The organism is Cupriavidus sp., assembly GCF_057315035.1.
In genome coordinates, this window is record NZ_DBHKYV010000006.1 from 74,759 (window position 1) to 188,241 (window position 113,483).

A 113,483-nucleotide genomic window follows, 5' to 3' on the forward strand; every position below is an offset into this window, starting at 1 on the left:
CGTCAGCCGTGTGCCGGCCGGGAACGTGGCGGCCACCCTCTGCGCCATCCATTCGCGCTGGACCCGTAACTGCGTGCGCAGGCGGCGCAGGTGGCGGTCGAAGGCGCCCGTGCCCATATACTCGGCCACGGTGATCTGCGTGAGCATCTCGTTGGGACGCGACAGTCCGAACTTGAGCATTTCCACGCGGGCCTGCCATTTACCCGCCGTGATCCAGCCCAGCCGCATGCCCGGTGCCAGTATCTTGTGCAGGGAGGCGCAGTGAATCACGGTACCGGTCGTGTCCCACGACTTGGCGGCCGAGAGCGGTACTTCGTCATCGACGGTGGCCGAGCAGCTGTCGTCCTCGATCATCGCCATGCCACGCGCGGCGCACCACGTCACCAGTCGTTGCTTGTGCGCGTCGGGCATGATGCAGCCGAGCGGATTCTGCAGATTGGGCACCACGCAGACGGCCTTGATGTTGTCGTAGCTCTGCGCGGCCAGTTCCAGTGCCTCGAGCGAAATGCCGGTCTGCGGGCTGCAGGGAATCTCGAGCGCACGCATGCCAAGGCTTTCCAGGATCTGCAGCAGGCCATAGTAGGTGGGCGATTCCACCGCGATCACGTCGCCGGGACCCGCTACCGCGCGCAAGGCGAGCGTCAGTGCCTCGGTGGCGCCGTGTGTGACCACGATGTCTTCCGGCGCGACATGGATACGCGAGCGCAGCGCATGCCGGGCCAGCGCGGAACGAAACGCCGGATGCCCGTCCGAATCGACGGAACTGCCAAACAGGTCGGGCTGCTTGCGCAACGCGCGCATCGCGGCATTGCGCAACGCCGCGGTCGGATACAGTTCGGGCGCGCCACACGCGCCACCAAGGTTGACCTGATGGTGCTTGCTGCGCGCCAGGATGGCGGAGATGCGCTGGTGAATGCCCACATACTGGGCCGGGTCGGGCAGCCCGGGCACTGGCTCCTCGATCGGGGCCAGTGCCGGCCTTGACGGCGCACAGACGAAGTAGCCGGAACGCGGCCGCGCCTCGAGCAGGCCCGCCGCTTCGAGCTCGCGGCATGCCTGCAGCGCCGTGGACAGGCTGACATCGTGCAGGCCCATCAGTGCGCGTACCGAGGGCATGCGGTCGCCGGGCACCAGTGTGCCCAGCGAGATCGCCTGGCGATAGTGCCCCGCCAGCTGCTGGTAAAGCGGGCCGGACGAGGCGATGGAAGCGGACGAGGCGCGCTTGGCGATGGGCATGACAGCGGACATGGAGCGATCATCGCGCGGCGGCGATGATAAAAACAGATACAGATGCGGCGTCGCTGTATCGTAACAGGCCGGGAATTTCGTATCTGTTCCGGTGCCGGCTGCAAGGCCTTGTGCCTGTTTGCAGGACCGCCCGCCCGATACGCTGACAGCACGATTGTTGGTGTTTCAGGAGCGCCGCCATGCCATTGCCCGAACTTCTTTCCCGAGCCTTTTCCCGGGGAATTGCCCCAGACCTTGCCGCGGAATTTCCCCCAGTTACCGCTGCCACCCGGCAGCTTCGCCTGGCGGCTGGCCAGTGCTTCAACGTCCACCTGCCGAGCGGTGCCGTGGTGCATGTCGAAGGGGGACACATCGTGTTTGCCGGAGCGCCGCGCTGGCTGGCCGGGCAGGTTTGCCAGCTGTCACACGACCTCCGCGGCGGCAGCGTGTGCGTGATCGACGCAGCGGGTTGGCATCAGTTGGTGGCGCAGTCGAACACGCAGTTGCGCATAGTGGAGCCGACGCCGCGCCCGAGTCTGTGGCGGCTGATAAAATCGCGCTTCGGCCGTTCTGGCTTCCTGCTGGGTAACGCCCGGCCACCAGACACCAAGGCCGCAGAACCATCGGTCCCCCATGTTACGTCTCAGTGAAGTCAAACTCCCGCTCGACCATGCCGAGAGCGACCTCGAGGCTGCCGTGCGCAGCCATCTCGCACAAATCGGTGTCAAGGGCGACGACCTCGTCGGTTTCAAGGTGTTCCGTCGCGCGCACGATGCCCGCAAGCGCGACGACATCAAGCTGACCTACATCATCGATATCGAGGTCAGGGACGAGGCGGCGGCGCTCAAGCGCACGGCGCGCAAGCCGAACTGGAGCGTGACGCCAGACATGACGTACCACTTCGTGGCCAAGGCGCCCACAGGCGGCCCGAAGACGCGTCCGGTGGTAATCGGCCTCGGGCCATGCGGCCTGCTTGCCGGCCTGATCCTGGCGCAAATGGGCTTCCGCCCGATCATCCTGGAGCGTGGCAAGGAAGTGCGTGAGCGCACCAAGGACACCTTCGGCCTGTGGCGCAAGAGCGTGCTCAACCCCGAATCGAACGTGCAGTTTGGCGAAGGTGGCGCGGGCACGTTCTCGGATGGCAAGCTGTACAGCCAGATCAAGGACCCGAAGCACTACGGCCGCAAGGTGCTCGACGAGTTCGTGCGCGCTGGCGCGCCCGAGGACATCCTGTTCAAGGCGCGCCCGCATATCGGAACGTTCCGGCTGGTCAGCATGGTCGAGAAGATGCGCGCCGAAATGCTTGAGCTTGGCGCGGAAATCCGCTTCGAGACGCGCGTCGACGATATCGATATCGACAACGGCCAGGTGCGCGGCCTGAAGCTTTCGAATGGCGACTACCTGGCCTGTGATCACGTGATCCTGGCCGTGGGACACAGCGCACGCGATACCTTCCACATGCTGCATGACCGTGGCGTGTTCATGGAAGCCAAGCCGTTCTCGCTGGGCTTCCGTATCGAGCATCCGCAGGGCCTGATCAACCGCAGCCGCTTTGGCAAGTTTGCCGGCAACAAGCTGCTGGGTGCCGCCGACTACAAGGTCGTGCACCACGCCAGCAACGGCCGTGCCGTGTACAGCTTCTGCATGTGCCCGGGCGGTACCGTGGTGGCGGCGGCATCGGAGCCGGGTCGCCTGGTGACCAATGGCATGAGCCAGTACTATCGCGCCGAGCGCAATGCCAACGCGGGCATCGTGGTCGGCATTACGCCGGACCAGGATTTCCCGGGTGGGCCGCTGGCGGGCATTGCGTTGCAGCGCAAGTGGGAAGAGCGCGCATTCGAACTCGGTGGCAGTGACTACCGTGCGCCAGGGCAACTGGTGGGTGACTTCATCGCGGGCCGGCCCTCGACGTCGCTGGGTTCGGTCGAGCCGTCGTACAAGCCGGGCGTGACACCGACGGACCTGAGCACCGCGTTGCCCGACTATGTCATCGATGCGATTCGCGAGGCATTGCCGGAGCTCGACAAGAAGATTGCCGGGTTTGCCATGCATGACGCGGTCCTGACCGGAGTGGAAACGCGTACCTCGTCGCCACTGCGGATTCGCCGCAATAACGACGACTGCCAGAGCATCAATGTGCGCGGCCTGTATCCGGCCGGCGAGGGTGCGGGCTATGCGGGCGGCATCTATTCGGCGGCGATCGATGGCATCGAGGTGGCAGAGGCCGTGGCGCTGCACATCGTGAACGGACAGTGAACGCCGGTATGACTGACCAGACCGAGTCCGATCGCATCGTTGGCGAGGTGCGCCATTGGCTCACGCGTGCCGTGATCGGCCTGAACCTGTGCCCGTTCGCCAAGAGCGTGCACGTGAAGGATCAGGTCCGCTACGTGGTCAGTCATGCCACGCGCGACGAGGACGTGCTCGACGACCTCGAACGCGAGTTGCGCATGCTGGCCGATGCGGACCCGGCCTGCATCGACACCACCTTGCTGATCGTGCCGCATGCGCTGGCCGATTTCCTCGCGTACAACGACTTCCTGTATTTCGCCGAACGCCTGTTGGGCAGCCTGCGGCTAGAGGGCACGCTGCAGATCGCAAGCTTTCATCCGCAGTATCAGTTCGAGGGCACCGGACCCGACGATATCGAGAACTACACGAATCGGGCGCCGTATCCGATCCTGCATCTGCTCCGCGAGGACAGTATCGCACGTGCCGCCGAGGCCTTTCCCGAGGCGGAAGACATCTACGAGCGCAACATGGAAACCCTGCGTCAGCTTGGCCACGCAGGGTGGCTCAGGTGGATGGCCGGTAAGAGCGATCTTTGAGGCGATCTTTGCAGCGATCGTTGATCGGCATGCGCGTGGTCAGGCGGGCGTAAAGAACCGCTCGCGCAGTTCCTCGAGTCCCACCGACTCCAGCACCTGCTGCAGCCGCTCGGCCGGCCGGCGGCGCGGCAGGTCCTTGTACTGCGCAATGATCAGCTCGTTCTTCATCGAGTGTTCCCAGCCCACCAGTTCCGTCACGCTGACCTGATAGCCGTGCGCCTCGAGTTGCAGGCAGCGCAGCACATTGGTCAGCTGGCTGCCGAACTCGCGCGTATGCAGCGGGTGGCGCCAGATTTCCGTCAGCGGATTGCCGGCCAGCAGCTTGCCCTTGTGCTTGCGCAGCACGGTGGCCACCTCGGCCTGGCAGCACGGCACCAGCACGATGTGCTGCGCGCGTTTGGCCAGCGCGAAATGGATGGCATCATCGGTCGCCGTGTTGCATGCATGCAGGGCGGTGACCACATCGACAGTGGCTGGCAGTGCCGGCGACGAGATCGAATCCGCCACCGACAGGTTCAGGAACGACATCCCCGGAAAGCCCAGCCGTTTGGCCAGCGCCTGCGAGCTGGTGACCAGCTCTTCGCGCGTCTCGATGCCGAAGATATGTGACTCGTCCTTCAGGTCCTTGAAGAACAGGTCATAGAGGATGAACCCGAGATAGGACTTTCCGGCGCCATGGTCGACCAGCGAGACCGCACCCCTGGCTTCCTTGACCTCGCGCAGCAGCGGTTCGATGAACTGGAACAGGTGATACACCTGCTTGAGCTTGCGGCGGCTGTCCTGGTTCATCTTGCCGTCGCGCGTCAGGATGTGGAGCTCCTTGAGTAGCTCGATGGACTGGCCGGGGCGGACTTCGTGGTTGCTGGACATCTGGGGATCTGGATCTTGCTGCGAACTTCGGGAAAGGTCGACAGTTTACCGAAAACCCGCGCTCCCTACTTTTGTGGGCTCAAGTTCACCCGCGCCGCTGCCGTTGATCCAGGGATCACGACAAGCAGAGTTGGCGCGGATAAGGCGGGTCTTTGCGGAAAGACCCCGGGGCTGCGGGCCCAGGCCGTTCGACGCCACGATAATCAGAAAGTGGGGAGCCATGACAGCGGACGTGGGATTACGCCTGGAACTCAGCCAACCCGGTGACCAGGTAAGGGCGTGCTTCGCGCCGGAAACGGGACGCATGCCCCCCGACAGGGCCTCACTGGAATGCTTGCTCGAGGCCCATGGCTGGCAAGGGGCACGCCTCGACCAGGCCGCGGTGACCGGGTTCCTGACCCAATGCCAGCTGACCGACCGCGAGATCGATGCGGTGATTGGCGTGGTGCTCGACGGCGCCTTCGAACTTGAAATCACCGGCGACAAGCTGCGCTTGCTGATGACGCTGATGCCGCCCGAAGGGGGGCGTCCGATTGCGCCGGAAGATGTCGCGGCGGCGGCCGCTTCGATGGGCGTCGTGGCATTGCTCGATGCTGCCGCGATTGGCGTGGCGCTAGAAGCGGGGAGTTGCGAAAGCCGCGAAATTGCGCGCGGTGTGGCGCCTGTGCAAGGCGAACCGGCGCATTTCGAGAGCCTGGTGCGCAAGCCGCGGCCCGTGCAGGTGGAAAGCGAGGACGAGCGTGTGGACCTGCGGGACCTCGGCAGCCTGTTGCTGGTGAACCCCGGTACGGCGCTGATGCGGCGTACGCCCGCCAGGCCCGGCAAGGATGGCATGGACGTCCTTGGCAAGCCGATTGCCGCTGAGGTCGTTGTCGATGCGCCCTTCGCGGCGGACCTGACCGGCGTTGCCGGGGACCCCAACGATCCGAATCTGCTGCTTGCCGTGATCGCGGGCTCGCCGCGGGTGCTGCCCAGTGGCGTGATCGTCAGTCCCGTGGTCGACGTGGAGGCCGTGGACCTGCACTCGGGCAATGTCAATTTCGACGGTTCGCTACGGGTTTCGGGCGATATCCGGACTGGCATGTCGGTACGCGTGACCGGTGACGTGGTGGTCGAGGGCACCATTGAAGCGGCCCATGTCGAGGCGGGCGGCGATGTCATCGTCAAGGGCGGCATCATCGGCAAGGCGGAGACCGCGCATGGCGGCGCGCCGAACGAGATCGCCAGCGTGCGCAGCAAGGGATCGGTGCACGCGCGCTATATCCAGAATGCGATCGTCGAGGCCGCTACCGAGGTCATCGTCGAGAGCGGTATCCGGCAAAGCGATGTGTCGGCGGGCGAGCGCGTGGTGGTCGGGACCCCTACCGGTCAGGGCAGCATCAGTGGTGGGCGCACGCGCGCGCTACAGGCCGTCAATACCGCGATTCTGGGCGCGCCTGCCGGCAGTGCGACGACGGTGCAGGTGGGTTTGAACCCGTTCGCCGACGAGCAGAAGGCTGAATTGGAGGCGCGCCGGCGCAAGGTGCTCGACGACCAGGCCAAGCTGCAGCAACTGGTGGCATTCTTTGCCAAGCATCCCGAGCGCGCGCAAGGCGATGTCCGCGAAAAGGCGCGCGCGACGATGTACAAGATCAATCGCGACCTGTTCGAACTCGACGCCGAGATTGGGAAGCTGGACGAGCAGATCAAACCGTCGGACAACGCCGTGATCGGGGTCAGCCGCCGGATTCACGGCGGCGTGACACTGCAGGTCGGGCACAAGGTGCTCAAGGTCATGGAAGACAAGACCGGCGGCCAGGTGCGCGTGGTCGAGGATCGCATTTCGGTGACGTAACCGGGTGGCCGAGCAGGTGCGACCGGGACCGTGACGCGCATCGAAGCGCATCACGGCACAGCGAAACGTTACGGCCCCGGGGGTGACACGTTACGTCACGCGTAACACGGCGCCAGCAAGCGGTAACTGCGCTACGCCCCGCACGGCCCGGCATGGTCGCCGCGATGCCATGCTCCTTTCCTTATCCCGCAAGGCTTTGCGGGTTGTCCGGTAGTGCACGCAGTCGGTGTGACGTGACGCAAACTGGCAGGCACGGGGTTTGCGAAGCTTCTCGTAGTTCAACGAAACATACGGGGAGACCGACCATGACCGCACTCGTGATCGACAGCCAGCCGCTGGCCCGCCTGGGGATGCAACGAATGCTCGAACGCATGCCGGGTATTGGCGCGGTGCGCGCCATCGATCCCGCGGCAATCGTCGCGCTCGAAGCCAGCGCGGAGTTCGCGCTGGTGGTCTATGGGCTGTCGGAGGACGCCACGGACAACTGGTACCTGCTGCGCCGTCTGCACGAGGCATTGCCCAACGCGCGCATCCTGCTGCTGTCCGGCAATATCTGGCTGCGTGTGCCGGCCTCGCTGGCATCGTGCGGAGTGGCCGCGCACCTGCCGAAGTCTGCGTCGATCGAGCGCATGGAGGCCGCCCTCTTGCAGATGCTGGGCTGCGAAGAGTTCATGCCCTTGCCGGGCAGCGCCAATGATGGCTGGCGACCCGCTCACTACCCTCGCAACATCGTGTTGTAGCAGCTGTGCGCTGGCCCGTTGCCAGCACACATTGCTTCAGATGAGACAAATCAGATTTCGCGAGTGACGCGGTTTTTCCCCGCCTTTCGCATCTAGACTCCCCGTCATCCGTTGTGGATATCCGATGAAAGGAGGGAGTGACCATGGTGGCGATGACGATGACGAAGGCAAACGCAACGACTGCTGACGCAACGACGGCGAAGGCGGCGGCGAAGGTGGCGACGATGCTGGACCTGGAAACCAAAGCCGATCTTGCCGCGGTTTCGCGTGCGGCTTCTGATCCGCGGGACCGGGCGCGGCGTAGTGCCGCGGACCTGGAGGAGGCGCATCTCGATGCGGCCGCGGAACTGTTGCGGCGGCATGGACTGTCGTTGGCCGACTGCCGTGTTTCGCGCGAATGCGCAGGACTCGATGCGGTCGATGACGCTGTCCTGTATGTCGTGCAGGTGGGCGAGGGTGTCGATGTCTTCGCGCTGAACGAAGCACTGACGGCGTTGCAGTATGCGCGCGGCCTGTCGCCATCGGCACAACTCGACGTCGTGTTCGCATCATGAGTGTCGGTGCGGGTGAGATCCTTCAGTGCGCTGCTGTCATTGCGCAAGCGGCGGATGGCGAAGCCAGTTTCCGCTCCGCGATCAGTCGATGCTACTACGCGGCCTATCATGCGGCCCGCGTCTGGCATCTGGCACTGCCCATACCGGGCAGTGCCGGATATCGCAAGACCGGCAGGCACGAGACGCTGGTGACCCAGCTCTATCAGCCGGGACTCAGGCGCGAGCGTCCCGAGTACTGGCAATCGATTGCGCTGGCCCGCATGCTCAATCGTGGCAGGCTGCTGCGCCAGCAGGCGGACTATCGCACCGAGATGGATGTGGATCGCGACCAGATGCTGGGGGCGCTGGCGAATAGCGCGGCGATCGTGAGGCAGTGCGGTGCGTGATTGCGACCAAAGCAACCAGAGAAACCAAAGTACCAAAGTACCAAAGCAAAAAGGGCAACCCGGATGGGTTGCCCTTTCTACTTCAAGTGGTGCCGGAGATAGGAGTCGAACCTACGACCTTCGCATTACGAATGCGCTGCTCTACCAACTGAGCTACACCGGCGAAATCTTCACTTGCTACTTAACCTGCTACAACAAAACCTGTCCTACCCTGAGCTTGTAAGCCTGTTTCGCGGCGTTTGCTGCGAATCGGATAGAGCCCGCAATACTAGCAGCGAGTTCCGGGTTTGTGAAGCCCTTCATGCAGGTTTTTGTGAAATCCCGCCGAGGCTAACCGTCGGACATCGCTGCGGCAGCCAGGGCAGCGCTGCAACAACAGGCGTAAGGATCGCACGAGTCGTGCAAATGGGATCAAGCAAAAAGGGGGCGACTTCGCCCCCTTTTCAGTATTGACCGCCCGCGGGTCAGAACTTGTGGCGCAGGCCTGCCATCACACCGACGCGGCTGCCGTGGCCATAGAACGGGGTCTGGAACGTCGATTGGGCTCCCAGCGTGCGCCATGCATCGGTCAGCGTCGTGTAGTCGGCTTCCAGGTAGACGTCGGTGCGCTTGCTGAATGCATAGTCGAGCATCAGGGCGCCGGTGAAGCGGTTGCCGGAATCATTGCCATGCTTGAGGTGGTCATAGGTGCCGATCGCGATCATCGACCATGCCTGATTGAACGCATACTTTGCGCCGAGGTAGCCGGCCTGGTTCTTGTAGCCTGCGTTGTCGACGTTGCTGTTCGTGTAGCCAAGGTAGATCGTTGCGGGACCCGCCGTATACGTGCCGCCGAGTGTCCAGACCTTCTGGTCGCTGACCGGCACCGTAGTGCCGTAGTAGGTCGTGGTGTCCTTCATGATCTGATAGCCGCCGGCGAACATGAACGGTCCGTTGGCATAGGTCAGGCTCCCGCCGGTCGACGACGACGCGGCGACGCTGCCCGGCTGCTCGCCGAATGCATGCTGTGCGGCAACGGTGAAGCCGCCGAACTTGCCGACGTACTTGATCATATTGTCCTGACGGACGCCGCCTGTGTAGTTGCCGCCCTGGAAGCCGACGATGGCCAGGTTGGCCAGCGCCATCGCGTCGTAGCTGGCGATGACTTCGTGAATGACCGTGAACTGCCGCCCCAGCGTGACCGTGCCGAAGTCGCCTTGCAGCCCGACATACGCCTTGCGTCCGAACAGGCGGTTGCCTTGCAGGCTCTGTCCGGCATCAGGCGAGAAGCCCGATTCGAGTACGAACAACGCCTGGTAGCCGCGGCCCAAGTCCTCTACGCCATACATGCCCCAACGGCTGCCGGTCAGCACGCCGTCAGTCATCTGCAACTTGCCGTTGCCGGCTGCGCTTTCATTGGTGGTGTAGCGGATCGTGGTGTCGACAATGCCGTAGAGCGTGACATTGGACTGGGCCTGAGCCGATGCCGGGGCACCAATGGCGGTCAGGGCTGCTGCGGCGACGACGGGCGCTAGGGCTCGTTTCATGGTTTGGGTCTCCATCCTGGCTTCGTTATTACGTTATGGGTATGGCTGCGGAATGGCCGGTGCCGAATGCTCTTTGACTTCTGCTGCGTCTGGCTCGGGCATTACCTTCACCGGCGTGCATGAGTGGCGCGAGGCATGACGTGCCGCGCGCCGGGACGGTCAGTTCAAATCGATTGGGAAAGGCAATCAAAATGGCCAAATGTCCTATGACATCGTACCTTACAGAAAAATAACAAGGCAAGACATACGATGAGACATTGCATTGGGAACAACACTAGAGGGTGCCGTCGAATGTGTTGATGGATTCACTCCGGCGTTATATTTATGGCTTTCCAACGAATACTCACGCATCGCAGCATTTCGTGGGCAAGCTGATTCCTTTAATCGGCCCAGCTGCCTTGGTCGCCTTGAATACCATGCTGGATAAGGCTGTGTGGGTGTGTAGCGAGCCTGTAATGCAGCATTGATATGCTGGTTATCTAACCCAAATGAGTAAATAAGCTGCGGCGCAGCAATTAACGTCTACTTGTCTGCAACTTAAAACTTCTAGGGAATTCACCGAGACGAGTGGACCTTGACCGAAGCCGGGTGCGCGATTAGATTCCAGTTGCGTTGTATGACGACGGATCAATAGACCGATCAATAACACCTAATCCAGTCACTTGTGCGCGTGGCATCGATCGCGCGCGTCTATGCAGCCGACATATGTCCCAGAACTTCCAGGACCCGCTTGACGGCGTCCAGACCCGTTGCCATCGCATTCTGCTGACCGGCGCCGCCGGCAATCTCGGCAAGGTGCTGCGTGATCGGCTGAAGCGGTATGCCGATGTGGTGCGCATCTCCGATATTGCCAACCTTGGCGAGGTGCGAGACCAGGAAGAGGCGGTCACCTGCGACCTGTCCGATCCAGCGGCAGTACACGCGCTGGTGGAGGGCGTCGATGCGATCGTGCATCTCGGGGGCGTTTCCGTGGAGCGTCCGTTCGAGGAGATCCTGCCGGCCAATATCCAGGGCACCTACAACCTGTATGAAGCGGCGCGCCGCCATGGCGTTCGCCGCATCGTGTTTGCCAGTTCGAATCATGTCATCGGCTACTACAGGCAGGGCGAGGTGCTCGATGCCGATACGCCGGCAAAGCCCGACGGCTACTACGGATTGAGCAAGGCGTTTGGCGAGCAACTGGCCAGCTTCTATAGCGACCGTCATGGCATCGACACCGTGGCGCTGCGCATCGGCTCATCGTTCCCGGAAGCCAAGGACCGCCGCATGCTCGTGACGTGGCTCGGCTACGACGACCTTGAGCAGTTGATCAAGCGCGCGCTCTTCGTGCCCAAGGTGGGCTTCCTGATCGTCTACGGTGCCTCGGCGAACCGGGATAGTTGGTGGGATAACAGCAAGGCGGCTCGCCTTGGCTTTGCGCCGGTGGAGTCTTCTGAACAGTTCCGCGCGAAGGTGGAATCGGTACCGCCGCTGCCGGCGGACGATCCCGCCGGCTGGTACCAGGGCGGGGCCTTCGTCAAGGCTGGCCCGTTTGGCGATGAGCGCGGCTGAGCAGGGATCAGGCACGATGAGCGATACCATTGAACGCATCGGCAACATGCGCTGCGGCGTCGGCGAGAGCCCGGTGTGGCATGCCGGCGAAGCCAGCCTTTACTGGACCGATATCCCGCAGCGCACGCTGTGGCGTTTCGATCCGTCCACCGGAAATACCGATCATTGGGCCATTCCCGAAATGGCCGGCTGCATGGCGATGACCGCCGATGGCGGTTGGCTGCTGGCGATGGAAAGCGGTCTGTTCCGCATCGGCCGGCTGGTGCCTGGGCAGGCCGCGCCGGCACCGCAACGGGTGGCAACAGTGCGTCACAGCCACGACGGCATGCGATTCAACGACGGCCGCTGCGATCGGCAAGGGCGCTTCTGGGCCGGGACCATGGTGATGGACATGTCGCTGGCCGCCACCGACGGCAAGCTCTACCGCTATGACGCGCGCAGCGGTGCGCTGGACATGATCCGCGACGAGATGATCACGCCGAACGGGCTGGCCTTCAGTCCCGATGGACGCACGATGTATGTATCGGACTCGCACCCGGCACGGCAGGCGGTGTGGGCCTACAACTATGACGTCGACAGCGGCACGCCGTCCAATGGCCGGCTGTTTATCGACATGAATCTTTATCCGGGCCGACCCGATGGCGCGGCGATGGACGAGGATGGCTGCTACTGGATCTGCGGCAACGACGCCGGCCAGGTGCATCGCTTCACGCCAGACGGCCGGCTCGATCGCAGCATGGCCGTACCGTTCGCCAAGCCGGCCATGTGCGCGTTTGGCGGCCGCGCGCTGGATACCCTCTATGTCACGTCGATTCGCACCGACGATGCCGATCCGCTGTCGGGCGCCGTGGTGGCATTGCGCCCCGGTGTGCGCGGCGTGCAGGAGCCTGTGCTGCGCGAATGAAGCTGTTTCGAATCATGGTCCGCCGAGCCAGGCGGACCAGAGCATTGTGTTGACTGAAAACGAAAAAACCTGGAGGCAAGACACATGTTTCAACATCGTTTCGCGCGTACCCGCCTGGGTACCCTGATGGCCGCACTTGCTACGGCCGTGGCGTTGCCGGTCGGCGTGCACGCCGCGGAATTCCGGTCCGCCGACATCCACCCCGATGACTATCCGACCGTGCAGGCCGTGCGCTACATGGGCGATCTGCTCAAGCAGCGCTCGAACGGCAAGATGTCGGTCAAGGTATTTGCGCAAGGTTCGCTTGGCAGCGAGAAGGATGCCATCGAACAGACCAAGATCGGTGCACTGTCGATGGTGCGCGTGAACTCGGCCGCGATGAACAATATCTGCGAAGCGACCATCGTGCCGACCATGCCGTTCCTGTTCCGCTCCACCGAACACATGCGTCATGTGCTGGACGGCCCGATCGGTGAGGACATCCTGAAGTCGTGCGAGAAGAACGGCTTTATCGGGCTGGCCTGGTATGACAGCGGCTCGCGCTCGATGTACACCACCAAGCGTCCGATCCGCTCGCTGGCCGATGCGAAGGGCATGAAGATCCGTGTTCAGCAATCCGATCTCTGGGTGTCGCTGCTCGAAGCCATGCATGCCAATGCCACGCCGATGCCGTGGGGCGAGGTCTACACCGCGCTGAAGACCGGGCTGGTCGATGGCGCCGAGAACAACTGGCCCAGCTACGAGAGCTCGCGCCAGTTCGAAGTGGCCAAGTACTACTCGCTGACCGAGCATTCGATGGCGCCCGAGATGCTGATGTTCTCGAAGGTGGCATGGGATCGCCTGTCGAAGGAAGACCAGGCCATGGTGCGCCAGGCAGCCAAGGATTCGGTGCCGTACATGCGCAAGCTGTGGGACGAGCGCGAACAGAAGTCGCGCAAGCTGGTGGAGGCTGCGGGCGTACAGATCATCCCGGTGGACAAGAGCTCGTTCCAGGCCGCGATGAAACCCGTCTACGACCGCTTCATCACCAGCGCGCAGATGAAGGACCTGGTGCGCCGCACGCAGGAAACGAAGTAACGCCGCCTGGAATCCATCATGCTTTCGCCATCCCCTACGCCGGCCGCGCCGGCGGATGGCGCGCACGGTCCCGCCGCCGACGCGGCGACCGTGCGCGCCAGTTTCTACACGCGCTTCTGCGCGGCGCTGGCCCGTGGTTGTCTCGGGCTTGGCATCTTCGGTCTCGTGCTGCTCGTTATCGCGGTGCTCTACCAGGTTTTTGGCCGCTATGTGCTCAATGACACGCCGACCTGGGCGGAATCCGCGGCCATGCTGCTGGTCTTGTACGTGACCATGTTCGGCACCGCCGTAGGCGTGCGCGATGCCGGTCATATTGGCCTGGAGTCGTTGCTGATCCTGCTGCCAGAGCGGCTGCGCACCAAGCTCGAAATCCTGATTCATGCACTGGTGGGCGCGTTCGGCGCGGTGATGGCCTACAACTGCGCATTCCTGGCGCTGTCCGTCGCTGACTACAAGCTGCCCACGCTCGGTATCTCGGAAGGCTGGCGCTATGTGCCGCCGGTTATCGCCGGGGTGCTGATCGTGCTGTTTTCGATCGAACATATCATTGCGGTGCTGAAAGGCACGGAAGTGGAGCCGGCATGGCACTGATCATTCTCACCGTCTGCTTCTTCGGCTTCCTGATCCTCGGGGTACCCGTTGCGTTTGCCATTGGCCTGTCGGCAGTGGCTACCATCCTCTACGAAGGCCTGCCGCTGGCGGTGGTGTTCCAGCAGATGACCTCCGGCATGAACGCGTTCTCGTTCCTGGCCATTCCGTTCTTCATCTTCGCGGGCGAACTGATGCTGTATGGCGGCATTGCCGACCGTATCGTCAACTTCGCCAAGTCGATGGCCGGCCATGTGCGCGGCGGCCTGGGCATGTCGAACGTGGTGGCGTGTACGCTGTTCGGTGGCGTGTCGGGCTCGCCGGTGGCGGACGTATCGGCGATGGGCGCGGTGATGATCCCGATGATGAAGCGCGAGGGTTATCACGCGGACTACGCGGTCAACGTGACCACGCATGCGGCACTGGTGGGCGCGCTGATGCCGACCAGCCACAACATGATCATCTACACGCTGGCCGCGGGCGGCAAGGTATCGATTGCCGCGCTGATCCTGGCCGGTGTGCTGCCGGCGCTGATCCTGACCATCTGCAACCTGGCTGCCGCGTACTTCGTGGCACGCAGCCGTGGGTATCCGGCTGGCAAATTCCCCGGTTGGGAAATCGTTGGGCATTCGCTGGCTGCGGCACTGCCGGGTCTGTTCGTGGTGGTATTGATCCTCGCTGGCATCCTGTCGGGCGTATTCACGGCCACCGAATCGGCCGCCGTGGCGGTGCTGTATGCGCTGACACTGACGGTGTTCCTGTACCGGTCGCTGACGCGGCAACAGTTCATCAAGGCCGCGGCCAAGGCGGTGAAGACCACTGGCGTGGTGCTGCTGCTGATCGGCATCTCGGCCACTTTCGGCTACATGATCAGCCTCTATGGCGTGGCCGAACTTACGGGGCAGTTCCTGAGTTCGGTGTCGACCAGTCCGTGGATGATCTTCCTGATGGTGAACGTGATGCTGTTCATCCTGGGCACGTTCCTGGACATGGCCGCGACCATCCTGATCTGCACGCCGATCTTCCTGCCCATCTGCATGCACTACGGTATGAGCCCGGTGCAGTTCGGCATGCTGATGCTGATCAACTGCGCGCTGGGTTTGAACACACCACCCGTAGGTACCACGCAGTTCGTTGGCTGCGCCATCGGCGGCGTGTCGGTGGGGCAGGTCATGAAGACCATCTGGCCGTTCTATGGCGCATTGCTGGCAGCGCTGCTGCTGGTCACGTATGTGCCGGCATTCTCGCTGTGGCTGCCCGAAACGCTGTTGAAGTGATGTACCTTGTTTGATCCGCTGGCCCTCACCCCGCTATTGGTTTTCTCCCCTCTCCCGCATGCGGGAGAGGGGCGGGGGAGAGGGCCAGCCGTCGATGAATGACCACGCATGTCCTGGCTCCAGACTACCCCCTCCCACACGCTCCGCGCCGGCCCCCACACCCTGACCGTGGTACCCACCGCAGGCGGCCGCATGGCCTCGCTGCGCACCACGCGTGCCGATGGCAATCCAGTGGAATGGTTGGCGCCGTTACCGTTGGAGCAAGGCTTCGATGCGTTCCAGTGGCCCAAGGCCGGCAGCTATCCGCTACTGCCTTTCTCGAACCGCATCCGCGAAGGCCGTTTCAACTGGCATGGCCAGCAGGTCGAGTTGCCCGCGCATCCGGGGCAGGCCCATGCCATGCACGGGTTTGGCCATGTGCGCGCATGGACCGTAGCGGAGCAGGGCGATGATCGGATCCTGATGACGCTGCGGCATGAGCCGTCGGGTAGTGACTGGCCGTGGCCAGTCTTCGCCGAGCAGTCCCTCAGGCTGACGGACGAAGGCCTCGATGCAGTCATGACGATCCGCAACGGCGGTGATACGACAATGCCCGTCGGCGGTGGCTTTCATCCTTTCTTTGCTCGCGTGCCCGGATTGCGCATTCAGTTCGATGCCGCCCATATATGGCCCGCCGATGCAGGTGGCGTGGCCACCGGGCGCAGCGCAGTGGGTGCGCGCGAGAGCTTCCTGCGTGAACGCAACCTGCCGGAGTCGGACTTCAGCATTTACTACGGTGGCTGGAAGCGCTTCGCTACGCTCAAGCGCCCCGATGGCGCCATGCTGACGATCCGCGCGGGAGAAGGGCTTGACCACCTTGTGCTGCACGCACCGGGTGGCTGCGATTTCGTTTGCCTGGAGCCGGTCTCGCATGTGGCCGATGCGGTCAACCTGGCTGCGCGCGGCTGGGAGGGCACCGGTTTGCGAGTGCTGGAGCCGGCTGCATCGGTGACATGGCGCATGCAGTGGCACCTTGCCGCATGAGTGCCGCGTGAATGCAAACAGGGCGCCGCAGCGCCCTGTTTGCATCGAGATCCCGATCGTGATCAGGACTTCGCGGCTTCTTCCTGGTGGTAGCGCGTGGCGCGATCCACTTCGTTCTTCGAGCCCAGGATCACCGACACACGCTGGTGCAGCTTGGTCGGTTGCACGTCCAGGATGCGCTCGTGGCCATTGGTGGCCGCGCCGCCGGCCTGCTCGACCAGGAATGCCATCGGGTTGGCTTCATACATCAGGCGCAGCTTGCCTGGTTTCTCCGGCTCGCGCTTGTCCCACGGATACATGAAGATGCCGCCGCGCGTCAGGATACGGTGCACGTCGGCCACCATCGACGCAATCCAGCGCATATTGAAGTTCTTGCCGCGCGGGCCTTCGTCACCGGCCAGGCATTCGTCGATGTACTTGCGCACCGGCGGGGCCCAGTGGCGCATATTGGACATGTTGATCGCGAATTCCTTGGTGTCTTCCGGGATCTTCACATCCGACTGCGTCAGCACGAAGCTGCCTGCCTCGCGGTCCAGCGTGAACATGTGCACGCCATTGCCAACGGTCAGCACCAGCGTGGTTTGCGGGCCATACACCGCGTAACCGGCAGCTACCTGATGCGTGCCCGGCTGCATGAAGTCGCTTTCGGTCACGGTCTGGCCCGGCTTGGGCATGTGCAGCACCGAGAAGATCGTGCCGATGGACACGTTCACATCGATGTTCGACGAACCATCGAGCGGATCGAACAGCAGCAGGTATTCGCCCTTCGGATAGCGGTTCGGGATCTCGTAGAACGAGTCCATTTCCTCGGAAGCCATGGCCGCCAGGTGACCGCCCCATTCGTTGGCGTCGAGCAGCACTTCGTTGGCGATCACGTCGAGCTTCTGCTGCGTTTCGCCCTGGACGTTGCCAGTGCCGGCCGAGCCCAGCACGCCCGCGAGGGCGCCCTTGCTGACGGCGTTGGAAATGGCCTTGCAGGCACGCGCAACCACCTCGATCAGCAACCGGAGCTCCGGCTGGATCGTATTGTGCTTGCGCTGCTCCTCGACCAGATAACGGGTGAGGCTGATGCGTGTCATGGTGGGGTTCTCCTTGGATGGCCGCCATTCTACAGGTCCGGCGCTACGGACAGGCCGTTTCGGCGCTGTCCGTGGGCGGTATGCGGTCAGCTGGCCAGTGCCTTGCTGACGATCTCGCGTACGTCGCGCGACAGCGTAGAACTGGCTGCCACCTGTTCCAGCGCGGCGCGCATGCGGTCGCGCAGCGGGATTTCATACTTCTGCCAGCGATCCATCACTCGCGCCAGACGCGCCGCCACCTGTGGATTGATGGCGTCCAGCGCCAGGACCTGTTCGGCCCAGAACTGGTAACCGGAGCCATCCTCGGCATGGAACTGGGCCGGGTTGCCCGAGCAGAAGCTGAAGATCAGCGAACGCGCCCGGTTCGGGTTGCGCAGGTTGAACGCCGGGTGCTCCATCAGCGCGCGCACGGTCCCGATCGTGCGCTTGCCCGCGTGCGGGCCCACCTCGCCGCGCTGCATGCCCTGCAGAGAGAACCACTTGTCGATGACCAGCGCGTCGGTCTCGAAGCGCTCGTAGAAATCGGCCAGGGCGTGCTCGCGGCCCGGCGCGAAGCTGTTGACCAGTGCCGACAGCGCCGCGAAACGGTCGGTCATGTTGTCGCTCTGCTGGTAATGACGGTCGGCCAGCGCCTGCATGTCGGCGTCGCCACTGTCTGCCAGGTAGCCCAGCGCCAGGTTGCGCAGTGCGCGTTTGGCCATCGAGTCGGCATCGGGGCTATAGGCGCCCGGCGTTTCATTGGCCTGGTAGGCGGCCAGCCATTCGGCCCGGAGCGCGCGGGCCAGGCCCTCGCGCAGGAACAGGCGCGCGCGATGGATTGCCGCCGGATCGGCCACGCCCATGCGTTCGGCCAGGTACGCTTCCGCGGGCAGCATCAGCGCCTGTTCGCGGAACGCCGGGTTCAGCGTGCCATCGGTCAGTACCGTACGGAATGCCGTAACCAGCGCGGGGTCGAGCTTCAGCTCACGGTTGGCCTGTACGTCGCCAACCAGTTGCAGCAGCGCGCGGGTGGCCAGGCGCTGGCCCGCTTCCCAACGGTTGAATGCATCGCTGTCGTGCGCGAGCAGGAATGTCAGCTCGGCATCGCTGTACTCATGGTCGACGATCACCGGCGCGGAAAAATTCCGCAGCAGCGATGGCAACGGCGCCTTGTCGCCACGCGGCAGGTTCACGAAGCGGAACGTCTGCTCCGCCTGCGTGAAATCGAGCACGCGCGTGGTGCCATCGGCCTGGGCTTCACTGTCCAGTTGCAACGGCAGGTCGTTGCCTTCGGCATCGATCAGGCCCAGCGCGAACGGAATGTGGAAGGGTTGCTTGTCCGGCGCACCGGCGCGCGTCTCGATGCCGACCTTGGGGCAGCGCTGCGCCAGCGTCAGCGTGAGCACGCCGGCGGCGCCATCCCATTGGGTCTTGGCGGAGACCACGGGCGTGCCGGCCTGGCTGTACCAGAGACCGAACTGCGTCAGGTCGCGGCCGTTGGCATCGGCCATCGCGGCGCGGAAATCGTCGCAGGTCACGGCCTGGCCATCATGGCGCCTGAAGTACAGGTCCATGCCCTTGCGGAAGCCGTCGCGACCCAGCAGCGTCTGGTACATGCGTACCACTTCGGCGCCTTTCTCGTAGACCGTGACGGTGTAGAAATTGTTGATTTCCTCGTAGCTGTCGGGCCGTACCGGGTGGGCCATCGGGCCGGCATCCTCGGGGAACTGCACCTGGCGCAGTACGCGTACGTCCTCGATGCGCTTGACCGCGCGGCCCGATTCCGAGCCCATCATGTCGGCCGAGAATTCCTGGTCGCGGAAAACGGTCAGGCCTTCCTTGAGCGACAACTGGAACCAGTCGCGGCAGGTCACGCGGTTGCCGGTCCAGTTGTGGAAGTACTCGTGTGCCACCACCGATTCGATATTGGCAAAGTCGACGTCGGTCGCGGTCTGCGCATTGGCCAGCACATACTTCGTATTGAAGATGTTGAGGCCCTTGTTCTCCATCGCGCCCATGTTGAAGTCGCCCACGGCGACGATCATGAAGCGGTCCAGATCGAGCTCCAGCCCGAAGCGCCGTTCGTCCCAGCGGATCGAGTGGATCAGTGAGTCCATCGCATGGCGCGTCTTGTCGAGATCCTGCGGCTCCACCCACACCTGCAGCAGCTTTTCCTTGCCGGATGCCGCCACGATCTTTTCCTCGATCCGTTCAAGCTTGCCGGCCACCAGTGCGAACAGGTAAGACGGCTTGCGGAACGGGTCTTCCCAGACGGCTTCGTGGCGGCCATCGGGCAGGTCGCGCTCCGACAGCAGGTTGCCGTTGGACAGCAATACCGGGCAGGCCGCGCGGTCGGCACGCAGCGTCACGCGGTAGGTGGTCATCACGTCGGGCCGGTCCAGGAAGTACGTGATGCGGCGAAAGCCCTCGGCCTCGCACTGCGTGAAGAAATTGCCATTCGACACATACAGGCCGGACAGCGTGGTATTGGCAGCGGGGTTGCAGGCAACGGTGATTTCCAGGGTGCCCTGGGCCGGCAGGCCGGTCAGCGCCAGCGTGTCGTCTGCCTGGGAAAATCCGCTGAATGGCTGGCCGTCCAGCTTGATCCCGACCAGTTCGAGTGCTTCGCCGCTCAGTACCAGCGGGGCATCGGCCGCACCGGTACGCTGGAGCTTAAGCGTACTGGTGACGATGGTGCGCTGCGGATCGAGGTCGAGCACGAGGTCGACATGGTCGATGGCAAAAGCGGGCGGAGTATAGTCCTTGCGATAGACGGTAACGGGCGTGTCGGTGCGCAGCATGGAGGAATCCTGTCTTCGGGTGACCGGGGGCGGCGGGCCATGCGGGAGACGGCCCTGAAGCCCCCATTGTAGCCAAGGGGGTGGCGGCATGCGCCGCGTCAATCTTCATGCGGGAATTCGAGCGCGCCGTTCCTGTCTGAGGAAACGTGAGCAAACCAAGAATAACGAGGTATCGCGATGTGGCAAGCTGTGCGGATGTGGGGAAGAAAAGGTGGGAGATGGGCGCTGGTCGCGCTCGGTGCGCTGTGGCTGGCCGGTTGCGCCAGTACGGTTACCACCGAGGTGACATCGTTCCGTGAGGCCAACTGGTCCGACAATGCGCCGCGCACCTATGCGTTCGAGCACACGCCGCAACAGGAAGCCCAGCTCGATCGCCAGACCTACGAGGCGTGGCTGGCCCAGGTGCTGTCCGGTGTGGGATTCGAGCAGGTGCCGCCGAAACAGGCCCGCTACCTGGTGACGATGGACTACGACGCGGCCCCGGGCTTCGTGCGCGTGGCGGAGACCGTCTATCCGGATCCGTGGTACGGCCCCTGGGGGCCGTACTATGGTCCCTATGGCTGGTACCGGCCTTGGGGGCCATATGGCTGGGGGCCGGGCTACTGGCCGCCCCAGACCGTGGTGCGGGATGTGCCGGTCACGTTCTCGAGCCTGCGCGTCTTTTTCAAGGACGCGGCCAGCGGCAGGCGGGTCTACCAGGTGACCGCGCAGAACACGACCGAAGGCGGCAGCCTGACGGCCGTGATGCCTTACATGATCCGCAGTGCATTCACGGGTTTTCCCGGTGAGAGCGGCCGGCCGCGGCGGGTGACGCTCGAAGTGGAGAAGGACAGGAAGCCCTAGAAGGCCCTGGCAAACCACCAGCCGGTTTCCGCATGCAATCGTCGACATTCGTCGACGATTTTGCTTTGCCAATGAGACGAAATTAGTTTTCACTATAAAGGCCCGCCGCAGCAGGATGCCTGGGCTAGAATGGCTCCTCGATTTTTTTCGCGTTCTCTTTCCGGACAAGCAGAATGAGCAGCAAGACCAGCGGTGATGCACCGCAACATGCCCCCAACAGCCCCGAAGAACAACTGCGTCTGGCCGCGCTGGAATACCACCGCAGCCCGACCAAGGGGAAGATCCAGGTAACGGCCACCAAGGCGCTGTCGAACCAGCGTGACCTGTCGCTGGCGTACTCGCCGGGCGTGGCATACGCCTGCGAGGAAATCCACAAGGATCCGGCGATGGCCGCCGAGTACACCTCGCGTGGCAACCTCGTGGCGGTGATTACCAACGGCACCGCGGTGCTGGGTCTGGGCGACATCGGCCCGCTGGCCGGCAAGCCGGTGATGGAAGGCAAGGGTTGCCTGTTCAAGAAATTTGCCGGCATCGACGTGTTCGACATCGAACTCGACGCGCGTGATCCGGACAAGATCGTTGAGATCGTGGCCGCGCTGGAGCCGACGCTCGGCGGCGTGAACCTCGAGGACATCAAGGCGCCCGAGTGCTTCTACATCGAGAAGAAGCTGCGCGAGCGCATGAACATTCCGGTCTTCCACGACGACCAGCACGGCACGGCCATTATCTCGGCCGCGGCGCTGCTGAATGGCCTGAAGGTCGTGGGCAAGGAAATCGGCAAGGTCAAGCTGGCGGTCTCGGGTGCCGGTGCCGCGGCGATTGCCTGCCTGGACACGATGGTGAGCCTGGGCGTGAAGCGCGAGAACGTCTTCGTGGTCGACTCGAAGGGCGTGATCTTCCAGGGCCGCGATGCGAACATGGAGGCCAACAAGGCCCGCTATGCGCAGGACACCTCGGCCCGTACGCTGGCCGATATCGTCAAGGACGCCGACGTCTTCCTGGGTTGCTCCACGGCGGGCGTGCTGACTGGCGACATGGTCAAGACCATGGCCGACAAGCCAATCATCCTGGCGCTGGCCAACCCGGAACCGGAAATCCGTCCCGAAGTGGCCAAGGCCGCGCGTCCGGACTGCATTATCGCCACGGGCCGTTCGGATTATCCGAACCAGGTGAACAACGTGCTGTGCTTCCCGTACATCTTCCGCGGCGCGCTCGATTGCGGTGCCACGAAGATCACGGAAGAGATGAAGCTGGCCTGCGTGAAGGCGATTGCCGAACTGGCCGAAGCCGAACTGAACGACGCAGTCGCGGCAGCCTACGGTGGCCGCGAACTGAAGTTCGGCCCCGACTACATCATCCCGACGCCGTTCGACCAGCGCCTGATCGAGAAGATCGCGCCGGCGGTGGCCAAGGCCGCGGAAGAGTCCGGTGTGGCCACGCGCCCGATCAAGGACCTGGAAGCGTATCGCCAGCAACTGACGAGCTACGTCTACCACACCGGCCTGATCATGAAGCCGGTGTTCTCGGCCGCCAAGGCCAACCCGAAGCGTGTTGCCTACGCCGAGGGCGAGGAAGAGCGCGTGCTGCGCGCGGTGCAGGGCGTGGTGGACGAAGGCCTGGCCAAGCCGATCCTTATCGGTCGTCCGCACGTGATCCAGATGCGCATCGAGAAGGCCGGCTTGCGCCTGCGTCCCGGTGTCGACTTCGAGCTGATCAATCCGGAAGACGATCCGCGCTATCGCGCCTATCACGAGGAATACCATGCGCTGCGTGGCCGTGACGGCGTGACGCCGGACATGGCCAAGGTGGCGCTGCGCCGTTCGAACACGCTGATCGGCACGATGCTGATGCACATGGGCGATGCCGATGCACTGCTGTGCGGCACCGTGGGCCGCTTCGAGGCGCATCTCGAGCATGTACGCGACGTGATCGGCCTGGCCCCGGATGCCAAGGTGTTCGCGGCCATGAATGCGCTGATGCTCGAAAAGCATACGCTGTTCATTACCGATACGTTCGTCAACGACGAGCCGAGCGCCGAGGAACTGGCCGCTATCACGCAGCAGGCGGCAAAGGAAATCGCGCGCTTCGGCCTGCATCCGAAGGTCGCGATGATGTCGCACTCGATGTTCGGTTCCTCGAACCGTCCGTCGGCACGCAAGATGCGCGAAGCGGCAGCGATCCTGGCCCGCGTGGCGCCTGAACTGGAAGTGGAAGGCGAAATGCAGGGCGATGCGGCGCTGGACGAAGACGTGCGCCGTCACTTCCTGCCGAACACGAAGCTGGCCGGCAGCGCCAACCTGCTGGTGATGCCGACGCTGGACGCCGCCAACATCGCGTTCAACCTGCTCAAGATGACGGGCGGGCAGGGCGTGACGGTGGGCCCGATCCTGCTGGGCGCGGCCAAGCCGGTGCATATCCTGAACCCGCAAGCCACTACCCGCCGTATCGTCAACATGACGGCCGTGGCCGTGGCGGAGTCGAGCGCGATCCGCTAAGCGCGATTGCGGCATCAGATCTGCAGACGCTGCAGATCTGATGGTCAAAAAAAGAATCGGGCCGCGTCTGCGGCCCGATTCTTTTGTCGGTGCGCTGGCACGTCTGCCGGGGTGTCAGCGCGTCGGCGGGTCAGTACGCACGGTCGTGCGCATCGCCTTTCGCCATTACAGCAGCTATTGCAGCACGTTGTACTGCTCCCGCATTACCACGATGATCGAACGGGCCGCGGCCATCTGCAATGCCAGATCGTTGAAGGTTTCCTCGCGAAAATCGACCTCAGCGCTCCAGTTGCAACCCGTATGGTCTGGCTGGTGCACACGCATCGCGTGCAATTCCGCCTCGCCACATTCCGGATTGTTATCCAGGCACTGGCTCAGGATAGCCATCAGTTCCGATCGGGATTTCACATAGCGCCGCATGCGTCACCTCACTCGTCCTGTTTTACGTGGTCCGGCACACAGTCCGGAAAACCAATCTAGGTATAAGCGGGGGCAGTCGCCAATTGAATCCGTCTATGGAGCAAAGGCTTCCCATCTTGCTGCAGGTGCGCAATTTCACGTTGCGGCGCAGCATTGTGGCGCATGCGGAGCGTTGCGCGCATAAAAAAAGCCTGCCGCGAAGGCAGGCTTTCAGGGGCGCTGTAACGCGATCAGAACTTGTGGCGGACGCCGACGCCGAAGCTGTCGCCGTGCTCAAGACCCGTGATCTTGTCGTAGTAGTAGGCCGCGTACACGTCGGTACGCTTCGACAGGTTGTAGTCGTAGGCCAGCGCGAACGTGTTGCGCTTGAAGCTGGCCACGTCGTTCAGCGTCTTGTCGTAGGCGTACGAAGCCAGCACGTTGCCGGCGCCGACCGGCACCGACGCGCCGACCTGGCCGTTCATGTGCTTGATGTCGCCGTTGGCGTTGGCGTTGACATTGGTCTTGATGTACTGGCCTTGCAGGAATACCTTCACGACCTTGAAGTCGTACGAGGCGCCGGCCTGCACCGCGGTCTGCTTGTCGAAACCGGTCAGGAACGCATTGGTGGTCTGGTTGGTCAGGTCGAACGGCGTGTTGTCGAACTTGACCTGCTGGACCGCGGCCGTGGCAGCGAAGTTGCCAGAGAAGTAGGTCACATTGCCGCCCCACTTGTTCTTGCTGTTGTTGCCGGCCGATTCACCGAAGCTGTAGATGAAGTTGGCGGTCAGGCCGCCGAAGTTCGGCGTCGAGTACACCAGCGAGTTGTTCCAGCCCGAATCGCCGATGATGCCCGGATCGAACACACGGCCGTTGTTGGCGGTGAAGTACGTGTGGAAGATCATCGGGCTGAATACGTACGAGTCAACCAGCGGGTTGAACAGGATCGTCGACACGAAGTACGGCGTCGTGTTGCGACCCAGCTTCAGCGCACCATAACGCTCGTTCTGCAGGCCGACGTAGGCGTTGCGGCTGAACATCGAGTCGCCATTGAAACGGCCCATGCTGCCGCTGTCGGTGCGGAAGAAGCCGTTCAGGTCGAAGATGGCCTTGGTGCCCATGCCCAGGTCCTCGGCACCCTTGATGCCCCAGTACGAAGTTTGCATGCCACCCGAGTTCGCCACGAAAGCGCGATCTGCGCTGCCCGGGCTCTTGATGCCACCGACGAACATATCAGCCTGGCCGTACAGCGTGACGCTGGACTGGGCCATGGCTGCGCCGGAAAAAAGGGTGGCCGCGATTGCCGCCAGCTTGAGAGCCGGCTTGTACTGCTTCTTCATTTGTAAGACCTCCGTGGTTGTGATGCTGCTCAGAACGTTTTCTTGTGTGCCGGAACCCTGCTGGGTCTTCTTCTGGTTCGTCCCTCGGCCGCGCACGGAAGTCTGTCAGTGCAGTGGGGACCGGCGCGGCCGGGGTACGAATTTGACAGCGATGTTTCTTCGCCTAACGTTGCTGAATTTCTCTCTCTCTCTTTACCGCTGTAGATTTTTTCAGGCGGATACTAAGTCGTTCAGGCGGAACTGCGCAATGCGATGAATCTGGTTGATGCAAGTTTGCAACTCGACAGCTGGCTCGTTGTCGAGACGACTTGCAAAAGCGTCGATGATGCCGTGACGGTCATAGCCACGCACGGCCAGGATGAACGGGAAGCCGAACTTCTGGTTGTACGCGGCATTCAGTGCCTGCAGGCGCTGGAATTCCTCGGGCGTGCATTGGTCGAGTCCCGCGCCGGCCTGCTCGCGCGTGGATTCCGCGGTCAGCTCGCCGCGTACCGCGGCCTTGCCGGCGAGCTCCGGGTGAGCGCGCACGAGTTTCAACTGCGCTTCCTGCCCCGCTGCATCGACCACGCCGCGCAGGGTGGCCGCGAGTTCGGCGGCATTGGCGAACGGGCGCTGGCGCGCGGCCGCTTCGGCAAACCACGGCGAGTGTTCATAGATGCCACCGAGTACTTCGACGAACTCGGCTTCGGGCATCGCATTCAGTTGCGTGATGGTGTAGTTGTGCTGGCTCATGCGTGGCTCCGGTGCGGGTGGGTCTCGATCCAGTGACGGGCGATATCGACGCGCCGGCAGATCCATACCTTGTCGTGCGACTGCACGTAGTCCAGGAAGCGTTGCAGTGCCCGGAAACGACCCGGGCGGCCCAGCAGCCGGCAGTGCATGCCCACCGACAGCATCTTCGGTTGATCGAGTCCGCGCGGATCGCCTTCGGCATAGAGCACGTCGAACGCATCCTTCAGGTACTGGAAGAACTGCTCGCCCGTATTGAAGCCCTGCGGCGTGGCAAAGCGCATGTCGTTCGAGTCCAGCGTGTAGGGCACCACCAGGTGCGGCTTCTTCGCGCCGCCCGTGACTTCCACCTCGGTCCAGAAGGGCAGGTCGTCGCCGTAGTAGTCGGCGTCGTACAGCAGTCCGCCGTGTTCCACCACGAGCTTGCGCGTATTGGGGCTGTCGCGGCCGGTGTACCAGCCGAGTGGCATCTCGCCGGTCAGTTCCTTGATGATCTGCATGCCGATGCGCATGTGCTCGCGCTCGGTGGCTTCGTCGAGGTTCTGGTAATGGATCCAGCGCCAGCCGTGGCACGCAATCTCGTGGCCGAGTTCAACGAACGCGCGCGTCAGTTCCGGATGGCGCTGCAGCGCCATCGACACGCCAAACACCGTCAGCGGCAGCTTGCGTTGTTCGAACTCGCGCAGGATGCGCCAGACGCCGGCACGCGAACCATATTCGTAGATGCCCTCCATGCTCATGTGCCGGGCGGGATAGGCCGCGGCACCAACGATCTCGGACAGGAACTGCTCGGATGCGGCGTCGCCGTGCAGCACGCAGTTCTCGCCGCCTTCCTCGTAATTGAGCACGAACTGCAGCGCGATGCGTGCACCGCCGGGCCAGCGTGCGTGCGGTGGCTGCGCACCGTAGCCAATGAGATCGCGTGGATAGTTATCGTGTGTCATCTCGTTATGTTTGCTTCAGGAGAAAACCAAAACTGCTTGCTCGCGAGAGCGGGTCCTGACAGCGCTTGCATCACCTACGCAAAGCGCGTGCCAGAATCGCTCACGGGGGCTTGACATCCTTGCGGCAGTGTTGTTGATTGTTGCCGCCGGATTGTCGTTATCGATTGTTGGAGGTCAATTGTTGGTCGGGTTACTCCGTGCCATGGGAGTTGGCGGCGGCATTGCGCATGGCCTCTTCGGCCGACTGGATGCCGTTGAAGAACAGGTTCAACGCCACGGCGACGATGGTGCCGAGCACGATGCCGCTGTGCGTGAACGGATCGGTCCACTTCGGCAGGTACTGGAACAGCGTCGGTGACAGCGTGGGGATCATGCCGAAGCCGATCGAGATCGCCACGATGAACAGGTTGTGGCGGTTACGGTTGAAATCGCACGAACCGAGAATGCGGATGCCGGTGGCGGCCACCATGCCGAACATCACGATGCCGGCGCCGCCCAGCACGAACTGCGGCACCGATGCCACCACGTGGGCCATCTTCGGGAACAGGCCGAACGCGATCAGGATCAGGCCGCCGGCGGCCGCCACATAGCGCGAGCGCACACCGGTCACCGTCACCAGGCCAACATTCTGCGAGAACGACGTGTACGGGAACGTGTTGAAGATGCCGCCGATCACCGTGCCCAGGCCGTCGGCGCGCAGGCCGGCGGTCAGGTCGGCGCGGCTCAGCTTGCGGCCGGTGATATCGGACAGCGCGAGGAACATGCCGGTGGATTCGACCAGCGTGATCAGCATCACGATGCACATCGACAGGATGGCGGTGATTTCGAACGTGGGCATGCCGAAATGCAGCGGCGTGATGACGGCCACGAAGCTTGCGTCATGAAGCCCTTCGAACGACACCTTGCCCATCGCCATGGCTACCAGCGTGCCGATGATGATGCCGAGCAGTACCGCGCAGTTGGCCACGAGGCCACGGCCAAACCGCGTCAACAGCAGGATGACCACCAGCACCAGTCCGGCAATGGCCAGGTTGCCCAGGTCGCCATAGGCCAGGTTCGGTACCTCCTTGACCACGCCGTCGATCACGGCGCGCGTGGTGGGTTGCCCGCCGCCGGCCCAGTTGATGCCAACCCGCATCAACGAGACGCCGATCAGCGTGATCACGGTACCGGTTACCACGGGAGGAAACAGTCCGAGCATGCGGCCCATCATCGGCGCGATCAGGATGCCGAACAGCCCGGACGCGATGACCGCGCCATAGATGCCCAGCAGGCCGACATTGGGATCGTTGCCGATCGCGATCATCGGTGCCACCGACGCGAACGTGACGCCCATCATCACCGGCATGCGGATACCGAATTTCCAGAAGCCAAAGGCCTGGATCAGCGTGGCCAGGCCCGCCGCGAACAGGTCGGCATTGATCAGGAAAGCGAGCTGGTCCTTGGGGAGCTTGAGCGCGCCGCCAACGATCAGCGGCACGGCAACCGTGCCGGCATACATCACCAGCACGTGTTGCAGGCCCAGCGCCAGCAACCGCCCGGAGGGCAGCCGCTCGTTTGTCAGGTCCGTGGGGACCGTGGTGCTTGCGGAATTCATGGGTGTGTCTCCTCTCCTTTGGTTTTGATGGGAACGCACGCCGGCGTCATGCCCTTGACCGTTTTGTCGATGCCTCTTGTGACGGGCTTTTGTTGACGGTTCTTGTCCGGTTTTTCGCTGCGCCTCTGGCGGGCGATGTGGGTAGCGAAAACCGGTGGGCCAGCATCGGCAACAGCGGGTGTTGCGCGTCCGGCGGCGGGAACATTGCGCTAGGTGGAGCGGCCCAGCACACTGCGAAGATCGAAATTGCCGGGTTCGTCCGGTTGTACGCGGTCGGCACAGGCGCCAAGGTGGTGCGCCATGCGCGACTTGGCCAGGGCGGCATCGCCCTGTTCCAGTGCATCGAGAATCTCATCGTGTTCGTCGAACGAACATGCGTTATGGCCGGGCGCCTCCACGCTGGCAATCATCAGCGTGGTGCGCGATACCAGGCGGCGCATCATCGTCACCAGCAACTGATTGCCGGAAAGCTCGGCCAGCGCGGTGTGGAATTCGGCCGACAGGCGGATCCAGCGGGGGCGCTCATGGGTCAGGAACGCCTGGCGCTCGTCGTTGACCATCTTGCGCAGCGGCGCGATCACGGTGCGTACGTTCGGCAGCGAGGCCAGCTTTTCCAGCACCGCGCGCTCGAGCATCTGGCGCAGTTCGAACATGTCATGCGCTTCGTCGGTGGACGGGCTGGCAATGAACGCGCCCCGGTTCGGTTCCAGGTCGACCATGCCGTCGGCGGCCAGGCGGGACAGCACCTTGCGCACCGTGTGACGCGCGGTGGCATAGATCTCGCAAAGCGAATGCTCGGTCAGCTTCGTGCGCGGCGGCAGGCGATGTTCCATGATCGCGTCATAGATCTCGTGATACATGCGCTCCTCGACCGAACCCTTGCGGGCGGGCTTGTTGTCGGTGGACGCGGCGAGGACGTCGGCGGGGGCGGCAATCAGTTTGAGATTCTTGGACATGCTGGGCGCTCGCTAAAGCAGGAGAGGCAATGGTCAGCGATCGTAGCGAGCCGTTTTCGTCGCGACATCAAGCGTCTTGATGTCGAACATTTGGCTGCGCCGATCTAAAAATTGTTGACAATTATTTGGATATGCAAGCACCATTGTCAACAAAACCGAGTCAGGTTTTCGACAACTACGGGTATCTACCGAGTTGTCAACCGGATGGGGCAGGCGCATTGTCGCCTCGCATCAATCCAGCGCCGGGATGCGTTGAAACACGTACCGAGCGGGCATCATTTCCCACAAATGGTGCTAGTGAAGGCAGCGGCGCCCCTCACAACCCACATTCCAAAGGAAGAACAGGATGGGACGCTTGACCACTCACGTTCTCGACACTGCCGCAGGTACCCCCGGTGCCGGCATGTCGGTTACCCTTCATAAAATTGTCGACAATCGTCGCGAGACCCTGAAGTCCATCAAGACCAACCATGACGGACGTGCCGACCAGCCGCTGCTGGAAGGTGCGGACCTGCAGCCTGGTGTCTATGAACTCGACTTCGGTGCAGGCGATTACTTCCGTGCCCAGGGTGTCAAACTGCCCGAACCGGCATTCCTGGACGTGGTGACGCTGCGCTTCGGCATTGCCGATACCAGCGGGCACTACCACGTGCCGCTGCTGGTGTCGCCGTGGTCGTACTCGACCTACCGCGGCAGCTGATCAAGGCGGACGGGAACAAGGAGACAAGTCATGGAAGGCTATATTCTCGACTGGGCCAATCTGCTGTTGCGCTGGCTGCATGTCATCACGGCGATCGCATGGATCGGCTCGTCGTTCTATTTCGTCTGGCTCGACAACAGCCTGACGCGCCCCGAAGCCGACGACCTCAAGGAGAAGGGTGTCGGTGGCGAACTGTGGGCCGTGCACGGTGGCGGCTTCTACAACCCGCAGAAGTACCTGACCGCGCCGAAGTCGCTGCCCGAGAACCTGCACTGGTTCTACTGGGAGTCTTACTCGACGTGGATGAGCGGCTTTGCGCTGCTGGTGGTGCTGTACCTGTTCAATGCCAGCACGTTCCTGATCGACAAGAACGTGTACGACATGTCGCCGGGTGCGGCCGTGGGCTTCGCGGTGTCGTACCTGATCGTGGGCTGGGTCGTGTATGACGCGATCTGCCGCATCTTCGGCAAGAGCGACAAGACCGTCGGCATCCTGGTTGCGATCTATGTGGCGGTTGCCGCGTATGTGGCCTGCCATATCTTCTCGGGCCGCGCGGCGTTCCTGCTGACCGGCGCGATGATCGCGACGATCATGAGCGCCAACGTGCTGTTCTGGATCATCCCGGGCCAGCGCAAGGTGGTGGCTGCGCTGAGGGCTGGTGAGCCGGTGAATCCGATTCATGGCAAGCACGCCAAGCAACGCAGTGTGCATAACACCTACTTCACGCTGCCGGTGCTGTTCGCGATGCTGTCCAACCACTACAGCATGACGTATGCGGCCAAGAACAACTGGGCCGTGCTGATCGCGGTCATGCTTGCTGGTGTGTTCATTCGCCAGTTCTTCATCCTGAAGCACAAGGGCAAGATCAACATCGCATGGCCGGCCGCCGGTGTGGCATGCCTCGGTGCGGTGGCCTTCATGATTGCACCGCAACCGCGTCAGCAAGTCGCCGGCAATGCCGGTGGCGATGCAGCCGCCAATGCGGTGAGCTTCGTGAAGGTGCAGGAGATCATGAATACGCGTTGCGTGCAGTGCCACGCCGAGCAGCCGAAGATGATGCCGACGGCCGCCAAGGGTATCAAGCTCGATAGCGTGGACGGCATCAAGTCGCACGCACAACTGATCTATCAACAGGCCGTGCAGCAGAAGGCGATGCCACTGGGCAACGTCACGCAGATCACGGACGACGAACGCGCGTTGCTGGGCCAGTGGTTCGAGGGCGGCGCAAAAACCACCAACTGAATTTGACCGGGCATCGGTGATCGACGGTCCGGCGGCTGAGTAGTCGGCAGCCGGCAGTACCGGACCGGCGAGGGTTTGAACGGGGCTTCGTGCCCCGTTTTTTTTGTTTTCAGGTCTTCAACCGCCCACGTTGAACAACGCCAGCAGGCCCAGCACCAGGAAGATCGCTGCTGCAATCTTGTGAACCAGTGCGATCGGCATCTTGTTGGCGAAACGGTCGCCGAGCAGCACCGCTGGTGCATTGGCCAGCATCATGCCGAACGTGGTGCCAGCCACCACGGCAATCACTTCGCCATGGAAGCGTGCGGCCAGGGCCACGGTGGCGATCTGGGTCTTGTCACCCATCTCGGCGAAGAAGAACGCGACGATCGTGGTGCCGAGGATGCCGAGCGCACCCTTGACCGGCTTGGCTTCCTCGGCGTCGTCGAGTTTGTCCGGAATCAGCATCCAGCCAGCCATGGCGATAAAGCCAAGGCCCAGGATCCAGCGCAGCAGGTTGGCGCCAAGCACGCCGGTGATCCAGCCGCCAAGCGCGCCGGCAAAGCCATGGTTCACCAGGGTGGCAATCAGGATGCCGAGAATGATGGGAATGGGTCTGCGGTAACGTGCGGCCAGCACGAGCGACAGCAACTGCGTCTTGTCGCCCATTTCGGCGAGCGCGACGATACCTGTGGAGACGAGGAACGATTGCATTGTTATAGGTCGAATAACCGGGCCGCATACGCATCTTGCGAGATGCCAATGACGCACACCTTTCCCGGCCCGGCCAGAAAGGTATGGTCATCGGTCTCGCCAGGCGCTGGACGCAAGGTCCAAAGCTGCGTACGCCATAACCGCTTGCCGTGATGGCATTAGGTCAAGTCTGTTGACGTACGCCCCTGTCTGCCGGAAGCCGCATTGCGCGGCGCGGTGAGATCAGGGCGGCTACTCCCCAATGGAAGCCCGCATTGTAGCCAGACCGGTAGGGAATGTCCACCAATCTGGCCGTATTGCCATGGTTTCGAGAATGATTCTCAGGCTGGGACCGGCGAATTCTCGCTGGTCTGGCGGCCCCGGAAATCGGTCCAGCACAGGGCCTTGAAGTCGTAGAGCTTGCAGTGGCGCGCGGTGCGGAAATACCAGCGCCACGAGAAGTTCTCGATGATGATGCGGCCCGGCAGCGCATGTTCGAGCAGGGCCTGCGCGCGCTTGAGCCGGTACAGCGGCACGCTCATGTCAACGTGGTGCGCGGTGTGTTCCATGATGTGGTGCAGCGCGGCGCCGATGCCCATGCCGAAGCGCAGGTGCACGGTAGTCGAGACGAACGGCTGGGCCTTGGCCCACATTGCCTTGGTGTCATACCAGGCCACGCTCGTATGGGTGTGGTGCACGTAGAGTACGAAACCCACCGTGGTATTCCAGACCAGGAACGGCAGCACGAAGCCGGTGCCGACCATCAGCAGTACGGACTGGCCCGTTGCAATGGCCAGCCATGCCAGTGCGCCGATCCACAATGCGCCAAATGCCGCGACCAGTGCGCAGTCCCACATGAAGATCGCGCGGCGCGTGGCCATTTGCCGCTTGCTCGGGAAGAACAGCTTGAACCACCAGATTTCGATCAGGTAGTACAGGCCGGCACCGAAACCGTTGCGGTAGATGCGCTCCATGATGCGGCGGCGGCGCGGCAGCGCACGGAATTCGTCGTGGGAGTAGGGCGCCCAGACAAAGTCGAAACCCTTGAGGTTGGTGTAGCCGTGGTGCACCACGTTGTGGCCGACTTCCCAGAGGCTGTAGGGCGTCAGCGAGGGCAGGAAGGTCAGCCGGCCGAGCCATTTGTTCAGTCCGCGATGATCGGTCAGGCTCTGGTGGCACGCATCGTGGCCGATGATGAACAGGCGTGCGATCACGAGTCCGGCAAGGATGCCCAGGCCGGTCTTGGCCCACCACGCAGAGGCCAGCACCACGCCGGCGAGCAGTGCCGCGAACAGTGCATAGTCGAACGCGAACAGCATCAATGCGCGCGGCGTGCTGCGGTTGCCGAGCGGAATCAGCCAGCTGCGGATGGTCTTGCGATTGGGGTAGGGCGCGTCGAAGGCGATCGGCTCGGGCAGCGGTACGTTGCCTGAGGTCGAGGTACGGTCCGACGCCGCGGCAATGGCCTCGGCGTCGGTCGGCGATAGGGTGTCGGAGCGGGCAGTCATCAATGGGTCCAGCGAGTCGTCATACTGTCGCGCCCATTATCCGAGGGCGCACGAATACGACAGGCTAGAAGGGTTTGATGACGGCTGTGTTGATGGCGGTCAAGACGAGGCTTCAAAAAGGGACTTTTTCTACGCATGCGTCGGAAAAGTCCCTTTCCGGGGGCTCAGGCAGTCACGGTGCGCGTGGCTTCGCCCATGATGTAGACATTGTCGATCACGCGGTCGTCGCCCAGCATGGCGAACGCGAACAGTTGCTCTTCCAGCGTTTCCGAGCGGCTGCTGCGGCGCGCGATCAGCGGCGTGGCCTCCGGATCGAGCACCACGAAGTCGGCCTCGCAGCCGATCTCGAAGCTGCCGATACGGTCCTGCCAACCCAGTGCCTCGGCGGCCGCGCGCGTGGCCAGGTAGAACATGCGCATTGCGGTCAGGTGATAGCCGCCCATGCGCGCCACCTTGTGTGCCGCGTTCATGGTGCGGAACATCGAGAACGATGTGCCGCCGCCTACGTCGGTCGCCAGTGTCACGTTCAGGCGATTGGCGTCGGACTGGTGGAAGTCGTAGAAGCCGCTGCCGAGGAACAGGTTCGACGTCGGGCAGTGCGCCACCGCGGCACCGCTGTCGGCCAGGCGCCGGCGATCCTGCGGGTCGAGGTAGATGGCGTGGCCGTAGAACGCGCCCGGGCGCAGCAGGCCGTAACGGTCGTACACGTCGAGGTAGCTGCGCGCATCGGGGAACAGCTCCGCTACCCATTTCACCTCGTCGCGGTTTTCGGCAACGTGGGTCTGGATAAAGACGTCCTGGTGGGCGCGCGCCAGTTCTCCGCACGCTGCCAGTTGCGCCTCGGTCGAGGTGGGCGCAAAGCGCGGCGTGATCGCGTAGGCCAGGCGGTCGCGGCCATGCCACTTCGAGATCAGGTCGGCGGATTCGCGCGCGCCGGTCTCGGCGGTGTCACGCAGGAACTCGGGGCAGTTGCGGTCCATCAGCACCTTGCCCGTGATCATGCGCATGTTGCGGGCCTGGCTGGCCGCGAACAGTGCATCGGCCGAAGCCGCGTGCACGGTGCTCCAGACCATGGCCGTGGTGGTGCCGTTGCGCAGCAGCTCGTCGGTAAAAAAGTCGGCCACGCCGCGCGCATAGTCGGCATTGCTGAAGCGGCGTTCTTCCGGGAATGTGTACGTATCGAGCCAGTGCAGCAGGCCCGGCGACGGCGACGCAATGATGTCGGTCTGCGGGTAGTGGACGTGCGTGTCGATAAAGCCCGGCACGATCAGCTTGCCGCGATGGTCGATGATTTCGGCGCCGGCCGGGATCTCGCGCGACAGGTCTTCATACAGGCCGACCGCGGCAATGCGGCCGGCGGTCACGATCATCAGGCCGTCTTCCCAATACTGCCAGGCATCCTCATGGAACTGCGGGTCGCGCAGGAAATGCAGGATGCGGCCGCGGATCGCGCGGGTGACGGCACCGCTGGTACCGTGGTTGCCGAAAGCGGCGGGGGAAGTCGTCGTCATCATCATGTCTCGGGGCGGCCGGTACCCGCCCGTTGCGAGCGGCAAGCTTGCAACGGGCGCGGCATCCGGCCTTCTTGGTATGCGCCCGGTCAGGTCGTGGAAGTCACGTTGGCCGTCGCGGGCGGGGACGTGGGCGTGGCCGACCAGAAATGGTCGACCTCGGCCAGGAATTCGGCCTTCTGCACCGGGGGCAGGAAGGCCGCTTCAAAACTGTTGCGGGCCAGCTTGTAGGCATCGGCCGCATCGAGCGGCAGCGCTTCGAACGAGGCTTCCCAGTTGGCGTTCATGTAGCCGCCGAAGTAGGCCGGGTCATCCGAGTGCAGCGTCACGGCCACGCCGGCGTCGAGCAGGCGCTTCATCGGGTGGTCGCGCAGGTCCGGATGCACCATCAGCTTCTGGTTCGACAGCGGGCACACGGTCAGAGCGATACGGTCGCGCGCCAGGCGCTGCACGAGCGCTTCGTCCTCGATCGCGCGCACGCCATGGTCGATGCGCTCAACCTGCAGGATGTCCAGCGCATCGGTCACATATTGCGGCGGACCTTCCTCTCCGGCATGGGCAACCAGATGCAGGCCCAGTTCCTTCGCCCGGGCAAACACACGCGCGAACTTCTCGGGCGGGTTGCCACGTTCGGACGAATCGAGTCCCACGCCCACGAAGCGGTCGCGATACGGCAGCGCGGCTTCCAGCGTGGCGAACGCGTCTTCCTCGGACAGGTGGCGCAGGAAGCAGAGGATCAGGCTGCTCGAAAAATCGTACTCGGTGCGGGCCTGGGCCAGCGCATCGGCAATGCCATCGATCACGGTGCCAATCGGCACGCCGCGCTCGGTATGGGTTTGCGGATCGAAGAAAATCTCGGCGTGGCGGACATTGTCGGCGGCGGCACGCTTGACGTAGTCCATCGTCATGTCGAAGAAATCTTCTTCGGTCAGCAAGACGCTGGCGCCAGCGTAGTAGATGTCCAGGAACGATTGCAGGTCGGTGAAGGCGTACGCGGCGCGCAGCGCCTCCACGTCGGGGTAGGCCAGCGTGACGTGGTTGCGCTGGGCCAGCCGGAAGATGCGCTCGGGTTCGAGCGAGCCTTCGATATGCACGTGCAGTTCGGCCTTGGGGGTACGGCGGATCTTGTCCGCCAGCGCGGCATCGATGGTCATGGGGCCTCTTTTCTATGACGACAGCCGGATCACGGCTGTTCTGTTACGGATGCACCGCCTCCAGCCGGCTCGCGGTCAGCGCGGCAATGCGCTGGTCGCGAACCTGAAGCAGCTGGGCGACGATGGCTACCGCAATCATAGCCGGAGCCTTGTCCGTAATGCCGGCGACCCCCATCGGACAGGTCATTTCCGGCAACCGCGCCGGATCGATGCCATGCTCCACCATGCGGTGTTCGAACTTGGCGCGCTTGGTTTTCGAGCCGATCAGGCCGAAGTAGGCAAAATCCGTGCGCCGGAAGATCCGCTCGCACAGTTGCTGGTCCAGCGCATGGCTGTGCGTCATGACGATGAAGTACGAACCGGGCGGCGCCTGGTCGACCACGGCCTCGGGCGTGTCGGTGGCTTCGGCTTCCACGTTGTCGGGCAGGCCGCCCGGAAACAGCGTGTCGCGCTCGTCCACCCAGTGCACGCGGCAAGGCAGCGTCGCCAGCACCTTGACCAGCGCATGGCCGACATGCCCGGCGCCAAACAACACCACATGCATCTCGTCGGGCACCAGCGTGTCATGCCACGTGTCGTCGGCATGCAGCGTCACCGACGGCAGCAGCGCGCGGCTGGCCGTGGTCGAGATGCGGCCTGCCAACGGTACCGTGCGTTCCAGCGAACGGCCTGCCGCGAAGGCGCCGTGCACCGCATCGAGCCATGCCAGGTCGTCAGCGCCCAGCACCTCGAATGCCAGCTTGACCACGCCGCCGCAGCACTGGCCAAGCGTTGGGCCAAGCGCAATACGTTCGATGCGGCGATGAGGATTGCCCTTGACGTGCCGGTTGGCCAGCATCGCCCGTGCAATGTCCATGCCGCGCCATTCCAGATGGCCGCCGCCGATCGTGCCGACCAGGTCGTCGGCGGTGACCAGCATGCGGATGCCGGGCTCACGCGGCGCGGAGCCCTTGACCTCGACGATGGTGACCATTGCCACGGGCACGCCGGCACGCACCCAGCGGGTGGCATCGGCGAAGCGGAACGGTTTGAGCGGGGCGTCCTGCATGATGGTTCTCGCTGGCGTCAAACGGTTGCGGGCTGGGCGGCCTGTGTGGCTCGTTCGGCCTGCGCGGCCTGCACGGCTTCCACGGCGTCGAGGATGGCTTCGCTGGTGGCCGGTGCGCGCAGCGGCGGGTTGACCTGGTAGTCTCCCACGGCGGCAATCGCATCGCGGATGGCGAAGAACACCGAGAACGGCAGCAGCAGCGGCGGTTCGCCGACGGCCTTCGAGCGATGAATGCTGTCCTCGACGTTGCTGTTCTGGAACAGCCGCACGTGGAACGCTTCGGGGCAGTCGTTGATGGTCGGAATCTTGTAGGTCGACGGGGCGTGCGTCATCAGCTTGCCGTTCTGGTTCCACCACAATTCCTCGGTGGTGAGCCAGCCCATGCCCTGGATGAACGCGCCTTCCACCTGGCCGATGTCGATGGCCGGATTCAGCGACTGGCCCGCGTCGTGCAACGCGTCGGCGCGCAGCAGCTTCCATTCGCCGGTCAACGTGTCGACGATGACCTCCGAGCATGCGGCGCCATACGCGAAGTAGTAGAACGGACGGCCGTGCAGCGCCTTCTGGTCCCAGTAGAGCTTGGGCGTGGTGTAGAACCCGTCGGACCACAGTTGCACGCGGGCCACATAGGCTTCGCGGGCCAGGTCGCCGAACGACAGGCGCAGTTCTCCCGCCACCACGAGGTCGTCGCCAAAACGCACCGCGTCAGGTTCCACGCCGGCCTTGCGCGCGGCAAACGCGGCCAGCCGTTCGCGGATCTGGCGCGCGGCGTCCTGCGCGGCCTTGCCGTTGAGGTCGGCACCGGTCGAAGCAGCCGTGGCCGAGGTATTGGCCACCTTGCTGGTATCGGTAGCCGTCACCCGTACGCGCTCCATGCGGATGCCGAGTTCGTGCGCCACCACCATGGCCACCTTGGTATTCAGGCCCTGGCCCATCTCGGTGCCACCGTGGTTGACCAGCACCGAACCGTCGTTATAGACGTGCACCAGCGCGCCGGCCTGGTTGTAGTGCGCCACATTGAACGAGATGCCGAACTTGACCGGCGTGATCGCGATGCCTTTCTTCAGCACCGGGCTCTGCGCATTGAATTCGCGCGTGGCCGCACGGCGCGCCTGGTATTCGGCCGAGGCCACCAGTTCGTCGATCAGTTCGTGGATGACGTTGTCTTCCACGGTCTGGCCATACGGCGTGACATTGCGCTCGCCCTTGCCATAGAAGTTGGCGCGGCGCACTTCCAGCGAATCCTTGCCGACGTTGCGCGCCACGTTGTCGAGGATGTACTCGATCGCAAACGCGCCCTGCGGGCCGCCAAAGCCACGGAACGCGGTATTGCTCTGCGTATTGGTCTTGCCGCAGTAGCCGTCGATCTGCACATTGGGCAGCCAGTAGGCATTGTCGAAATGGCAGATCGCGCGTGTCATCACCGGGCCGGAGAGGTCGGCGGAGAAACCGGCGCGCGAGACCATCTCCACGCGCACGCCCTCGATGCGGCCGTCGTCGTCATGGCCCACGTCGAAGTCGAACGTGAAGTCGTGGCGCTTGCCCGTGATCATCATGTCGTCGTCGCGGTCCGGACGCAGCTTGACCGGGCACAGCAGCTTCCACGCGGCCAGCGATGCGCAGCATGCGAACATCGCCGACTGCGATTCCTTGCCGCCGAAACCGCCGCCCATGCGCCGGCATTCCACCAGCACCTGGTGCACTTGCCAGCCCAGCATATGGGCCACCGCATGCTGCATTTCGGTCGGGTGTTGGGTCGAGCACCATACGTGCATGCCGTCGTTTTCACGCGGCGCGGCGTAGGCGATCTGGCCTTCAAGATAGAACTGCTCCTGGCCACCGAGCTGGATCTTCGCGTGATCGCGATGCTTCGCCGTTTCAAGGTGGCGCACCGGCTCACCGCGCGTCAGGTGCATCGGCGGCAGCACGTAGCTGCCGGCCGCATGCGCGGCTTCCGGGGTCAGCACCGGCGGCAGGTCTTCGTATTCAATATCGGCCAGGCGCGCGGCGCGGCGCGCGGCATCATGCGACGATGCCACCACGATAAAGATCGGCTGTCCGATGAACTGGACCGTGTCCTTCACCAGGATCGGATCGTCATGGATGATCGGGCCGCAGTCGTTGACGCCGGGAATGTCGTCGACCGTGAGTACGGATACCACGCCGGGCGCCTTGCGCACGCGCTCGAGGTTGACCGTCTTCAGCCGGGCATGTGCCTTCGTGCTCATGCCCAGCGCGGCGTGCAGCGTGCCGGCCAGTTCGGGGATGTCGTCGGTATAGGTGGCGGTGCCGGCCACGTGCAGGTGGGCCGATTCATGCGGGCGCGAGATGCCCACTTGCGGGGCGGATTCCGCGGCCACGCTGGCGTCGAGCAAGAAGGGTTCGGTTTGCTTGTTCATGCGTGCTCTCCTCAGGCGCTCACGGTTTCACCGGCGCCGATGGCGCGGACATTGACCATGGCGGCTGGCAGCGCGCCATCGCGCGTTTCCAGCCAGAAGCGATAGAGCAGGTTGGCGGCGCCGCGTGAGCGATACGCCGCGGTTGCGCGCATATCGGTCAGCGGGGTGTAGTCCTGGCCCAGCGCGGCCATGCCGGCGCGTGCGGTGGCTTCGTTCCACGGTTGTCCGGTCAGTGCGGCCTCGGCCAGCGCGGCACGCTTGGGCGTGGCCGCCATGCCGCCAAACGCGATATTGGCCGAGGTAACGATGCCTTGCTCGACCGTGATGCCGAACGCGGCGCATACCGCGGAAATGTCCTCGTCGAAACGCTTCGAGAGCTTGTAGGTGCGGAAGTGCTGCGGGCCGCTGACGGGCACGCGCAGCGCGGCCACAAACTCGCCTTCGACCATGGCGGTCTTCTGGTAGGCCAGGTAGAGGTCTTCGAGCGGCAGCGTACGGCGTACCTCGCCATGCTGCAGCACCACTTCGGTGCCCAGTGCGATCAGCGCGGGCATCGAATCACCAATCGGCGAGCCATTGGCGACGTTGCCACCGAGCGTGCCGGCGTTGCGGATCGGCAGCGAGGCAAAGCGCTTCCACAATTCCTCAAGTTCGGGGTGGGCGACGTTCAGCGCGGCGTAGGCCTTTTCCAGCGTCACGGCAGCGCCGATCTCGATGAAGCCATCACGCTCGGCAATCGTGTTCAGGTCTTCCACCTGGCCCACGTAGAGCAGGTTGCCAAGTTCGCGGAACTGCTTCGTGACCCACAGGCCAACGTCGGTGCTGCCGGCCAGGATCCGGATGCCCGGCTCGGCGGCCTTGATGGCGCCGAATTCCGCGGCAGTCCGCGGTGCATAGAAATGCTGGCCACGCACGTTGTAGTGGAAGGTCTCGCCACGCTTGAGGTTACGCAGCGTGTCGGCGATCTGCTTCGGGTTCAGGCGGCTGGCGGTCGGCGCCGGCAAGGCCATCATGCGCTGGCCGGCGTCTACGATCGGACGATAGCCGGTGCAGCGGCACAGGTTGCCGGTCAGCGCATCGCAAATTTCCTCGCGGGCCGGGGGTTCACCGCCCGGGGTGTGCTGCTGGTACAGCGCCCACAGCGACATCACGAAGCCGGGGGTGCAGAAGCCGCATTGCGAGCCATGGCACTCGACCATCGCTTCCTGCACCGGGTGCAGCGCGCCGTCGGCCTGGCGCAGGTCCTCGACCGTGATCAGTGCCTTGCCATCGAGCGTGGGCAGGAACTGGATGCAGGCGTTGACAGCCTTGAACTCGACGTTGCCGTCGGCCTGGAGGTCGCCGATCACGACGGTGCAGGCACCGCAGTCGCCTTCGGCGCAGCCTTCCTTGGTGCCGGTGCAGCGCACGTCCTCGCGCAGGTACTGCAACACGGTCCGGGTTACGGGGGCGTCGGATACTTCCTGGACCTGGCCGCGGTGGAAAAAGCGGATGGTTTGCGTCTCCATGGTCTTCTCTCTTTCGGGGATGGCGGAAACATAGCACCGGGCCATTTCATGCAATATTCAGCCCATGTGATATGCCCCATCAAGGCGCGCACCGATCCATGCGGGAACGGCGCGGCGCCAGCCCCCGTGCGGCCTGGCGGCGATCTACGGGTCTTCCCGTAGTCCGTGCGGGGGAGGCGCCGAATTTGACCGTATCAGGGGTCCCTGTCATACACTATGCGCCGTTCCCTTCCCCCACGCCACCCACGCCGCACAGACCGGGCGGGGCGGTATCTGCCATGCACGGACGCGACCATCTCGATACTTATTTGCTGCGGGTACTCCACACCCTGCTGACCGAGCAGAGCGTGACCCGCACCGCTGTCCGCCTCGGGCAGTCGCAGCCGGCCATCAGCAACACGCTGAAGCGGCTGCGCGAAATCACCGGCGACGCCATCCTGGTGCGCGGCAAGAGCGGCATGGTGCCAACCGAGCGCGGCCGCGAACTGCTGTTGCTGGCCGAGCAGAGCCTGGCGGCGATGGACCGCATCGCTCGGCCGCCGCAGCAGTTCGACCCGGTAACCACCACGCGCACGTTCCATCTCGGGGCGCCGGACTACCTGGATGCGTTCTTCCTGCCCAATATCGTCGAGCGCGTGCGCCGGCTGGCGCCAGGCGCCAAGCTGTTCGTGCATCCGATGACGCAGTCCACCGACTTCCTCGATGCGCTGGAGCAGGGTCATCTCGACATCGTGGTCGGCAACTGGCTGTCGCCGCCCGAGCACCTGCATATCTCGCCGCTGTTCGACGACGAAGTGGTCTGCATGCTGGGCGCCCAGCATCCGCTGGCGCGCAACGGCCTGACCTTGCGCCACTACCTGGAGATGCCGCACCTGGCGCCGGCACCGTATGCGTCGATGCAGCGCAGCATGATCGACCAGGCGCTGGCCGAGCAGGGCTACAAGCGCAATATCCAGGTCACGCTACCGTACTTCGGGCTCGTGCCGTACGTCTTGATGAAGACCGATATGGTGTTCACCACGGGGCGGCAGTTCGCGGCCCACTATGCGCAGTACCTGCCGATCCGCATGGTGCCGTCGCCGGTGCAGTTCCCGCGCATGCGCTTCTACCAGCTCTGGCATGAGCGCTGCCATGCCGCGCCCGATGTCATGTGGCTGCGTCGCATGATTGCCGAGGTTGCCTCGGATCTTCCGCAATTGCCGCGTCTCGAAGCCGCACCTGCCAGCTAGTCGTTGTCGACCCTTGGGGCTGTGCTTCCCGGGGCGCTCCACGGCTGTACTTATGCTGATAAATTCATAATTGCCACATCGACGATTGATGTAGAGAATGCTGATATCGTCGTGGAAACCGAGACAAACGTTTGTCATCGAGCCACATTGTCGAATAGATATGCAAGGCTGAACATATGACATTCCGTTTTGACCTGTTTCCGGTCATTGGTGCGGACGACAATCCGCGCGCCAATGGCAAGGTGTTCCAGCTGCTCAAGGCGGTGCGCGAAACTGGCTCGCTGCATCGCGCGGCCCAGGAAATCGGCTTGTCCTACCGGCACGCCTGGGGCGTGATGCGCACCTGGGAAGACATGCTGGGCCGCTCGATGCTGGACATGGAGCGGGGCCGTGGCGCGTCGTTGACGCGTTTCGGCGAGCGCCTGTTGCGGGCTGAACTACGCCTGCGCGAAACCATCGACCCGGCCATGCAGCGTGCGATGGCTGATTTCCTGAGTGAGCTCGACGATGCCGCGGCGCCGCAGACCGTGCTGCATTTCTCGGGCAGCCACGACCCAGCCGTCGAAACGCTGGCCGCCGCGCTGCGTGGCACGGCAATGCCGCTGCAACTGGATACGGTGTTCTGTGGCAGCGTCGAGGCGCTGGTCTGCCTGCAGGAACGCCAGTCCGAGCTGGCTGGCTTCTACGTGTCGCCGATCCAGACCGCCGGCTCGGTGGCGCACGTGACGCTGCGCAAGTGGCTGCGGCCGGCCGCGGTACGGCTGGTACGGCTGGCGTGGCGCGAACAGGGCCTGATCGTGGCGCCCGACATGGCGCGCGAAATCCGTGAGCTGCGCGACCTGGCCCGCACCGGCGCCCGCTTCGTGAACCGCCAGCGCAGCTCGGGCACGCGCATGCTGTTCGACCAGTTGCTGGCCTCGCACGGCCTGTACCCCGACCAGATCACCGGCTACGACGAAACGGAGTTCAGCAACGAAAAGGTGGCCGACGCGGTGCATGCCGGGCGCGCCCAGGTGGGTTTCGGCCTGCGCATGAATGCCGAGGCGCATGGCCTGACGTTCGTGCCGCTGACGCACGAGGCCTACTACCTGGCGATCCGGAAGAACGACCAGGCCGCGCCATGGATGAACGCGCTGCTGTCACTGCTGGCCGATCCGGCGTTTGCGCGCCGGCTCGAACAGTTGCCCGGCTACCGCTCGGCCGACCCGGTGGGCATCCTGACGCCGCAGGAGGCGTTGCCCTGGTATGGCGCCGATGGCAAGGAAGGTCCGTAACCGTCGGGCTGGCGTTACACTCCCCTGAAGTCCGATGCGATAACCGCGAGGGGAGCCATGCTCGAAACCGCCGCGCTTGCTGCAGGCATGTCCTGGGCCAGCGGCTTGCGTCTATACCTGGCCGTGCTGACGGCGGGCGTGCTGGCCCGCCTGGGCTGGCTCGACCTGCCATCGGGCCTGCACGTGCTGTCGTCGTGGTGGGTGATCGGGGTGGCGGCGGCGCTGACGGTGGCCGAGTTCGTGGCCGACAAGGTGCCCGGCTTCGATACCGCCTGGGACAGCGTCCAGACCTTTATCCGGATTCCCGCCGGGGCAATCCTGGCCGCGGCGGCGTTTGGCCACATGGACCCGCAGTGGACCGTGGCCGCCGGCCTGATTGGCGGCACGCTGGCTGGCACCGCGCATGCCACCAAGGCTGGCACGCGCGCCCTGATCAATGTCTCGCCCGAACCTTTCTCGAACTGGGTGGCCTCATTCACCGAGGATGTGGGTACCGTGGGCGGGTTGCTGCTGGCGTTCTTCCTGCCCGTGGTGTTCCTGGTCCTGCTGGTTTTGTTCCTGATCGTGGCCGCGTGGCTGTTGCCGAAGCTGTGGCGTGGCGTGCGCCGCCTGCACGCGAGCCTGCGCGGCAAGGCCGAACATCCGCCGCACCGCCCCTGAGCCCCTGAACCTGTTACCCGTTACCTGTCAGCCGAAGACTGCCCGATGTCGACTGCATCCTCTCCTGTTGCTACCGAAGCAAGATTCTCCGCCTGGCGCCAGGCACTGCGCATGGCGCGCCGCGACTGGCTGGCCGGTGAACTGACGCTGCTGCTGTTTGCGCTGGTGCTGGCCGTGGCGGCGCTGACCAGCGTCGGTTTCCTGGCTGACCGCATGCGACTGGGCCTGGAGCGCGATGCGCGGCAGATGATTGCGGCCGATGTGCTGCTGGTATCCGATCAACCGTTCGATGCCGCGTTCAGCGATCGCGCAAGACGCGATGGCCTGCAGGTAGCGCAGACCGTCACATTCCCGAGCATGGCCACGGCGCGCGTGAACGGTGCCCCGGCCAACGGTGAGGCCCCGAGCCAGTTGGCCGCGCTGAAGGCGGTCACCGACGGTTATCCGTTGCGCGGCCGGCTCAAGGTGGCGCAGGCGCCGGGCGGTGCCGAGACCGTGGCCGAGGAGGTTCCCGCACCGGGCACCGTCTGGGTCGACGAAGCGCTGCTGGTTGCGCTGGGCTTGCGCATTGGCGACGGACTGCAGTTGGGCAGCCAGACCTTCCGCATCGACCGGATCATCACGCAGGAGCTTGACCGTGGCGCGGGCTTCATGAACTTTGCGCCGCGCGTACTGTTGCCGATGTCCGACCTGGCGGCCACCAAGCTGATTGGATGGGGTAGCCGCGTGACCTACCGGCTGCTTGTGGCCGGTCCCGATGCCGCGGACAACGCCTATCGGCAATGGGCCACGGACGAGATCGAACGGCGGCACCTGCGCAATACGCGCGTGGAATCGCTCGAATCCGGACAGCCACAGATGCGTGCCACGCTCGACCGTGCCGAGCGCTTCCTGTCGCTGGTGGCCGTGCTGTCGTCGATGATCGCGGCGGTAGCCATTGCGATGTCGGCGCGCCGCTATATGCAGCGCCACACCGATGCCTGTGCGGTGTACAAATGCCTGGGACTGTCGCGCGGCCAGATCCTGCGCGCATTCGGCATCGAGTTCGTGCTGCTGGGCCTTGGCGGCGCGGTGGTGGGGGTCGCGCTCGGCTATGCGGCGCACTATGGCCTGCTGATGTCGCTGGGCGGCCTGCTGCAGGTATCGTTGCCGCATCCGTCGGTGGTGCCGGCACTGGTTGGCGTGGCCGCGGGCATGGTCTTGCTGGCTGGCTTCGCGCTGCCGCCGCTGCTGGCACTGACGCGTATCGCGCCGCTGCGCGTGCTGCGGCGCGATATCGGTTTGCCGCCGGTCTCGGCCTGGATCGCCTATGCACTGGGCCTTGGCGCGTTTGTGGCGCTGTTGCTGGTGGCCGCGCGTGACCTGAAGCTCGGTGCCACCACGGCCGGTGGATTCGTGGGCGCCGGGGTGGTCTTTGCGTTGCTGGCGCTGGGTTTGCTGACGGCGCTGTCGCGGGTCATGCGCGGACGCGCGCGCGGCAGCGTGGGCTGGCGTTTCGCACTGGCCGTGCTGGAGCGGCGCCGTGGTGTGACGGTGCTGCAGACCGTGGCGTTGGCGGTCGGCCTGATGGCACTGCTGCTGCTCGGCATGACGCGCAACGACCTGATCGATTCGTGGCGCAACGCCACGCCTGCCGATGCGCCGAACCGCTTCATCATCAATATCCAGCCCGACCAGCGTGATCCACTGCGCGCGATGCTGGCAAACAGCGAGGTTGCCGACCTGCTGTATCCGATGGTGCGCGGACGCCTGATCCAGATCGGCGAACGTCCGGTGCAGGCGAACAGCTATCCCGATGGCCGCGCGCGCAACCTGGTCGAGCGCGAGTTCAACCTGTCGTACATGGACAAGCTGCCCGACGGCAACCAGGTGACGGCCGGCCAGTGGGACGGCGGTGCATCGGTGGAGGAGGGTATCGCGAAAACACTGCATATCAAGCTGGGCGATACGCTGCGCTTCGATGTGGCAGGGCAGATCGTCGAGGCACCGGTCACGTCGCTGCGCAAACTGGAATGGGGCTCGATGCGCGTGAATTTCTTCGTGATCCTGCCGACATCGAAGATGCAGGGCCTGCCCGAAACCTACATCACGGCGTTCCACCTGCCGCCAGCCAAGGCCGCGCTCGGCAACCGGCTGACGGCGGCATTTCCGAACATCACCGTGGTCAACACGGACCTGATCCTGCGTCAGATCCAGGGTGTGCTCGACCAGGTCATCGCGGCCGTGGAGTTCCTGTTCGTGTTCACCTTGCTGGCTGGCGTTACGGTGCTCTATGCGGCATTGTCCGGCGCGCGCGATGAACGCAAGCGCGATGCGGGCCTGCTCAAGGCACTGGGCGCGCAGGCGTCGCTGGTGCGGCAGACGCAGTATGCGGAGTTTCTGGTGGTGGGCGGGCTGGCGGGCTTCCTGGCCAGTCTTGGCGCGATCGCGGTGGGTTGGGGGCTGTCGCAGTTCGTGTTCGATTTTCCGTACCGCTTCAATGCTTGGATCGTACCGGTGGGCGTGGTTTCTGGCATGCTGTGCGCTTTTGCCGGTGGCTGGCTCGGTTTGCGCGAGGTATTGCGGCAACCTGCGCTGGCCACGCTGCGCGATGTGAACTGAATGTCGATGAGTAATCAACCTGAAAACAACCCCGAAGATCAGCGTGAAGAGATCACCGCCTACGAACTGATAGGTGGCGAAGCGCGTGTGCGTGAACTGGTGGACCGGTTCTATGACCTGATGGACCTGGAAACGCAGTTCGCCGGACTGCGTGCGCTGCACCCGCCAACGCTCGACGGCTCGCGCGACAAGCTGTTCTGGTTTCTGTGCGGCTGGCTCGGCGGCCCGAACTACTTTATCGACCGCTTCGGGCATCCAAAGCTGCGTGCGCGTCATCTGCCGTTCGAGATCGGCACCAGCGAACGCGACCAGTGGATGCGTTGCATGGCGCTGGCGATGCAGGATGTGAAATTGTCAGAGGATCTGCAGATGCGCCTGATGCAGGCGTTGTTCCAGACCGCTGACTGGATGCGCAATGTCCAGCGATAGGCAGATTCCCGCCGCGGCACGCGAGGTGCTCGACTTCTGGTTCGGCTTGCCCGGAACGCCTGCGTGGAATGTGTCGCGACGCGAGTGGTTTGCCAAGTCGGATGCGTTCGATGCTGCCATCCGCGAGCGGTTCCTGCCGCCATGGCAGGACGCTCAGGACGCGCACGATGGCGCCGAGGACAGCTGGTCGGTCACCCCCGAGGGCGCCTGCGCGCGCCTTGTGCTGCTCGACCAGTTTCCGCGCAACATGTTTCGCGGCGATCCGCGCAGCTTTGCGACCGACGGCAAGGCACTGGCGCTGGCGCGTCGCATGCTGGACCTGGGCTGGGATCGGGAACTGCCGACGCCGTGGCATCGCATGTTCTGCTACCTGCCGTTCGAGCATGCTGAGGCGCTTTCCGATCAGGACGTTTCGGTGCGGGAATTTTCGCGTCTGCGCGAAGATACTGGCGGTGCCGTGGACGTGGTGGAGTGGGCGGTGAAGCATCGTGAGTTCATCACGCGCTTCGGGCGTTTTCCGCATCGCAACGCGGTGTTGGGCAGGGCGAGCACTGCCGACGAACGCGAGTTCCTGCGGCAGCCAGGTTCATCGTTCTAGTTCTGCGTGGCCGTGCTGCTCAAAGATAGGTGAGGGTGAAGGTGGCCAGGCCATCGATGGGGATATCGCGCGTCAAGCTCGGCAATTTATCCTTGCTGTTGAGGCCAAGCCTGATCTTGTAGGGTTGGGTGAGCGAGACAAAGCTGCCGGGCGCGATGTCGCCGCTGGCGGCCGCCCAGCTGTGCAGCCGGGTATCGGGGATGATGGCGTTGTTGGCATCGTTCGCGGTGTGCCAGGACGCGCCGCCGTCATTGGAGAAGACGGGGCGAATCGATGCGCCGTCGGCCGTCGGGGAGTCCTCCCTGTAGATGATGTAAGCACCGATGTTCTTGCCATCGACGCTACCGACGCCGAACATCGAGGCGTCATCCTGGTTGTTGTACAGGAACTTGCCGACGCCGGGCGCCACGGAACCCTTGCGGCCGTCGGCTGCCGTCACCGCCACCTTGGCGGCTGCATCGCAGGTCAGCGTTAGCGAAATGGTCTTGTAGCCGAGGTCGGTGTACTCGGTGTTCTTGAGGTCCTGTGCGCGAATCACGCCGAAGTCGACCGTCCCGTTGTTCGACAGCGAGACATTGCATGACACCGGAATCATGTTGGCGCGCAAGCGGAAGGCCGAGATTGAACCAGCCACCACGTTATGGCTTGCCATGGCCAGAAGCGCGGCGACGAGGCCGGAGGCGATTGAACGGGATTGGATTCTCACGGTAAAGCTCCAGGCGGTGTTTCCATGTCACCAGTCGCAGGCCGGTAACACGTGCACCGAATTGTGGTGGTTTGCCGAATTCTTCTGAATAGTTGATCTCTTAATCTGAAGTCACGCGCCGGACGCTGGTGGCGCAGACGCCACTGTTGCAGGTAACGGTGGGCGCTGTGCTTATAATCCCAATCCTGCCGATCGAAAGTCTTTCCGACATCCATGGAAGCCAAACCGCAAGCTGGTCCGCGCCGTACCCGGGACCGCATTCTCGACGTCTCGCTGCGCCTGTTCAATGAAGTGGGCGAGCCCAACGTCACCACCACCACGATTGCGGAAGCCATGGAGATCAGTCCTGGCAACCTGTACTACCACTTCCGCAACAAGGACGACATCATCAATTCCATCTTCGTGCGTTTCGAGCAGGAGATGGAACGCCGCCTGAAGATGCCGGAAGACCACAAGGCCACGCTGGGCGAAAGCTGGGGCTACCTGCAGTACATGTCGGAGTTCCTTTGGAACTACCGCTTCCTGTATCGCGACATCAACGACCTGCTGGCGCGCAACCGGATGCTGGAAACCAACTTCAAGCGCATCGTCGACCAGAAGAAACGCTTCGCGCTGGAGATCTGCCGGCAGTTCCAGGAAGATGGCGATATGGAGGCGACGCCCGAGCAGGTCGATGCGATCTGTACCAATATCGTGGTGATCGCCACTTACTGGCTGTCGTTCCAGTTCGTACAACACCCACGCCAGTACAACGATCCCGAACAGATCCGCGGTTATCTGCACGGTTCGAGCTATCACATCTTCTCGATCCTGGCGCCGTACCTGCGCGGCAAGGCGCGCGAGGCATTCGACCAGCTCGCGCGTGAGTACGCGACGCAGAAGGCGCAGGCCGAAGCCGAAAAAGCCGCGAAAGCTGACAAGGACAAAAAGTGAAATCGGTTTGCGTATATTGCGGTTCGAGCCCGGGCTTCCGCCCCGAATATGCCGAAGGGGCGAAAGCGCTTGGCCGGGCCATGGCCGAACAGGGCCTTGCACTGGTCTATGGCGGCGGCAAGGTGGGGTTGATGGGCATCGTGGCCGATAGCGTCATGGCGCATGGCGGCGCGGCCATCGGCATCATTCCCGATGCGCTGATGCAGAAGGAAGTCGGGCATCGCGGCCTGACCGAACTGCACGTGGTGCGCAACATGCACGAACGCAAGCAGATGATGGCGGATCGGGCCGACGCGTTCATTGCCATGCCTGGCGGCGTCGGTACGTTCGAGGAACTGTTCGAGACGTTCACGTGGGCGCAGCTCGGCTATCACGACAAGCCCGTGGGTTTGCTCAATGTGGCCGGCTTCTACGATGGCATGCTCGCGTTCCTGAAACATGCCGTGGGCGAGGGTTTCCTGAAGCAGATCCATGCTGACATGCTGCATGTATCGGATGCTCCGTCGGACCTGCTCGGCAAGCTGTCGGCCGCGCCACGCGTGGTCGTGGACAAGTGGCAGCAGGGACGGAACCAGACCTGAGACCCCCGCAGAACTGGGGTAGCAGCGCAAAACGCCGCCTGCAGGACAGGCGGCGTTTCTCATCGGGGTGCCCGGCCAGCCACGCTAGGCCAGCAACATCTCCACCCAGCGCACCACATGCGGTCCGCCTAGCGCAATCCATGTGCCGCCGCACAGGATCAGCGCCAGCATCACCGCCGCACTGCCAAAGTCCTTGGCGCGTTTCGACAGGCTGTGGCGTTCCAGTGAAATCCGGTCGATCGCCGCTTCCACGCTGGAATTGAGCAGTTCCACGATCAGTACCAGCAGCAGCGTGCCGAGCAGCATCACACGCTCCACATTCGATACCGGCAGGATGAAGGCGCATGGCGTCAGGATGACCACCAGCGTCAGTTCCTGGCGAAACGCGCTTTCTTCCAGTACCGCATAGCGCAGGCCCGACAGTGAGTTGATGGCCGCGTGCCAGGCCCGCGTCAGGCCACGGTTGCCCTTGTGCGGATTGCTGGCGATCGAATATTCGGTTTCCACTTCAGCCGCCACTCGCGTGGCGGTCGGCCGGTGCAGCGACGGATCGGGCGGTAGCGTGGGTTGGGGCTTGGCCATGATCGGGTGCGACGGAAGATGCCGGATTGTCGGAGCCGCCTGCTGCCCCAGTGGACAACGGACGCAAATGTGCGAGGAATTGCTCGGAGGCGGCGCGCCATGAAAACTTCTCGGCATGGGCTCGCGCGGTTGCGCGGTCGATGCGCAACGCTTCCAGGCAGGCTTCCCGCAGGTCTTCATGCATGACACCGGCCGGGCTGTCACCCAGCACATCGATCGGCCCCGTCACCGGGTATGCCGCCACGGGCAGGCCGCTGGCCAATGCTTCAAGCAGGACCAGCCCGAAGGTATCGGTCTTGCTTGGAAACACGAAGACGTCTGCCGAAGCATACACCCTTGCCAGTTCGGGCTGCTTGAGTACGCCGAGGTAGTTGGCGGACGGATAGCGCGCCTTCAGCGCCGCCAGTGCCGGGCCGTCGCCCACGACCCATTTCGAGCCCGGCAAATCAAGCTGCAGGAACGCCTCGACGTTCTTCTCGACCGCCACGCGTCCCACGTACAGGAAGATCGGATGCGCGGTGTTTAAAACGTTCGCTCGCTGCGCGGTGAACACGTCGAGGTCCACGCCGCGCGTCCACAGCACGCCGTTCGTGATGCCGTACTTGCGCAAGTCGTCCAGTACCACCGGTGTCGGTGCCATGACCGCACGCCCTGCACCATGGAACCAGCGCAGGAAGCGATAGGTCCACGCCAGCGGGATGCCGAAGCGCGCCTGCACGTACTCGGGGAAGCGCGTGTGATAGGCCGTGGTGAACGGCAGCTTGTGCTTGAGCGCATAGGCGCGCGCGGCCAGCCCCAGCGGGCCTTCGGTGGCGATATGCAGCGCGTCGGGCCGGAACGCATCGATGCGGCGGCGTACCTTGCCCGACGGCAGGATCGACAGCCGGATTTCCGGATACGTCGGGCACGGGATGGTGCGGAATTCCAGCGGCGTGAGCAGGTCCACCAGATGGCCCATGGCCTCGAGCTCGCGGCGTGTCGACTTCAGCGTGCGTACCACGCCATTGACTTGCGGCTCCCAGGCGTCGGTAACAATCAGGACTCTCATTGAAGCTCCTTGCGGCGGAGGTGCCGTGGGGTTGTGGTGTGACGGGTCGCGCGCGGCGCATCGGTGCCGCCGGCGCGTGCATGCGGAATGCGAAGAACGGCCGGTCTCAGGCCGTGGCTTCGGCAGTGCGGCGGCGCCGGCGTGAGACCGGTTCGGGCGGGTCCAGCAGGGTGGTCCAGTAGACGATCCGGAGCTCGCCTTCCATGGTTTCCACGAGCGCCGACAGGCTCTCTACCCAGTCGCCGTCGTTGCAGTACAGCTGGCCGTCCACCTCGCGGATCTCGGCCTTGTGGATGTGGCCGCAGACCACACCGTCGCAGCCACGGCGGCGTGCTTCATCCACCATGGCGTGCTCGAACGAGTTGATATAGCTGACCGCGTTCTTGACCTGGTGCTTCAGGTATTGCGACAGCGACCAGTAGTCGAAGCCGAGCCTGGCGCGCACGCGATTGAAGTGGCGGTTCACGGCCAGGATCATCGTGTAGAGCGAGTCGCCAAGATATGCGAGCCATTTGGCGTGTTGCACCACGCCATCGAACAGGTCGCCATGCACCACCCACAGTCGCTTGCCGGTGGCGGTCACGTGGATGGCGTCCTCGCGCACGGTGATGTCGCCGAATGCCATGCCGTCGAACTGGCGCGCCGCTTCGTCGTGATTGCCCGGCACATAGACCACTTCGGTGCCCTTGCGCGCCTTGCGCAGCAGTTTCTGCACCACGTCGTTGTGGCTCTGCGGCCAGTACCAGCCGCGGCGCAGTTGCCAGCCATCGATGATGTCGCCAACCAGATACAGCACGTCCGATTCGTTGTGCTTGAGGAAGTCGAGCAGGTAGTTGGCCTGGCAGCCCGGCGTGCCCAGATGGATATCGGACAGCCAGATGGCGCGATAGCGATGCACGGGTGGTTCAGCGGGGGAGGCGGGACGGCTGCCGGTGTCATCGGATTCGCGCAGCGGCGTGGGATGGGCGGCAGACAGATCGGCGGGCGGCATGAAGGCCGCGAAAGCGGCTGGCATTGAGAGTGTCGGGTCAGGCTTGCCGCGCAGGCGCTGCGCGACTTTCGACAAACTTCGGATGGCTTGAACCATGGCGGCCCCGGTATCGGCGATGGCTGGATTGAGCCAGTGCCGCATGACGAAGCCATGACGGAAACATGAATGTCACATGAAGCTTGCCGCCACGTGGCTAGTTCGGCAGGCGCAACTGGTGCGGCACGGGTTGCGGCGACGCAGGGGCTTGCGTGGCCAACATGGCCAGCGCGGCAAGCGTGGCATCGATGGCGTGGCGGTGGCGCAGCAATGAAACGTGGCCGATACCTTCGAGCGCGAGGTGATGGGCGCCGTCCAGCCACGAGGTGCCGGGCGGCCCGGCAATGGAGTCGTGCCAGCTGAATACCGAGACCAGGCGGGAGCGCATCGACGGTGTTTCCGCGTTGGCCAGCGCAGCCAGCCAGGGGCTGTTCCAGCGCATCTGCCATGCATTGCGCCCCTGGCCAAAACGCGCGAGCGCGCAGCCGTGGTGTGGCGTGCCCAGCGTCACGATGCCCGCGCAGGGCGGTGCGCGGTCTGTCCGGTCGGCTTGCGTTGCCAGCACCTGCGCCGCGCGCGCGGCCAGTCCGCCCATGCTGTGGCAGACCAGCAGCGGCGCACGCCCGGTGCGTGCCGTGATGGCATGCATGCGGGCCAGCAACTGCGGCGCATAGGTATCGATATCGCCAAGTACCGGTTCAAGATCGATCGCTTCGCAGCAGTAGCCCGCACGCGCCAGCGCGGGAGTCAGGTCGAGCCAGATCGCATGGTTGCAGCCATAGCCGTGCACCAGCAGTACGTGTGGCGTGCCTGCCAGCGGATGGGCAGGTTGCGCAAAGGTGAGCCGCGAGCGGAACGGTTGCAGCCAGTTGAACATGCGGAACACAGACTGGCATTCGTAGAGGAAGCAGGCCAGCGCGCGTAGCGGGTTTAGCCGGCGGCGTGGCGGCGCATCGGCCGGCAGGGGCGGGCGTGCCGATGGCGGGATGCCAAAGCCTGACAGCGTGGCGCCAAATGCGATGGCCACGCTGATACCAAACCCGATCAGCACTGCAAGCAGGGCCAGCGTCAGTGCCGGCAGCCACGGCCAGCCCGCACCGACTGCCAGGTAAGTTGCCAGGCCGGCCACGGCTGCCGCCTGCACCATCACGGCGACACGGCGCAGCGCGGCGGCCGTCAGGCTCATTGCCGCGGAGGGCGCAGGTCCGTCAGCCGCGTGCCGGCCAGGCGGTCGTGAAGGAATTGCCGGCGCGGGTCGAGCCACGCCAGCGAGATCCAGATCAGCAGTCCTGCGGCCAATACACCGATGAACGGCCCCTTGGTGAGCCCCAGCGCATGTCCCACCGCCGCCGCTGGTGGCAGCCACAGCCACGCCAGTACATAGCGCAGCAACGCCTGCGGCCAGCGCGGCGGCACGCCCGTGCCGGTTTCCAGCCGGATCCGCCAGGTCTGCATGGCCAGGGTCTGGCCGTTACGCTGCCAGAACCACACGAAATAGCCGCCCAGCACGATGAACATCCACGCCTGGTCCACATAGGGGCGATCCAGGCCAATCGGCTGCAACAACGGGCGCGCCACGACATAGAGCGCGCTGGCGGCCATCAGCACACCGAACAGCAGCACGCCCTCATACAGCATGCATAGCAGCCGGCGGCGCAGCGTTGGGGTACGCAGGGCAGGAGTGGAGGATTGGGTCGAGGCGGCTGACGTGGCGGCAGGCATGGCGCGGGACTGGACGCAAGGCAGAGCGGATCAAGCGGCCATTATGCCAAACCGCACCTGCTGCATCGATGTATGGACCAGGAGGGGGCAGCGCGTTACTGGCGCGGCGTGTCGGTCTGGTTGAAGTCGGTGGCGGCTTCGCCGGTGACAGGCGGGGAGAGCGTGGGGGAGGGGGCCGCAGGTGCCGCGGCGGCTGGCGCGTTCGAGGCGGAAGCCGGGGCCGGGGCAATCGGCGCGGATGCGGCGGCATTGCCTGCCACGGCCTGCGGCGCCGAAGCCGGTGCGGCTTCCGGCGCGCTGGCCGGCTTCTTTTCCGGGTGATGAATCTGGCGGCTCGTGTCGGCCGGCGGGCGCTTGCTTGACGGCAGCGCACTGACCGCACCGGGATGGCGTGGCACTTTCTCCGCGGCCGCCAGTTTCTTCTTCTGCTCTTCCGGCAACTGCTGGTAGCGGTCCCACGCGTCAGCCTTCTTTTCTGCGGGAAGCTGCCGCGTGATCTGGTAGTTCTCGCGTGCCAGGCGGCGCTGCTGCGGCGTCATGCCGACCCATTCCGCCATCCGCTCCTGCAGCCGCTGCTGTTCCTCGGGCTTGAGTTTCGGGTAGAGGTCGGCAATGCGCTGCCACTTGCGCCGGTTCAGTTCGGGAATGGTGTCCCAGAGCGGCTGTAGCGGTGCCAGCACTTTCTGGTGCGTTGGCGACAGCTCGGTCCATGTGGGATGCGTGTTGATGACCGGGCGAGCGGCAGGCTGGCTGGCGGCCGGACCCTGGGCTTGCGCCGTGGAGATCACGATGTCGACACCAAGTGCGGCGATGGTCAGCCCGGCCGCGCAAAGTGTGGCGAGCCGGCGACGGAAGGCGTCGGTGCGGGAGGTTGCGCGTGCCATCCTATTGATCGGGATCGCGCTTCAGGAACACGTGGAAGCCCTGATCGGCGTAGGCCGTGGGCGGCAGGTCGTCGAGCAGCATCGCGGCGTCAACGTCCGCGAGTTCCTCGAGGCGCTGCTGTTGCTGCCAGTGATAGATACCCAGCAGGCCGGCGCCCAGCGCCACCAGCGTCCACACCAGCGCGAGCTTGCGCATCCATGCACCGGCGCGGTGCAGCGGCGTGTCGTCTTCGTCATCGAAGGCGTAGCCGTGCGGCGCGCCAGGCAGCGCGAGCTGCGGCACGTGGGCGACCTCGGCCTTCTTTGCGGCCAGCGCCATGCGCCGCGCGGCTGCCAGCCGTTCGGCAATGTCCCGCGGCAGTGCCTCCGCCGTGGCATCGAGTGCCAAGCGGATCTCGTGGGCAATGCGCCGTTCCTGGATATCTCGTTCGTTTCTGCTCATAGTCGGACCCCCCGCGCGCTCAGGGCTTGCGCCAGCGTGTGCGTTGCACGGGAACAGTGCGTCTTTACGCTGCCTTCCGAACAGCCCATCACGGCTGCCGTCTCGGCCACGTCCATATCCTCCCAGTAACGCATCAGGAAAGCCTCGCGTTGACGCGTTGGCAGACGTTGGATTTCCTGCTCGATGATGTTCATGACCTGTTCCCGCTCGACCTTGTCGGCGCTGCTTTCGGCCGATTGGCTGCCCGATTGGGCTTCCAGCGTTTCCAGCAGGTCGCTGTCGTCGCCGTCACGCTCGTCGCGCAGGTTCGAGAACAGCGTTACCCAGGTGTTGCGCACCTTCTGGCGCCGGAACCAGTCATGAATGGTGTTCTGCAGGATACGCTGGAACAGCGGCGGCAGTTCGGCGGCACTCTTGTCACCGTACTTTTCCGCCAGCTTGATCATGGCGTCCTGCACGATATCCAGCGCGGCTTCGTCATCCCGCACGGCGAACACGGCCTGCTTGAAGGCGCGGCGCTCGACACTGGCGAGAAAGTCGGAGAGTTCCTTATCGGTGGCCATGCAGGCAGAAACAGCGGTTGGGCGGGGTAGCCGGGCCGAATGTGCCGTGGAAGTCCTGCGGCATCTCGGAAATGTTTGCGATCCTAGCAAAAAACACGTGGCTTCTGCCACTGCTGTATGCATGTGCAGACATGATGCCCTGCTCATGCACCGGCCGGTGTCGCGCCGGGCCCCCTGACGGTGCGGCATTGTAAAAAGCCCATTTACCGCGCTGGTGCATTGCAGTATCATCGGCGGTTCACACGACATCAGTGGTTGTCTCATCGGACCGCTTATGAGGCGGTCTTCTCATGCAGACGCGCACCGCTTGAACCCGAGCCACAAGCCCGGCAGAGAGCATCCAAACAATTTTTTGCCGAAAATTGCAAAGGACTGAAATGAACATGCCCAGCGCGGAATTTTCCCACGCAGATAGCAATTCATCCTCCGCTCGCGAAATGATCGGAGCGGAAATCCTCGTCAACGCACTTGCCGAAGAAGGCGTCGAGTACGTCTGGGGCTACCCCGGCGGCGCAGTGCTCTATATCTACGACGAGCTCCACAAGCAAAAGAAATTCGAACACATCCTGGTGCGCCACGAGCAGGCTGCCGTGCATGCCGCTGACGGCTATGCGCGCGCGACCGGCAAGGTGGGCGTTGCCCTGGTGACTTCGGGCCCGGGCGTGACCAATGCCGTGACCGGTATTGCCACTGCCTACCTGGATTCGATCCCGATGGTCGTGATCACCGGCAACGTGCCGACCCACGCCATTGGCCAGGATGCATTCCAGGAATGCGACACCGTCGGCATCACGCGTCCGATCGTCAAGCACAACTTCCTCGTGAAGGACGTGCGCGACCTGGCCGCGACGATCAAGAAGGCGTTCTTCATCGCCGCCACCGGCCGTCCCGGCCCCGTGGTGGTCGATATCCCGAAGGACGTGTCGCGCAACGCCTGCAAGTTCGAGTATCCGAAGACGATCGACATGCGGTCGTACAGCCCGGTGAACAAGGGTCACTCGGGTCAGATCCGCAAAGCCGTGGCGCTGCTGCAGGCCGCGGAGCGTCCGTTCATCTACTCGGGCGGCGGCGTGGTGCTGGCCAACGCCAGCGAAGAGCTGCGCGAACTGGCCGCACTGACTGGTCATCCGGTCACCAACACGCTGATGGGCCTGGGCGCGTTCCCGGGCACGCACAAGCAGTTCGTCGGCATGCTCGGCATGCACGGCACGTATGAAGCCAACATGGCCATGCAGAACTGCGACGTGCTGATCGCCATCGGCGCGCGTTTCGATGACCGCGTGATCGGCAACCCGGCGCACTTCACCGCGCAGGCGCGCAAGATCGTCCATATCGATATCGACCCGTCGTCGATCTCGAAGCGCGTCAAGGTGGATATCCCCATCGTCGGCAACGTCAAGGACGTGCTGCAGGAACTGATCGCCCAGATCAAGGCCAGCGACGTCAAGCCGCGCCGCGAGGCATTGGCCAAGTGGTGGGACCAGATCGAGCAATGGCGTTCGGTGGACTGCCTCAAGTACGACCGCGATTCCGAGATCATCAAGCCGCAATATGTGGTGGAAAAGATCTGGGAACTGACGAAGGGCGATGCGTTCATCTGCTCCGACGTCGGCCAGCACCAGATGTGGGCCGCGCAGTTCTACAAGTTCAACGAGCCGCGCCGCTGGATCAACTCCGGTGGCCTGGGCACGATGGGCGTGGGCCTGCCGTACGCAATGGGCATCAAGAAGGCATTCCCGGACAAGGAAGTCGTCACCATCACTGGCGAAGGCTCGATCCAGATGTGTATCCAGGAACTGTCGACCTGCCTGCAGTACGACACCCCGGTCAAGATCTGCTCGCTGAACAACGGCTACCTGGGCATGGTGCGCCAGTGGCAGGAAATCGAGTATGACAACCGCTACTCGCATTCCTACATGACCGCACTGCCGGACTTCGTGAAGCTGGCCGAGGCCTATGGCCACGTTGGCATGCGCATCGAGAAGACGTCCGACGTCGAACCGGCGCTGCGCGAGGCGTTCCGCCTGAAGGACCGCACCGTGTTCCTGGACTTCCAGACCGACCCCACCGAAAACGTGTGGCCGATGGTCCAGGCCGGCAAGGGTATCTCCGAAATGCTGCTCGGCGTGGAGGACCTGTAATGCGACATATCATCTCGGTCCTGCTGGAAAACGAACCCGGCGCGCTGTCGCGCGTGGTGGGCCTGTTCTCGGCTCGCGGATATAACATCGAGACGCTGACGGTAGCGCCTACCGAAGATGCGTCGCTGTCGCGGATGACCATCGTCACCACCGGTTCGGACGACGTGATCGAGCAGATCACGAAGCACCTGAACCGGCTGGTGGAAGTGGTCAAGGTGGTGGACCTGACCGAAGGCGCGCATATCGAGCGCGAGCTGATGCTCGTGAAAGTGCGTGCCGTGGGCAAGGAGCGCGAGGAAATGAAGCGCACCGCCGACATCTTCCGTGGCCGCATCATCGATGTGACCGAAAAGACGTACACCATCGAGCTGACCGGCAACGGCGGCAAGCTGGATGCGTTCCTCGATGCCATCGACCGCACCGCGATCCTGGAAACCGTCCGTACGGGCGGCTCCGGTATCGGCCGCGGCGAGCGCATTTTGAAGGTCTGACCGGCGCCACCGGCAACAGAGCACGGCCACAAGCCGACACGCAGTATCCCGAAGCGGCGCGACACCATCGACCGAACAGGCATCAGGTGTCTCGCCGCCACCCTAATACAAGATTTGAGAAATTGAAGGAACCATCATGAAAGTGTTTTACGACAAGGACGCCGACCTCTCCCTGATCAAGGGCAAGAATGTCACCATCATCGGCTACGGCTCGCAAGGCCACGCCCACGCACTGAACCTGAAGGATTCGGGCGTGAACGTGACGGTTGGTCTGCGCAAGAGTGGCGCGTCGTGGAACAAGGCGGCCAACGCCGGCCTGCAGGTCAAGGAAGTTGCCGAGTCCGTGAAGGGCGCCGACGTGGTCATGATCCTGCTGCCGGACGAGCAGATCGCCGACGTGTACAAGAACGAAGTGCACGCCAACATCAAGGAAGGCGCAGCACTGGCCTTCGCCCACGGCTTCAACGTGCACTACGGTGCCGTGATCCCGCGCGCCGACCTGGACGTGATCATGATCGCGCCGAAGGCCCCGGGCCACACCGTGCGCTCGACGTACTCGCAAGGTGGCGGCGTGCCGCACCTGATCGCCGTGCACCAGGACAAGTCCGGCGCTGCCCGTGACATCGCCCTGTCGTACGCCACCGCCAACGGCGGCGGCCGTGCCGGTATCATCGAGACGAACTTCCGCGAAGAAACCGAAACCGACCTGTTCGGCGAACAGGCCGTGCTGTGCGGCGGTACCGTCGAGCTGATCAAGGCTGGCTTCGAGACGCTGGTGGAAGCCGGCTACGCGCCGGAAATGGCGTACTTCGAGTGCCTGCACGAACTGAAGCTGATCGTCGACCTGATCTATGAAGGCGGCATCGCCAACATGAACTACTCGATCTCGAACAACGCCGAGTATGGTGAATACGTCACCGGCCCGCGCGTGGTGACCGAAGAGACCAAGAAGGCCATGAAGCAGTGCCTGACCGACATCCAGACCGGCGAGTACGCCAAGAGCTTCCTGCTGGAAAACAAGGCCGGCGCCCCGACGCTGATCTCGCGCCGTCGCCTGACGGCCGAGCACCAGATCGAGGAAGTGGGTGCGAAGCTGCGCGCGATGATGCCGTGGATCGCCAAGAACAAGCTGGTCGACCAATCGAAGAACTAAGCAGTACGGGCAACAAGCGGGGCGCCTGGCCGGAACGGCAGGGCGCTTCGCAAAGTGCCACAGCCGTCCAGTCTGCCGCCGGTCTCCTGCATCCAGGGAGACATTTGGCGGAGACTGGGCGGCTTTTTGTTATCCTTGTCGGACTTTTTCAGGCGCTGGCCTGATTTTTTCTTATATTTCGCATCGACACCGCCGCATGTCTTACCCAATGGGTGGAAAGCGTGCAAAGTGTCGAAATTGCGTGAACCCATCACAACGCTTGCATGAACTATCCTCATCCGCTGATCGCCCGTGAAGGCTGGCCATTCCTGGCCGGCGCTTTCATCATCTCGCTGCTGGTCCATGCCAGCGCGGGTTTCTGGTGGGCGTTGCCGCTGTGGATCATCACGGTTTTCGTGCTGCAGTTCTTCCGTGACCCGCCGCGGCCCATTCCGTCGGCCCCGAATGCGATCCTGGCCCCGGCCGATGGCCGCATCGTGGTGGTCGAGAAGACGCAGGATCCCTTCGCCGGCCGCGAGGCATTGAAGATCAGCGTGTTCATGAACGTGTTCAATGTGCACTCGAACCGTGCGTCGCTCGACGGCAAGGTCGAGAAGCTCGAATATTTCCCAGGCAAGTTCGTCAACGCCGACCTGGACAAGGCATCGCTCGAAAACGAGCGCAATGCAGTGGTGATCCGCCGCGCCGCAGACGGCCAGCTGGTGACGCTGGTGCAGGTGGCGGGTCTGGTGGCACGCCGGATCCTGTGCTACACCAAGGTGGGCGATACGCTCTCGCGCGGCCAGCGCTACGGCTTTATCCGCTTCGGCTCGCGTGTCGACGTGTACCTGCCCGTGGATGCCCGACCGCGCGTGACGATTGGCGAAAAGGTCTCGGCTTCGTCGACCGTGCTGGCCGAACTGGACGTCCAGGCCTAACGCGCCGCGGATCAGTCAGCGACAGGAGACCTGGCATGGGTGCCTTCAACCGACGCAACAAGCGGGTCAGCAACGGCAACGTGACGCACCTGCGTCCGTTCCGTCATAACCAGCTTCGCAACGACCCCGACTACGACGCCGACGAGCACGATATCGAATACGTGCGTCCGCGCCGCCGCGGGATCTACCTGCTGCCCAACGCATTCACCACGGCAGCACTGTTCGCGGGTTTCTTCGCGATCGTGCAGGCCATGAACATGCGCTTCGACGTGGCGGCCATCGCGATCTTTGCCGCGATGGTGCTCGACGGCATGGATGGACGCGTGGCGCGCATCACCAATACGCAGAGCGCATTCGGCGAGCAGTACGATTCACTGTCGGACATGACCTCGTTCGGCGTGGCGCCGGCGCTGGTGATGTACGAATGGATCCTGCATGACCTGGGCAAGTGGGGCTGGATCGCCGCGTTTGTCTACTGCACCTGCGCGGCGCTGCGCCTGGCGCGCTTCAACGCCAATATCGGCGTGGTGGACAAGCGATTCTTCCAGGGCCTGCCCAGCCCGGCGGCGGCGGCGCTGGTGGCCGGCTTTGTCTGGTTGGCCATCGACAACAAGCTGCCGGTGAAGGAATTGTGGATGCCGTGGGTCGCGTTTGCGATCACGCTCTATGCCGGCCTGTCGATGGTGTCGAACGCGCCGTTCTACAGTGGCAAGGCACTCGACGTGCGCTATCGCGTGCCATTCGGCATGATGGTGCTGGTGCTGGTGCTGTTCGTGGTGGTGTCGTCCGATCCGCCCGTGGCACTGTTCGGCCTGTTCGTGGCCTACGCGATCTCGGGTTACCTGCTGTGGGCCTGGCGCTCGATCCACGGGCAACCCGGCGGGGCAGGCAAGGTCCGTGCAGCCGGCTCCGGCAACGGTGCGGGCAATGGTGCAGGCAGCGATCGCTGACCGGTATCGATGAAGGGCGCTCTCGGGCGCCCTTTGTTTTTTGGTGTGTCGTAGTCAGTTCCACCCACCCTCAGGAGAATGTCATGGGCATGTTCGACTTCATCAAGGAAGCGGGAGAAAAGTTGTTTGGCAAGGGCGAAGCCAAGGCTGCGCAGGAAGCGGCTGCTGCCGATCCATCGGCGAGCGACAAGGCCGAGGCGGCCAATCGTGCGGCAGGCGATGCGATCGAGGCGTATATCGCGCAAATGGGACTCAGCGCGACCGGATTGACCGTTACGGTGGACGGTTCGCAGGGCAAGGTCACGGTGTTTGGCGTGGCGCCGGACCAGGCAACGCGCGAGAAGATCATCCTGTGCTGCGGCAATGTCGAAGGCGTCGATGCGGTCGAGGACAAGATGTCGGTCAATGTCGAGACCAGCGAATCGCAGTGGCATACCGTGGTGAAGGGCGACACGCTGTGGGCGATTTCCCAGGCGGCCTATGGCAACGGGGCGGAGTACAACAAGATTTTCGAAGCCAACAAGCCGATGCTCTCGCATCCGGACAAGATCTACCCGGGGCAGAAGCTGCGCATTCCGCCAAAGTAAGTGGGAAAGTAAGTGGCAAAGTAAGCGTCCGCAGGAGAGCGGGAAAAAGCCGGTTGCACGCGCGCTGCAAACCGGCTATAGTCGCCGCATGATTTCGCGCCAGACCCTAATCGCTCGCACCACCCTAGGTGGCCTACTAGGCCATCAGGTCGGGACGCGCGCGCGCTGAGGGAACGCCAAAACACCCTAGCGCGAAAATCACCAGGATTTTTAAACGCCCCGGCCTGCATCCATGCACGCCGGGGCGTTTTGCATTCTGACCGGAATGCCCCGCGGCGGGACAGCGCGGTACACAGCACATAAGGCACAGCCCAGGAGCTCCACAAATGTCTGACAAACTCATCATTTTCGACACCACGTTGCGTGACGGCGAGCAATCGCCCGGCGCGTCGATGACCCGCGAAGAGAAGATCCGCATTGCGCGTCAGCTCGAGCGCCTGAAGGTCGATGTGATCGAGGCCGGCTTCGCGGCCAGCTCCAACGGCGACTTCGAGGCCATCCGCTCGATCGCCCAGGTGGTGAAGGACTCGACGATCTGCTCGCTGGCCCGCGCCAACGACAAGGACATTGCCCGTGCCGCCGAAGCGCTGAAGCCCGCCAACTCGTTCCGTATCCACACGTTCATCGCCACGTCGGCGTTGCACATGGAAAAGAAGCTGCGCATGACGCCGGACCAGGTCTATGAACAGGCCCGCCTGGCCGTGCGTTTCGCACGCCAGTTCACCGACGACATCGAGTTCTCGCCCGAGGACGGCAGCCGTTCGGACATGGACTTCCTGTGCCGCGTGCTCGAAGGCGTGATCGCCGAAGGCGCCACCACGATCAACCTGCCCGACACCGTTGGCTATGCCGTGCCGGAAGGCTATGCGGAACTGATCCGCTCGGTGCGCGAGCGGATTCCGAATTCGGACAAGGCAATCTGGTCGGTGCATTGCCATAACGACCTGGGCATGGCCGTGGCCAATTCGCTGGCCGCGGTGAAGCTCGGCGGTGCGCGCCAGGTCGAATGCACGATCAATGGCCTGGGCGAGCGCGCCGGCAATACCAGCCTGGAAGAAGTCGTGATGGCCGTGAAGACGCGCCGTGACTACTTCAACATGGATGTCGGCATCGACACCACGCAGATCGTGCCGGCATCGAAGCTGGTGTCGCAGGTGACCGGCTTCGTGGTGCAGCCGAACAAGGCCGTGGTGGGCGCCAATGCGTTTGCACACGCCTCGGGCATCCACCAGGACGGCGTGCTCAAGGCGCGCGACACGTATGAAATCATGCGTGCCGAAGATGTGGGCTGGACCGCCAACAAGATCGTGCTGGGCAAGCTCTCGGGCCGCAACGCATTCAAGCAGCGCCTGCAGGAACTCGGCATCGAACTCGAGAGCGAGGCCGAGATCAATGCCGCCTTCACGCGCTTCAAGGAACTGGCCGACCAGAAGGCCGAGATCTTCGACGAAGACATCATGGCGATTGTCTCGGACGAAGAGCAGGAAAACGCCAACGAACACTATCGTTTCGTATCGCTGTCGCAGCGTTCGGAAACCGGCGAGCGCCCGCATGCACGCGTGGTCTTCAACGTCGATGGCACCGAGCAGACTGGCGAGGCGGAAGGCAATGGTCCGGTCGATGCCACGCTGCACGCGATCGAAGGCCGCGTGAACAGTGGTGCCGAACTGGTGCTGTATTCGGTGAACGCGATTACCGCGGGCACCCAGGCGCAGGGCGAAGTGACCGTGCGGCTGACCAAGGCTGGCCGCATCGTCAATGGCGTTGGCACTGACCCTGACATCGTCGCCGCTTCGGCCAAGGCCTACCTGGCGGCGCTGAACAAATTGCACGACAAGGCCGTGCAGAAGATCAATCCGCAGATCTGAACCCGATTCCTGCGAGTGCGATGGCGGGGCTCACAAGGCCCCGGCCATCATGGACCGCCCGGCTGCCGCGTATCGCGTGGCGCCGGGCGGTTTGTCGTTGCGGCGTCGTTGCCGCGTTACCGGGTCAGTTGCGCTCGGGCCGGTCGCGCAGCGGATCGGGTGTGACCAGCGAGCGGCGCAGTACGCCGGCATCGTCAAACATGAAGTTGAACATCGAGTACCACATGTCCTCGTGCAGGAAGCGATAGCTCCATGTTTCCAGTTTCAGTCGCGGGTAGTATTCCACTGGCTCGCGCGGCGCGCCGAAGTGCTCCAGCACGTCTTTCTTGGTCCAGACATTGATCTGCGCCTTGTAGAGTTCGGTGGTGGTCAGCATCTGCCGGAAGTTGGTCAGCTTGCCGTCACGGTCGAAGTCGGCCGCGTAGGAGTACTCGCCCAGCGGCTGCTTCGAGTAGAACCAGCGCGTGGTGCCGTCGTCGAGCCGGTAGACGTCGGTAGGCTTGCCAAAGGTTGCCTCGACGGCGGCCTGGGGCTGGCCGACCAGCTTCAGGCCGGTGTTGACCGGGGCCAGGGCGGGGCCCAGCGCGGCGCAGCCGGCCAGGGTGGCGCTAGCCAGCACCACGGCGGCCATCCAGCGGCGCAGCGGCTGCGACGCATGCGTGGGTCGTGTGGATTGCGTGGGTTGCGTGGGGTGTGTCATGTCAGGTGCCTTGTGAAGCAGATTTACGCAATTGCCGTGAGTGTAGCGGGGCCGGGCGCTCTGTGTGTACCATCGCGGGTTTTGCGACAGGCGACAGGAGAAACGATGGCGGGCATCAGAGTGCACGGTTTGCGTGCGTGGCTGGCAACGGCACTGTGCTGCGTAAGCGTGGCGGCACTGGCGCAGGGGCCGGCCCAGGCCGCGGCAGGCACGCCGATCCGGCTGGGCATGATCGACGGCTTGTCCGGGGCGTTTGCCAACGCCGGCGAGGCCGTGGCGCGCAATCTGCGCCTGTCGATCGAGCGCATCAACGCGCGCGGTGGCGTGAAGCTTCCCGATGGCGCCCACCCGCTGGAACTGGTCACGTTCGACAGCAAGGGCAATGTCGACGAAAGCCTGATCCAGTTTCGCGGCCTCGTCGACAAGCGTATTCCGTTCGTGCTGCAGGGCAATAGCTCGGCCGTGGCCAGCGCGCTGGTGGCGGCCGTCAATCGCCAGAACCAGCGCCAGCCCGATGCGCGCGTGCTGTTCCTGAACTACTCGGCTGTCGATCCCGCGCTGACCAACGAAAATTGCAGTTTCTGGCATTTTCGTTTCGATGCCAGTTCGGACATGCGCATGCAGGCGCTGACCGAGGCGATCCGCAGTGAGCATGCGGTGCGCAAGATCTACCTGATCGACCAGGACTACAGCTTTGGTCACCAGGTTGCGCGTTCCGCGCGCGAGATGCTGGCGGCCAAGCGGCCCGATATCCAGATCGTGGGCGATGAATTCCACCCGATCGGCAAGATCAAGGATTTCGCGCCGTATATTGCCAAGATCAAGGCCAGCGGCGCCGACGCGGTGATCACGGGCAACTGGGGCAACGACCTGACGCTGATGATCAAGGCCGCGCGCGAGGGCGGCCTCAACGCGCGCTTCTACACGTTCTACGGCAATGGCCTGGGGGCGCCGGCGGCGATGGGCGACGCTGGCGTGGGCCGCGTGCTGGCCGTGGCCGAATGGCACCCGAACGTGGGTGGCGCGGCGTCTGATGCGTTCTACCAGTCGTTTGGCAAGCGCTATCCCGATCCGCGCGACGACTACGTGCACCTGCGCATGCAGATGATGGTGGAAATGCTTGCGCGAGCCATCGAGCAGGCCGGCTCCACCGATGCCGTGGCGGTGGCCTATGCGCTCGAGAACATGCGTTTCACGAACGGCTTCCATGAGGCAACGGTGCGGGCCGATGACCATCAGGTGCTGCAACCGCTTTATGTATCGGTCATGGCAAGGCAGGGCGGCGAGGTGCGCTTCGACAACGAGGGGTCCGGCTATGGATTCCGCACCGTGAAGAAGCTCAAGGCGGCCCAGACCACCTTGCCGACCACGTGCCGCATGGAGCGCCCCGCGCGCAATTAGGCGCGCACGGCAACGGCGCGATTCGCAGCCGGGCGGAATTCGGCTATAATGCGCGGCTGTCGTCTGCAAGCCACCTGGCTGCCGGCGGCGGATGCCTCAAGTCAATTCAGGCACGACGCAGGTGGCGCATCCCGCGCTACGGCGTTCGCAAGTGAAAGGGAATCATCATGGCAATCGCCAACAAGTCCGAAGTCATCCAGAAGTTCGCCCGCGCCGCCAACGACACGGGTAGCCCCGAAGTCCAGGTCGCCCTGCTGACCACGCGCATCAACGAACTGACCCCCCACTTCAAGGCCAACATGAAGGATCACCACAGCCGCCGCGGTCTGCTGCGCATGGTGAGCCGTCGTCGTCGCCTGCTGGACTACCTCAAGTCCAACGACGCCGACCGTTACCGCGCCCTGATCGAAGCCCTGGGCCTGCGCAAGTAAGGTCTGCGGATGGCAGCACGGATCCTGCAAGAGTTGTTCGCGCACGATTTCACGTGAGGCCGCAATGCCTGCGCCAGCACTGCTGGGGCAGGCATTTTGCTTTTCTGGCCCGGCGTTACGGCGGTTACGGCGCCGGGTTGGTGGTGAAGTGATGTTTGTTTCACGTATTGGCTGGGCGACAATGCCTGGCACCGTTGCGTCTGCCGTTGCATCAACGGGTGCGACGGAGTAAGTTACCTCGCTCTTTATCGCAGAATTGCACCGGAGCCGGCCAAGGAAACGGGGTTTTGTGTCATTCCATCGCGCCATCGCCACTGACCGTCACTGACGGTGGCGCGATGGAATGGCATAGCACTTCCCTGAGACTGCGGACCGGGAACAATCCGGCAGTTCGCCTGCCGCTGCGAGCGCAGGCGTCGCCAGCCGTACCGTATTGACGGCAGGCAAGGCAAGTTATTCAAGGAACGCTCATGACCATGTTCAACAAGATCGTCAAGGAATTCCAGTGGGGCCAGCATACGGTCCGCATGGAAACCGGTGAGATCGCCCGCCAGGCGTCTGGCGCCGTGATCGTCGATGTGGAAGACACCGTGGTGCTGGCCACCGTGGTGGCAGCCAAGAGCCCGAAGCCGGGCCAGGACTTCTTCCCGCTGACTGTCGACTACATCGAAAAGACCTACGCCGCGGGCAAGATCCCTGGTGGTTTCTTCCGGCGTGAAGGCCGTCCGTCGGAAAGCGAGACGCTGACCTCGCGCCTGATCGACCGTCCGCTGCGTCCGCTGTTCCCGGAAGGCTTCTACAACGAAGTGCAGGTGGTGATCCACGTACTGTCGATCAACCCGGAAGTGCCGGCCGACATCCCGGCCCTGATCGCTTCGTCCGCCGCGCTGGCCGTGTCGGGCATTCCGTTCAATGGCCCGGTGGGCGCCGCCCGCGTTGGCTACAAGGATGGTCAGTACCTGCTGAACCCGACCCGCGCGCAGATCGCCACGTCGGAGCTGGACCTGATCGTGGCCGGTACCGAGCGTGCCGTGCTGATGGTGGAATCGGAAGCCAACCAGCTGTCGGAAGACGTGATGCTGGGCGCCGTGGTGTATGGCCACGAGCAGATGCAGATCGCCGTCAACGCGATCCACGAACTGGTCCGTGAAGGTGGCAAGCCGGAATGGGACTGGGCACCCGCGGCCAAGAACGAAGCGCTGATCGCCAAGGTCAGCGAGATCGGCCTGTCGCTGCTGCAGGAAGCCTACCAGCTGCGCCAGAAGTCGGCCCGCAGCGCCAAGCTCAAGGAAGTCAACGCAACCGTGCTGGCCAAGCTGGCCGAAGCCGGCGTGGAAGCCGACAAGGTTGAAGTTGGCAACGTGCTGTTCGATCTGGAAGCGAAGATCGTGCGTGGCCAGATCCTGGCCGGCGAGCCGCGTATCGACGGCCGCGACACGCGCACCGTGCGCCCGATCGAGATCCGTTCGTCGGTGCTGCCGCGCGCCCACGGTTCGTCGCTGTTCACGCGTGGTGAAACCCAGGCACTGGCAGTGGCCACGCTGGGCACCAAGAGCGACGAGCAGATCATCGACGCACTGGCCGGTGAATACCGCGACCGCTTCATGCTCCACTACAACATGCCTCCGTTCGCCACCGGCGAAACCGGTCGCGTGGGTAGCCCGAAGCGTCGTGAAATCGGTCACGGCCGCCTGGCCAAGCGCGCACTGATCCCGGTGCTGCCGAAGGAAGACGAATTCGCCTACACGATCCGCCTGGTCTCGGAAATCACCGAGTCGAACGGTTCGTCGTCGATGGCTTCGGTGTGCGGCGGCTGCCTGGCACTGATGGACGCCGGCGTTCCGGTCAAGGCGCACGTGGCTGGCGTGGCCATGGGCCTGATCCTCGAAGGCAACAAGTTTGCCGTGCTGACCGACATCCTCGGCGACGAAGATCACCTCGGCGACATGGACTTCAAGGTGGCGGGTACCGATACCGGTATTACCGCGCTGCAGATGGACATCAAGGTGCAGGGCATCACCAAGGAAATCATGCAGGTTGCGCTGGCACAGGCACGCGAAGGCCGCATCCATATCCTGGGCAAGATGCAGGAAGCCATGGGCCATGCACGCACCGAGCTGTCGGCCCATGCTCCGCGCATGATCACCATGAAGATCCATCCGGACAAGATCCGCGAAGTGATCGGCAAGGGCGGCTCGACCATCCAGGCGCTGACCAAGGAAACGGGCACGACCATCGACATCCAGGAAGACGGCACGATCACGATCGCGTCGACCTCGAACGAAGGCATGGCCGAAGCCAAGCGCCGCATCGAGGGAATCACCGCGGAAGCCGAAGTGGGCAAGATCTACCCCGGCACCGTGCTGAAGCTGCTGGACTTCGGCGCCATCGTGAACATCCTGCCGGGCAAGGACGGTCTGCTGCATATCTCGGAGATCGTCAACGAGCGCGTGAAGGACATCAAGGACTGGCTGAAGGAAGGCCAACACGTGCGCGTGAAGCTGATCCAGGCCGACGAGAAGGGTCGTCTGCGCCTGTCGCTGAAGGCTGCGCTGGCTGAAGAGGGTGGCAGCATCAGCCCGATCGCCCCGCAAGGCGATGCACCGGCTGCTCCGACCTCGCCGGAGCAACAGCAGTAAGCTGAAGCGGCAAGCAGGCAGTAGCAGTACCCCATGAAAGCGGCTGGCGATGTCCAGCCGCTTTTTTGTTTACACTGCCGGTCAGTCTTCAACCTGCGGCACGCGCGTGCAAGCTCGCGCGCGTGGTGCGACCCACGACATTAATGAGGAGTCATCATGAAAGCCATCGAGATCCGCGAGTACGGCGCCCCCGAAGTCCTGCAGGAAACACAGCGCCCCGATCCGGAGCCGAAGGCCGGTGAAATCCTGATTCGCGTGGCTGCCGCCGGTATCAATCGTCCCGACGTGTTCCAGCGTACCGGCAACTATCCGGTGCCGCCCGGTGCATCGGATCTGCCAGGCCTTGAAGTTGCCGGCGTGGTGGTGGGTGGCGATCTGTCGAATGCGGCGAACCGCTTTGGCCTGAAGGTGGGCGATCGGGTTTGCGCGCTGGTGCAGGGCGGTGGCTACGCGGAGCTGTGCACCGCGCCGGTCGAGCAGTGCCTGCCGGTGCCGGAAGGCCTCAGCGATATCGAGGCGGCTGCGTTGCCGGAAACGTTCTTCACGGTCTGGAGCAATGTGTTTGATCGTGGCCAGCTTGGCCGTGGCCCGCGCGGTGCCGCGGAGACGCTGCTGATCCAGGGTGGGTCGAGCGGCATCGGGACCACGGCGATCCAGATCGCCAAGGCGATGGGCTTCAAGGTCTTTGTCACCGCTGGCAGCGACGACAAGTGCAAGGCGTGCGAAGACCTCGGTGCTGATCGCGCGATCAACTACAAGACGCAGGACTTCGTGGCCGAGGTAAAGGCCTTGACCGAAGGCAAGGGCGTCGACGTGATCCTCGACATGGTGGCCGGCTCGTACCTGGCGCGCGAACTGTCGTGCATCGCCGATGACGGTCGCATCGTGATCATCGCGTTGCTCGGCGGCGGCAAGGCGGAAATCCCGCTTGGCGATATCCTGCGTCGCCGTATCACGATCACGGGCTCGACGCTGCGTCCGCGTCCGGCATCGTTCAAGGGGGCCATTGCCCAGGCGCTGCACCAGAACGTCTGGCCGCTGCTGGCCTCGGGCAAGATCAAGCCGGTGATCCACAAGGTGTTCCCGGCCGCGCAGGCAGCGGACGCACACCGGCTGATGGAATCGAGCGAGCACATCGGCAAGATCGTGCTGACCTGGTAATTCGACGGGTCTGGCGCCATCGGATCCGCACAATCGTGCCTTGACTGGCGCGATTGTGGGTCGATTGTGGGCCGATGGCCACTGGCCGTCCGCAATTGTCCGCCCCATGCTGGCGGCACCCCCATGACCACGCTACAATAGCCGGTTTGATTCAAAGAGGGGACCCTTGTGAGACAAAAGCTGGTCATCGGCAACTGGAAGATGCATGGCAGCCTGGCCGCCAATGCGGCCCTGCTCGACGGTATCAAGGCGGCGCCGGCCAAGGCAAAGCTGGCCGTCTGCGCACCGTTTCCCTATCTTGCCCAGTGCCAGTCGCTGCTCACCGGATCGCAGGTGTCCTGGGGTGCCCAGGATGTCTCGGCCGAGGTCAAGGGTGCCTTCACGGGTGAGGTTGCTGCCCCGATGCTGGCCGAGTTTGCTTGCGCCTATGCGCTGGTGGGCCACTCCGAGCGCCGCACCTATCATGCCGAGACCGATGCAACGGTAGCGACCAAGGCGTTGCGCGCACTGGAAGCGGGTATCGTTCCGGTGGTGTGCGTTGGCGAGACGCTGGCCGAACGCGAGGCAGGCCAGACCGAGGCCGTGGTGGGTCGTCAGCTGCAGGCTGTTCTCGATGCTTTGTCTATCGAGCAGCTTGAGCGCATTGTTCTGGCCTATGAGCCCGTGTGGGCCATCGGTACCGGCAAGACCGCGACCAGCGAGCAGGCCCAGGCCGTGCACGCTGCGCTGCGTGCGCAGGTGGCGGCGAAGGATGCCGGTGTGGCACAGCGCATGGCCATCCTGTACGGCGGCAGCGTCAAGCCTGACAATGCAGCCGAACTGTTTTCCATGTCCGATATCGACGGGGGCCTGATTGGTGGCGCCTCGCTGAAGGCGGATGATTTCCTCGCGATCGGCAACGCCTGAATGCCGGATGCGACTGTCTGATCAGGCAAGTACGAAACGAATTTAAACAAATGGCAATCTTCAAGACTTTGTTGGTCATCGTGCAGGTTCTGTCCGCGCTTGGCGTGATCGGCCTCGTCCTGCTGCAGCATGGCAAGGGTGCGGACGTTGGCGCTGCGTTCGGTTCGGGCGCATCGGGCAGCCTGTTCGGTGCATCGGGCTCGGCAAACTTCCTGTCGCGTACCACGGCCGTGCTGGCAGCACTGTTTTTCGCCTGCACGCTGGGTCTGACGTTGCTGGGCAACTACAAGCCCCAGGCCTCGCTGGGTGTCATGGGTGCCGCGCAACAACCGCAGGGTGCATCTGCGGCTGCCGCATCCGCGCCTGCGGCCGCAGCATCCGCGCCCGCTGGTCCGGCTGTGCCGAAGTAAGGTCGGACTCCGCGCAATAATCGAACAGTGTGTTCGTCGATTCCTGATTTTATTTGCAGTTGTGCATTGAACAAATCAGGAATCATGAGTTAGAATGCAAGGCTTGAAACGATTCCCCAGCGGCGAAGCAGAAGTCAAAGGAAATACTCCTTTAGCCAGGCTTCGCAGGGTGTAAAAACCCGGCGCAAGGCAATATTGTTTCTCCCCCAGCCGACGTGGTGAAATTGGTAGACACGCTATCTTGAGGGGGTAGTGGCGAAAGCTGTGCGAGTTCGAGTCTCGCCGTCGGCACCAAAAAACTTGATCGGAAGTCTGTGTCGCACCCGTGTCATGCACGGGTGCAAACATGACTCTCCGGCAGTCCGCAAGGCGGCGCCGTAGCTAAGACGGGATGGCGCCTGGGGTGGGCAACAGGACGCCGCTAGCTGCTGGTGCTGTTGACAACATTCCAGATAAGGCTGGCCGTACCTTGACACTCGAAGCCTACTTCCCCGTCCTCATCTTTATCCTCTTTGGCATCGTGCTCGGTGTAGCGCTGATGGCCATTGGTCGGATTCTCGGTCCCTACAAGCCTGACGCAGCGAAGCTGTCGCCGTACGAGTGCGGCTTCGAAGCGTTCGAGGATGCGCGCATGAAGTTCGACGTGCGCTATTACCTCATCGCCATCCTCTTTATCCTGTTCGATCTCGAAACTGCCTTCCTGTTTCCGTGGGGCGTTGCCCTCAAGGACATCGGTTGGCCGGGATTCATCGCCATGGGCGTGTTTCTGCTGGAATTCATCGTGGGCTTCGTCTACATCTGGAAAAAGGGCGCGCTCGATTGGGAGTGATGTGAAATGGCAATCGAAGGCGTTCTCAACGAAGGCTTTGTCACGACTACGGCTGACAAGCTGATCAACTGGACCCGTACGGGTTCCCTGTGGCCCATGACGTTCGGTCTGGCCTGCTGTGCAGTGGAAATGATGCACGCCGGCGCCGCACGCTACGACATGGACCGTTTCGGCGTGATTTTCCGCCCGTCGCCGCGTCAATCCGACGTGATGATCGTGGCCGGTACGCTGTGCAACAAGATGGCCCCCGCGCTGCGCAAGGTCTACGACCAGATGGCGGAACCGCGCTGGGTCATCTCGATGGGCTCGTGCGCCAATGGCGGTGGCTACTATCACTACTCGTATTCGGTGGTGCGTGGCTGTGACCGCATCGTGCCGGTCGACATCTATGTTCCGGGCTGCCCGCCGACCGCGGAAGCGCTGATCTACGGCGTGATCCAGCTGCAGAACAAGATCAAGCGTACCAACACCATTGCGCGCAAGGGCTGACATGGCGAACCTCGATACCCTCAAGGCCGCCCTCGAGAAAGTTCTGGGCAAGCGCGTGCAGAACCTGACCGAGGCCCTCGGCGAACTGACGCTGGTCGTCAAGGCTGAAGACTACCTCGACGTCGCGCGCCTGCTGCGCGACGATCCGTCGCTGCGCTTTGAACAGGCAGTGGATCTCTGCGGCGTCGATTACTCCGATTACGCTGAAGGCGCCTGGGACGGCCCGCGCTTTGCCGCGGTGACGCACCTGCTGTCGGTCACGCACAACTGGCGCCTGCGCCTGCGCGCATTCGCGCCGGACGACGACCTGCCGGTACTGCCGTCGCTGATCGATGTCTGGAACTCGCTGAACTGGTTCGAGCGCGAAGCGTTCGACTTCTACGGCATCGTGTTCGAAGGCCATCCGGACCTGCGCCGCATCCTGACCGACTACGGTTTCGTCGGTCATCCGTTCCGCAAGGACTTCCCGGTTTCGGGCTACGTGGAAATGCGTTACGACCCCGAGCAGAAACGGGTCATCTACCAGCCGGTGACGATCGAGCCGCGCGAAATCACGCCGCGCGTGATTCGCGAGGACAACTACGGCGGCACGCAGCACTGAGAACGGCGTCATGGCAGATATCAAGAACTACACCCTAAACTTCGGTCCCCAACACCCTGCAGCCCACGGCGTGCTGCGCCTGGTGCTTGAGTTGGACGGCGAAGTCATCCAGCGTGCCGACCCCCACATCGGCCTGCTGCACCGTGCCACCGAAAAGCTGGCCGAGCAGAAAACCTGGATCCAGAACGTTCCCTACATGGACCGCCTCGACTACGTGTCGATGATGGTCAACGAACACGCGTACGTGATGGCCATCGAGCGCATGCTCGGCCTCGAGGTGCCGGTGCGCGCCCAGTACATCCGCGTGATGTTCGACGAGATCACCCGTCTGCTGAACCACCTGATGTGGATCGGCTCGCACGCGCTGGACGTGGGTGCGATGGCGGTGTTCCTCTACGCGTTCCGTGAACGCGAGGACATGTTCGACATGTACGAGGCGGTGTCCGGTGCGCGCATGCACGCGGCCTACTATCGACCGGGCGGCGTGTACCGCGACCTGCCCGACACGATGCCGCAGTATCGTGCATCGAAGATCCACAACGAGAAGGCCATCAAGGTCATGAACGATGCCCGTTCGGGCTCGTTGCTGGACTTCATCGAGGACTTCACGAACCGATTCCCGACGTATGTCGATGAATATGAGACGCTGCTGACCGATAACCGTATCTGGAAGCAACGTCTGGTCGATATCGGCGTGGTGACTCCCGAGCGTGCACTGCAGATGGGCTTCACCGGTCCGATGCTGCGTGGCTCGGGCATCGAGTGGGACCTGCGCAAGAAGCAGCCCTACGAGGTGTACGACCAGCTCGACTTCGACATCCCGGTGGGTACGGCAGGCGACTGCTACTCGCGCTACCTGGTGCGTGTGGAAGAAATGCGCCAGTCGAACCGGATCATCAAGCAGTGCATCGACTGGCTGCGTCGCAACCCGGGCCCGGTGATCACCGAGAACCACAAGGTGGCACCGCCGTCGCGCGTCGACATGAAGTCGAACATGGAAGAGCTGATCCACCACTTCAAGCTGTTCACCGAAGGCATGCACGTGCCGCCGGGCGAGGCTTATGCGGCGGTGGAGCATCCGAAGGGCGAATTCGGTATCTACGCGATCTCCGACGGTGCGAACAAGCCGTACCGCCTGAAGATTCGTGCCCCGGGCTATGCCCACCTGGCCGCGCTCGACGAGATGGCCAGGGGACACATGATTGCGGATGCGGTCACGATCATCGGTACACAGGACATCGTGTTCGGCGAGATCGACCGCTAAGGGATACCGGCAAGACAGGTAACCCGTCACAGGCCGTTGTCCGGACGACGATCCGGGCGTGTTCGGCCGGCCCCGGCGGTAACGGTGGCGGCAGGCAATGCCTGCAACGGACTGGCAAGGAGTGCAGGGCGCTCCGGGCCGGCAGAACATGGCAGCGACGGCTGCAAACCAGCGAAGCCCCGCAAGATGCGCGGCTGCGCCGTATTACTGCAATGACCATGCTATCAGCAGAAGCTCTCAAGGAAATCGATCGCGCGATCGCGAAGTATCCGACCGACCAGAAGCAGTCGGCCGTGATGGCGGCACTCGCCGTGGCACAGGGCGAGGTGGGCTGGGTTTCCCCCGAAGTCATGCAGTTCGTCGCCAGCTACCTGGAAATGCCGCCTGTGTGGGTGGAAGAGGTGGCCACGTTCTACAACATGTATGACACCAAGCCGGTCGGCAAGTACAAGCTGACCGTCTGCACCAACCTGCCGTGCGCGCTGTCGGGCGGCGACCGGGCTGGCGAATACCTGAAGCGCAAGCTCGGGATCGACTACAACGAAACCACCGCTGACGGCTGCTTCACGCTGAAGGAAGGCGAGTGCATGGGCGCTTGCGGCGACGCACCGGTGATGATCGTCAACAACACCCGCATGTGCAGCTTCATGAGCGACCAGAAGCTCGACGCCCTGGTCGACGAGCTCAAGGCCGAAGCCGCCGCCAAGGGGGACAAGTAACATGACCTCTCTGCACGACCGTCACATCAAGCCGCTGATCCTGGCCGGCCTGGACGGCAAGAACTGGCACCTCGAGGACTACGTCAAGCGTGGTGGCTACAAGCAGCTGCGCCGCATCCTCGAAGGCAAGGTACCCCCCGAGCAGGTGATTGCCGACGTCAAGGCGTCGGGCCTGCGTGGCCGTGGCGGTGCGGGCTTCCCGACCGGCCTGAAGTGGAGCTTCATGCCGCGTACGTTCCCGGGCCAGAAATACCTCGTCTGCAATACCGACGAAGGCGAGCCGGGTACGTTCAAGGATCGCGACATCATCCGCTACAACCCGCATTCGCTGATCGAGGGCATGGCCATCGGCGCGTATGCGATGGGCATCACCGTGGGCTACAACTACATCCACGGCGAGATCTGGAACGAGTACAAGATCTTCGAGGAAGCCCTCGAGGAAGCGCGTGCCGCCGGGTTCCTGGGTGACAACATCCTGGGTTCGGGCTTCAGCTTCCAGCTGCATGCCCACCACGGCTATGGCGCATACATCTGCGGCGAGGAAACCGCGCTGCTCGAATCGCTGGAAGGCAAGAAAGGCCAGCCGCGCTTCAAGCCGCCGTTCCCGGCCAGCTTCGGCCTGTATGGCAAGCCGACCACGATCAACAACACCGAGACGTTCGCCGCGGTGCCGTTCCTGCTGGAAATCGGCCCCGAGGAGTACCTGAAGATCGGCAAGCCGAACAACGGCGGCACCAAGATCTTCTCGATCTCGGGTGACATCGAGCGTCCGGGCAACTACGAAATCCCGCTGGGCACGCCGTTCTCGACGTTGCTCGAGCTGGCTGGCGGCATGCGCGGCGGCAAGCAGATCAAGGCGGTGATCCCGGGCGGCTCGTCCGCGCCGGTGGTGCCGGGCGACCTGATGATGGCGACGACCATGGACTACGACTCGATCGCCAAGGCCGGCTCGATGCTGGGCTCGGGCGCCGTGATCGTGATGGACGAAACGCGTTGCATGGTGCGGTCGCTGCTGCGCCTGTCGTATTTCTACTTTGAAGAATCGTGCGGCCAGTGCACGCCGTGCCGTGAAGGCACCGGCTGGCTCTATCGCATGGTGAATCGTATTGAACACGGAGAAGGCCGCCAGGAAGACCTGGACCTGCTCAATAACGTCGCGGAAAACATCATGGGTCGCACGATTTGCGCGCTCGGCGATGCCGCGGCGATGCCGGTACGCGGCATGCTCAAGCACTACTGGAAAGAGTTCGAATATCACGTCGAACACAAGCAGTGCATGGTCCCGGCCCATTCCTGAAGCGTGGCAGAACATGGTTGAACTCGAGATCGACGGCAAGAAGGTAGAGGTTGCGGAAGGCAGCCTCGTGATGGAAGCAGCCCGCAAGCTGGGCACCTACATCCCGCACTTCTGCTACCACCGCAAACTGTCCATCGCGGCGAACTGCCGCATGTGCCTGGTCGAAGTGGAAAAGGCGCCCAAGGCGCTGCCCGCGTGCGCCACTCCGGTGACGCCCGGCATGAAGGTCTTCACGAACTCCGAAAAGGCCGTCAAGGCCCAGAAGTCCGTGATGGAATTCCTGCTGATCAATCACCCGCTCGACTGCCCGATCTGCGATCAGGGCGGCGAATGCCAGCTGCAGGATCTGGCCGTGGGCTACGGTGCCTCGGAGTCGCGCTACAAGGAAGAAAAGCGCGTGGTGTTCCACAAGAACGTGGGCCCGCTGATCTCCATGGAGGAGATGACCCGCTGCATCCACTGCACCCGCTGCGTGCGCTTTGGCCAGGAAGTGGCCGGCGTGATGGAGCTGGGCATGCTGAACCGCGGCGAGCATTCGGAAATCACGACGTTCGTGGGCCAGACCGTTGATTCGGAACTGTCCGGCAACATGATCGACCTGTGCCCGGTTGGCGCGCTGACCAGCAAGCCGTTCCGCTATTCCGCCCGTACGTGGGAACTCGGCCGCCGCAAGTCGGTGTCGCCGCACGACGGCGTGGGTGCCAACCTCGTGGTCCAGACCAAGAACCAGCGCGTGATGCGCGTGGTGCCGCTGGAAAACGAAGACATCAACGAATGCTGGATCTCGGACAAGGACCGCTTCGCGTATGAAGGCCTGAACAGTGCCGACCGTCTGTCGCGCCCGCTGCTGAAGCAGGGTGGCGAATGGATGGAGACGGACTGGCAGACCGCGCTCGAATACGTGGCGAATGGCCTGGCCAGCATCAAGCGCGACCATGGCGCCGACCAGATCGCCGCCGTGGCCAGCCCCCACAGCACGCTGGAAGAACTGTTCCTGCTGGGCAAGCTCGTACGCGGCCTGGGCAGCGACAATATCGACTTCCGTCTGCGCCAGACCGATTTCTCGGCAGCGCTGAAGGGCGCGCCGTGGCTGGGCCTGCCGGTGGCCGAGGTCACCACGCTGCAACGCGCGCTGGTGATTGGCTCGTCGCTGCGCAAGGATCATCCGCTGCTGGCCTCGCGCCTGCGCCAGGCTGTGAAGAAGGGTGCCCGCGTGACGCTGATCGGTGCCGGCGGTGAAGACCTGCTGATGCCGGTGGCTGCACGTATCGACGTGGCGCCGTCGGGCTGGACTGCCGCACTGGCCGGTGTGGCCCGTGCCGTGGCCGCCTCCAAGGGCGTGGCCGCGCCGGCCGGTACCGATGGCTTCGATGGCGGCGACGCCGCGAAGTCGGTGGCCGAAGCGCTGCTGTCGGGCGAACGCCGTGCGGTGTTCCTCGGCAACGAAGCCGTACGTCATCCGCAATTCTCGGCGCTGCACGCGCTGGCCCAATGGATCGCCACGGAAACGGGTGCGACGCTGGGCTTCCTGACCGAAGCGGCCAACACCGTTGGCGGCTACGTTGCCGGCGCGCTGCCGCAACAGGGTGGTGCCAACGCACAGGCGATGTTCGACGCGCCGCGCCGCGCCTACATCGTGCTGAACGCCGAACCGGAATTCGATACCGCCGATGCGCGCAAGGCCCTGGCCGCGCTGCAACAGGCCGGTACCGTGGTGGTGCTGTCGCCGTTCCGCTCGGAAGCGGCGCTGCAGTACGCCGACGTGATCCTGCCGATCACGCCGTTCACCGAAACCGCCGGTACGTTCGTGAATGCCGAGGGCCGTGCCCAGAGCTTCAACGGCGTGGTCCGTGCGCTGGGCGAAGCGCGTCCGGGCTGGAAGGTCCTGCGCGTGCTGGGCAACCTGCTGGACGTGCCGGGCTTCGACTTCGACACCGCTGAAGCCGTGCGCGATGCCGCGCTGGCCCGCCCGGTGGCGGAGCAGCTGAACAACGCGACCGACGCCGCGATCCGTGTCACGGCTGCAGCCGCGAACGGTGTCGAGCGTATCGCCGATGTGCCGATCTACCACGCCGACCCGATCGTGCGCCGTGCCGATTCGCTGCAACTGACTGCCGCCGCGCGTCGTGCCATGCAGGTGGCGCTGTCGCCGGACCTGTTCGCCAGCCTTGGCGTACAGGCGGGCGATCCGGTGCGCGTGACGCAGGACGGTGCCAGCGTGGTGCTGCCCGCGGCGCTCGAAAAGACGCTGCCGGCCAACACCGTGCGCGTGCCGGCGGCTACCGTGGCCGCGGCTACGCTGGGCGCGCTGTTCGGCAACGTCACTGTTGAAAAAGCCATCGACCTGTCGGCCGGCCAGACCGCCGCGACGGCCACCGTATAAGAAGAGCGAGAAAGCAACATGATCGACTTCATTACCTCGCAGGGCCAGGCCATCTTCGGCAGCGTCTGGACGCCGCTGTGGATCCTGATCCGTGCCGTGGTCATTGTGGTGCCGCTGCTGCTGTGCGTGGCCTACCTGATTCTGTGGGAGCGCAAGCTGATTGGCTGGATGCACGTCCGTATCGGCCCGAACCGCGTGGGTCCGCTGGGCCTGCTGCAGCCGATCGCCGACGTGCTGAAGCTGCTGCTCAAGGAAGTCATGTTCCCGTCGCAGATCAACCGGGGCATGTACCTGGTGGCTCCGCTGATGGTGCTGATGCCCGCGGTGGCGGTGTGGGCCGTGATTCCGTTCCAGGCCGAGGCGGTAATGGCCAACGTGAACGCCGGCCTGCTGTACGTGATGGCCATCAGCTCGGTGGGCGTCTATGGCGTGATCCTGGCTGGCTGGGCCTCGAACTCGAAGTACGCGTTCATCGGCGCCATGCGCGCCGCGGCACAGATGGTGTCGTATGAAATCGCCATGGGCTTCGCGCTGGTGACGGTGCTGATGGTGGCGGGCAGCCTGAACCTGTCGGCGATCGTGAACAGCCAGAACACCGGCTACTTCGCCAACATGGGTCTCAACGTGCTGTCGTGGAACTGGATTCCGCTGCTGCCGATGTTCGCCGTGTACTTCATCTCGGGCGTGGCCGAAACCAACCGCCACCCGTTCGACGTGGTGGAAGGCGAATCGGAAATCGTGGCCGGCCACATGATCGAATACTCGGGCATGACGTTCGCGCTGTTCTTCCTGGCCGAGTACATCAACATGATCGTCATCTCGACGATGACCGCGTTGCTGTTCCTCGGTGGCTGGGCGCCGCCGTTCTCGAGCTTCATCACCAATGCGATCCCGGGCTTCTTCTGGCTCGTGATCAAGGTTTTCCTGCTGCTGTCGGTATTCATCTGGATTCGCGCCTCGTTCCCGCGTTACCGCTATGACCAGATCATGCGTCTGGGCTGGAAGATTTTCATTCCGCTGACCGTGGGGTGGCTGATCATTGTGGCGATCTGGATCAAGTCGCCGTGGAACATCTGGCACTAAAAGGCCTGGCGACGGTGCGCCGCCCAAGAGGGCAGGGCGCACCGCGCGGAAATACTTAGGAAGCAATCGTCATGCTGCTCGCCATCAAGGACTTCTTCAACAGCCTGCTCCTGAAGGAACTCTTCAAGGGCATGGCACTGACCGGCCGCTATCTCTTCGCGCGCAAGATCACTGTCCAGTTCCCGGAAGAGAAGACGCCGATGTCGCCGCGTTTCCGCGGCCTGCACGCACTGCGCCGCTACCCGAACGGGGAAGAGCGTTGCATTGCATGCAAGCTGTGCGAAGCGGTGTGCCCGGCCATGGCCATCACGATCGAGTCGGACGCACGTAACGACGGCACGCGCCGTACCACGCGCTACGACATCGACCTGACCAAGTGCATTTTCTGCGGCTTCTGCGAAGAAGCCTGCCCGGTCGACGCAATCGTCGAGACGCATATTCTCGAGTATCACGGCGAGAAGCGCGGCGACCTGTACTTCACCAAGGACATGCTGCTGGCAGTGGGCGACCGCTACGAGCCGCAGATCGCCGCGGCCAAGGCCGCGGACGCGAAGTACCGCTAAGGCGCATCGACGTACCGGCGTACCAACGTATCAGCAGGGCGAGGGCAGGGCACGCAGTGGCCCGCCCCCGCAAGTGAAATTGAATCGGTCCCGCAAGGGGCCACCAGAAGGATGCCGCGCAGCGAGGGCAACCCCGGGAGGGTGCTGGCGACGCGCGGCCCAGAGAGGATCCGATAGGGACCATGGAACTCACGACCACCATCTTCTATGTCTTTGCGTTGGTGCTGGTGCTGTCCGCACTGAAAGTCATCACCGCGAAGAACCCGGTGCATTCCGCACTGTTCCTCGTCCTGGCGTTCTTTACCGCCGCGGCCATCTGGCTGATCCTGAAGGCAGAATTCCTCGCCATCCTGCTCGTGCTGGTCTACGTTGGCGCCGTGATGGTGCTGTTCCTGTTCGTGGTGATGATGATCGATATCGACATCGAGCACCTGCGCCGGGATTTCTGGACCTACGTGCCGATGGCCTCGGTCGTTGGCGCGCTGATCATTGCCGAAATGGCCATCGTGCTGGTGCGCAACTTCGTCGGTACCACCAACGCGGTGCTGCCGGCCGGCGCGCAGGATCCGAACTACTCGAACACTGCCGCACTGGGCAAGCTGATCTACACGGACTACGTGTACGCGTTTGAAGTGGCCGGCATCATCCTGCTGGTGGCAATCATCGCAGCCGTCGCGCTGACGCTGCGCCGCCGCAAGGATGTCAAGGCACAGGATGTGGGCGCCCAGCTGCGCGTACGCCGCGACGAGCGCGTGCGCATGGTGAAAATGCCGGCCGAGGGCCGGGCCGAAGCGGAAGCCACGGCAACCGCCAACAAGAACTAAGCCCGGAGAACCTCGCTGTGTTGTCTCTCGCCCACTTTCTCGTCCTCGGTGCCATCCTGTTCGCGATCAGCATCGTTGGCATCTTCCTGAACCGCAAGAACGTCATCGTGCTGCTGATGGCGCTCGAACTGATGCTGCTTGCGGTCAATATGAACTTCGTCGCCTTCTCGCACTACATGGGCGACCTGGCCGGACAGGTTTTCGTTTTCTTCATCCTTACGGTGGCCGCCGCCGAGTCGGCAATCGGTCTGGCAATCCTGGTCGTGCTGTTCCGTAACCTGGACACGATCAACGTTGACGACATGGATACCCTGAAGGGCTGACATGAACGTCCACGTCAAGAACCAAGACTGCTCCCTGACCGCACACCAATAAGCGTCCTATGGCAACCACGCTCAACCCCAACCTGCTGCTGGCGATTCCGCTGGCGCCGCTCGCCGGCGCCGCGATAGCCGGCCTGTTCGGCACCAAGTTCTTCGGCACGTTTTCCTCGGAGTCGCGCGGCGGCCGGATCGTGGCCCACTCGGTGACGATCCTCGGTGTCGCCATCGCCTTCGTGCTCTCGCTGCTGGTGCTGCGTGACGTGCTCGATGGCGCCGGCTACAACGCCACCGTCTACGACTGGATGACCATCGGCTCGCTGAAGCTCGAAGTCGGCTTCCTGGTCGACTCGCTGACCGCGATGATGATGGTCGTGGTGACCTTCGTTTCGCTGATGGTGCACATCTACACCGTCGGCTACATGCAAGGGGACCCCGGCTACAACCGCTTCTTCGCCTACATCTCGCTGTTCACCTTCTCGATGCTGATGCTGGTGATGAGCAACAACTTCCTGCAGCTGTTCTTCGGCTGGGAAGCTGTGGGCCTGGTGTCGTACCTGCTGATCGGCTTCTGGTACACGCGTCCGACCGCGATCTTCGCCAACATGAAGGCGTTCCTGGTCAACCGCGTGGGCGACTTCGGCTTCATCCTGGGCATTGGCCTGCTGCTGGCCTACAGCGGCAGCATGAACTACACCGACGTGTTCGGCCAGCGCGAGCAACTGGCGGCCGTGATCTTCCCGGGCACCGACTGGCTGATGATCACCGTGGCGTGCATCTGCCTGTTCATCGGCGCGATGGGCAAGTCGGCGCAGTTCCCGCTGCACGTCTGGCTGCCTGACTCGATGGAAGGCCCGACCCCGATCTCGGCACTGATCCACGCGGCAACCATGGTGACCGCCGGCATCTTCATGGTGGCGCGCATGTCGCCGCTGTTCGAACTGTCGGATACCGCGCTGTCGTTCGTGCTGGTGATCGGCGCGATCACTGCGCTGTTCATGGGCTTCCTGGGCATCATCCAGAACGACATCAAGCGCGTGGTGGCTTACTCGACGCTGTCGCAGCTGGGCTACATGACCGTGGCACTGGGCGCGTCGGCCTACTCGGTCGCCGTGTTCCACCTGATGACCCACGCGTTCTTCAAGGCACTGCTGTTCCTTGGCGCCGGTTCGGTGATCATCGGCATGCACCATGACCAGGACATCCGCAACATGGGCGGCCTGCGCAAGTACATGCCGATCACGTGGATCACTTCGCTGGTGGGTTCGCTGGCGCTGATCGGCACGCCGTTCTTCTCGGGCTTCTACTCGAAGGACTCGATCATCGAGGCCGTGGCGGAATCGCACCTGGCCGGTTCGGGCTTTGCGTACTTCGCCGTGCTGGCTGGCGTGTTCGTGACCGCGTTCTACTCGTTCCGCATGTACTTCCTGGTGTTCCACGGTGAAGAGCGCTGGGGCAAGGCCCACGCCCACGAAGATCACCACGAGGAAGAAGAGGAGTCGCATGGCGACGACCATCACCATGGCCTGGCCGCCGGCGAGAAGCCGCACGAGTCGCCGTGGGTGGTGACGCTGCCGCTGGTGCTGCTGGCCATCCCGTCGGTGATCGTGGGCGCCATCGCCATCGAGCCGATGCTGTTCGGTGACTTCTTCAAGCACGGCGTGGCATTCAAGGACGTGATCTTCGTTGGCGAGAATCACCACGCCATGGAAGAGCTGAAGGAAGCGTTCCACGGCTGGGTGCCGATGGCGATCCATTCGCTGACGACCCCGGTACTGTGGCTGGCCATCGCCGGCGTGGTGCTGTCGTGGTTCTTCTACATGAAGCGCCCGGATATCCCCGAAGCGATCAAGCAGCGTTTCTCGGGTGTCTACAAGCTGCTGGACAACAAGTACTACATGGATGCGTTCAACCAGGCAGTGTTTGCCCGCGGTGCGCGCCTGCTGGGTACCGGCCTGTGGAAGGGCGGCGACCAGAGCTTTATCGACGGCCTGTTCGTCAATGGTTCGGCTCGCGTGGTGGCTTCGTTCGCCGCGGCCAGCCGTTACATCCAGTCCGGCTATATCTACCATTACGCTTTCGCGATGATTATCGGCATGCTGGTGCTCCTGACGCTGACGGTCACTGGCGTGATAGGCACCAAGTGATAGGCACCAAGTAAGGAAAACAAAGAAATGGTTCTGTCTCTCGCAATCTGGCTGCCAATCTTCTTCGGCCTGCTGGTATTGATGTTCGGTTCCGACCGCAGCAAGTGCTTCGTGCGCTGGATGTCGCTGTTTGGCGCCGTCGCCAGCTTCGTGGTGACGCTGCCGCTGGTCTTCCACTTCGATACTTCCACTGCCGCCATGCAGTTCGTCGAACAGGCGAACTGGATCGACCGCTTCAACATTGCCTACCACCTGGGTGTGGACGGCATCTCGATGTGGTTCGTGGTGCTGACCGCGTTCATCACCGTGATCGTCGTGATCTCGGCCTGGGAAGTGATCACCGAACGTGTGGCTGAGTACATGGCCGCGTTCCTGATCCTGTCGGGCCTGATGGTCGGCGTGTTCTGCGCGCTGGACGGCATGCTGTTCTACGTGTTCTTCGAAGCCACGCTGATCCCGATGTACATCATCATCGGTGTCTGGGGTGGTCCGAACCGCGTGTACGCCGCATTCAAGTTCTTCCTCTACACGCTGCTCGGCTCGCTGCTGACACTGGTCGCGCTGCTGTACCTGTACAACAAGACCGGTTCGTTCGACATCCTGGCCTGGCACCAGGCCAAGCTGACGTTCGAAGAGCAGGTCCTGATCTTCCTGGCGTTCTTCATGGCTTTCGCCGTGAAGGTGCCGATGTGGCCGGTGCATACCTGGCTGCCCGATGCCCACGTGGAAGCACCGACCGGTGGTTCCGTGGTGCTGGCCGCGATCATGCTGAAGCTGGGCGCCTACGGTTTCCTGCGGTTCTCGCTGCCGATCGCCCCGGATGCCAGCCACTACCTGGCGCCGTTCATCATCACGATCTCGCTGATCGCGGTGATCTACATCGGCCTCGTGGCGCTGGTACAGGCCGACATGAAGAAGCTGGTGGCGTACTCGTCGATTGCCCACATGGGTTTCGTGACGCTGGGCTTCTTCATCTTCAACGACATCGGCATCGAAGGCGGCATCATCCAGATGATCTCGCACGGTTTCGTGTCGGGCGCGATGTTCCTGTGCATCGGCGTGCTGTATGACCGCGTGCACTCGCGCCAGATCGCCGACTACGGCGGTGTGGTGAACGTGATGCCGAAGTTCGCCGCATTCTCGGTGTTCTTCGCCATGGCCAACTGCGGCCTGCCGGCAACGTCGGGCTTCGTGGGCGAATTCATGGTGATCCTGGGTGCCGTCAAGTTCAACTTCTGGATCGGCCTGCTGGCCGCCACGGCACTGATCTTCGGCGCGGCCTACTCGCTGTGGATGGTCAAGCGCGTGATCTTCGGCGACATCGTGCACCAGCATGTGCGCGAACTGCTGGACCTGAACAAGCGTGAATTCGTGATGCTTGGCCTGCTGGCCATCCTGACGCTGTACATGGGCCTGTACCCGAAACCCTTCACCGATGTGATGCACGCCTCGGTGGTGAACCTGCTGTCCCACGTGGCACAGTCCAAGCTGTAAGCGGGGGAGAGAAATCAACATGCAATCGTCCTCTAGCCTGGCGCCGGTCGCGCCAATCATCTTCCTGGCGATCGCCATCGCGGCGATCAACTGGATCGACCTGGCGCGCGGCAAGGCCCGCTCGAGCGTGGCGTACCCGCTCTCGCTGCTGACCACGCTGGTGCTGACCGTATGGTTCGCGCTGAACGCGGCCAACGGCGAAACGCACTACGCATTCGCCAACCTGGTCGTGATCGACCCGATGGCCAACGTGCTGTCGGCGTTCTGTTCGCTGGGCATGCTGCTGACGCTGGTCTACACGCGCAACTACCTCGGTGAGCGCGACATGTACGCCGGCGAGTTCTACATGCTCGCGCTGTTCACGCTTGGCGGCCAGATCGTGATGATCACCGGCAACAACTTCCTGACGCTGTACCTGGGCCTGGAACTGCTGTCGCTGTCGTCGTACGCACTGGTGGCGCTGCGCCGCGATTCGCGCGTGACGTCGGAATCGGCCATCAAGTACTTCGTGCTCGGTGCGCTGGCTTCGGGCTTCCTGCTCTACGGCATGTCGATGATGTACGGCGCCACGGGCTCGCTGAACCTGGGCGAAGTGTTCCGCGTGGTCGAGTCGGGCCGCGTCAACACGACAATGCTGGCCTTCGGCGTGGTGTTCATCGTGGCTGGCCTGTCGTTCAAGCTTGGCGCCGCACCGTTCCACATGTGGATTCCGGACATCTACCAGGGTTCGCCGACCGCGGTGACGCTGCTGATTGCCGCCGGTCCGAAGGTTGCCGCCTTCGCGCTGATCATGCGCGTGCTGGTGGAAGGCCTGCTCCCGCTGGCCACCGATTGGCAGACGATGCTGGTGGTGCTGTCGATTGCCTCGCTGGCGATCGGCAACCTGACCGCGATCGTGCAGACCAACCTGAAGCGGATGCTGGCTTACTCGACCATCTCGCACATGGGCTTCATCCTGCTGGGCATGCTGTCCGGCGTGGTGGCTGGCCAGGCGGATGGCGCGGCCAATGCGTACAGCTCGTCGATGTTCTACTCGATCACGTACATGCTGACCACGCTCGGCACGTTCGGCCTGATCCTGATCCGTACGCGCCGCGGTTTCGAAGCCGAGACGCTGGAAGACCTGAAGGGCATGTCGCGCCGTCATCCGTGGTTTGCGCTGCTGATGCTGGTGATGATGTTCTCGATGGCCGGCATTCCGCCGACCGTGGGCTTCTACGCCAAGCTGGCCGTGCTGCAGGCCGTGGTCAAGGCCGGCATGAGCTGGCTGGCCGTGGTGGCCGTGGTGTTCTCGCTGATCGGCGCGTTCTACTACCTGCGCATCGTGAAGCTGATGTACTTCGATGCCCCGGTTGGCGAAGAGCCGCTGGAAGCATCTACCGGCCTGCGTTCGGTGCTGAGCCTGAACGGGTTGGCCGTGATCCTGCTGGGCCTGTTCCCGGCTGCGCTGATGAACCTGTGCTACCAGGCCATCCGCGCGACGCTGGCATCGTGATTGCATAAGCCAAAGGTGACGATATGAGTTCCTCGGCGGGCGGCTGGTTTGTCATTCTGCTGGCACTGGTTTGTGCCAACCTGCCGTTCGTCAACCAGCGCCTGTTCGCGGCGGTGGGCCTCAAGTGGGCCCGCAAGCCGCTGTGGCTGCGCGCGGTGGAACTGGTCGTCTGCTACGCGGTGGCCGGCCTGGCCGGCTTTGCGGTGGAAGCAAGCCTTGGCAATGCTTTCCCGCAGGGCTGGCAGTTCTATGCCATTACCGCCTGCATGATGCTGGTGTTTGCCTTTCCAGGCTTCACCTGGCAATACCTGGTCAAACATCGTACGGCCTGAGGGCTTGCCAGCTCCGGGCCCGTGCCTTACCCGGAGCGTTCATGACCGACAAGACTTCCGCAACATCGTCCGCGCAATCGTCCACGCAAGAGGACGATCATCTCCGCGAAACGCCGGTAGCCTCGGCGACCATCCACCGCGGTAAATTCCTGACCCTCAAACACGATATCGTGCGCCTGCCCGACGGCAAGCAGGCCGCGCGCGAGTACGTGCTGCATCCGGGCGCGGTCATGATGATTCCGCTGTTCGACGATGGCACGGTGCTGATGGAACGCCAGTTCCGTTATCCGGTGGGCGAGGTCATGCTCGAATTCCCGGCCGGCAAGCTCGATCCGGAAGAGGGCGCGCTGCGCTGCGGCCAGCGCGAACTGATCGAGGAAACCGGCTACACCGCGCAACGCTGGGACTACCTGACCCGCATCCACCCGGTAATTTCCTATTCGACCGAATTCATCGACCTGTTCCTGGCGCGCGACCTGACGGCCGGCGAATCGAAACTCGACGACGGTGAATTCCTGGAGACCTTCATCACGCCCGTGGGGCAGGTGATCGACTGGGTTCGGCAAGGCCGGATCACCGATGTGAAGACGATCATCGGTGCGTTCTGGCTCGAGAAGATCGCCTCGGGGGCATGGCAGCCGGGCGAACTGGCCGAACCGCCGTTCCCGGCCGCCCGGGCGGCCGGCTGAAATGCCACTTTGCTGCTAAGCTTGCTGCGGCTGCCGACAGGGGTTTTCCCTTGGTTTGGCAGGCCGGAGCAGTGCGTTTGGCGCGATTGTGTTTTGCACGCATCCTGCCAGGCGAAAACGGTCGCGAAAAAAATTAGCACGACCGTTCACAAAATTTCGATTCACGGCTAACATTGCCCCGACGGGCTGGAAAGATCATGAAGGTGCTCGACCTGCGCTGTGCGCAAGACCATCGTTTCGAGGGCTGGTTCGCCTCGGAGGAAGATGCGCAATCGCAGATCGCGCGCGATCTCGTCCAATGTCCGGTCTGTGGCGACCATGCGGTCAGCCGCCTGCCCAGCGCACCGCGCCTGAATCTTTCAGGGGCCACCGCGAAGCCGGCGCCGACGCAGGCCCGCAACGGCGATGAAGGCAAGGCCGACGCGCAGCAGATGATGCAGGCGCTGCAGGCGCACTACCTGAAGGCCGTGCGGCAGGTGCTGGCGCAGACCGAGGACGTGGGAGACCGCTTCGTGGAAGAAGCGCGGCGCATGCATTACGAGGAGGCACCCGAGCGCGGCATCCGCGGTTCGGCAACCCCCGAGGACGTGCAGGCGCTGGCCGACGAGGGTATCGACACCTTTCCGCTCATCGTGCCCGATGCATTGAAGCAGACGGCCCACTGAACAAGCATCCTGTGCCCGGTTCTACCAGCGCAGCGATGCGCAGGTAAAACAAACGGCCGGCGCCCGCCGGCACCACCAATGGAGACGGGCATGGATCTCAACTACTCGGCGGCCGACAACGCCTTCCGTCAGGAAGTGCGCAGCTGGCTCGAAGCCAACCTGCCGGCGGATATCCGCGGCAAGGTTCTCAACCACCGCCGTCCCAACCGCGACGACCTCGTGCTCTGGCACAAGACGCTGGCCGGCAAGGGCTGGTCGGCGCCGCACTGGCCGGTCGAGTTTGGTGGCACGGGCTGGAACGCCACGCAGCGCCATATCTGGGACGAGGAAAATGCCCGCGTCGGCGCGCCCGGCGTGCTGCCGTTCGGCGTGGCCATGGTGGCGCCGGTGATCATGAAGTACGGCAATGCCGAGCAGAAGTCGTACTACCTGCCGCGTATCCTCGATTGCACCGACTGGTGGTGCCAGGGCTATTCGGAGCCGGGTTCGGGTTCCGACCTGGCGTCGCTGAAGACGCGCGCCGAACTGACCTCGGACGGCAAGCACTACATCGTGAACGGCCAGAAGACCTGGACCACGTTGGGCCAGCACGCCGACATGATCTTCTGCTTGGTGCGCACCGACCCGGAAGCCAAGAAGCAGGAAGGCATCTCGTTCCTGCTGATCGACATGAAGACCCCGGGCATCACCGTGCGCCCGATCATCATGCTCGACGAAGAGCATGAAGTGAACGAGGTGTTCTTCGACAACGTCCAGGTGCCGGTCGAGAACCGCGTTGGTGAAGAAAACCGTGGCTGGACGTACGCCAAGTACCTGCTCGGCCACGAGCGTACCGGCATTGCCCGCGTGGGTGCCTCGAAGCGCGAACTGGGCTTCCTGAAGCGCGTGGCCCGCCAGCAGCAGAAGAACGGCAAGCCGCTGCTGGAGGATCCGGTGTTCGGCGCCAAGGTGGCCGCACTGGAAATCGAACTGATGGCACTCGAGATCACGGTGCTGCGCGTGGTGTCGAGCGAAGCGGCCGGCAAGGGCCCTGGCCCCGAGGCCTCGATGCTCAAGATCAAGGGCACCGAGATCCAGCAGATGCTGACCGAACTGATGGTCGAAGCCGTCGGCCCGTATGCCCAGCCGTTCGATACGGCCTACCTCGAGTGCGAGCACGAACACTCGGTGACCGGCTACGACGACGCCGCGCCGCTGGCCGCGTTCTACTTCAACTACCGCAAGACGTCGATCTACGGTGGTTCCAACGAAATCCAAAAGAACATCATCAGCCAGATGATTCTGGGGCTGTGAGGAGACACGCAACATGAACTTCAATCTCAGCGACGAACAGAAGCAACTGGCCGACGCGATCCGCCGCTTTGTCGAGAAAAGCTACGATTTCGAATCGCGCAAGAAGAACATCAAGACCGATGCCGGCTACGGCGAGCAGGCCTGGGGCGCGCTGGTCGAACTGGGCCTGACCGCGCTGCCGGTGCCCGAAGCGCAGGGCGGTTTCTCGGGTACGGCCGTCGACATGATGGTGGTACAGGAGCAACTGGGCCGCGGCCTGGTCGTGGAACCGTACTTCGCCACCGTGGTGGCCGCGCATGCGCTGAAGGTGGCCGGTGGTCAGGAAGCGCTGCTCGAGCAGGTGGCCGGCGGTGAACTGAAGCTGGCCACGGCGTTCAACGAGCCCCAGGCGCGCTATGAACTGAACAACGTGACCGTGACGGCCAAGGGCGGCAAGCTCAATGGCCGCAAGGTGGTGGTGATCCACGGCGCCCAGGCCGACAAGCTCGTGGTGTCGGCGCGCACCGGTGGCGGCCAGTCCGATCGCGACGGCATCTCCGTGTTCGTGGTCGATACCAAGGGCGCGGGCGTCAGCGTCAAGGACTACCGAACGATCGACAACCTGCGCGCCGCCGACGTGACCTTCACGGACGCCCCGGCCACGCTGATCGGCACCGAAGGCAAGGGCTACGAAGTGGTCGAGGCCACGGCGGACTACGCCGCCGTGCTGCTGTGCGCCGAAGCGGTTGGCGTGATGGACACGCTGAACGCCGCCACGCTCGAATACGCGAAGACGCGCCAGCAGTTCGGCGTGCCCATCGCACGGTTCCAGGCGCTGCAGCATCGCATGGTCGAGATGTTCATCCATGCCGAGCAGTCGCGCTCGATCACGCTGCTGGCTGCTGCGCAATTCGAGGCGGCCAGCCCCGAGGAGCGCCGCCGCTATGTGTCCGCCGCCAAGGCGCGCGTGGGCCAGGCAGCCCGCTCGGTGGGCCAGGAGGCGGTGCAGATCCACGGCGGCATGGGTGTGACCGACGAATTGCCGGCCGCGCACATGTTCAAGCGGCTGACGCTGATCAACACGACGTTTGGCGATGTGGACCACCATCTGGGCCGCTTCGCCAGCCAGGCTGGCTTCCAGGAAGCCGCCTGATCGAACCGTATGACCCTGAACCGCGCCGGCGACCCCGAGCGCGGTTTTTTGCTTTGGAGCCCCCATGTCGGACAAGATGTATTTCGAAGACTATGTCGTTGGCAGCGAGATTCCGCTCGGCAGCTATCACGTGACCGAGGAAGAGATCATCGCGTTTGCGCGCCAGTACGACCCGCAACCGTTCCATGTAGACAAAGAGGCCGCGCAGAAGAGCATCTATGGCGGGTTGATATCGAGTGGCTGGATGACGTGCGGCATCATCATGCGGCTGCTGGTACAGTCGATGGGTGACCGCTCGACCAGCATGGGCTCGCCCGGCGTGGACGAGGTCCGCTGGATCAAGCCGGTCTACGCCGGCGACACGCTGACCGCCGTGCTGAAGATACTGGAGGCCCGTCCGTCGGGCTCGAAGCCCGACCGTGGCGTGGTGCTGACCCAGTGGGTGGCCAGCAACCAGAAGGGCGAGCTGGTCTGCACGGTCAAAGGCATGGGCATGTACAAGCGTCGCCCGGCCTGACTTGTAACCTTCACAACAGCAACGCAGGAGACAACTAACATGCGTACCATCGCATCGCTGGAAGAGCTGGAAACCCTTCAGGGCCAGGAAGTGGCCATCAGCGACTGGTTCGAGATCACGCAGCAGCAGGTGAACCTGTTTGCCGAGGCCACCGGCGACCACCAGTGGATTCACGTCGACGTCGAGCGCGCAAAGCGTGAATCGCCGTTCGGTGCCCCGATTGCGCACGGCTTCCTGACCTTGTCCCTGCTGCCGCAGTTCATGCACAACGCGATCCATATGGAAGGCGTCAAGATGGGCGTCAACTACGGCCTGAACCGTGTGCGATTCACCTCGCCGGTGCCGGTCGGCAGCCGGCTGCGCGGACGCGTGAAGCTGCTCAAGGTCGAGCGGCTCGAGCCGGCCGGGAACGGACTGGTCGGGGCGCAGTCGACCTGGGAAGTCACGATCGAGCGCGAGGGTAGCGAGCGCCCGGTCTGCGTGGCGGAATCGATCAGCCGACGCTATTCGTAAGAAGTCCATGCACCAGGGAAGGGGCCGCTAGAACGCGGCCCCTTTCTTTTGTCCAGAAGATTCATCGACAAACAGATGATCACGCCATGACTGTTTCCTTCGCGCGACACCTGCAAGCATTGTCCGATTAAAAGAACAGTGTTTCCGTTGTGTTTGGGTTTACCCGCAATGTTGCGTTGCGGTACAGTCGCGCCCACGATGTTTTAAGTAATGCGATATCCGCTCGGAGACCGCTCTCGCTGCGCTGGCGTGACGGTCAAAAGCAGGCGGAAATCGCGTGGACATCGTGACACAACGCTTGTCCCGGTGGCTGCTCCGAACCGGGAACGATCGCAGTTCAGGCAGTCGGTTACCTCAGCGCACGCTTCCGCCCCCGGCGTTTCGCGCACGCAGTCGTCAGTTGCTGTCCAGCCGCGCTCATGGCGTTGCCCGGCCGCATGGTCCGCAGGCGTTTGCATCGCCCTTTTCGCACGCGCCACTTGGACACGTCCCCGGTTTTCCCCAGCCCAGCCAGCCTGTTGCCTTGTGCAGCGGGTGGCGGTGCCACGCTTGTGCACAGGCGTGGCGCAACCAGACCGTCGTGACATGAAGACACCAACAATGCCGCGCCTGACGCGGTTCCTGCCTTGCCTTGGCCTGCTCCTGCTGGCCGGCTGCGACTTCGCGCTGATGAACCCGAAAGGGCAGGTCGGCGTGGACATCAAGGGCATCATCCTGATTGCCACCTGGCTGATGCTGCTGGTCGTGGTACCAGTGATCATCCTGACGATCGTGTTCGCGTGGAAGTATCGCGCCAGCAACAAGTCGGCCACCTATGATCCCGACTGGTCGCACTCGACCCGGATCGAAGTGGTGGTATGGCTGATCCCGTGCCTGATCATCATCGCGCTGGGCATCATCACCTGGAAGTCGTCGCACGATCTCGACCCGTACAAGCCGCTCGAATCGAACGTCAAGCCGGTTACCGTCGAAGCCGTGGCGATGAACTGGAAATGGCTGTTCATCTATCCGGAACTGAAGATCGCGACGGTCAACCAGCTGGCACTGCCGGTCGGCACCCCGGTGAACTTCAAGATCACGTCGGATTCGATCATGAATTCGTTCTTCATCCCGCAACTGGGTAGCCAGGTCTACGCCATGGCCGGGATGGAAACCAAGCTGCACCTCATCGCCAATGAAGCCGGCACGTTCGACGGCATGTCCGCCAACTACAGCGGCGGCGGCTTCTCGGGCATGAAATTCAAGGCCATCGCCATGTCGAACTTCGAGTTCGACAAGTGGGTGGAGCAGGTGCGCGCGTCCAGCAAACAGCTCGCTTCGGAGGACTACAAGGTCCTGGCCAAGCCGAGCGAGGCAGAACCGGTGACGTACTTCGGCCGCGTCGAAGACGGTCTGTTCACCGGTGTCCTGCACCAGTACATGGGCCACGACGGCCGTGCGGTCGCCCGCGAAGGTTTCGATGGCGGTCCGGTCTGCACGTCGCGTAACACGCTCGGCGAAGAGCGTGTGTCCCTGACCACGCCGGCCACGCCGGCCGTGGGCGCGCAAATCTAGGAGCAATGATGTTTGGCAAATTGAGTTTGTCGGCGATTCCGTTTCATGAGCCGATCATCATGGTCACACTGACCGCCGTCGCCCTTGGCGGGCTGGCGCTGCTCGGTGCGATCTCGTATTTCAAGAAGTGGGGTTACCTGTGGACCGAGTGGATTACCTCGGTCGACCACAAGCGCATCGGCATCATGTACTCGCTGGTGGCGCTGATCATGCTGCTGCGCGGCTTTGCCGACGCGATCATGATGCGTACCCAACTGGCGGTGGCCACCAATGGCGCCACCGGTTTCCTGCCGCCCGAGCACTATGACCAGGTGTTCACGGCCCACGGCGTGATCATGATCTTCTTCGTGGCCATGCCGCTGATGACGGGCCTGATGAACCTCGTGGTGCCGCTGCAGATCGGCGCGCGCGACGTGGCGTTCCCGTTCCTGAACACGCTGAGCTTCTGGCTGTTCGTGGCCGGCGCGCTGCTGGTGAACGTGTCGCTGGGCGTTGGTGAATTCGCGCGTACCGGCTGGCTGGCCTACCCGCCGCTGTCGGGCCTGGACTACAGCCCTGGCGTGGGGGTGGACTACTACCTCTGGTCGTTGCAGATCTCAGGGCTGGGCACGTTGCTGACCGGCGTGAACTTCCTGGTGACGATCCTGAAGATGCGCGCCCCGGGCATGACGCTGATGCGCATGCCGGTGTTCACCTGGACCGTGCTGTGCACCAACGTGCTGATCGTGGCCGCCTTCCCGGTGCTGACGGTGTCGCTGGCACTGCTGGGCCTGGACCGCTACTTCGACATGCACTTCTTCACGAACGATGGCGGCGGTAACGCCATGATGTACGTGAACCTGATCTGGATCTGGGGCCACCCCGAGGTCTACATCCTGGTGCTGCCGGCATTCGGCATCTTCTCGGAAATCATTGCCACGTTCTCGGGCAAGAAGCTGTTCGGCTACAAGTCGATGGTGTACGCGACCAGCGCGATCATGGTGCTGTCGTTCATCGTGTGGCTGCACCACTTCTTCACGATGGGCTCCGGCGCCAACGTGAATGCGTTCTTCGGCATCACGACGATGATCATCTCGATCCCGACCGGCGTGAAGATCTTCAACTGGCTGTTCACGATGTACCGTGGCCGCGTGCAATTCACGTCGCCGGTGCTGTGGACGCTGGGCTTCATGATCACGTTCGTGATCGGTGGCATGACCGGCGTGCTGATGGCCGTGCCGGCTGCCGACTTCGTGCTGCACAACAGCCTGTTCCTGATCGCCCACTTCCACAACGTGATCATCGGCGGTGTGCTGTTCGGCTACCTGGCCGGCATCACCTACTGGTGGCCGAAGGCGTTCGGCTTCAAGCTGAACGAACGCCTGGGCAAGTGCGCGTTCTGGTGCTGGATCGTCGGTTTCTACTTCGCGTTCATGCCGCTGTACGTGCTGGGCCTGATGGGCATGACCCGTCGCCTGAACCACACCAACAACCCGGAATGGACGCCCTGGCTGCATCTGGCCGTGGTGGGCGTGGTGTTCGTGGCGCTGGGCATCTTCTTCCAGGTGCTGCAGATCGTGGTGTCGATCCGCGACCGCAAGAAGCTGGCCGACGTGACTGGCGACCCGTGGGGTGGCCGTACGCTGGAATGGGCCACTTCGTCGCCGCCGCCGTTCTACAACTTCGCGCACACCCCGGTGGTGCGTGACCTGGACGCGTTCACCGACATGAAGGCGCGTGGCGAGACCATGCGCACCGACGGCTTCGAGCAGATCCATATGCCGAAGAACACGGCTGCCGGCTTCTACATGGGTGCCTGGAGCCTGGCGCTGGGCTTCGCGCTGGTCTGGCACATCTGGTGGCTTGCCGCCGTGGGCCTGGTGGGCATGGTGGTGGCGTTCATCCGCCGCGCCAACGATGACCACATCGACTACTACGTGCCGGCCTCCGAGGTCGAGCAAATCGAAACGCGCTATCAGCAGCGCATTGCTGCCCAGGGCTGATAACCATGTCGACAGAAGTTCTTGACCGCTTTGGGGCGCAAGCCCCCGCGCATGCGCACTCGCACGACGAGGCGCACGACCACGCCCATCACGACACCAGCGAGAACACGATCTTCGGGTTCTGGCTGTACCTGATGAGCGACTGCATCCTGTTCGCGTGCCTGTTCGCCGCGTTCGCCGTCCTGCGCGGCGAAGTGGCGGGTGGCCCGTCGGGCAAGGAGCTGTTCGAGCTCAACTACGTGCTCGTGGAAACCGCCATCCTGCTGTTCTCGTCGATCACCTATGGCTTTGCCATGGTGTCGCTGCAGAACCAGCAGAAGGGCCGCGTGATGTTCTGGCTGTTCGTGACGTTCCTGCTTGGCGCCGGCTTCATGGCGATGGAAATCAACGAATTCGCGCACCTGATCCATGAAGGCGCCGGCCCAAGCCGCAGCGCGTTCCTGTCGTCGTTCTTCACGCTAGTGGGTACTCACGGCCTGCACGTGGCGAGCGGCATGGTGTGGATGCTGGTGCTGATGTACCAGCTGTCGAAGAAGGGCCTGACCCCGGCCGTGTCCAAGCGCCTGAACTGCCTCAGCCTGTTCTGGCACTTTCTGGACGTGGTCTGGATTGGTGTGTTCACCGTCGTCTACCTGATGGGAGCAATGTAAATGGCACAGCAACACGCTACGACCGCCCACGGCGCGTCGCATGGCCACAGCAGCGTCAAGTCGTATGTGATCGGCTTCGTGCTGGCAGTGATCCTGACCGTGATCCCGTTCAAGATCGTGATGGACGGCTCGATCGATCGTGCCACCACGCTCTGGATCATCCTCGGCATGGCCGTGGTCCAGATCATCGTGCACCTGAAGTACTTCCTGCACCTGGACGGTACCGACGGCCAGCGCTGGAACGTGATGGCGCTGCTGTTCACGGTATTGATCCTGTTCATCGTGCTGGCCGGTTCGCTCTGGATCATGCACAACATGAACGCCAACATGATGCCGTGGATGTCGAAGTAAGCTTCCTCGCATGCTGTTGAAGAACGGGACCCCCAGGGGTCCCGTTTTTTTTTGCTTGCCGGACAAGTGGCATTCGAACGGTGCGCACGGCACCGATCGCACCCCGGCATGCACCGCTTCGTTGCCATGCACGCTGCCGGTGCACAGCCGCCTTCATCGGGCTTCACCAGCCTGGCACCGACATGGTGCGTCGCATTCTTCCCTTCGCCGATTTGTCACGTCGCCGTTGCCCCCAGCCATGGCACGCTAGTTGCAGAAGCATCACCCGGGGTGCGTAGTCCCTAATCACACACGACAAACTGGACGAACTGGGAGCTGCAATGAAACGACGTGACATGCTGAAGCTGTCGGCGGTAGCCGCCGCGGCGATGATCGGTACCAGCCCGCTGATGGCGCAAACCAAGGAACCGATCAAGATCGGCATCCTGCACTCGCTGTCGGGCACGATGGCCATCTCCGAGACGTCGCTCAAGGACGTGGCGCTGATGACGATCGACGAGATCAACAAGAGCGGTGGCGTGCTGGGCCGCAAGCTCGAGCCCGTGGTGGTGGACCCCGCGTCGAACTGGCCGCTGTTCGCCGAAAAGGCCCGTCAGCTGATCACCAAGGACAAGGTTGCCGTGACGTTCGGTTGCTGGACATCGGTGTCGCGCAAGTCGGTGCTCCCGGTCTATGAAGAGACCAACGCGCTGCTGTTCTACCCGGTGCAGTACGAAGGCGAGGAAATGTCGAAGAACGTGTTCTACACGGGCGCGGCACCGAACCAGCAGGCGATCCCGGCCGTGGAATACCTGATGAGCAAGGAAGGCGGCGGTGCCAAGCGCTTCTTCCTGCTGGGTACCGACTACGTCTATCCGCGTACCACCAACAAGATCCTGCGCGCGTTCCTGAAGAGCAAGGGCGTTGCCGACAAGGATATCGAAGAGGTCTACACCCCGTTCGGCCATAGCGACTACCAGACCATCGTCGCCAACATCAAGAAGTTCTCGCAGGGCGGCAAGACGGCCGTGATCTCGACCATCAACGGCGATTCGAACGTGCCGTTCTACAAGGAACTGGGCAACGCCGGGCTGAAGGCCAAGGACGTGCCGGTGGTGGCGTTCTCGGTGGGTGAAGAGGAACTGCGCGGCATCGACACCAAGCCGCTGGTGGGCCATCTGGCCGCATGGAACTACTTCATGTCGGTCAAGAATCCTGAGAACGATGCGTTCAAGAAGCAATGGGCGGCTTGGGTCAAGGCCAACAACCTGCCCGGCGGCGACAAGCGCGTGACCAACGATCCGATGGAAGCCACCTACGTCGGCATCCATATGTGGGCCCAGGCCGTGAAGAAGGCCGGTACGACCGATGTGGACAAGGTCCGCGCGGCCATGTACGGCCAGACCTTCAAGTCGCCGGACGGCTTCACCCTGACGATGGGCGACAACCATCACCTCTACAAGCCGGTGATGATCGGCGAAGTCAAGGGTGACGGCCAGTTCAACGTGGTCTGGAAGACGCCGAAGCCGATCCGTGCACAACCGTGGAGCCCGTTCATCGCGGGTAACGAAGGCAAGGCCGACAAGGTCGGCGGCAACTAAGCCAGCCGATAGCCTTGGCTATGCAACCCCTCTCCCGCACAGCGGGAGAGGGGAGCAACCCAGAGACGAACACAAGACGCGAATCATCGCGCCACACCAGGCTCCTGAATGCACCGATCCATCCCGTCATGGCTGCGCGCCATGCTTGCCGCGCTGCTGTTGGCCGCGGCCCCGCTGTGGGCGGCTACGCCACTGACGCAGGCGGACCTGAAGCCGCTGGCCGAAGACGATTTCGACGCCAAGACCGCCGCATTGGCCAAGGTCACGCAGGCGCCCGCCGAACAGGCCGGCCCGATCCTGAAGGCGCTGCAGGACGATGCGCTGCAATACGCGCCCTCGGTCGGCATGGTGCGCCAGGACGGCGACAAGACCTTCGATGCGATCACGGGCCAGCCTGTGACGGTGAAGGCCGGCGAACTCGAATCCCTGACATTGAATAACAGCCTGCGGGCCGTCGTCGACAGTGCCGCGAGCAGCCTGCTGCTGCAGTCGCCGGACATCGCGGTACGCACGCAGGCCATCAACACGCTGTTCGAACAGCCCGAAAGCGCCTCGCGCGATGCCGTCGAAGCGGCGCGCAAGGCCGAAGCCGATGCGGGCCTGCGCATGCGCCTGGACGTGATCTGGGCCAATACGGTGCTGGCACAGGGTACCGATGCCACGCGCGACGCGCGCCTGGAAGCCATTGGCATCCTGGGCAAGGACAGCAATCCGCAATCGCGCCAGAAGCTGATGCCGCTGGTGGAGAAGGACGATGCCGGCAAGTACCGCGAAGCCGACGAAGGCGTGCGCGTGGCCGCGCAAAAGGCAATCGACCAGTTGCGTAGCGACCAGCGTCGCGCCGATCTGCTCGGCAACCTGTTTGCCGGCCTGAGCCTGGGCAGCGTGCTGCTGCTGGCCGCGCTGGGCCTGGCCATTACCTACGGACTGATCGGCGTCATCAATATGGCGCACGGCGAGTTCCTGATGATCGGGGCCTATGCCACCTACGTGGTCCAGACGCTGTTCCGCGCTTATGCACCGAACGCGTTCGACTGGTATCTCGTGGCGGCGCTGCCGGCGTCGTTCCTGGCCGCGGGCGTGGTCGGATTCGCGCTCGAACGGATCGTGCTGCGCCATCTCTATGGCCGTCCGCTCGAAACGCTGCTGGCTACGTTCGGTGTCAGCCTGCTGCTGATGCAGGCCGTGCGCACGATCTTCGGTGCACAGAACGTGGAGGTGGCCAACCCGGTCTGGATGAGCGGTGGCTTCGAGGCCATGGCCGGGCTGGTGATTCCGTATAACCGCGTGGTCATCATCCTGTTTGCACTCGGCGTGGTGGCCGTGGCGTGGGCCGTGCTGAACCGCACGCGCCTGGGCCTGTTCGTGCGCGCCACGACGCAGAACCGCACCATGGCGGCCTGCGTGGGCGTGCGTACGTGGAAGGTGGACAGCTACGCGTTTGCGTTCGGCGCCGGTATTGCCGGGCTGGGCGGCTGCGCGCTGTCGCAGATCGGCAATGTCGGCCCCGACCTGGGGCAGGCATACATCATCGATTCGTTCATGGTCGTGGTGCTGGGCGGGGTGGGCCAACTGGCCGGCACCATCGTCGGCGCGTTCGGCCTGGGCATCATCAACAAGTTCATCGAGCCGTTCTACGGTGCGGTGCTGGCCAAGATCTTTGTCCTGGTGCTGATCGTGCTCTTCATCCAGAAGCGCCCGCAGGGACTTTTCGCGCTCAAGGGGCGCAGCGCGGAGGCCTGACATGAGCAGCTTTCAATCGAAATCCGGCAAGGCGTTCCGCCTCTCGGTGCCTGAGCGCCAGCCATTGTTCTCGGGCCGGGTGTGGACGTTGCTGGTGGCGTTGACCCTGGTCGTGGCGATCGGCGTGCCGATCTGCGCGCTGGTGTTGCCCGAAGGCCATCCACTGTATCTGTCGGCCTACGCGCTGACGCTGATCGGCAAGATCATGTGCTTTGCGCTGGCCGCCATTGCGCTGGACCTCGTGTGGGGCTACTGCGGCATCCTGAGCCTCGGACACGGCCTGTTCTTCGCGCTGGGCGGCTATGCGATGGGCATGTACCTGATGCGCTCGATCGGACGTGAAGGCGTCTACAAGAGCGACCTGCCCGACTTCATGGTGTTCCTGGACTGGAAGGAACTGCCGTGGTTCTGGCATGGCACCGAGCACCTGCCTTACGCGCTGCTGCTGGTGGTGCTGGTGCCGGGCGTGCTGGCCTGGCTGTTCGGGTACTTCGCGTTCCGTTCGCGCATCAAGGGCGTGTACCTGTCGATCATCACGCAGGCCATGACCTATGCGGCGATGCTGCTGTTCTTCCGCAACGAGACCGGTTTCGGCGGCAACAACGGCTTCACCGATTTCAAGCGCATTGCCGGCTTTGCCGTGGCCGCACCGCAAACGCGTACCGCGCTGTTCGTGCTGACGTTCCTGGCGCTGGTGGCCGGCTTCATCGCATGCCGCTACATCGTCACGTCCAAGCTGGGCCGCGTGGTCACGGCCGTGCGCGATGCCGAGATGCGCGTGATGTTCTCGGGCTACAGCCCGCTTGGCTACAAGCTGTTCGTGTGGACCTTCTCGGCCGTGTTGTGCGGCATTGCCGGTGCGCTGTACGTGCCGCAGGTGGGCATCATCAACCCGGGCGAGATGTCGCCGGCCAACTCGATCGAGATGGCGGTGTGGGTAGCGGTGGGCGGACGCGGCACGTTGATTGGCCCGATCATTGGCGCATTCCTGGTCAACGGCGCCAAGACCATGTTCACGGCCTATTTCGCCGAGTACTGGCTGTTCCTGTTGGGCGCGATGTTCGTACTGGTGACGCTGTACCTGCCCGACGGCGTGGTCGGCCTGCTGCGCCGCCTGCGCGGCGTGCGCACCACGGCAGAGAAGATCGAGACCGCGACCGACGAACCGGTGGCAGCAACACCGGCGGCACCGGCAGTAGCGGCACCGGCAGTGGCGCCACAACAACGGAGCGAAGCATGAATGCCGCACTGGAAGCAGGGCAGGCCGAAAGCGGCGATGCCACCGGCCTGGGTCGCATCCTCGAGCCCGGTGTCATCGACACCACGCATGGTCCGATCCTCTACGTGGAGGACCTGACGGTGCAGTTCGACGGTTTCCGTGCGCTGAACAAGCTGTCGCTGTCGATCGATCACGGTGAGCTGCGCTGCGTGATTGGCCCGAATGGCGCCGGCAAGACGACCATGATGGACGTCATCACCGGCAAGACCGGGCCGCGCAATGCCAATGTCACGGGGCGCGTGTTCCTGGGGCAGACCATCGACCTGATGCGCATGACCGAGCCACGCATCGCGCAGACCGGCATTGGCCGCAAGTTCCAGAAGCCGACCGTGTTCGAACAGCATGCGGTGTGGGAAAACCTGGAACTGGCGATGAAGGCCGACAAGCGCTGGTGGTCGTCGTTGCGCGCGCGGCTGACCGGGGAAGGTCATCGCCGCATCGAGGAAACGCTGGCGCTGACCGGGCTCGAGGACGAAGCGTATCGTCCCGCCGGGTTGCTTTCGCACGGCCAGAAGCAGCGGCTGGAAATCGGCATGCTGCTGATGCAGCAACCGCAGCTGCTGTTGCTCGACGAGCCCGTGGCCGGCATGACCGACGAGGAAACCATGCAGCTTGCCGCGCTGCTCAACAGCCTGCGCGGCAGTTGCTCGATGATGGTCGTCGAGCACGACATGGAATTCGTGGCGGCGCTGGCTGGCGATGCGGGCAAGGTCACGGTACTCGCTGAAGGTAGCCTGCTGGCCGAGGGCACGCTCGATGCCGTCAAGCGCGATGAACGCGTGATCGAATCCTACCTGGGAAGATAACCATGCTGCAGGTCAATGCACTGAATCAGTACTACGGCGGCAGCCACATCCTGCGCGACGTATCGTTCGAGGTGCCGCACGGAAAGCTCACGACGCTGCTGGGCCGCAACGGGGTGGGCAAGAGCACGCTGCTCAAATGCCTGATGGGCGTGGTGCCTACCCGCAGCGGCAGCGTGAGCTGGGACGGCAAGGCACTGGAAAAGAAGGCGCCGTACGAACGCGTGTCGGCGGGGCTGGCCTATGTGCCGCAGGGTCGCGAGATCTTTCCGCGCCTGACGGTCGAGGAAAACCTGCTGATCGGTGCGGCCAGCCGCGGCAAGCCGGCGGGCGTGCCCGACCGCATCTACCAACTGTTCCCTGTGCTGCGCACGATGCGCCAGCGTCGCGGTGGCGACCTGTCCGGTGGCCAGCAGCAGCAACTGGCGATTGGCCGCGCGCTGATGAGCGAACCGCAGTTGCTGATCCTCGACGAGCCTACCGAAGGCATCCAGCCGTCGATCATCCAGGATATCGGCCGCGCGCTGCGCCTGCTGGTAGACGAGTTCGGCATGACGGTGCTGCTGGTGGAGCAATACTACGAATTCGCGCGTCACCTGGCCGATCACTACGTGGTGATGAGCCGTGGCGAGGTGGTGGCCAAAGGCAACGGGGCGACGATGGAACAGGATGGTGTGCGCGAGTTGATCGCGGTGTAAATCCATCATGCGCGCGCGGCTGATCAATCACCTTTCGGTGAGCGCGGCCGCGCGCTATGATTTGTGCCATCGTCCGCGCCCTCGCGTTCCCGTCTTCACTGATGCGTCATCCCGATTTTCCTTCGTCGCTCGCCATGCCTGCCGCATGGCATGGCAGCCTGCGTCTGCGTTTCGCCGTGCGCGCGGGTCGTACCGCCATGGTGGAGCGCCGCCATGAGGGGCCGCTGCGCGTGCAGAAGCCTCTCTATCCGGAAGGCGCGATCTGCCACGGTGTGGTGCTGCATCCGCCGGCAGGTGTCGCGGGTGGCGATGTGCTCGATATCGATATCAAGCTGGAACCCGGCGCGCAGGCCGTGCTGGCCACGCCGGGCGCCACCAAGTGGTACAAGTCGCAGGGTCGTGACGCGGCGCAGCAGGTACGCATCGACGTAGCCGAAGGCGCGCGGCTCGACTGGTTGCCGCAGGAGAACATCGTATTCGACGATGCACGCGCACGGATTGCCACGGAAGTAGCGGTTGCGCCGGGTGGCAGCGCTATCGGCTGGGACGTGGTGGTGCTTGGACGCCTGGCGTCGGGCGAGCGTTGGGCCAGCGGATCGCTGTGGCTCGATACACGCATCGGCAGCGCCAACCGCTCGCTATGGATCGAGCAGTCGCATTTCGATGCCGCATCGCCGCTACGCGGTGCAGTGGCCGGCCTGGATGGCCTGCCGATCCTGGGTACGCTCTGGGCGGTGGGGCAGGGTGCCACACAGGATCTGGCCGAAGCGCTGGCCACCCAGTTGCCGTATCGCCCCGACCTGCGCGCGGGCGTGACCTGCCTGGCGGCACGGGGACAGTCGATGCTGCTGCTGCGCGTGCTTGGCCGCGACATGGAAGCAGTGCGGCACCTGATGATCGACTGCTGGAACACCTTGCGCATGCCGATCCACGGCGTGCCTGCCCGGCCGCTGCGGCTCTGGGCAACCTGACAACGACAATCAAGCACAACCAGGCACAGCCAGGTACAAACAGGAACCCGATATGGAACTGACTCCGCGCGAGAAGGACAAGCTGCTGATCTTCACCGCCGCGTTGCTGGCCGAGCGTCGCCGCGCGCGCGGGCTCAAGCTGAATTACCCCGAGGCCGTGGCGCTGATCACGGCCGCGATCATGGAAGGTGCGCGCGATGGCCGCACCGTGGCCGAACTGATGCACGAGGGCACCACCGTGCTAGCGCGCGAGGATGTCATGGATGGCGTGGCCGAGATGATCCCCGAGATCCAGGTCGAAGCCACATTCCCGGACGGCACCAAGCTGGTGACCGTGCACCATCCGATCGTCTGAAGGCCTGAAAACCTGAACCCCGAACGCTCAACAAGAAGAGGATGAACCCTATGCACCGCATGCTCCGTTCGCGCCTGATCGCCGGCGCCACGCTTTCGCTGGCCACCGCCTCGGCCTTTGCCCATCCGGGCCACGACGGTGCCACCGTTGGCGCCAGTCTGCTGGCCGGCCTGGCACACCCGTTCACTGGCGCCGATCACCTGCTGGCCATGGCTGCCGTGGGCGTGTGGAGTGCCCTGGCAACGTCGCCCAGGGACGCGTTCGAGGCGGGCCCGTCGAAGCTGGACCTGCTGCGTCTGCCGCTGGCGTTCGTGGCCATGATGCTGGTGGGGGCCGCGCTTGGCCTGGCCGGCGTGACGCTGCCGGCCGTGGAGCCGATGATTGCGGTCTCGCTGCTCGTGATCGGCCTGCTGGTGGCCGCGCGGGCACGCCTGTCCACGCTGGCCGGCATGGCCATCGTGGGCGGCTTCGCACTGTTTCATGGCTATGCACATGGTGCCGAACTGCCGGCCACGGCCGCCGCATTGCCCGCGGTGCTGGCCTATGTCGGCGGCTTTGCGGTGAGCACGATGACGCTGCATGTCATGGGTATCGGTGCCGGGGCATTCCTGCGTCGCCATGCGGCCTGGATGGCGCGCGTGGCCGGTGCCGGAGTGGCGCTGTATGGCGTTGGCCTGCTGGTGGCCTGATTCCCCACAAGGAGCAAGGCGATGATTCCCGGTGAACTGATGCCGCTCGACGGCGAGATCGAACTGAATGCGGGGCGCGCCACGGTCAGCGTGGTGGTGGCCAATACCGGCGACCGGCCGGTACAGGTCGGCTCGCATTTCCATTTCTACGAGACCAATGCAGCGCTGTCGTTCGATCGCGAAGCCGCGCGCGGCTTCCGGCTCGACATTGCCGCGGGCACCGCGGTGCGCTTCGAACCTGGCCAGTCGCGTACGGTGCAACTGGTGGCGCTGGACGGTGACCGCATCGTCTACGGTTTCAACGGCAAGATCATGGGAGCGCTGTGATGAGCGTGAAGATTTCCCGGCAAGCCTATGCCGAAATGTTCGGCCCTACCACCGGCGACCGCCTGCGACTGGCCGATACCGGACTGGTGGTTGAAGTCGAGAAGGACTTCACGATCTATGGCGAGGAAGTGAAGTTCGGCGGCGGCAAGGTGATTCGCGATGGCATGGGGCAAAGCCAGCGCATGTCGAAGGATTGCGTCGACACCGTCATCACCAATGCGCTGATCATTGATCACTGGGGCATCGTCAAGGCCGATATCGGCCTCAAGCATGGACGCATCGCCGGCATCGGCAAGGCCGGCAACCCCGATATCCAGCCGGGCGTAACGATCGTCGTCGGCCCGGGTACCGAGGTGATCGCGGGCGAGGGCATGATCGTTACCGCTGGCGGCATCGACACGCACATCCACTTCATCTGTCCGCAGCAGATTGACGAGGCGCTGATGAGCGGCGTGACGACGATGATCGGCGGCGGCACCGGACCCGCCACGGGCACGTTCGCCACCACGGTGACGCCGGGGCCGTGGTACATGGAGCGCATGCTGCAGGCAGCCGATGCGTATCCGATGAATATCGGCTTCCTGGGCAAGGGCAATGCGAGCCAGGAAGCGCCGCTGACCGAGCAGGTGGAGGCCGGTGCCATCGGGCTGAAGCTGCACGAGGATTGGGGCACCACGCCGCAGGCCATCGACACCTGCCTGTCCGTGGCCGATGCCACCGATACGCAGGTGGCCATCCATACCGACACGCTCAACGAAGGCGGCTTTGTCGAGGCGACGATTGCCGCGTTCAAGGGCCGCACGATCCATACGTATCACACCGAAGGCGCGGGCGGCGGCCACGCGCCCGACATCATCAAGGTATGCGGCGAAGCCAACGTGTTGCCGTCGTCGACCAATCCGACGCGCCCGTACACGGTGAATACGCTGGACGAGCACCTGGACATGCTGATGGTGTGCCATCACCTGGATCCGGCGATTGCGGAGGACATTGCCTTCGCGGAATCGCGCATCCGTCGCGAGACCATCGCGGCCGAGGATATCCTGCATGACCTTGGCGCGTTTTCGATGATATCGAGCGATTCGCAAGCGATGGGGCGCGTGGGCGAGGTCATCATCCGCACCTGGCAGACCGCGCACAAGATGGCCGCGCAGCGCGGCAAGCTGCCCGGTGACCCGCACGATGCACGCGGCGGCCATGACAATTTCCGCGTCAAGCGCTATATCGCCAAGTACACGATCAACCCCGCGCTCACGCATGGCATTGCGCATGAAGTCGGCTCGATCGAGGTCGGCAAGTGGGCCGACCTGGTGCTGTGGCGGCCCGCGTTCTTCGGCGTGAAGCCAAGCCTGATCCTCAAGGGCGGCATGATCGCGGCGGCCGCGATGGGAGACCCCAATGCGTCGATTCCAACGCCGCAACCGGTGCACTACCGTCCCATGTTTGCGTCGGCCGGCGGTGCGCTGCCGAAGACGTCGCTGACCTTTGTCTCGCAGGCGGCACTCGCCGGCAATGTGGGGGAGCGCTATGGCCTGGCCAAGACGCTGGCGGCGGTGCGCGGAACACGCACCGTAAGCAAGCGCGACATGGTGCACAATGACTGGCAACCGCATGTCACGGTCGATCCGGAAACCTACCAGGTGGTGGCCGATGGACAACTGCTGATGTGCGAACCGGCTACCGTGCTGCCGATGGCGCAGCGTTACTTCCTGTTCTGACCCGTGATCAAGATCGACAAACACCTGCCTGCCCCGCACGGCATTGCCCCGGTACTGGTGCGCCGTGCGCCGAAACTGGTCCTGCCATTTGGCGACCGTAGCAAGAGCCGCCTGCGCGCGGTGCTCGACAACGGCACCGAGGCGGCGCTGTTCCTGCCACGCGGCACCGTGCTGCGCGGCGGCGACCTGCTGGTGGCCGAGGACGGCACGTTCGTCGAAGTGCAGGCCGCGGCGGAAGCCGTGCTGCAGGTGTCGGCCGCTGATCCGCTGGCCCTGATGCGCGCGGCATATCACCTGGGCAATCGCCACACGCCAGTGGAAGTGGGTTGCGATTACCTGCGGCTCGAATACGACGCGGTGCTCGCCGACATGCTGGCACGACTGGGCGTGCAGGCCGAACGCGCCGACCTGCCATTCGAACCCGAAGCCGGTGCATATGGCGGCGGCCACAAGCATGGCCATGATGCGACGTTCGCCGAGGACTATGCCAAGGCGCAGGAAGTGTTTCACCACCATCATCATGACCACGATCATGGTCATGATCACGTGCATGACGAACACTGCGGGCACAAGCACTGAGTGGATGTGATCGTGGATCCAAGGCCGGCCCTCTCCCCCAACCCCTCTCCCGCGCCCGGGAGAGGGGAGCCAACCGTTGGCGCTTCAAAACTCCCCTCTCCCGCTTGCGGGAGAGGGGCAGGGGGAGAGGGCGGGCGCCTGGGCAACCACGAATTCGTCCGCAAGCTACGCGCGAATCAAACCGCCGCCGAACAACGCTTGTGGTATTTCCTCCGTGCGCATCGCTTGCTGGGCCTGAAATTCAAACGTCAGGTACCCATCGGCCCCTACATCGCCGATTTCCTCTGCATCGAATTCAACCTGATCGTCGAAGCCGATGGCGGTCAGCATGGTTCCCTCAATGATTTCGATCGTGATGTCTGGTTGCGGGATCAGGGCTATACGGTGCTACGGTTCTGGAACAACCAGGTTCACAACGAAATCGATGGCGTGCTGGAAGCCATTCGTCAGGCTGTGTTGGCGCAAGGGTTTGTAGAACCGAGCACAACGCCATGACCGCCCTCCCGCAACTGATTTCCCTGCTGCATCTGGCGTCGCCTGCGTTGCCGATTGGCGGCTTCAGCTATTCGCAAGGACTGGAGGCCGCGATCGACTGTGGGCTGGTCAGCAATGCCCAAACCGCCGAACGCTGGATCCACGACAACCTCACCCAGGTGCAAGCCCAATGCGAGGCGCCGGTCTGGCTGCTACTGCATCGTGCATGGCTCGCACAAGACCACGCGGCGGTAGCGACATGGAACGACTGGTTCCACGTCACGCGCGAAACGTCTGAGTTGCGCCTGGAGACCGAGCAGATGGGCTGGTCGCTGGCAAAGCTGGTGGCGCAGATGGGGTGGGGCAGCGACGCCATGCGCGGCGTGTTGCGCGAACTGTCGCCGCTATGCCTGCCCACGGCATTCACCGCGGCGTGCGTGGCGCTTGAGATCAGCGAGCGCGACGGACTGGCTGCCTACGCATTCAACTGGGCCGAAAACCAGGTGGCGGCAGCGCTCAAGGCTGTGCCGTTGGGTCAGGTGGCCGGTCAGCAGATCCTGCGCGGCCTGCACGGTGCCGTGCTCGAGGTGGTCGAAGAGGCCGCGCAGCGCGCCGATGCGGCACCGCCGCGCCTTTCCACGTTTTCTCCCATGCTGGGACTGCTGTCCGCTCGGCACGAGACGCAGTACTCCCGGCTTTTCCGATCGTGAATCCCATCATGACCCGTACCAAGAAAAATCCTCCGCTGCGCGTCGGCGTGGGCGGCCCCGTCGGCTCCGGCAAGACCACGCTGCTGGAAATGCTCTGCAAGGCCATGCGCGACCGCTACGACCTCGTGGCCATCACCAACGATATCTACACCAAGGAAGATCAGCGGCTGCTGACGATCTCCGGCGCATTGCCGGCCGAGCGCATCATGGGCGTGGAAACGGGCGGCTGCCCGCATACGGCGATTCGTGAGGATGCCTCGATCAACCTCGAGGCCGTGGATCGCATGCTGGCCAGGTTTCCCGATGCCGACGTGGTCTTCATCGAATCGGGTGGCGACAATCTCGCGGCTACGTTCAGTCCGGAACTGTCCGACCTGACGATCTACGTGATCGATGTGGCGGGGGGAGAAAAGATCCCGCGCAAGGGCGGGCCAGGGATTACGAAGTCGGATCTGCTGGTGGTCAACAAGACCGACCTCGCGCCCTATGTGGGAGCATCGCTCGAGATCATGGAAAGCGACACGCGCAAGATGCGTGGCGAGCGTCCGTTCGTGATGGGGAGCGTCAAGTCGGGGCAGGGCCTCGACGAGGTGATTGCCTTCATTGAACGGCAGGGCATGCTGAACGTCTGAGACGCCGGCCGCGGGAAAACCTAGCGCATGTGTCGCCGCGCCAATGCGCGCGCGACGCCGGCCACCACATCGCGGTCGACGTCATTGAGCTCGGCCATGTAGCGCAACGTAGCTTGTACCGAAGGCGATTGCTCTGCGTCAAAAGGAGAGCGGGGTGGGGCTGTCGCTTCATCCGATCGATGTCTGCTAAAGTCAAGCATCTCGGTTGGTGCAATACCGAGCGTGTCTGCCAGGGTACATATGTTATATAGCGCAACATTGCGCGTGCCGCGCTCGATGCCGCTGAGGTACGATCGGGCCAGGCCGCTTTCCAGCGACAGCGCCTCCTGAGACCAGCCGCGCTGCTTGCGCAACCAGGTCAAGTGCCGCCCGAACAGCTTGAGTGGGTCTGCTGTCATATGCTGCTGTGTCTGCTGTGTGGATAATAAGTCGCTAAGTCGACCGAGCCTAAGGGTTTGACCTATGCGGAACGACAACTTATAGTTCGTCGTTCTATCGGTGCCAGATCCGCATCTTAAGGGATGCACCCGCAAAGGGTGCGGTGCCGAAGGCTGACCGGGCGGTGTGAAAACACCGTGCCGAAACGGGGCTGTCGCGCAACGGATGTCGGGCGGAAAACCGCGCCACGCCGTCCATTCGTCCATTGCGCATTCCGGGACCACTTGCGTCCCAGGCTCTGTTTCGAGGGAATGCCATGCAGATTTTTTCGTCCTCCGACGCCCGCGTCCGCACTACCGCGCCATGCGGGAAATCCACCACCACCCCAGGTATCGATCGCCGATTATGTGTCATTCCGGCAACGGCTGGCCTTGGCCATACGTCGGGATACGTGTACTTGTCGGCTGCCGCACGGTCTCCGGTGGCCACGCCGGAGCATGTGCAATGGTGGGCCTGCCTGCAAGGCGGTGTACGTTTGCTCGATGGTGACGAGGAATTCGCGATGCTGGCCAGTGGCGACATTCTGGTGCCACCCGCGCGTCCACTTGCGTTGCAGGCCGCGATCGACAGCGTGCTGGTTCGTGCCGTAGCGCTGCCGCAGACCGACGACAACGCAGAGAGCGATGCCGCCGATACAGTGGCCGCGGAATTCGTCGCGCTGGAACCGGGCGAGCCCGATTGGGCGCAACGCTTTCACGCACGCGGCCTGCTGTGGGCGATTTGCCATCACGGCACGCTGTGCCTGCAATGGCGCGACAAGCGCCGCTCCGGCAAGCCGCGCATGCTCTATGTACGGCCGGGCATGGCCTTCGCGCCGGCACCGGGCGACGACTACTGCATCGACGCCATGATGCCCGGCACGGGGCTGCTCTGCTGCATGCGCAACGACGCGATGCCGGAGTCCGAGCCGGCGCCGGAGCCTAACGACGCTGATACTGCGTCGCCCCGAACAGAATCTCGCGTTCCTGGTCCGTCCGCAGCGGCTTGCGCTCCTTGGCCAACACCTCGACCCCGCGCTTCACGGCAGGGCGCTCGGCAATCTCGTTGAACCAGCGCTTCAGGTGCGGATAGTCGTCAAGGTCCACGCCCTGGTTCTGCCAGCTGCGTAGCCACGGGAAGGTGGCGATGTCCGCGATCGAATAGCTGTCGCCAGCCAGCCAGGCGTGTTTCGACAACTGGGTGTCGATCACGCCGTAAAGGCGCTTTGCCTCATTGGTGTAGCGATTGACCGCGTATTCGATCTTTTCGGGTGCGTAGATACGGAAGTGGTGCGCCTGGCCCAGCATCGGGCCAACGCCGCCCATCTGGAACATCAGCCACTGCAGCGCGTCGTACTTGCCGCGCACGTCGTCGGGCAGGAACTTGCCGGTCTTGCCAGCCAGGTACAGCAGGATCGCGCCCGATTCGAACAGCGAGATCGGTGCGCCGTCCGGGCCGTCGCTATCGACGATCGCGGGAATCTTGTTGTTGGGGCTGATCTTGAGGAAGTCTTCGCCGAACTGGTCGCCGGCGCCGATATTGATCGGGTGCACCCGGTACTCGAGACCGCATTCCTCGAGCATGATGTGGACCTTGTGGCCATTCGGGGTGGCCCACGTGTAGACGTCGATCATGTGCAACGCTCTCCATGGAAGATTGGCCGGGGCATTAGAGCATAGAAGGAATAACCCTGCTGGCGGCACATGATCTGCCCACACTTTGCTCCATCTCTCCCGCGTGCGGGAGAGGGCCCGGCCGTTCAGTCAACCATGCGTTGCAACCGGACCACCGCCCATCACGATCCGCGCGTCACCGGCATCTGGATGCTGTCAGCATTCACGTTCATATGCTTGGCCAGTTCCAGCTTGGCGATGGCATTGCGGTGCACCTCGTCCGGACCGTCGGCCAGGCGCAGCGTGCGCTGGTGCGCCCACCAGTTGGCCAGCGGGAAATCGCCCGACACACCTGCGGCGCCATGTACCTGGATGGCCCAGTCGATCACGCGCAGCGCCACGTTCGGCGCCACCACCTTGATCATCGCGATCTCGGCCTTGGCCACCTTGTTGCCCACGGTGTCCATCATGTACGCGGCCTTCAGCGTCAGCAGGCGCGCCATCTCGATATCGCAACGCGCTTCGGCGATGCGTTCCTGTGTAACGCCCTGGCGTGCGATTGCCTTGCCGAACGCCACACGCTCCAGGCTGCGCTTGCACATCAGTTCCAGCGCGCGCTCTGCCACGCCGATGCTGCGCATGCAGTGGTGGATGCGGCCCGGTCCCAGGCGGCCTTGCGCAATCTCGAAGCCGCGGCCTTCACCGAGCAGGATATTGCTGGCCGGCACGCGCACGTTCTTCAGTTCGATTTCCATATGGCCGTGCGGCGCGTCGTCGTAGCCGAACACGGGCAGGAAGCGCTTGATGGTGATGCCCGGCGTATCGGCCGGCACCACGATCATCGACTGCTGTTCATGGCGGCCGGCATCGGGATCGGTCTTGCCCATCACGATATAGACCTTGCAGCGCGGATCGCCGGCGCCCGACGACCACCACTTGGTGCCGTTGATCACGTAGTGGTCGCCATCGCGTACGATGCGGCACGCGATATTGGTGGCATCGGACGATGCCACGTCGGGCTCGGTCATCAGGAACGCCGAACGGATCTCGCCGCGCAGCAGCGGTTCCAGCCACTGGTCCTTCAATGTCTCGGACGCGTAGCGCTCGAGCGTTTCCATGTTGCCGGTGTCCGGCGCGGCGCAGTTGAACACTTCGGCCGACCAGGGTACGCGGCCCATGATTTCGCACATCGGTGCGTACTCGAGGTTCGACAGGCCTTCCGGCGCACGCTTCGAGCGCGGCAGGAACAGGTTCCACAGGCCGGCTTCACGCGCCAGCGGCTTCAGTTCCTCGACCACCTTGGTCGGCACCCACGCATTACCCGCCTCGCGGTTGGCCTGCACCTCGGCGTAGAAACGCTTTTCATTGGGATAGATATGCTGGTCG

The 113,483-nt window shown here is 63.6% G+C and carries 108 protein-coding genes, 2 tRNA genes and 1 riboswitch (1 of these 111 cut by a window edge); of the genes, 78 read left to right on the top strand and 32 right to left on the bottom strand.

Annotated elements, in window-relative coordinates; genetic code table 11:
* The coding region (locus ACO550_RS11490; protein WP_485994847.1) for an aminotransferase-like domain-containing protein at positions 1-1,248 on the bottom strand (1,248 nt) is incomplete at its 3' end.
* A gap of 179 nt (positions 1,249-1,427) precedes the next feature.
* On the opposite strand from ACO550_RS11490, the gene ACO550_RS11495 reads away from it, so the two are divergent.
* Genes ACO550_RS11495 through ACO550_RS11505 form a run of 3 tightly spaced genes read left to right on the top strand, consistent with a single transcriptional unit; the run spans position 1,428 to position 4,055 of the window.
* The gene (locus tag ACO550_RS11495) at positions 1,428-1,877 is read left to right on the top strand and encodes a hypothetical protein (RefSeq protein ID WP_315592217.1); all 450 of its coding nucleotides are present in this window, start codon (positions 1,428-1,430) and stop codon (positions 1,875-1,877) included.
* Positions 1,861-3,483, top strand: coding sequence for an FAD-dependent protein (locus ACO550_RS11500; protein ID WP_315592216.1), 1,623 nt, complete (start codon positions 1,861-1,863; stop codon positions 3,481-3,483). Before ACO550_RS11495 ends, ACO550_RS11500 begins: the two co-directional genes overlap by 17 nt.
* 8 nt (positions 3,484-3,491) lie before the next feature.
* A complete protein-coding gene (locus ACO550_RS11505; protein ID WP_315592215.1) occupies positions 3,492-4,055 on the top strand; it encodes a DUF1415 family protein in 564 nt (187 codons plus the stop codon).
* A gap of 39 nt (positions 4,056-4,094) precedes the next feature.
* On the opposite strand, the gene ACO550_RS11510 is transcribed toward ACO550_RS11505, so the two are convergent.
* On the bottom strand, positions 4,095-4,925 hold the full coding sequence (locus tag ACO550_RS11510; protein WP_315592214.1) for an SAM-dependent methyltransferase: 831 nt from the start codon (positions 4,923-4,925) through the stop codon (positions 4,095-4,097).
* A gap of 220 nt (positions 4,926-5,145) precedes the next feature.
* Here ACO550_RS11510 and ACO550_RS11515 point away from each other — a divergent pair, with 220 nt between their 5' ends.
* From ACO550_RS11515 to ACO550_RS11530, 4 genes are all read left to right on the top strand, one after another.
* Positions 5,146-6,759: a FapA family protein gene (locus tag ACO550_RS11515; protein WP_315592213.1), complete on the top strand. Its 1,614-nt coding sequence runs from the start codon at positions 5,146-5,148 to the stop codon at positions 6,757-6,759.
* Between the two features lie 305 nt (positions 6,760-7,064).
* Positions 7,065-7,499 (top strand): DNA-binding response regulator, encoded by a 435-nt coding sequence (locus ACO550_RS11520; protein WP_315592212.1) that lies wholly within the window; start codon positions 7,065-7,067, stop codon positions 7,497-7,499.
* A 158-nt stretch (positions 7,500-7,657) separates the two neighbouring features.
* Positions 7,658-8,053, top strand: coding sequence for a hypothetical protein (locus ACO550_RS11525; protein WP_315592211.1), 396 nt, complete (start codon positions 7,658-7,660; stop codon positions 8,051-8,053).
* Positions 8,050-8,439, top strand: coding sequence for a hypothetical protein (locus ACO550_RS11530; RefSeq protein WP_315592210.1), 390 nt, complete (start codon positions 8,050-8,052; stop codon positions 8,437-8,439). Before ACO550_RS11525 ends, ACO550_RS11530 begins: the two co-directional genes overlap by 4 nt.
* A gap of 87 nt (positions 8,440-8,526) precedes the next feature.
* On the opposite strand, the gene ACO550_RS11535 is transcribed toward ACO550_RS11530, so the two are convergent.
* A tRNA-Thr gene (locus ACO550_RS11535) sits at positions 8,527-8,602 on the bottom strand.
* Between the two features lie 301 nt (positions 8,603-8,903).
* Positions 8,904-9,965 carry a porin gene (locus ACO550_RS11540; RefSeq protein ID WP_315592209.1) on the bottom strand — a complete coding sequence of 354 codons (1,062 nt, stop codon included), beginning with the start codon at positions 9,963-9,965 and terminating at the stop codon, positions 8,904-8,906.
* Positions 9,966-10,670: 705 nt separating this feature from the next.
* Here ACO550_RS11540 and ACO550_RS11545 point away from each other — a divergent pair.
* The 6 genes from ACO550_RS11545 to ACO550_RS11570 all read left to right on the top strand — a co-directional run bounded on the left by ACO550_RS11545 (position 10,671) and on the right by ACO550_RS11570 (position 16,385).
* Entirely contained in the window at positions 10,671-11,516 is an 846-nt protein-coding gene (locus ACO550_RS11545; protein WP_315592208.1) for an NAD-dependent epimerase/dehydratase family protein, read from the top strand.
* 16 nt (positions 11,517-11,532) lie between these two features.
* Positions 11,533-12,420 (top strand): SMP-30/gluconolactonase/LRE family protein, encoded by an 888-nt coding sequence (locus ACO550_RS11550; protein WP_315592207.1) that lies wholly within the window; start codon positions 11,533-11,535, stop codon positions 12,418-12,420.
* A gap of 84 nt (positions 12,421-12,504) precedes the next feature.
* Complete coding sequence (locus ACO550_RS11555) at positions 12,505-13,497, top strand: TRAP transporter substrate-binding protein (protein ID WP_485994853.1); 993 nt, start codon at positions 12,505-12,507, stop codon at positions 13,495-13,497.
* Positions 13,498-13,512: 15 nt separating this feature from the next.
* Positions 13,513-14,088 carry a TRAP transporter small permease gene (locus ACO550_RS11560; RefSeq protein WP_485994861.1) on the top strand — a complete coding sequence of 192 codons (576 nt, stop codon included), beginning with the start codon at positions 13,513-13,515 and terminating at the stop codon, positions 14,086-14,088.
* Positions 14,079-15,362, top strand: a complete 1,284-nt coding sequence (locus ACO550_RS11565; RefSeq protein WP_315592205.1) for a TRAP transporter large permease subunit — start codon at positions 14,079-14,081, stop codon at positions 15,360-15,362. Before ACO550_RS11560 ends, ACO550_RS11565 begins: the two co-directional genes overlap by 10 nt.
* A gap of 108 nt (positions 15,363-15,470) precedes the next feature.
* Complete coding sequence (locus ACO550_RS11570) at positions 15,471-16,385, top strand: aldose epimerase family protein (RefSeq protein ID WP_315592204.1); 915 nt, start codon at positions 15,471-15,473, stop codon at positions 16,383-16,385.
* 62 nt (positions 16,386-16,447) lie between these two features.
* Here the strand turns inward: ACO550_RS11570 and ACO550_RS11575 are convergent, their stop codons facing one another.
* Both ACO550_RS11575 and pepN read right to left on the bottom strand, forming a co-directional pair.
* Positions 16,448-17,464 (bottom strand): class 1 fructose-bisphosphatase, encoded by a 1,017-nt coding sequence (locus ACO550_RS11575; RefSeq protein ID WP_315592203.1) that lies wholly within the window; start codon positions 17,462-17,464, stop codon positions 16,448-16,450.
* 86 nt (positions 17,465-17,550) lie between these two features.
* Positions 17,551-20,244, bottom strand: coding sequence for an aminopeptidase N (gene pepN / locus ACO550_RS11580; RefSeq protein WP_315592202.1), 2,694 nt, complete (start codon positions 20,242-20,244; stop codon positions 17,551-17,553).
* Positions 20,245-20,421: 177 nt separating this feature from the next.
* Between pepN and ACO550_RS11585 the strand changes: the two genes are divergently transcribed.
* Positions 20,422-21,087 carry a DUF4136 domain-containing protein gene (locus ACO550_RS11585; RefSeq protein ID WP_315592201.1) on the top strand — a complete coding sequence of 222 codons (666 nt, stop codon included), beginning with the start codon at positions 20,422-20,424 and terminating at the stop codon, positions 21,085-21,087.
* A 173-nt stretch (positions 21,088-21,260) separates the two neighbouring features.
* Positions 21,261-23,582, top strand: coding sequence for a phosphate acyltransferase (locus ACO550_RS11590; protein WP_315592200.1), 2,322 nt, complete (start codon positions 21,261-21,263; stop codon positions 23,580-23,582).
* Positions 23,583-23,756: 174 nt separating this feature from the next.
* Here ACO550_RS11590 and ACO550_RS11595 read toward each other — a convergent pair whose 3' ends face one another.
* From ACO550_RS11595 to ACO550_RS11620, 6 genes are all read right to left on the bottom strand, one after another.
* Positions 23,757-24,002 (bottom strand): hypothetical protein, encoded by a 246-nt coding sequence (locus ACO550_RS11595; RefSeq protein WP_315592199.1) that lies wholly within the window; start codon positions 24,000-24,002, stop codon positions 23,757-23,759.
* Between the two features lie 230 nt (positions 24,003-24,232).
* Positions 24,233-25,321, bottom strand: a complete 1,089-nt coding sequence (locus tag ACO550_RS11600; protein WP_315592198.1) for a porin — start codon at positions 25,319-25,321, stop codon at positions 24,233-24,235.
* A gap of 210 nt (positions 25,322-25,531) precedes the next feature.
* Positions 25,532-26,053, bottom strand: a complete 522-nt coding sequence (gene uraD / locus ACO550_RS11605; RefSeq protein ID WP_315592197.1) for a 2-oxo-4-hydroxy-4-carboxy-5-ureidoimidazoline decarboxylase — start codon at positions 26,051-26,053, stop codon at positions 25,532-25,534.
* A complete protein-coding gene (gene puuE, locus ACO550_RS11610) occupies positions 26,050-26,994 on the bottom strand; it encodes an allantoinase PuuE (RefSeq protein ID WP_315592196.1) in 945 nt (314 codons plus the stop codon). The genes uraD and puuE overlap by 4 nt, the downstream gene beginning before the upstream one ends.
* Before the next feature lie 190 nt (positions 26,995-27,184).
* The gene (locus ACO550_RS11615) at positions 27,185-28,591 is read right to left on the bottom strand and encodes a solute carrier family 23 protein (RefSeq protein WP_315592195.1); all 1,407 of its coding nucleotides are present in this window, start codon (positions 28,589-28,591) and stop codon (positions 27,185-27,187) included.
* Between the two features lie 209 nt (positions 28,592-28,800).
* On the bottom strand, positions 28,801-29,547 hold the full coding sequence (locus ACO550_RS11620; protein ID WP_315592194.1) for an FCD domain-containing protein: 747 nt from the start codon (positions 29,545-29,547) through the stop codon (positions 28,801-28,803).
* Between the two features lie 346 nt (positions 29,548-29,893).
* On the opposite strand from ACO550_RS11620, the gene uraH reads away from it, so the two are divergent.
* Positions 29,894-30,247 carry a hydroxyisourate hydrolase gene (gene uraH, locus ACO550_RS11625; RefSeq protein WP_315592193.1) on the top strand — a complete coding sequence of 118 codons (354 nt, stop codon included), beginning with the start codon at positions 29,894-29,896 and terminating at the stop codon, positions 30,245-30,247.
* Positions 30,248-30,277: 30 nt separating this feature from the next.
* A complete protein-coding gene (locus ACO550_RS11630) occupies positions 30,278-31,489 on the top strand; it encodes a urate hydroxylase PuuD (RefSeq protein WP_315592192.1) in 1,212 nt (403 codons plus the stop codon).
* 117 nt (positions 31,490-31,606) lie between these two features.
* Here the strand turns inward: ACO550_RS11630 and ACO550_RS11635 are convergent, their stop codons facing one another.
* The 7 genes from ACO550_RS11635 to xdhA form a co-directional block, all read right to left on the bottom strand.
* Complete coding sequence (locus ACO550_RS11635) at positions 31,607-32,182, bottom strand: TMEM165/GDT1 family protein (RefSeq protein WP_315592191.1); 576 nt, start codon at positions 32,180-32,182, stop codon at positions 31,607-31,609.
* 101 nt (positions 32,183-32,283) lie between these two features.
* Positions 32,284-32,434, bottom strand: a riboswitch (yybP-ykoY riboswitch).
* A 68-nt stretch (positions 32,435-32,502) separates the two neighbouring features.
* A complete protein-coding gene (locus tag ACO550_RS11640) occupies positions 32,503-33,669 on the bottom strand; it encodes a fatty acid desaturase (protein WP_315592190.1) in 1,167 nt (388 codons plus the stop codon).
* A 164-nt stretch (positions 33,670-33,833) separates the two neighbouring features.
* Positions 33,834-35,180, bottom strand: coding sequence for a guanine deaminase (gene guaD, locus ACO550_RS11645; protein WP_315592189.1), 1,347 nt, complete (start codon positions 35,178-35,180; stop codon positions 33,834-33,836).
* Positions 35,181-35,269: 89 nt separating this feature from the next.
* Entirely contained in the window at positions 35,270-36,334 is a 1,065-nt protein-coding gene (locus tag ACO550_RS11650; protein WP_315592188.1) for an adenosine deaminase, read from the bottom strand.
* 43 nt (positions 36,335-36,377) lie between these two features.
* Positions 36,378-37,382: a xanthine dehydrogenase accessory protein XdhC gene (gene xdhC / locus ACO550_RS11655; RefSeq protein WP_315592187.1), complete on the bottom strand. Its 1,005-nt coding sequence runs from the start codon at positions 37,380-37,382 to the stop codon at positions 36,378-36,380.
* 17 nt (positions 37,383-37,399) lie between these two features.
* On the bottom strand, positions 37,400-39,781 hold the full coding sequence (xdhB, locus tag ACO550_RS11660) for a xanthine dehydrogenase molybdopterin binding subunit (protein ID WP_315592186.1): 2,382 nt from the start codon (positions 39,779-39,781) through the stop codon (positions 37,400-37,402).
* An 11-nt stretch (positions 39,782-39,792) separates the two neighbouring features.
* Positions 39,793-41,289 (bottom strand): xanthine dehydrogenase small subunit, encoded by a 1,497-nt coding sequence (gene xdhA, locus ACO550_RS11665; protein WP_315592185.1) that lies wholly within the window; start codon positions 41,287-41,289, stop codon positions 39,793-39,795.
* 278 nt (positions 41,290-41,567) lie between these two features.
* On the opposite strand from xdhA, the gene ACO550_RS11670 reads away from it, so the two are divergent.
* From ACO550_RS11670 to ACO550_RS11695, 6 genes are all read left to right on the top strand, one after another.
* Positions 41,568-42,518: a LysR substrate-binding domain-containing protein gene (locus ACO550_RS11670; RefSeq protein ID WP_315592184.1), complete on the top strand. Its 951-nt coding sequence runs from the start codon at positions 41,568-41,570 to the stop codon at positions 42,516-42,518.
* A gap of 176 nt (positions 42,519-42,694) precedes the next feature.
* Positions 42,695-43,792 carry a substrate-binding domain-containing protein gene (locus tag ACO550_RS11675; protein WP_315592183.1) on the top strand — a complete coding sequence of 366 codons (1,098 nt, stop codon included), beginning with the start codon at positions 42,695-42,697 and terminating at the stop codon, positions 43,790-43,792.
* Between the two features lie 57 nt (positions 43,793-43,849).
* Positions 43,850-44,452 (top strand): DUF4126 domain-containing protein, encoded by a 603-nt coding sequence (locus ACO550_RS11680; RefSeq protein ID WP_315592182.1) that lies wholly within the window; start codon positions 43,850-43,852, stop codon positions 44,450-44,452.
* Positions 44,453-44,497: 45 nt separating this feature from the next.
* Positions 44,498-47,053 (top strand): ABC transporter permease, encoded by a 2,556-nt coding sequence (locus tag ACO550_RS11685; protein ID WP_315592181.1) that lies wholly within the window; start codon positions 44,498-44,500, stop codon positions 47,051-47,053.
* 6 nt (positions 47,054-47,059) lie between these two features.
* A complete protein-coding gene (locus ACO550_RS11690; RefSeq protein ID WP_485994856.1) occupies positions 47,060-47,482 on the top strand; it encodes a group II truncated hemoglobin in 423 nt (140 codons plus the stop codon).
* Positions 47,469-48,080 carry a DUF924 family protein gene (locus tag ACO550_RS11695; protein WP_315592179.1) on the top strand — a complete coding sequence of 204 codons (612 nt, stop codon included), beginning with the start codon at positions 47,469-47,471 and terminating at the stop codon, positions 48,078-48,080. The genes ACO550_RS11690 and ACO550_RS11695 overlap by 14 nt, the downstream gene beginning before the upstream one ends.
* Positions 48,081-48,099: 19 nt before the next feature.
* On the opposite strand, the gene ACO550_RS11700 is transcribed toward ACO550_RS11695, so the two are convergent.
* Positions 48,100-48,786, bottom strand: a complete 687-nt coding sequence (locus ACO550_RS11700) for a DUF1120 domain-containing protein (RefSeq protein WP_315592178.1) — start codon at positions 48,784-48,786, stop codon at positions 48,100-48,102.
* Positions 48,787-48,999: 213 nt separating this feature from the next.
* Here ACO550_RS11700 and ACO550_RS11705 point away from each other — a divergent pair, with 213 nt between their 5' ends.
* On the top strand, positions 49,000-49,719 hold the full coding sequence (locus ACO550_RS11705; protein WP_315592177.1) for a TetR/AcrR family transcriptional regulator: 720 nt from the start codon (positions 49,000-49,002) through the stop codon (positions 49,717-49,719).
* Entirely contained in the window at positions 49,716-50,300 is a 585-nt protein-coding gene (locus ACO550_RS11710) for a TIGR00730 family Rossman fold protein (protein ID WP_315592176.1), read from the top strand. The genes ACO550_RS11705 and ACO550_RS11710 overlap by 4 nt, the downstream gene beginning before the upstream one ends.
* 84 nt (positions 50,301-50,384) lie before the next feature.
* On the opposite strand, the gene ACO550_RS11715 is transcribed toward ACO550_RS11710, so the two are convergent.
* The 8 genes from ACO550_RS11715 to ACO550_RS11750 all read right to left on the bottom strand — a co-directional run bounded on the left by ACO550_RS11715 (position 50,385) and on the right by ACO550_RS11750 (position 56,568).
* Entirely contained in the window at positions 50,385-50,882 is a 498-nt protein-coding gene (locus ACO550_RS11715; protein WP_315592175.1) for a diacylglycerol kinase, read from the bottom strand.
* On the bottom strand, positions 50,809-51,930 hold the full coding sequence (locus ACO550_RS11720) for a glycosyltransferase (RefSeq protein ID WP_315592174.1): 1,122 nt from the start codon (positions 51,928-51,930) through the stop codon (positions 50,809-50,811). The genes ACO550_RS11715 and ACO550_RS11720 overlap by 74 nt, the downstream gene beginning before the upstream one ends.
* 106 nt (positions 51,931-52,036) lie before the next feature.
* Positions 52,037-53,017, bottom strand: a complete 981-nt coding sequence (locus tag ACO550_RS11725) for a metallophosphoesterase (RefSeq protein ID WP_315592297.1) — start codon at positions 53,015-53,017, stop codon at positions 52,037-52,039.
* Between the two features lie 97 nt (positions 53,018-53,114).
* Positions 53,115-54,143, bottom strand: a complete 1,029-nt coding sequence (locus ACO550_RS11730; RefSeq protein WP_315592173.1) for a lipase family alpha/beta hydrolase — start codon at positions 54,141-54,143, stop codon at positions 53,115-53,117.
* Positions 54,140-54,679 carry an RDD family protein gene (locus tag ACO550_RS11735; protein ID WP_315592172.1) on the bottom strand — a complete coding sequence of 180 codons (540 nt, stop codon included), beginning with the start codon at positions 54,677-54,679 and terminating at the stop codon, positions 54,140-54,142. Before ACO550_RS11735 ends, ACO550_RS11730 begins: the two co-directional genes overlap by 4 nt.
* Positions 54,680-54,774: 95 nt before the next feature.
* Positions 54,775-55,563, bottom strand: a complete 789-nt coding sequence (locus tag ACO550_RS11740) for a DUF3106 domain-containing protein (protein ID WP_315592171.1) — start codon at positions 55,561-55,563, stop codon at positions 54,775-54,777.
* A gap of 1 nt (position 55,564) precedes the next feature.
* Positions 55,565-56,005 carry a DUF3619 family protein gene (locus ACO550_RS11745; RefSeq protein WP_315592170.1) on the bottom strand — a complete coding sequence of 147 codons (441 nt, stop codon included), beginning with the start codon at positions 56,003-56,005 and terminating at the stop codon, positions 55,565-55,567.
* Positions 56,002-56,568: an RNA polymerase sigma factor gene (locus tag ACO550_RS11750; protein WP_315592169.1), complete on the bottom strand. Its 567-nt coding sequence runs from the start codon at positions 56,566-56,568 to the stop codon at positions 56,002-56,004. The genes ACO550_RS11745 and ACO550_RS11750 overlap by 4 nt, the downstream gene beginning before the upstream one ends.
* A 377-nt stretch (positions 56,569-56,945) precedes the next feature.
* Here ACO550_RS11750 and ACO550_RS11755 point away from each other — a divergent pair, with 377 nt between their 5' ends.
* The 7 genes from ACO550_RS11755 to ACO550_RS11785 all read left to right on the top strand — a co-directional run bounded on the left by ACO550_RS11755 (position 56,946) and on the right by ACO550_RS11785 (position 64,675).
* A complete protein-coding gene (locus ACO550_RS11755; protein WP_315592168.1) occupies positions 56,946-58,709 on the top strand; it encodes an acetolactate synthase 3 catalytic subunit in 1,764 nt (587 codons plus the stop codon).
* The gene (gene ilvN, locus ACO550_RS11760; protein WP_008643328.1) at positions 58,709-59,200 is read left to right on the top strand and encodes an acetolactate synthase small subunit; all 492 of its coding nucleotides are present in this window, start codon (positions 58,709-58,711) and stop codon (positions 59,198-59,200) included. Before ACO550_RS11755 ends, ilvN begins: the two co-directional genes overlap by 1 nt.
* A gap of 136 nt (positions 59,201-59,336) precedes the next feature.
* Positions 59,337-60,353: a ketol-acid reductoisomerase gene (gene ilvC / locus ACO550_RS11765; protein ID WP_315592167.1), complete on the top strand. Its 1,017-nt coding sequence runs from the start codon at positions 59,337-59,339 to the stop codon at positions 60,351-60,353.
* Between the two features lie 263 nt (positions 60,354-60,616).
* On the top strand, positions 60,617-61,270 hold the full coding sequence (locus tag ACO550_RS11770) for a phosphatidylserine decarboxylase (RefSeq protein WP_315592166.1): 654 nt from the start codon (positions 60,617-60,619) through the stop codon (positions 61,268-61,270).
* Positions 61,271-61,305: 35 nt separating this feature from the next.
* Positions 61,306-62,220 carry a CDP-diacylglycerol--serine O-phosphatidyltransferase gene (pssA, locus tag ACO550_RS11775; protein ID WP_315592165.1) on the top strand — a complete coding sequence of 305 codons (915 nt, stop codon included), beginning with the start codon at positions 61,306-61,308 and terminating at the stop codon, positions 62,218-62,220.
* Positions 62,221-62,303: 83 nt separating this feature from the next.
* Positions 62,304-62,807: a peptidoglycan-binding protein LysM gene (gene lysM, locus ACO550_RS11780; protein WP_315592164.1), complete on the top strand. Its 504-nt coding sequence runs from the start codon at positions 62,304-62,306 to the stop codon at positions 62,805-62,807.
* Between the two features lie 326 nt (positions 62,808-63,133).
* Positions 63,134-64,675: a 2-isopropylmalate synthase gene (locus ACO550_RS11785; RefSeq protein ID WP_315592163.1), complete on the top strand. Its 1,542-nt coding sequence runs from the start codon at positions 63,134-63,136 to the stop codon at positions 64,673-64,675.
* Positions 64,676-64,799: 124 nt separating this feature from the next.
* Here ACO550_RS11785 and ACO550_RS11790 read toward each other — a convergent pair whose 3' ends face one another.
* Complete coding sequence (locus ACO550_RS11790; RefSeq protein WP_315592296.1) at positions 64,800-65,306, bottom strand: hypothetical protein; 507 nt, start codon at positions 65,304-65,306, stop codon at positions 64,800-64,802.
* A 174-nt stretch (positions 65,307-65,480) separates the two neighbouring features.
* Between ACO550_RS11790 and ACO550_RS11795 the strand changes: the two genes are divergently transcribed.
* The 46 genes from ACO550_RS11795 to ureG all read left to right on the top strand — a co-directional run bounded on the left by ACO550_RS11795 (position 65,481) and on the right by ureG (position 110,067).
* The gene (locus ACO550_RS11795; RefSeq protein WP_315592162.1) at positions 65,481-66,776 is read left to right on the top strand and encodes an ABC transporter substrate-binding protein; all 1,296 of its coding nucleotides are present in this window, start codon (positions 65,481-65,483) and stop codon (positions 66,774-66,776) included.
* A gap of 167 nt (positions 66,777-66,943) precedes the next feature.
* Complete coding sequence (gene rpsO / locus ACO550_RS11800; protein ID WP_315592161.1) at positions 66,944-67,207, top strand: 30S ribosomal protein S15; 264 nt, start codon at positions 66,944-66,946, stop codon at positions 67,205-67,207.
* 470 nt (positions 67,208-67,677) lie between these two features.
* Positions 67,678-69,846, top strand: a complete 2,169-nt coding sequence (pnp, locus tag ACO550_RS11805) for a polyribonucleotide nucleotidyltransferase (protein ID WP_315592160.1) — start codon at positions 67,678-67,680, stop codon at positions 69,844-69,846.
* A gap of 156 nt (positions 69,847-70,002) precedes the next feature.
* A complete protein-coding gene (locus ACO550_RS11810) occupies positions 70,003-71,007 on the top strand; it encodes a zinc-binding dehydrogenase (protein ID WP_315592159.1) in 1,005 nt (334 codons plus the stop codon).
* 168 nt (positions 71,008-71,175) lie between these two features.
* The gene (gene tpiA, locus ACO550_RS11815) at positions 71,176-71,913 is read left to right on the top strand and encodes a triose-phosphate isomerase (protein WP_315592158.1); all 738 of its coding nucleotides are present in this window, start codon (positions 71,176-71,178) and stop codon (positions 71,911-71,913) included.
* Between the two features lie 50 nt (positions 71,914-71,963).
* On the top strand, positions 71,964-72,323 hold the full coding sequence (secG, locus tag ACO550_RS11820) for a preprotein translocase subunit SecG (RefSeq protein ID WP_315592157.1): 360 nt from the start codon (positions 71,964-71,966) through the stop codon (positions 72,321-72,323).
* Positions 72,324-72,532: 209 nt separating this feature from the next.
* A tRNA-Leu gene (locus tag ACO550_RS11825) sits at positions 72,533-72,617 on the top strand.
* Positions 72,618-72,792: 175 nt separating this feature from the next.
* On the top strand, positions 72,793-73,152 hold the full coding sequence (locus tag ACO550_RS11830; protein ID WP_315592295.1) for an NADH-quinone oxidoreductase subunit A: 360 nt from the start codon (positions 72,793-72,795) through the stop codon (positions 73,150-73,152).
* A gap of 6 nt (positions 73,153-73,158) precedes the next feature.
* On the top strand, positions 73,159-73,641 hold the full coding sequence (locus ACO550_RS11835) for a NuoB/complex I 20 kDa subunit family protein (protein WP_008643342.1): 483 nt from the start codon (positions 73,159-73,161) through the stop codon (positions 73,639-73,641).
* A 1-nt stretch (position 73,642) separates the two neighbouring features.
* Positions 73,643-74,242, top strand: coding sequence for an NADH-quinone oxidoreductase subunit C (locus ACO550_RS11840; protein WP_315592156.1), 600 nt, complete (start codon positions 73,643-73,645; stop codon positions 74,240-74,242).
* A gap of 10 nt (positions 74,243-74,252) precedes the next feature.
* Positions 74,253-75,506, top strand: a complete 1,254-nt coding sequence (locus ACO550_RS11845; RefSeq protein ID WP_315592155.1) for an NADH-quinone oxidoreductase subunit D — start codon at positions 74,253-74,255, stop codon at positions 75,504-75,506.
* A gap of 218 nt (positions 75,507-75,724) precedes the next feature.
* A complete protein-coding gene (gene nuoE / locus ACO550_RS11850; protein ID WP_066739034.1) occupies positions 75,725-76,225 on the top strand; it encodes an NADH-quinone oxidoreductase subunit NuoE in 501 nt (166 codons plus the stop codon).
* A 1-nt stretch (position 76,226) separates the two neighbouring features.
* The gene (gene nuoF, locus ACO550_RS11855; RefSeq protein WP_315592154.1) at positions 76,227-77,522 is read left to right on the top strand and encodes an NADH-quinone oxidoreductase subunit NuoF; all 1,296 of its coding nucleotides are present in this window, start codon (positions 76,227-76,229) and stop codon (positions 77,520-77,522) included.
* Positions 77,523-77,535: 13 nt separating this feature from the next.
* Positions 77,536-79,905, top strand: coding sequence for an NADH-quinone oxidoreductase subunit NuoG (nuoG, locus tag ACO550_RS11860; protein WP_315592153.1), 2,370 nt, complete (start codon positions 77,536-77,538; stop codon positions 79,903-79,905).
* 18 nt (positions 79,906-79,923) lie between these two features.
* The gene (gene nuoH, locus ACO550_RS11865; RefSeq protein ID WP_315592152.1) at positions 79,924-80,988 is read left to right on the top strand and encodes an NADH-quinone oxidoreductase subunit NuoH; all 1,065 of its coding nucleotides are present in this window, start codon (positions 79,924-79,926) and stop codon (positions 80,986-80,988) included.
* Between the two features lie 74 nt (positions 80,989-81,062).
* Positions 81,063-81,551, top strand: coding sequence for an NADH-quinone oxidoreductase subunit NuoI (gene nuoI / locus ACO550_RS11870; protein WP_315592294.1), 489 nt, complete (start codon positions 81,063-81,065; stop codon positions 81,549-81,551).
* A 182-nt stretch (positions 81,552-81,733) separates the two neighbouring features.
* Complete coding sequence (locus ACO550_RS11875) at positions 81,734-82,375, top strand: NADH-quinone oxidoreductase subunit J (RefSeq protein ID WP_315592151.1); 642 nt, start codon at positions 81,734-81,736, stop codon at positions 82,373-82,375.
* Between the two features lie 17 nt (positions 82,376-82,392).
* Positions 82,393-82,698, top strand: a complete 306-nt coding sequence (nuoK, locus tag ACO550_RS11880; protein ID WP_029050842.1) for an NADH-quinone oxidoreductase subunit NuoK — start codon at positions 82,393-82,395, stop codon at positions 82,696-82,698.
* 59 nt (positions 82,699-82,757) lie between these two features.
* Positions 82,758-84,842, top strand: a complete 2,085-nt coding sequence (gene nuoL, locus ACO550_RS11885; RefSeq protein WP_315592150.1) for an NADH-quinone oxidoreductase subunit L — start codon at positions 82,758-82,760, stop codon at positions 84,840-84,842.
* 27 nt (positions 84,843-84,869) lie between these two features.
* Positions 84,870-86,336 (top strand): NADH-quinone oxidoreductase subunit M, encoded by a 1,467-nt coding sequence (locus ACO550_RS11890; protein WP_315592149.1) that lies wholly within the window; start codon positions 84,870-84,872, stop codon positions 86,334-86,336.
* A gap of 19 nt (positions 86,337-86,355) precedes the next feature.
* Entirely contained in the window at positions 86,356-87,831 is a 1,476-nt protein-coding gene (gene nuoN, locus ACO550_RS11895; RefSeq protein WP_315592148.1) for an NADH-quinone oxidoreductase subunit NuoN, read from the top strand.
* Positions 87,832-87,854: 23 nt separating this feature from the next.
* Positions 87,855-88,163 (top strand): DUF2818 family protein, encoded by a 309-nt coding sequence (locus ACO550_RS11900; RefSeq protein ID WP_315592147.1) that lies wholly within the window; start codon positions 87,855-87,857, stop codon positions 88,161-88,163.
* A gap of 41 nt (positions 88,164-88,204) precedes the next feature.
* Positions 88,205-88,852 (top strand): NUDIX domain-containing protein, encoded by a 648-nt coding sequence (locus ACO550_RS11905; RefSeq protein ID WP_315592146.1) that lies wholly within the window; start codon positions 88,205-88,207, stop codon positions 88,850-88,852.
* A 197-nt stretch (positions 88,853-89,049) separates the two neighbouring features.
* A complete protein-coding gene (locus tag ACO550_RS11910; RefSeq protein WP_315592145.1) occupies positions 89,050-89,517 on the top strand; it encodes a DUF1178 family protein in 468 nt (155 codons plus the stop codon).
* A gap of 90 nt (positions 89,518-89,607) precedes the next feature.
* Positions 89,608-90,810, top strand: coding sequence for an acyl-CoA dehydrogenase family protein (locus ACO550_RS11915; protein ID WP_315592144.1), 1,203 nt, complete (start codon positions 89,608-89,610; stop codon positions 90,808-90,810).
* A 13-nt stretch (positions 90,811-90,823) separates the two neighbouring features.
* On the top strand, positions 90,824-91,942 hold the full coding sequence (locus tag ACO550_RS11920) for an acyl-CoA dehydrogenase family protein (RefSeq protein WP_315592143.1): 1,119 nt from the start codon (positions 90,824-90,826) through the stop codon (positions 91,940-91,942).
* Between the two features lie 64 nt (positions 91,943-92,006).
* Positions 92,007-92,459, top strand: a complete 453-nt coding sequence (locus ACO550_RS11925) for a MaoC/PaaZ C-terminal domain-containing protein (protein ID WP_315592142.1) — start codon at positions 92,007-92,009, stop codon at positions 92,457-92,459.
* A gap of 39 nt (positions 92,460-92,498) precedes the next feature.
* Positions 92,499-92,972, top strand: coding sequence for a MaoC/PaaZ C-terminal domain-containing protein (locus ACO550_RS11930; RefSeq protein ID WP_315592141.1), 474 nt, complete (start codon positions 92,499-92,501; stop codon positions 92,970-92,972).
* A gap of 585 nt (positions 92,973-93,557) precedes the next feature.
* The gene (cyoA, locus tag ACO550_RS11935) at positions 93,558-94,526 is read left to right on the top strand and encodes a ubiquinol oxidase subunit II (RefSeq protein ID WP_315592140.1); all 969 of its coding nucleotides are present in this window, start codon (positions 93,558-93,560) and stop codon (positions 94,524-94,526) included.
* A gap of 8 nt (positions 94,527-94,534) precedes the next feature.
* Complete coding sequence (cyoB, locus tag ACO550_RS11940) at positions 94,535-96,508, top strand: cytochrome o ubiquinol oxidase subunit I (protein ID WP_315592293.1); 1,974 nt, start codon at positions 94,535-94,537, stop codon at positions 96,506-96,508.
* Positions 96,509-96,513: 5 nt separating this feature from the next.
* Positions 96,514-97,158 carry a cytochrome o ubiquinol oxidase subunit III gene (gene cyoC, locus ACO550_RS11945; protein WP_315592139.1) on the top strand — a complete coding sequence of 215 codons (645 nt, stop codon included), beginning with the start codon at positions 96,514-96,516 and terminating at the stop codon, positions 97,156-97,158.
* Complete coding sequence (gene cyoD, locus ACO550_RS11950; RefSeq protein ID WP_315592138.1) at positions 97,159-97,509, top strand: cytochrome o ubiquinol oxidase subunit IV; 351 nt, start codon at positions 97,159-97,161, stop codon at positions 97,507-97,509.
* 320 nt (positions 97,510-97,829) lie between these two features.
* The gene (gene urtA, locus ACO550_RS11955; RefSeq protein WP_315592137.1) at positions 97,830-99,089 is read left to right on the top strand and encodes an urea ABC transporter substrate-binding protein; all 1,260 of its coding nucleotides are present in this window, start codon (positions 97,830-97,832) and stop codon (positions 99,087-99,089) included.
* A gap of 108 nt (positions 99,090-99,197) precedes the next feature.
* Positions 99,198-100,832: an urea ABC transporter permease subunit UrtB gene (gene urtB, locus ACO550_RS11960; protein WP_315592136.1), complete on the top strand. Its 1,635-nt coding sequence runs from the start codon at positions 99,198-99,200 to the stop codon at positions 100,830-100,832.
* Between the two features lies 1 nt (position 100,833).
* Positions 100,834-102,072 carry an urea ABC transporter permease subunit UrtC gene (urtC, locus tag ACO550_RS11965; protein WP_315592135.1) on the top strand — a complete coding sequence of 413 codons (1,239 nt, stop codon included), beginning with the start codon at positions 100,834-100,836 and terminating at the stop codon, positions 102,070-102,072.
* Positions 102,069-102,917: an urea ABC transporter ATP-binding protein UrtD gene (gene urtD, locus ACO550_RS11970; RefSeq protein WP_315592134.1), complete on the top strand. Its 849-nt coding sequence runs from the start codon at positions 102,069-102,071 to the stop codon at positions 102,915-102,917. The genes urtC and urtD overlap by 4 nt, the downstream gene beginning before the upstream one ends.
* A 2-nt stretch (positions 102,918-102,919) precedes the next feature.
* Positions 102,920-103,612 carry an urea ABC transporter ATP-binding subunit UrtE gene (gene urtE / locus ACO550_RS11975; RefSeq protein ID WP_315592133.1) on the top strand — a complete coding sequence of 231 codons (693 nt, stop codon included), beginning with the start codon at positions 102,920-102,922 and terminating at the stop codon, positions 103,610-103,612.
* 101 nt (positions 103,613-103,713) lie between these two features.
* Positions 103,714-104,583, top strand: a complete 870-nt coding sequence (locus tag ACO550_RS11980) for an urease accessory protein UreD (protein WP_315592132.1) — start codon at positions 103,714-103,716, stop codon at positions 104,581-104,583.
* Between the two features lie 52 nt (positions 104,584-104,635).
* Positions 104,636-104,938, top strand: coding sequence for an urease subunit gamma (locus ACO550_RS11985; RefSeq protein WP_011515766.1), 303 nt, complete (start codon positions 104,636-104,638; stop codon positions 104,936-104,938).
* A gap of 50 nt (positions 104,939-104,988) precedes the next feature.
* On the top strand, positions 104,989-105,627 hold the full coding sequence (locus tag ACO550_RS11990; protein ID WP_315592131.1) for a HupE/UreJ family protein: 639 nt from the start codon (positions 104,989-104,991) through the stop codon (positions 105,625-105,627).
* A 21-nt stretch (positions 105,628-105,648) separates the two neighbouring features.
* Positions 105,649-105,954, top strand: a complete 306-nt coding sequence (locus ACO550_RS11995; protein ID WP_315592130.1) for an urease subunit beta — start codon at positions 105,649-105,651, stop codon at positions 105,952-105,954.
* Positions 105,954-107,672, top strand: coding sequence for an urease subunit alpha (gene ureC, locus ACO550_RS12000; RefSeq protein ID WP_315592129.1), 1,719 nt, complete (start codon positions 105,954-105,956; stop codon positions 107,670-107,672). The genes ACO550_RS11995 and ureC overlap by 1 nt, the downstream gene beginning before the upstream one ends.
* A gap of 3 nt (positions 107,673-107,675) precedes the next feature.
* Complete coding sequence (gene ureE, locus ACO550_RS12005; protein ID WP_315592128.1) at positions 107,676-108,251, top strand: urease accessory protein UreE; 576 nt, start codon at positions 107,676-107,678, stop codon at positions 108,249-108,251.
* Positions 108,252-108,263: 12 nt separating this feature from the next.
* Positions 108,264-108,746, top strand: coding sequence for an endonuclease domain-containing protein (locus ACO550_RS12010; protein ID WP_485994862.1), 483 nt, complete (start codon positions 108,264-108,266; stop codon positions 108,744-108,746).
* Positions 108,743-109,435 carry an urease accessory protein UreF gene (locus ACO550_RS12015; RefSeq protein WP_315592126.1) on the top strand — a complete coding sequence of 231 codons (693 nt, stop codon included), beginning with the start codon at positions 108,743-108,745 and terminating at the stop codon, positions 109,433-109,435. Before ACO550_RS12010 ends, ACO550_RS12015 begins: the two co-directional genes overlap by 4 nt.
* Before the next feature lie 8 nt (positions 109,436-109,443).
* The gene (ureG, locus tag ACO550_RS12020; RefSeq protein ID WP_315592125.1) at positions 109,444-110,067 is read left to right on the top strand and encodes an urease accessory protein UreG; all 624 of its coding nucleotides are present in this window, start codon (positions 109,444-109,446) and stop codon (positions 110,065-110,067) included.
* A 20-nt stretch (positions 110,068-110,087) separates the two neighbouring features.
* Here ureG and ACO550_RS12025 read toward each other — a convergent pair whose 3' ends face one another.
* From ACO550_RS12025 to ACO550_RS12035, 3 genes are all read right to left on the bottom strand, one after another.
* A complete protein-coding gene (locus ACO550_RS12025) occupies positions 110,088-110,465 on the bottom strand; it encodes a helix-turn-helix domain-containing protein (RefSeq protein WP_315592124.1) in 378 nt (125 codons plus the stop codon).
* A 960-nt stretch (positions 110,466-111,425) separates the two neighbouring features.
* Positions 111,426-112,118 (bottom strand): glutathione binding-like protein, encoded by a 693-nt coding sequence (locus ACO550_RS12030; RefSeq protein ID WP_315592123.1) that lies wholly within the window; start codon positions 112,116-112,118, stop codon positions 111,426-111,428.
* Between the two features lie 161 nt (positions 112,119-112,279).
* Positions 112,280-113,483, bottom strand: partial view of an acyl-CoA dehydrogenase family protein gene (locus ACO550_RS12035; RefSeq protein WP_315592122.1) — the 3' portion only. The gene runs 59 nt beyond the window's last position; 1,204 of the gene's 1,263 nt are visible here — the last part of the coding sequence; its start codon lies beyond the right edge, outside the window — the gene reads right to left on this strand; it ends in the stop codon at positions 112,280-112,282.

Excerpts from the sequence above, each read along its gene's own strand:
- ACO550_RS11495 (WP_315592217.1), top strand. The coding sequence starts at position 1,428 with ATGCCATTGCCCGAACTTCTTTCCCGAGCCTTTTCCCGGGGAATTGCC.
- ACO550_RS11500 (WP_315592216.1), top strand. The coding sequence starts at position 1,861 with ATGTTACGTCTCAGTGAAGTCAAACTCCCGCTCGACCATGCCGAGAGC.
- ACO550_RS11505 (WP_315592215.1), top strand. The coding sequence starts at position 3,492 with ATGACTGACCAGACCGAGTCCGATCGCATCGTTGGCGAGGTGCGCCAT.
- ACO550_RS11510 (WP_315592214.1), bottom strand. The coding sequence starts at position 4,925 with ATGTCCAGCAACCACGAAGTCCGCCCCGGCCAGTCCATCGAGCTACTC.
- ACO550_RS11515 (WP_315592213.1), top strand. The coding sequence starts at position 5,146 with ATGACAGCGGACGTGGGATTACGCCTGGAACTCAGCCAACCCGGTGAC.
- ACO550_RS11520 (WP_315592212.1), top strand. The coding sequence starts at position 7,065 with ATGACCGCACTCGTGATCGACAGCCAGCCGCTGGCCCGCCTGGGGATG.
- ACO550_RS11525 (WP_315592211.1), top strand. The coding sequence starts at position 7,658 with ATGACGAAGGCAAACGCAACGACTGCTGACGCAACGACGGCGAAGGCG.
- ACO550_RS11530 (WP_315592210.1), top strand. The coding sequence starts at position 8,050 with ATGAGTGTCGGTGCGGGTGAGATCCTTCAGTGCGCTGCTGTCATTGCG.
- ACO550_RS11540 (WP_315592209.1), bottom strand. The coding sequence starts at position 9,965 with ATGAAACGAGCCCTAGCGCCCGTCGTCGCCGCAGCAGCCCTGACCGCC.
- ACO550_RS11545 (WP_315592208.1), top strand. The coding sequence starts at position 10,671 with ATGTCCCAGAACTTCCAGGACCCGCTTGACGGCGTCCAGACCCGTTGC.
- ACO550_RS11550 (WP_315592207.1), top strand. The coding sequence starts at position 11,533 with ATGAGCGATACCATTGAACGCATCGGCAACATGCGCTGCGGCGTCGGC.
- ACO550_RS11555 (WP_485994853.1), top strand. The coding sequence starts at position 12,505 with ATGTTTCAACATCGTTTCGCGCGTACCCGCCTGGGTACCCTGATGGCC.
- ACO550_RS11565 (WP_315592205.1), top strand. The coding sequence starts at position 14,079 with ATGGCACTGATCATTCTCACCGTCTGCTTCTTCGGCTTCCTGATCCTC.
- ACO550_RS11570 (WP_315592204.1), top strand. The coding sequence starts at position 15,471 with ATGTCCTGGCTCCAGACTACCCCCTCCCACACGCTCCGCGCCGGCCCC.
- ACO550_RS11575 (WP_315592203.1), bottom strand. The coding sequence starts at position 17,464 with ATGACACGCATCAGCCTCACCCGTTATCTGGTCGAGGAGCAGCGCAAG.
- pepN (WP_315592202.1), bottom strand. The coding sequence starts at position 20,244 with ATGCTGCGCACCGACACGCCCGTTACCGTCTATCGCAAGGACTATACT.
- ACO550_RS11585 (WP_315592201.1), top strand. The coding sequence starts at position 20,422 with ATGTGGCAAGCTGTGCGGATGTGGGGAAGAAAAGGTGGGAGATGGGCG.
- ACO550_RS11590 (WP_315592200.1), top strand. The coding sequence starts at position 21,261 with ATGAGCAGCAAGACCAGCGGTGATGCACCGCAACATGCCCCCAACAGC.
- ACO550_RS11595 (WP_315592199.1), bottom strand. The coding sequence starts at position 24,002 with ATGCGGCGCTATGTGAAATCCCGATCGGAACTGATGGCTATCCTGAGC.
- ACO550_RS11600 (WP_315592198.1), bottom strand. The coding sequence starts at position 25,321 with ATGAAGAAGCAGTACAAGCCGGCTCTCAAGCTGGCGGCAATCGCGGCC.
- uraD (WP_315592197.1), bottom strand. The coding sequence starts at position 26,053 with ATGAGCCAGCACAACTACACCATCACGCAACTGAATGCGATGCCCGAA.
- puuE (WP_315592196.1), bottom strand. The coding sequence starts at position 26,994 with ATGACACACGATAACTATCCACGCGATCTCATTGGCTACGGTGCGCAG.
- ACO550_RS11615 (WP_315592195.1), bottom strand. The coding sequence starts at position 28,591 with ATGAATTCCGCAAGCACCACGGTCCCCACGGACCTGACAAACGAGCGG.
- ACO550_RS11620 (WP_315592194.1), bottom strand. The coding sequence starts at position 29,547 with ATGTCCAAGAATCTCAAACTGATTGCCGCCCCCGCCGACGTCCTCGCC.
- uraH (WP_315592193.1), top strand. The coding sequence starts at position 29,894 with ATGGGACGCTTGACCACTCACGTTCTCGACACTGCCGCAGGTACCCCC.
- ACO550_RS11630 (WP_315592192.1), top strand. The coding sequence starts at position 30,278 with ATGGAAGGCTATATTCTCGACTGGGCCAATCTGCTGTTGCGCTGGCTG.
- ACO550_RS11635 (WP_315592191.1), bottom strand. The coding sequence starts at position 32,182 with ATGCAATCGTTCCTCGTCTCCACAGGTATCGTCGCGCTCGCCGAAATG.
- ACO550_RS11640 (WP_315592190.1), bottom strand. The coding sequence starts at position 33,669 with ATGACTGCCCGCTCCGACACCCTATCGCCGACCGACGCCGAGGCCATT.
- guaD (WP_315592189.1), bottom strand. The coding sequence starts at position 35,180 with ATGACGACGACTTCCCCCGCCGCTTTCGGCAACCACGGTACCAGCGGT.
- ACO550_RS11650 (WP_315592188.1), bottom strand. The coding sequence starts at position 36,334 with ATGACCATCGATGCCGCGCTGGCGGACAAGATCCGCCGTACCCCCAAG.
- xdhC (WP_315592187.1), bottom strand. The coding sequence starts at position 37,382 with ATGCAGGACGCCCCGCTCAAACCGTTCCGCTTCGCCGATGCCACCCGC.
- xdhB (WP_315592186.1), bottom strand. The coding sequence starts at position 39,781 with ATGAACAAGCAAACCGAACCCTTCTTGCTCGACGCCAGCGTGGCCGCG.
- xdhA (WP_315592185.1), bottom strand. The coding sequence starts at position 41,289 with ATGGAGACGCAAACCATCCGCTTTTTCCACCGCGGCCAGGTCCAGGAA.
- ACO550_RS11670 (WP_315592184.1), top strand. The coding sequence starts at position 41,568 with ATGCACGGACGCGACCATCTCGATACTTATTTGCTGCGGGTACTCCAC.
- ACO550_RS11675 (WP_315592183.1), top strand. The coding sequence starts at position 42,695 with ATGACATTCCGTTTTGACCTGTTTCCGGTCATTGGTGCGGACGACAAT.
- ACO550_RS11680 (WP_315592182.1), top strand. The coding sequence starts at position 43,850 with ATGCTCGAAACCGCCGCGCTTGCTGCAGGCATGTCCTGGGCCAGCGGC.
- ACO550_RS11685 (WP_315592181.1), top strand. The coding sequence starts at position 44,498 with ATGTCGACTGCATCCTCTCCTGTTGCTACCGAAGCAAGATTCTCCGCC.
- ACO550_RS11690 (WP_485994856.1), top strand. The coding sequence starts at position 47,060 with ATGAGTAATCAACCTGAAAACAACCCCGAAGATCAGCGTGAAGAGATC.
- ACO550_RS11695 (WP_315592179.1), top strand. The coding sequence starts at position 47,469 with ATGTCCAGCGATAGGCAGATTCCCGCCGCGGCACGCGAGGTGCTCGAC.
- ACO550_RS11705 (WP_315592177.1), top strand. The coding sequence starts at position 49,000 with ATGGAAGCCAAACCGCAAGCTGGTCCGCGCCGTACCCGGGACCGCATT.
- ACO550_RS11715 (WP_315592175.1), bottom strand. The coding sequence starts at position 50,882 with ATGGCCAAGCCCCAACCCACGCTACCGCCCGATCCGTCGCTGCACCGG.
- ACO550_RS11720 (WP_315592174.1), bottom strand. The coding sequence starts at position 51,930 with ATGAGAGTCCTGATTGTTACCGACGCCTGGGAGCCGCAAGTCAATGGC.
- ACO550_RS11725 (WP_315592297.1), bottom strand. The coding sequence starts at position 53,017 with ATGGTTCAAGCCATCCGAAGTTTGTCGAAAGTCGCGCAGCGCCTGCGC.
- ACO550_RS11730 (WP_315592173.1), bottom strand. The coding sequence starts at position 54,143 with ATGAGCCTGACGGCCGCCGCGCTGCGCCGTGTCGCCGTGATGGTGCAG.
- ACO550_RS11735 (WP_315592172.1), bottom strand. The coding sequence starts at position 54,679 with ATGCCTGCCGCCACGTCAGCCGCCTCGACCCAATCCTCCACTCCTGCC.
- ACO550_RS11740 (WP_315592171.1), bottom strand. The coding sequence starts at position 55,563 with ATGGCACGCGCAACCTCCCGCACCGACGCCTTCCGTCGCCGGCTCGCC.
- ACO550_RS11745 (WP_315592170.1), bottom strand. The coding sequence starts at position 56,005 with ATGAGCAGAAACGAACGAGATATCCAGGAACGGCGCATTGCCCACGAG.
- ACO550_RS11750 (WP_315592169.1), bottom strand. The coding sequence starts at position 56,568 with ATGGCCACCGATAAGGAACTCTCCGACTTTCTCGCCAGTGTCGAGCGC.
- ACO550_RS11755 (WP_315592168.1), top strand. The coding sequence starts at position 56,946 with ATGAACATGCCCAGCGCGGAATTTTCCCACGCAGATAGCAATTCATCC.
- ilvN (WP_008643328.1), top strand. The coding sequence starts at position 58,709 with ATGCGACATATCATCTCGGTCCTGCTGGAAAACGAACCCGGCGCGCTG.
- ilvC (WP_315592167.1), top strand. The coding sequence starts at position 59,337 with ATGAAAGTGTTTTACGACAAGGACGCCGACCTCTCCCTGATCAAGGGC.
- ACO550_RS11770 (WP_315592166.1), top strand. The coding sequence starts at position 60,617 with ATGAACTATCCTCATCCGCTGATCGCCCGTGAAGGCTGGCCATTCCTG.
- pssA (WP_315592165.1), top strand. The coding sequence starts at position 61,306 with ATGGGTGCCTTCAACCGACGCAACAAGCGGGTCAGCAACGGCAACGTG.
- lysM (WP_315592164.1), top strand. The coding sequence starts at position 62,304 with ATGGGCATGTTCGACTTCATCAAGGAAGCGGGAGAAAAGTTGTTTGGC.
- ACO550_RS11785 (WP_315592163.1), top strand. The coding sequence starts at position 63,134 with ATGTCTGACAAACTCATCATTTTCGACACCACGTTGCGTGACGGCGAG.
- ACO550_RS11790 (WP_315592296.1), bottom strand. The coding sequence starts at position 65,306 with ATGGCCGCCGTGGTGCTGGCTAGCGCCACCCTGGCCGGCTGCGCCGCG.
- ACO550_RS11795 (WP_315592162.1), top strand. The coding sequence starts at position 65,481 with ATGGCGGGCATCAGAGTGCACGGTTTGCGTGCGTGGCTGGCAACGGCA.
- rpsO (WP_315592161.1), top strand. The coding sequence starts at position 66,944 with ATGGCAATCGCCAACAAGTCCGAAGTCATCCAGAAGTTCGCCCGCGCC.
- pnp (WP_315592160.1), top strand. The coding sequence starts at position 67,678 with ATGACCATGTTCAACAAGATCGTCAAGGAATTCCAGTGGGGCCAGCAT.
- ACO550_RS11810 (WP_315592159.1), top strand. The coding sequence starts at position 70,003 with ATGAAAGCCATCGAGATCCGCGAGTACGGCGCCCCCGAAGTCCTGCAG.
- secG (WP_315592157.1), top strand. The coding sequence starts at position 71,964 with ATGGCAATCTTCAAGACTTTGTTGGTCATCGTGCAGGTTCTGTCCGCG.
- ACO550_RS11835 (WP_008643342.1), top strand. The coding sequence starts at position 73,159 with ATGGCAATCGAAGGCGTTCTCAACGAAGGCTTTGTCACGACTACGGCT.
- ACO550_RS11840 (WP_315592156.1), top strand. The coding sequence starts at position 73,643 with ATGGCGAACCTCGATACCCTCAAGGCCGCCCTCGAGAAAGTTCTGGGC.
- ACO550_RS11845 (WP_315592155.1), top strand. The coding sequence starts at position 74,253 with ATGGCAGATATCAAGAACTACACCCTAAACTTCGGTCCCCAACACCCT.
- nuoE (WP_066739034.1), top strand. The coding sequence starts at position 75,725 with ATGCTATCAGCAGAAGCTCTCAAGGAAATCGATCGCGCGATCGCGAAG.
- nuoF (WP_315592154.1), top strand. The coding sequence starts at position 76,227 with ATGACCTCTCTGCACGACCGTCACATCAAGCCGCTGATCCTGGCCGGC.
- nuoG (WP_315592153.1), top strand. The coding sequence starts at position 77,536 with ATGGTTGAACTCGAGATCGACGGCAAGAAGGTAGAGGTTGCGGAAGGC.
- nuoH (WP_315592152.1), top strand. The coding sequence starts at position 79,924 with ATGATCGACTTCATTACCTCGCAGGGCCAGGCCATCTTCGGCAGCGTC.
- ACO550_RS11875 (WP_315592151.1), top strand. The coding sequence starts at position 81,734 with ATGGAACTCACGACCACCATCTTCTATGTCTTTGCGTTGGTGCTGGTG.
- nuoL (WP_315592150.1), top strand. The coding sequence starts at position 82,758 with ATGGCAACCACGCTCAACCCCAACCTGCTGCTGGCGATTCCGCTGGCG.
- ACO550_RS11890 (WP_315592149.1), top strand. The coding sequence starts at position 84,870 with ATGGTTCTGTCTCTCGCAATCTGGCTGCCAATCTTCTTCGGCCTGCTG.
- nuoN (WP_315592148.1), top strand. The coding sequence starts at position 86,356 with ATGCAATCGTCCTCTAGCCTGGCGCCGGTCGCGCCAATCATCTTCCTG.
- ACO550_RS11900 (WP_315592147.1), top strand. The coding sequence starts at position 87,855 with ATGAGTTCCTCGGCGGGCGGCTGGTTTGTCATTCTGCTGGCACTGGTT.
- ACO550_RS11905 (WP_315592146.1), top strand. The coding sequence starts at position 88,205 with ATGACCGACAAGACTTCCGCAACATCGTCCGCGCAATCGTCCACGCAA.
- ACO550_RS11910 (WP_315592145.1), top strand. The coding sequence starts at position 89,050 with ATGAAGGTGCTCGACCTGCGCTGTGCGCAAGACCATCGTTTCGAGGGC.
- ACO550_RS11915 (WP_315592144.1), top strand. The coding sequence starts at position 89,608 with ATGGATCTCAACTACTCGGCGGCCGACAACGCCTTCCGTCAGGAAGTG.
- ACO550_RS11920 (WP_315592143.1), top strand. The coding sequence starts at position 90,824 with ATGAACTTCAATCTCAGCGACGAACAGAAGCAACTGGCCGACGCGATC.
- ACO550_RS11925 (WP_315592142.1), top strand. The coding sequence starts at position 92,007 with ATGTCGGACAAGATGTATTTCGAAGACTATGTCGTTGGCAGCGAGATT.
- ACO550_RS11930 (WP_315592141.1), top strand. The coding sequence starts at position 92,499 with ATGCGTACCATCGCATCGCTGGAAGAGCTGGAAACCCTTCAGGGCCAG.
- cyoA (WP_315592140.1), top strand. The coding sequence starts at position 93,558 with ATGAAGACACCAACAATGCCGCGCCTGACGCGGTTCCTGCCTTGCCTT.
- cyoB (WP_315592293.1), top strand. The coding sequence starts at position 94,535 with ATGTTTGGCAAATTGAGTTTGTCGGCGATTCCGTTTCATGAGCCGATC.
- cyoC (WP_315592139.1), top strand. The coding sequence starts at position 96,514 with ATGTCGACAGAAGTTCTTGACCGCTTTGGGGCGCAAGCCCCCGCGCAT.
- cyoD (WP_315592138.1), top strand. The coding sequence starts at position 97,159 with ATGGCACAGCAACACGCTACGACCGCCCACGGCGCGTCGCATGGCCAC.
- urtA (WP_315592137.1), top strand. The coding sequence starts at position 97,830 with ATGAAACGACGTGACATGCTGAAGCTGTCGGCGGTAGCCGCCGCGGCG.
- urtB (WP_315592136.1), top strand. The coding sequence starts at position 99,198 with ATGCACCGATCCATCCCGTCATGGCTGCGCGCCATGCTTGCCGCGCTG.
- urtC (WP_315592135.1), top strand. The coding sequence starts at position 100,834 with ATGAGCAGCTTTCAATCGAAATCCGGCAAGGCGTTCCGCCTCTCGGTG.
- urtD (WP_315592134.1), top strand. The coding sequence starts at position 102,069 with ATGAATGCCGCACTGGAAGCAGGGCAGGCCGAAAGCGGCGATGCCACC.
- urtE (WP_315592133.1), top strand. The coding sequence starts at position 102,920 with ATGCTGCAGGTCAATGCACTGAATCAGTACTACGGCGGCAGCCACATC.
- ACO550_RS11980 (WP_315592132.1), top strand. The coding sequence starts at position 103,714 with ATGCGTCATCCCGATTTTCCTTCGTCGCTCGCCATGCCTGCCGCATGG.
- ACO550_RS11985 (WP_011515766.1), top strand. The coding sequence starts at position 104,636 with ATGGAACTGACTCCGCGCGAGAAGGACAAGCTGCTGATCTTCACCGCC.
- ACO550_RS11990 (WP_315592131.1), top strand. The coding sequence starts at position 104,989 with ATGCACCGCATGCTCCGTTCGCGCCTGATCGCCGGCGCCACGCTTTCG.
- ACO550_RS11995 (WP_315592130.1), top strand. The coding sequence starts at position 105,649 with ATGATTCCCGGTGAACTGATGCCGCTCGACGGCGAGATCGAACTGAAT.
- ureC (WP_315592129.1), top strand. The coding sequence starts at position 105,954 with ATGAGCGTGAAGATTTCCCGGCAAGCCTATGCCGAAATGTTCGGCCCT.
- ACO550_RS12015 (WP_315592126.1), top strand. The coding sequence starts at position 108,743 with ATGACCGCCCTCCCGCAACTGATTTCCCTGCTGCATCTGGCGTCGCCT.
- ureG (WP_315592125.1), top strand. The coding sequence starts at position 109,444 with ATGACCCGTACCAAGAAAAATCCTCCGCTGCGCGTCGGCGTGGGCGGC.
- ACO550_RS12025 (WP_315592124.1), bottom strand. The coding sequence starts at position 110,465 with ATGACAGCAGACCCACTCAAGCTGTTCGGGCGGCACTTGACCTGGTTG.
- ACO550_RS12030 (WP_315592123.1), bottom strand. The coding sequence starts at position 112,118 with ATGATCGACGTCTACACGTGGGCCACCCCGAATGGCCACAAGGTCCAC.